The 113055-nt window shown below is 64.4% G+C and carries 112 protein-coding genes, 1 tRNA gene and 2 pseudogenes (2 of these 115 only partly in view); 47 read left to right on the forward strand and 68 right to left on the reverse strand.

Going from position 1 to position 113055, the window contains the following annotated elements:
• Together MMB74_RS04360 and MMB74_RS04365 are read right to left on the reverse strand one after the other, a co-directional pair.
• On the reverse strand, positions 1-2 hold a 2-nt sliver of the coding sequence (locus MMB74_RS04360) for a single-stranded DNA-binding protein (protein WP_277427374.1). Its footprint begins 532 nt before the window's first position; a 2-nt sliver of its 534-nt coding sequence is all that appears in the window; the start codon is cut by the window's left edge — 2 of its three bases fall inside, at positions 1-2; its stop codon lies off the left edge, out of view.
• A gap of 74 nt (positions 3-76) precedes the next feature.
• Complete coding sequence (locus tag MMB74_RS04365) at positions 77-1231, reverse strand: MFS transporter (protein WP_277427720.1); 1155 nt, start codon at positions 1229-1231, stop codon at positions 77-79.
• A gap of 308 nt (positions 1232-1539) precedes the next feature.
• Between MMB74_RS04365 and uvrA the strand changes: the two genes are divergently transcribed.
• Positions 1540-4401 (forward strand): excinuclease ABC subunit UvrA, encoded by a 2862-nt coding sequence (gene uvrA / locus MMB74_RS04370; RefSeq protein ID WP_277427375.1) that lies wholly within the window; start codon positions 1540-1542, stop codon positions 4399-4401.
• 63 nt (positions 4402-4464) lie between these two features.
• The gene (locus tag MMB74_RS04375; protein WP_277427376.1) at positions 4465-5550 is read left to right on the forward strand and encodes a hypothetical protein; all 1086 of its coding nucleotides are present in this window, start codon (positions 4465-4467) and stop codon (positions 5548-5550) included.
• A gap of 105 nt (positions 5551-5655) precedes the next feature.
• Here MMB74_RS04375 and purU read toward each other — a convergent pair whose 3' ends face one another.
• From purU to MMB74_RS04400, 5 genes are all read right to left on the reverse strand, one after another.
• Positions 5656-6525: a formyltetrahydrofolate deformylase gene (purU, locus tag MMB74_RS04380; protein WP_277427377.1), complete on the reverse strand. Its 870-nt coding sequence runs from the start codon at positions 6523-6525 to the stop codon at positions 5656-5658.
• Positions 6526-6581: 56 nt separating this feature from the next.
• A complete protein-coding gene (locus MMB74_RS04385) occupies positions 6582-7436 on the reverse strand; it encodes an NUDIX hydrolase family protein (RefSeq protein ID WP_277427378.1) in 855 nt (284 codons plus the stop codon).
• A 44-nt stretch (positions 7437-7480) separates the two neighbouring features.
• On the reverse strand, positions 7481-8095 hold the full coding sequence (locus tag MMB74_RS04390) for a LysE family translocator (protein WP_277427379.1): 615 nt from the start codon (positions 8093-8095) through the stop codon (positions 7481-7483).
• Positions 8096-8178: 83 nt separating this feature from the next.
• Positions 8179-8745 (reverse strand): adenine phosphoribosyltransferase, encoded by a 567-nt coding sequence (locus MMB74_RS04395; protein WP_277427380.1) that lies wholly within the window; start codon positions 8743-8745, stop codon positions 8179-8181.
• A 90-nt stretch (positions 8746-8835) separates the two neighbouring features.
• On the reverse strand, positions 8836-10839 hold the full coding sequence (locus MMB74_RS04400) for a monovalent cation:proton antiporter family protein (RefSeq protein WP_277427381.1): 2004 nt from the start codon (positions 10837-10839) through the stop codon (positions 8836-8838).
• 149 nt (positions 10840-10988) lie between these two features.
• Between MMB74_RS04400 and kdsD the strand changes: the two genes are divergently transcribed.
• From kdsD to MMB74_RS04455, 11 genes are all read left to right on the forward strand, one after another.
• Entirely contained in the window at positions 10989-11972 is a 984-nt protein-coding gene (kdsD, locus tag MMB74_RS04405) for an arabinose 5-phosphate isomerase KdsD (protein ID WP_277427382.1), read from the forward strand.
• Positions 11972-12520 (forward strand): HAD family hydrolase, encoded by a 549-nt coding sequence (locus MMB74_RS04410; RefSeq protein ID WP_277427383.1) that lies wholly within the window; start codon positions 11972-11974, stop codon positions 12518-12520. The genes kdsD and MMB74_RS04410 overlap by 1 nt, the downstream gene beginning before the upstream one ends.
• Positions 12517-13128, forward strand: a complete 612-nt coding sequence (gene lptC / locus MMB74_RS04415) for an LPS export ABC transporter periplasmic protein LptC (protein ID WP_277427384.1) — start codon at positions 12517-12519, stop codon at positions 13126-13128. Before MMB74_RS04410 ends, lptC begins: the two co-directional genes overlap by 4 nt.
• A 30-nt stretch (positions 13129-13158) precedes the next feature.
• Entirely contained in the window at positions 13159-13818 is a 660-nt protein-coding gene (gene lptA / locus MMB74_RS04420; RefSeq protein WP_277427385.1) for a lipopolysaccharide transport periplasmic protein LptA, read from the forward strand.
• 77 nt (positions 13819-13895) lie between these two features.
• The gene (lptB, locus tag MMB74_RS04425) at positions 13896-14621 is read left to right on the forward strand and encodes an LPS export ABC transporter ATP-binding protein (protein ID WP_277427721.1); all 726 of its coding nucleotides are present in this window, start codon (positions 13896-13898) and stop codon (positions 14619-14621) included.
• Positions 14622-14749: 128 nt separating this feature from the next.
• Positions 14750-16255: an RNA polymerase factor sigma-54 gene (locus tag MMB74_RS04430; RefSeq protein ID WP_277427386.1), complete on the forward strand. Its 1506-nt coding sequence runs from the start codon at positions 14750-14752 to the stop codon at positions 16253-16255.
• A gap of 172 nt (positions 16256-16427) precedes the next feature.
• Entirely contained in the window at positions 16428-16787 is a 360-nt protein-coding gene (raiA, locus tag MMB74_RS04435) for a ribosome-associated translation inhibitor RaiA (protein WP_277427387.1), read from the forward strand.
• Between the two features lie 269 nt (positions 16788-17056).
• The gene (gene ptsN / locus MMB74_RS04440; RefSeq protein WP_102609099.1) at positions 17057-17512 is read left to right on the forward strand and encodes a PTS IIA-like nitrogen regulatory protein PtsN; all 456 of its coding nucleotides are present in this window, start codon (positions 17057-17059) and stop codon (positions 17510-17512) included.
• A 135-nt stretch (positions 17513-17647) separates the two neighbouring features.
• A complete protein-coding gene (gene hprK, locus MMB74_RS04445) occupies positions 17648-18616 on the forward strand; it encodes an HPr(Ser) kinase/phosphatase (protein WP_102609100.1) in 969 nt (322 codons plus the stop codon).
• A 100-nt stretch (positions 18617-18716) separates the two neighbouring features.
• A complete protein-coding gene (gene rapZ / locus MMB74_RS04450) occupies positions 18717-19619 on the forward strand; it encodes an RNase adapter RapZ (RefSeq protein WP_277427388.1) in 903 nt (300 codons plus the stop codon).
• Between the two features lie 37 nt (positions 19620-19656).
• Positions 19657-20292: an LON peptidase substrate-binding domain-containing protein gene (locus tag MMB74_RS04455; RefSeq protein ID WP_277427389.1), complete on the forward strand. Its 636-nt coding sequence runs from the start codon at positions 19657-19659 to the stop codon at positions 20290-20292.
• A 53-nt stretch (positions 20293-20345) separates the two neighbouring features.
• On the opposite strand, the gene mutY is transcribed toward MMB74_RS04455, so the two are convergent.
• Positions 20346-21458, reverse strand: coding sequence for an A/G-specific adenine glycosylase (gene mutY, locus MMB74_RS04460; protein ID WP_277427390.1), 1113 nt, complete (start codon positions 21456-21458; stop codon positions 20346-20348).
• Between the two features lie 12 nt (positions 21459-21470).
• Positions 21471-22298, reverse strand: a complete 828-nt coding sequence (gene mutM / locus MMB74_RS04465; protein ID WP_277427391.1) for a bifunctional DNA-formamidopyrimidine glycosylase/DNA-(apurinic or apyrimidinic site) lyase — start codon at positions 22296-22298, stop codon at positions 21471-21473.
• A 99-nt stretch (positions 22299-22397) separates the two neighbouring features.
• On the opposite strand from mutM, the gene MMB74_RS04470 reads away from it, so the two are divergent.
• The 7 genes from MMB74_RS04470 (at position 22398) to pth (ending at position 28425) form a co-directional block, all read left to right on the forward strand.
• Positions 22398-24236 carry a tetratricopeptide repeat protein gene (locus MMB74_RS04470; RefSeq protein ID WP_277427392.1) on the forward strand — a complete coding sequence of 613 codons (1839 nt, stop codon included), beginning with the start codon at positions 22398-22400 and terminating at the stop codon, positions 24234-24236.
• Entirely contained in the window at positions 24236-24868 is a 633-nt protein-coding gene (gene lolB / locus MMB74_RS04475) for a lipoprotein insertase outer membrane protein LolB (RefSeq protein WP_277427393.1), read from the forward strand. Before MMB74_RS04470 ends, lolB begins: the two co-directional genes overlap by 1 nt.
• Before the next feature lie 32 nt (positions 24869-24900).
• The gene (ispE, locus tag MMB74_RS04480) at positions 24901-25782 is read left to right on the forward strand and encodes a 4-(cytidine 5'-diphospho)-2-C-methyl-D-erythritol kinase (RefSeq protein WP_277427394.1); all 882 of its coding nucleotides are present in this window, start codon (positions 24901-24903) and stop codon (positions 25780-25782) included.
• 53 nt (positions 25783-25835) lie between these two features.
• Positions 25836-25912: transfer RNA gene (locus MMB74_RS04485), tRNA-Gln, on the forward strand.
• 39 nt (positions 25913-25951) lie between these two features.
• Complete coding sequence (locus MMB74_RS04490; protein ID WP_277427722.1) at positions 25952-26908, forward strand: ribose-phosphate pyrophosphokinase; 957 nt, start codon at positions 25952-25954, stop codon at positions 26906-26908.
• Between the two features lie 173 nt (positions 26909-27081).
• Entirely contained in the window at positions 27082-27693 is a 612-nt protein-coding gene (locus MMB74_RS04495; RefSeq protein ID WP_277427395.1) for a 50S ribosomal protein L25/general stress protein Ctc, read from the forward strand.
• Between the two features lie 132 nt (positions 27694-27825).
• On the forward strand, positions 27826-28425 hold the full coding sequence (gene pth / locus MMB74_RS04500) for an aminoacyl-tRNA hydrolase (RefSeq protein ID WP_277427396.1): 600 nt from the start codon (positions 27826-27828) through the stop codon (positions 28423-28425).
• Positions 28426-28492: 67 nt separating this feature from the next.
• On the opposite strand, the gene MMB74_RS04505 is transcribed toward pth, so the two are convergent.
• The 3 genes from MMB74_RS04505 to rsmD all read right to left on the reverse strand — a co-directional run bounded on the left by MMB74_RS04505 (position 28493) and on the right by rsmD (position 30092).
• A complete protein-coding gene (locus tag MMB74_RS04505) occupies positions 28493-28759 on the reverse strand; it encodes a YfhL family 4Fe-4S dicluster ferredoxin (protein ID WP_277427397.1) in 267 nt (88 codons plus the stop codon).
• A gap of 97 nt (positions 28760-28856) precedes the next feature.
• Positions 28857-29363 (reverse strand): pantetheine-phosphate adenylyltransferase, encoded by a 507-nt coding sequence (coaD, locus tag MMB74_RS04510; protein ID WP_277427398.1) that lies wholly within the window; start codon positions 29361-29363, stop codon positions 28857-28859.
• Positions 29364-29474: 111 nt separating this feature from the next.
• Positions 29475-30092 (reverse strand): 16S rRNA (guanine(966)-N(2))-methyltransferase RsmD, encoded by a 618-nt coding sequence (rsmD, locus tag MMB74_RS04515; RefSeq protein WP_277427399.1) that lies wholly within the window; start codon positions 30090-30092, stop codon positions 29475-29477.
• 236 nt (positions 30093-30328) lie between these two features.
• Between rsmD and ftsY the strand changes: the two genes are divergently transcribed.
• Positions 30329-31624 carry a signal recognition particle-docking protein FtsY gene (ftsY, locus tag MMB74_RS04520; RefSeq protein ID WP_277427400.1) on the forward strand — a complete coding sequence of 432 codons (1296 nt, stop codon included), beginning with the start codon at positions 30329-30331 and terminating at the stop codon, positions 31622-31624.
• A gap of 78 nt (positions 31625-31702) precedes the next feature.
• On the opposite strand, the gene maiA is transcribed toward ftsY, so the two are convergent.
• Both maiA and MMB74_RS04530 read right to left on the reverse strand, forming a co-directional pair.
• Positions 31703-32347 (reverse strand): maleylacetoacetate isomerase, encoded by a 645-nt coding sequence (gene maiA, locus MMB74_RS04525; RefSeq protein ID WP_277427401.1) that lies wholly within the window; start codon positions 32345-32347, stop codon positions 31703-31705.
• Positions 32348-32378: 31 nt separating this feature from the next.
• Positions 32379-33095, reverse strand: coding sequence for a fumarylacetoacetate hydrolase family protein (locus MMB74_RS04530; RefSeq protein WP_277427402.1), 717 nt, complete (start codon positions 33093-33095; stop codon positions 32379-32381).
• Between the two features lie 195 nt (positions 33096-33290).
• On the opposite strand from MMB74_RS04530, the gene ybiB reads away from it, so the two are divergent.
• Both ybiB and leuA read left to right on the forward strand, forming a co-directional pair.
• Positions 33291-34262, forward strand: coding sequence for a DNA-binding protein YbiB (gene ybiB / locus MMB74_RS04535; RefSeq protein WP_277427403.1), 972 nt, complete (start codon positions 33291-33293; stop codon positions 34260-34262).
• Positions 34263-34614: 352 nt separating this feature from the next.
• On the forward strand, positions 34615-36297 hold the full coding sequence (leuA, locus tag MMB74_RS04540) for a 2-isopropylmalate synthase (protein ID WP_277427404.1): 1683 nt from the start codon (positions 34615-34617) through the stop codon (positions 36295-36297).
• A gap of 65 nt (positions 36298-36362) precedes the next feature.
• On the opposite strand, the gene MMB74_RS04545 is transcribed toward leuA, so the two are convergent.
• The gene (locus tag MMB74_RS04545) at positions 36363-36746 is read right to left on the reverse strand and encodes a nuclear transport factor 2 family protein (RefSeq protein ID WP_277427405.1); all 384 of its coding nucleotides are present in this window, start codon (positions 36744-36746) and stop codon (positions 36363-36365) included.
• A 38-nt stretch (positions 36747-36784) separates the two neighbouring features.
• Positions 36785-37384, reverse strand: a complete 600-nt coding sequence (locus MMB74_RS04550; RefSeq protein WP_277427406.1) for an acyloxyacyl hydrolase — start codon at positions 37382-37384, stop codon at positions 36785-36787.
• Between the two features lie 343 nt (positions 37385-37727).
• On the opposite strand from MMB74_RS04550, the gene rpoH reads away from it, so the two are divergent.
• The 5 genes and pseudogenes from rpoH to cydX form a co-directional block, all read left to right on the forward strand.
• Positions 37728-38660 carry an RNA polymerase sigma factor RpoH gene (rpoH, locus tag MMB74_RS04555; protein ID WP_277427407.1) on the forward strand — a complete coding sequence of 311 codons (933 nt, stop codon included), beginning with the start codon at positions 37728-37730 and terminating at the stop codon, positions 38658-38660.
• 349 nt (positions 38661-39009) lie between these two features.
• Positions 39010-39294: a cytochrome oxidase putative small subunit CydP gene (gene cydP / locus MMB74_RS04560; protein WP_277427408.1), complete on the forward strand. Its 285-nt coding sequence runs from the start codon at positions 39010-39012 to the stop codon at positions 39292-39294.
• The gene (locus MMB74_RS04565) at positions 39284-40876 is read left to right on the forward strand and encodes a cytochrome ubiquinol oxidase subunit I (protein WP_277427409.1); all 1593 of its coding nucleotides are present in this window, start codon (positions 39284-39286) and stop codon (positions 40874-40876) included. The genes cydP and MMB74_RS04565 overlap by 11 nt, the downstream gene beginning before the upstream one ends.
• Positions 40877-40919: 43 nt before the next feature.
• Positions 40920-42056, forward strand: a complete 1137-nt coding sequence (cydB, locus tag MMB74_RS04570) for a cytochrome d ubiquinol oxidase subunit II (RefSeq protein ID WP_277427410.1) — start codon at positions 40920-40922, stop codon at positions 42054-42056.
• Positions 42057-42108: 52 nt separating this feature from the next.
• Positions 42109-42186, forward strand: a pseudogene (cydX, locus tag MMB74_RS04575) (cytochrome bd-I oxidase subunit CydX); the annotation flags it as partial.
• Positions 42187-42361: 175 nt separating this feature from the next.
• Here cydX and nagE read toward each other — a convergent pair.
• The 4 genes from nagE to nagA form a co-directional block, all read right to left on the reverse strand.
• Positions 42362-44101 (reverse strand): N-acetylglucosamine-specific PTS transporter subunit IIBC, encoded by a 1740-nt coding sequence (nagE, locus tag MMB74_RS04580; protein WP_277427412.1) that lies wholly within the window; start codon positions 44099-44101, stop codon positions 42362-42364.
• A gap of 96 nt (positions 44102-44197) precedes the next feature.
• Positions 44198-46807: a phosphoenolpyruvate--protein phosphotransferase gene (ptsP, locus tag MMB74_RS04585; RefSeq protein ID WP_277427413.1), complete on the reverse strand. Its 2610-nt coding sequence runs from the start codon at positions 46805-46807 to the stop codon at positions 44198-44200.
• 13 nt (positions 46808-46820) lie between these two features.
• Positions 46821-47828 (reverse strand): SIS domain-containing protein, encoded by a 1008-nt coding sequence (locus MMB74_RS04590; protein ID WP_277427723.1) that lies wholly within the window; start codon positions 47826-47828, stop codon positions 46821-46823.
• Entirely contained in the window at positions 47821-48924 is a 1104-nt protein-coding gene (gene nagA, locus MMB74_RS04595) for an N-acetylglucosamine-6-phosphate deacetylase (protein ID WP_277427414.1), read from the reverse strand. Before nagA ends, MMB74_RS04590 begins: the two co-directional genes overlap by 8 nt.
• Positions 48925-49350: 426 nt before the next feature.
• Between nagA and MMB74_RS04600 the strand changes: the two genes are divergently transcribed.
• Entirely contained in the window at positions 49351-50277 is a 927-nt protein-coding gene (locus MMB74_RS04600) for a helix-turn-helix domain-containing GNAT family N-acetyltransferase (RefSeq protein ID WP_277427415.1), read from the forward strand.
• Between the two features lie 75 nt (positions 50278-50352).
• Here the strand turns inward: MMB74_RS04600 and MMB74_RS04605 are convergent, their stop codons facing one another.
• The 6 genes from MMB74_RS04605 to MMB74_RS04630 all read right to left on the reverse strand — a co-directional run bounded on the left by MMB74_RS04605 (position 50353) and on the right by MMB74_RS04630 (position 55379).
• Complete coding sequence (locus MMB74_RS04605) at positions 50353-51165, reverse strand: MetQ/NlpA family lipoprotein (protein WP_277427416.1); 813 nt, start codon at positions 51163-51165, stop codon at positions 50353-50355.
• Between the two features lie 159 nt (positions 51166-51324).
• A complete protein-coding gene (locus MMB74_RS04610; protein ID WP_277427417.1) occupies positions 51325-51939 on the reverse strand; it encodes an SCO family protein in 615 nt (204 codons plus the stop codon).
• A 7-nt stretch (positions 51940-51946) separates the two neighbouring features.
• Positions 51947-52852 carry a heme o synthase gene (cyoE, locus tag MMB74_RS04615; protein WP_277427418.1) on the reverse strand — a complete coding sequence of 302 codons (906 nt, stop codon included), beginning with the start codon at positions 52850-52852 and terminating at the stop codon, positions 51947-51949.
• A gap of 4 nt (positions 52853-52856) precedes the next feature.
• Positions 52857-53966, reverse strand: coding sequence for a COX15/CtaA family protein (locus MMB74_RS04620; RefSeq protein ID WP_277427419.1), 1110 nt, complete (start codon positions 53964-53966; stop codon positions 52857-52859).
• A gap of 36 nt (positions 53967-54002) precedes the next feature.
• Positions 54003-54641, reverse strand: a complete 639-nt coding sequence (locus MMB74_RS04625; protein ID WP_277427724.1) for a cytochrome C oxidase subunit I — start codon at positions 54639-54641, stop codon at positions 54003-54005.
• Positions 54642-54674: 33 nt separating this feature from the next.
• Positions 54675-55379, reverse strand: coding sequence for an SURF1 family protein (locus tag MMB74_RS04630; protein ID WP_277427420.1), 705 nt, complete (start codon positions 55377-55379; stop codon positions 54675-54677).
• Between the two features lie 159 nt (positions 55380-55538).
• Between MMB74_RS04630 and MMB74_RS04635 the strand changes: the two genes are divergently transcribed.
• Positions 55539-55748: a twin transmembrane helix small protein gene (locus MMB74_RS04635; RefSeq protein WP_277427421.1), complete on the forward strand. Its 210-nt coding sequence runs from the start codon at positions 55539-55541 to the stop codon at positions 55746-55748.
• Positions 55749-56016: 268 nt separating this feature from the next.
• Here MMB74_RS04635 and MMB74_RS04640 read toward each other — a convergent pair whose 3' ends face one another.
• The 8 genes and pseudogenes from MMB74_RS04640 to MMB74_RS04675 form a co-directional block, all read right to left on the reverse strand.
• Positions 56017-56874, reverse strand: coding sequence for a cytochrome c oxidase subunit 3 (locus MMB74_RS04640; protein WP_277427422.1), 858 nt, complete (start codon positions 56872-56874; stop codon positions 56017-56019).
• 123 nt (positions 56875-56997) lie between these two features.
• The gene (locus MMB74_RS04645) at positions 56998-57192 is read right to left on the reverse strand and encodes a DUF2970 domain-containing protein (protein ID WP_277427423.1); all 195 of its coding nucleotides are present in this window, start codon (positions 57190-57192) and stop codon (positions 56998-57000) included.
• Between the two features lie 28 nt (positions 57193-57220).
• Positions 57221-57613: pseudogene (locus MMB74_RS04650) on the reverse strand (cytochrome c oxidase assembly protein); the annotation flags it as partial.
• A 110-nt stretch (positions 57614-57723) separates the two neighbouring features.
• Entirely contained in the window at positions 57724-57855 is a 132-nt protein-coding gene (locus tag MMB74_RS04655; protein WP_277427424.1) for a cytochrome oxidase small assembly protein, read from the reverse strand.
• A gap of 129 nt (positions 57856-57984) precedes the next feature.
• Positions 57985-59592, reverse strand: a complete 1608-nt coding sequence (gene ctaD, locus MMB74_RS04660) for a cytochrome c oxidase subunit I (protein ID WP_277427425.1) — start codon at positions 59590-59592, stop codon at positions 57985-57987.
• 34 nt (positions 59593-59626) lie between these two features.
• On the reverse strand, positions 59627-60994 hold the full coding sequence (gene coxB, locus MMB74_RS04665; protein WP_277427426.1) for a cytochrome c oxidase subunit II: 1368 nt from the start codon (positions 60992-60994) through the stop codon (positions 59627-59629).
• A 78-nt stretch (positions 60995-61072) separates the two neighbouring features.
• Entirely contained in the window at positions 61073-61549 is a 477-nt protein-coding gene (locus MMB74_RS04670) for a DUF2244 domain-containing protein (protein WP_277427427.1), read from the reverse strand.
• A 310-nt stretch (positions 61550-61859) separates the two neighbouring features.
• Entirely contained in the window at positions 61860-62825 is a 966-nt protein-coding gene (locus MMB74_RS04675) for a methyltransferase domain-containing protein (RefSeq protein ID WP_277427428.1), read from the reverse strand.
• Positions 62826-63104: 279 nt separating this feature from the next.
• On the opposite strand from MMB74_RS04675, the gene MMB74_RS04680 reads away from it, so the two are divergent.
• Complete coding sequence (locus MMB74_RS04680) at positions 63105-63767, forward strand: ComF family protein (protein WP_277427725.1); 663 nt, start codon at positions 63105-63107, stop codon at positions 63765-63767.
• Between the two features lie 20 nt (positions 63768-63787).
• Positions 63788-64258, forward strand: a complete 471-nt coding sequence (trmL, locus tag MMB74_RS04685) for a tRNA (uridine(34)/cytosine(34)/5-carboxymethylaminomethyluridine(34)-2'-O)-methyltransferase TrmL (RefSeq protein ID WP_277427429.1) — start codon at positions 63788-63790, stop codon at positions 64256-64258.
• On the opposite strand, the gene MMB74_RS04690 is transcribed toward trmL, so the two are convergent.
• The 5 genes from MMB74_RS04690 to MMB74_RS04710 all read right to left on the reverse strand — a co-directional run bounded on the left by MMB74_RS04690 (position 64255) and on the right by MMB74_RS04710 (position 67285).
• Complete coding sequence (locus MMB74_RS04690; protein ID WP_277427430.1) at positions 64255-64785, reverse strand: O-acetyl-ADP-ribose deacetylase; 531 nt, start codon at positions 64783-64785, stop codon at positions 64255-64257. The two genes, trmL and MMB74_RS04690, sit on opposite strands and share 4 nt — an antisense overlap.
• Before the next feature lie 137 nt (positions 64786-64922).
• Entirely contained in the window at positions 64923-65951 is a 1029-nt protein-coding gene (locus MMB74_RS04695; RefSeq protein ID WP_277427431.1) for an NAD(P)H-dependent glycerol-3-phosphate dehydrogenase, read from the reverse strand.
• A 22-nt stretch (positions 65952-65973) separates the two neighbouring features.
• Positions 65974-66450, reverse strand: a complete 477-nt coding sequence (gene secB, locus MMB74_RS04700) for a protein-export chaperone SecB (RefSeq protein ID WP_277427432.1) — start codon at positions 66448-66450, stop codon at positions 65974-65976.
• Positions 66451-66601: 151 nt separating this feature from the next.
• Complete coding sequence (gene grxC, locus MMB74_RS04705; RefSeq protein ID WP_277427433.1) at positions 66602-66862, reverse strand: glutaredoxin 3; 261 nt, start codon at positions 66860-66862, stop codon at positions 66602-66604.
• Between the two features lie 12 nt (positions 66863-66874).
• On the reverse strand, positions 66875-67285 hold the full coding sequence (locus tag MMB74_RS04710; protein ID WP_277427434.1) for a rhodanese-like domain-containing protein: 411 nt from the start codon (positions 67283-67285) through the stop codon (positions 66875-66877).
• Positions 67286-67422: 137 nt separating this feature from the next.
• On the opposite strand from MMB74_RS04710, the gene gpmA reads away from it, so the two are divergent.
• The 3 genes from gpmA to MMB74_RS04725 all read left to right on the forward strand — a co-directional run bounded on the left by gpmA (position 67423) and on the right by MMB74_RS04725 (position 70795).
• Entirely contained in the window at positions 67423-68169 is a 747-nt protein-coding gene (gene gpmA / locus MMB74_RS04715; RefSeq protein ID WP_277427435.1) for a 2,3-diphosphoglycerate-dependent phosphoglycerate mutase, read from the forward strand.
• A 181-nt stretch (positions 68170-68350) separates the two neighbouring features.
• Positions 68351-69904: a S41 family peptidase gene (locus MMB74_RS04720; protein ID WP_277427436.1), complete on the forward strand. Its 1554-nt coding sequence runs from the start codon at positions 68351-68353 to the stop codon at positions 69902-69904.
• Between the two features lie 117 nt (positions 69905-70021).
• Positions 70022-70795 (forward strand): HesA/MoeB/ThiF family protein, encoded by a 774-nt coding sequence (locus MMB74_RS04725; RefSeq protein ID WP_277427437.1) that lies wholly within the window; start codon positions 70022-70024, stop codon positions 70793-70795.
• On the opposite strand, the gene ptsP (MMB74_RS04730) is transcribed toward MMB74_RS04725, so the two are convergent.
• The 7 genes from ptsP (MMB74_RS04730) to MMB74_RS04760 form a co-directional block, all read right to left on the reverse strand.
• Positions 70772-72526, reverse strand: coding sequence for a phosphoenolpyruvate--protein phosphotransferase (gene ptsP / locus MMB74_RS04730; protein ID WP_277427438.1), 1755 nt, complete (start codon positions 72524-72526; stop codon positions 70772-70774). The two genes, MMB74_RS04725 and ptsP (MMB74_RS04730), sit on opposite strands and share 24 nt — an antisense overlap.
• Before the next feature lie 282 nt (positions 72527-72808).
• The gene (locus MMB74_RS04735; RefSeq protein WP_277427439.1) at positions 72809-73078 is read right to left on the reverse strand and encodes an HPr family phosphocarrier protein; all 270 of its coding nucleotides are present in this window, start codon (positions 73076-73078) and stop codon (positions 72809-72811) included.
• Positions 73079-73115: 37 nt separating this feature from the next.
• Positions 73116-73670: a PTS mannose transporter subunit IIA gene (locus MMB74_RS04740; protein ID WP_277427440.1), complete on the reverse strand. Its 555-nt coding sequence runs from the start codon at positions 73668-73670 to the stop codon at positions 73116-73118.
• A 270-nt stretch (positions 73671-73940) separates the two neighbouring features.
• The gene (gene gshB, locus MMB74_RS04745) at positions 73941-74897 is read right to left on the reverse strand and encodes a glutathione synthase (RefSeq protein WP_277427441.1); all 957 of its coding nucleotides are present in this window, start codon (positions 74895-74897) and stop codon (positions 73941-73943) included.
• 72 nt (positions 74898-74969) lie between these two features.
• Complete coding sequence (gene gshA, locus MMB74_RS04750; protein ID WP_277427442.1) at positions 74970-76259, reverse strand: glutamate--cysteine ligase; 1290 nt, start codon at positions 76257-76259, stop codon at positions 74970-74972.
• Between the two features lie 210 nt (positions 76260-76469).
• Positions 76470-77912, reverse strand: coding sequence for an ammonium transporter (locus tag MMB74_RS04755; RefSeq protein ID WP_277427443.1), 1443 nt, complete (start codon positions 77910-77912; stop codon positions 76470-76472).
• 40 nt (positions 77913-77952) lie between these two features.
• Entirely contained in the window at positions 77953-78291 is a 339-nt protein-coding gene (locus tag MMB74_RS04760) for a P-II family nitrogen regulator (RefSeq protein ID WP_027795982.1), read from the reverse strand.
• 376 nt (positions 78292-78667) lie between these two features.
• On the opposite strand from MMB74_RS04760, the gene MMB74_RS04765 reads away from it, so the two are divergent.
• Positions 78668-78922: an accessory factor UbiK family protein gene (locus tag MMB74_RS04765; protein WP_277427444.1), complete on the forward strand. Its 255-nt coding sequence runs from the start codon at positions 78668-78670 to the stop codon at positions 78920-78922.
• 75 nt (positions 78923-78997) lie between these two features.
• On the opposite strand, the gene MMB74_RS04770 is transcribed toward MMB74_RS04765, so the two are convergent.
• Entirely contained in the window at positions 78998-80938 is a 1941-nt protein-coding gene (locus MMB74_RS04770) for a phosphatase PAP2 family protein (protein WP_346780666.1), read from the reverse strand.
• A 311-nt stretch (positions 80939-81249) separates the two neighbouring features.
• Between MMB74_RS04770 and MMB74_RS04775 the strand changes: the two genes are divergently transcribed.
• A complete protein-coding gene (locus MMB74_RS04775; protein ID WP_277427445.1) occupies positions 81250-82854 on the forward strand; it encodes a YifB family Mg chelatase-like AAA ATPase in 1605 nt (534 codons plus the stop codon).
• A gap of 350 nt (positions 82855-83204) precedes the next feature.
• Here MMB74_RS04775 and MMB74_RS04780 read toward each other — a convergent pair whose 3' ends face one another.
• Positions 83205-83702: a hypothetical protein gene (locus MMB74_RS04780; protein ID WP_277427446.1), complete on the reverse strand. Its 498-nt coding sequence runs from the start codon at positions 83700-83702 to the stop codon at positions 83205-83207.
• Between the two features lie 301 nt (positions 83703-84003).
• Here MMB74_RS04780 and MMB74_RS04785 point away from each other — a divergent pair, with 301 nt between their 5' ends.
• Positions 84004-84534 (forward strand): TlpA disulfide reductase family protein, encoded by a 531-nt coding sequence (locus MMB74_RS04785; protein ID WP_277427447.1) that lies wholly within the window; start codon positions 84004-84006, stop codon positions 84532-84534.
• Positions 84535-84653: 119 nt separating this feature from the next.
• Here the strand turns inward: MMB74_RS04785 and MMB74_RS04790 are convergent, their stop codons facing one another.
• The 6 genes from MMB74_RS04790 to MMB74_RS04815 form a co-directional block, all read right to left on the reverse strand.
• Positions 84654-86033, reverse strand: a complete 1380-nt coding sequence (locus tag MMB74_RS04790; RefSeq protein WP_277427448.1) for a sigma-54 dependent transcriptional regulator — start codon at positions 86031-86033, stop codon at positions 84654-84656.
• Positions 86034-86082: 49 nt separating this feature from the next.
• Entirely contained in the window at positions 86083-88008 is a 1926-nt protein-coding gene (locus MMB74_RS04795) for an ATP-binding protein (RefSeq protein ID WP_277427449.1), read from the reverse strand.
• Between the two features lie 83 nt (positions 88009-88091).
• The gene (locus MMB74_RS04800; RefSeq protein ID WP_277427450.1) at positions 88092-89399 is read right to left on the reverse strand and encodes a dicarboxylate/amino acid:cation symporter; all 1308 of its coding nucleotides are present in this window, start codon (positions 89397-89399) and stop codon (positions 88092-88094) included.
• A gap of 389 nt (positions 89400-89788) precedes the next feature.
• Positions 89789-90790 (reverse strand): lipoyl synthase, encoded by a 1002-nt coding sequence (gene lipA, locus MMB74_RS04805; RefSeq protein ID WP_277427451.1) that lies wholly within the window; start codon positions 90788-90790, stop codon positions 89789-89791.
• Positions 90783-91451, reverse strand: a complete 669-nt coding sequence (gene lipB, locus MMB74_RS04810) for a lipoyl(octanoyl) transferase LipB (protein WP_277427727.1) — start codon at positions 91449-91451, stop codon at positions 90783-90785. The genes lipA and lipB overlap by 8 nt, the downstream gene beginning before the upstream one ends.
• Positions 91452-91677: 226 nt before the next feature.
• A complete protein-coding gene (locus MMB74_RS04815; protein ID WP_277427728.1) occupies positions 91678-92001 on the reverse strand; it encodes a DUF2917 domain-containing protein in 324 nt (107 codons plus the stop codon).
• 111 nt (positions 92002-92112) lie between these two features.
• On the opposite strand from MMB74_RS04815, the gene MMB74_RS04820 reads away from it, so the two are divergent.
• A complete protein-coding gene (locus tag MMB74_RS04820; RefSeq protein WP_277427452.1) occupies positions 92113-93045 on the forward strand; it encodes a transcriptional regulator GcvA in 933 nt (310 codons plus the stop codon).
• On the opposite strand, the gene MMB74_RS04825 is transcribed toward MMB74_RS04820, so the two are convergent.
• From MMB74_RS04825 to MMB74_RS04860, 8 genes are all read right to left on the reverse strand, one after another.
• Complete coding sequence (locus MMB74_RS04825) at positions 93011-93280, reverse strand: DUF493 family protein (protein ID WP_277427453.1); 270 nt, start codon at positions 93278-93280, stop codon at positions 93011-93013. The two genes, MMB74_RS04820 and MMB74_RS04825, sit on opposite strands and share 35 nt — an antisense overlap.
• A 12-nt stretch (positions 93281-93292) precedes the next feature.
• Positions 93293-94531 carry a D-alanyl-D-alanine carboxypeptidase family protein gene (locus MMB74_RS04830; RefSeq protein WP_277427454.1) on the reverse strand — a complete coding sequence of 413 codons (1239 nt, stop codon included), beginning with the start codon at positions 94529-94531 and terminating at the stop codon, positions 93293-93295.
• Positions 94532-94871: 340 nt separating this feature from the next.
• The gene (locus MMB74_RS04835) at positions 94872-95498 is read right to left on the reverse strand and encodes an alpha/beta hydrolase (RefSeq protein ID WP_277427455.1); all 627 of its coding nucleotides are present in this window, start codon (positions 95496-95498) and stop codon (positions 94872-94874) included.
• A gap of 21 nt (positions 95499-95519) precedes the next feature.
• The gene (locus tag MMB74_RS04840) at positions 95520-95852 is read right to left on the reverse strand and encodes a (2Fe-2S) ferredoxin domain-containing protein (RefSeq protein WP_277427456.1); all 333 of its coding nucleotides are present in this window, start codon (positions 95850-95852) and stop codon (positions 95520-95522) included.
• 237 nt (positions 95853-96089) lie between these two features.
• The gene (locus MMB74_RS04845; RefSeq protein WP_277427457.1) at positions 96090-96812 is read right to left on the reverse strand and encodes an ABC-type transport auxiliary lipoprotein family protein; all 723 of its coding nucleotides are present in this window, start codon (positions 96810-96812) and stop codon (positions 96090-96092) included.
• Between the two features lie 21 nt (positions 96813-96833).
• Positions 96834-97805, reverse strand: a complete 972-nt coding sequence (locus MMB74_RS04850) for an MlaD family protein (protein ID WP_277427458.1) — start codon at positions 97803-97805, stop codon at positions 96834-96836.
• Between the two features lie 53 nt (positions 97806-97858).
• A complete protein-coding gene (locus MMB74_RS04855; protein ID WP_277427459.1) occupies positions 97859-98737 on the reverse strand; it encodes an ATP-binding cassette domain-containing protein in 879 nt (292 codons plus the stop codon).
• On the reverse strand, positions 98734-99861 hold the full coding sequence (locus MMB74_RS04860; RefSeq protein WP_277427460.1) for an ABC transporter permease: 1128 nt from the start codon (positions 99859-99861) through the stop codon (positions 98734-98736). Before MMB74_RS04860 ends, MMB74_RS04855 begins: the two co-directional genes overlap by 4 nt.
• A 176-nt stretch (positions 99862-100037) precedes the next feature.
• Here MMB74_RS04860 and MMB74_RS04865 point away from each other — a divergent pair, with 176 nt between their 5' ends.
• The 3 genes from MMB74_RS04865 to MMB74_RS04875 are packed head-to-tail and all read left to right on the forward strand — an operon-like array spanning position 100038 to position 102137.
• On the forward strand, positions 100038-100961 hold the full coding sequence (locus tag MMB74_RS04865) for a biotin--[acetyl-CoA-carboxylase] ligase (RefSeq protein ID WP_277427461.1): 924 nt from the start codon (positions 100038-100040) through the stop codon (positions 100959-100961).
• Positions 100958-101839 carry a type III pantothenate kinase gene (locus MMB74_RS04870; protein WP_277427462.1) on the forward strand — a complete coding sequence of 294 codons (882 nt, stop codon included), beginning with the start codon at positions 100958-100960 and terminating at the stop codon, positions 101837-101839. Before MMB74_RS04865 ends, MMB74_RS04870 begins: the two co-directional genes overlap by 4 nt.
• 58 nt (positions 101840-101897) lie before the next feature.
• Positions 101898-102137 (forward strand): hypothetical protein, encoded by a 240-nt coding sequence (locus MMB74_RS04875; RefSeq protein ID WP_277427463.1) that lies wholly within the window; start codon positions 101898-101900, stop codon positions 102135-102137.
• Between the two features lie 71 nt (positions 102138-102208).
• Here the strand turns inward: MMB74_RS04875 and rfaE2 are convergent, their stop codons facing one another.
• From rfaE2 to MMB74_RS04905, 6 genes are all read right to left on the reverse strand, one after another.
• Positions 102209-102712, reverse strand: coding sequence for a D-glycero-beta-D-manno-heptose 1-phosphate adenylyltransferase (gene rfaE2 / locus MMB74_RS04880; RefSeq protein ID WP_277427464.1), 504 nt, complete (start codon positions 102710-102712; stop codon positions 102209-102211).
• A 7-nt stretch (positions 102713-102719) separates the two neighbouring features.
• The gene (locus MMB74_RS04885) at positions 102720-103595 is read right to left on the reverse strand and encodes a ferritin-like domain-containing protein (RefSeq protein ID WP_277427465.1); all 876 of its coding nucleotides are present in this window, start codon (positions 103593-103595) and stop codon (positions 102720-102722) included.
• Positions 103596-103986: 391 nt separating this feature from the next.
• Positions 103987-105240, reverse strand: a complete 1254-nt coding sequence (locus MMB74_RS04890; protein WP_277427466.1) for a patatin-like phospholipase family protein — start codon at positions 105238-105240, stop codon at positions 103987-103989.
• 112 nt (positions 105241-105352) lie between these two features.
• Positions 105353-106174, reverse strand: a complete 822-nt coding sequence (locus MMB74_RS04895) for a PhaM family polyhydroxyalkanoate granule multifunctional regulatory protein (protein ID WP_277427467.1) — start codon at positions 106172-106174, stop codon at positions 105353-105355.
• Positions 106175-106246: 72 nt separating this feature from the next.
• Complete coding sequence (locus tag MMB74_RS04900) at positions 106247-107092, reverse strand: enoyl-CoA hydratase/isomerase family protein (protein WP_277427468.1); 846 nt, start codon at positions 107090-107092, stop codon at positions 106247-106249.
• 141 nt (positions 107093-107233) lie between these two features.
• Positions 107234-108223, reverse strand: a complete 990-nt coding sequence (locus MMB74_RS04905) for a fumarylacetoacetate hydrolase family protein (protein WP_277427469.1) — start codon at positions 108221-108223, stop codon at positions 107234-107236.
• 161 nt (positions 108224-108384) lie between these two features.
• Here MMB74_RS04905 and MMB74_RS04910 point away from each other — a divergent pair, with 161 nt between their 5' ends.
• From MMB74_RS04910 to metH, 5 genes are all read left to right on the forward strand, one after another.
• Entirely contained in the window at positions 108385-109266 is an 882-nt protein-coding gene (locus MMB74_RS04910) for an IclR family transcriptional regulator (RefSeq protein WP_277427470.1), read from the forward strand.
• 163 nt (positions 109267-109429) lie between these two features.
• Positions 109430-110617 carry a DUF3108 domain-containing protein gene (locus MMB74_RS04915; RefSeq protein WP_277427471.1) on the forward strand — a complete coding sequence of 396 codons (1188 nt, stop codon included), beginning with the start codon at positions 109430-109432 and terminating at the stop codon, positions 110615-110617.
• Positions 110618-110887: 270 nt separating this feature from the next.
• Positions 110888-111145 carry a DUF3567 domain-containing protein gene (locus MMB74_RS04920; RefSeq protein WP_277427472.1) on the forward strand — a complete coding sequence of 86 codons (258 nt, stop codon included), beginning with the start codon at positions 110888-110890 and terminating at the stop codon, positions 111143-111145.
• A 181-nt stretch (positions 111146-111326) separates the two neighbouring features.
• Positions 111327-112412, forward strand: coding sequence for a homocysteine S-methyltransferase family protein (locus MMB74_RS04925; RefSeq protein WP_277427473.1), 1086 nt, complete (start codon positions 111327-111329; stop codon positions 112410-112412).
• Positions 112413-112469: 57 nt separating this feature from the next.
• Positions 112470-113055 carry the beginning of a methionine synthase gene (gene metH, locus MMB74_RS04930; RefSeq protein WP_277427474.1) on the forward strand. It continues 2132 nt past the right edge of the window, so only the first 586 of its 2718 coding nucleotides appear in the window; it begins with the start codon at positions 112470-112472; its stop codon lies beyond the right edge, outside the window.

Genomic DNA, 113055 nt, shown 5'->3' on the forward strand with positions numbered 1-113055 from the left:
ATGAGTCTCTCCAGTTAATCCATTGCGCGACGGCGCCCGCTGCCCGAGCGCCAAGCACGCGACGCGTAGAGCCGCGTCAAATCTTACGCACAGGCTTCATATTGGCGGCGATTATAAGCCAGCCCAGCACGAGGCCCGAGCATGCATAGAACACGGCGTCTTGACCGACCGACTTCATCAGCCAGCCGCCCACGACGCCACCCAACGCAAGGCCGATCGACTGCGTCGTGTTGTACACACCCGCTGCCGCGCCCTTGCGCGTGCCGGGCGCAAGCTTCGACACGAGCGAAGGCTGCGACGCCTCGAGAATATTGAAACCCAGGAAGTACACGAACAGAATCGCAGCCACGGACAAGATCGTATGCGGCGCCGTGCCGAGCAGCAATTGGCCGATCAGGATAAGCGTGATGGCGCCGCAGAGCACGGGCTTCATCTTGCCCCGTTTCTCGGCCGCGATAATGGCCGGCACCATCATGACGAACGAAAGGCCCATGACCGGCAAGTACACTTCCCAGTGCGAGGCGACAGGCAGGCCACCCGCCACGAGAATGCGCGGCACCACCAGAAACAGCGCCGTTTGGGTGGCGTGCAACACGAGCACGCCGAAATTCAACCGCAGCAGCTCGACGTTGCGCAGCACCTCCGCGAACGGCGCACGCACGTGCACGGGCTTGGGCGCGTCGGGCACGACCCACAGCACCACGCCGATGGCGAGCAGCGACAACCCGCCCACGAGCGCGAACAAGCCGTTCATCCCAACCCACTGATAGACGATCGGCGCGCCGACGATCGCCACGGCAAACGAGATGCCGATGCTGCCGCCCACCATCGCCATCGCCTTCGTGCGGTGCTCCTCGGCCGTCAGATCGGCGATGAACGCGATCACGGCGGAAGATACCGCCCCCATGCCCTGAATCACGCGGCCCACGATGATCCACGTCATATCGTGAGCCATCGCCGCGACGAAGCTGCCGAGCGCGAAGATCAACAAGCCGGTGGCGATGACGGGCTTGCGCCCGAGCTTGTCGGACGCCCAGCCGTAAAAGATGTACAAGAGCGACTGCGTCACGCCGTACGCGCCGAGCGCGATGCCCACGAGCAGGACGTTTTCGCCGCCGGGGATCGTCTTCGCGTACACCGAGAAGACGGGCATGATCATGAACAGGCCCAGCATGCGCAGCGCAAAAATGCCGGCAAGCGAAACCGTGGCGCGCAACTCGGGCGCGCTCATACGCGAGGATGTAACGGACGGATTCGACATCGGAAGCGAGCGTGGAAGAAACCGGGGCGACGCCTTTAGGCCACAGCCAGCCCCCAAGTGAATCCCGTTCGGGCCGCCCCCGCAAGAGGACTTCCCCCTAAGGGCCGGCTTTCGGTGCGCCTTTGGGCGCCGGGCCGCCTCGAGCGCGGCAACCCGCCGGGGGCTGCAAATATAGCGAGCGTGGGCTCATGCGCTCCCGCCCGCTGTAAGGACGCTGTAACGGCGGTCTGGAAAAGTCGTTATAGTAGCAGGTTTGGCCCCCTCCCTTCCCCAGGTTCATGGAACAGATTCGTATCCGTGGGGCGCGCACCCACAACCTGAAGAACGTCAATCTCGATCTGCCCCGCCACCAGCTCATCGTGATCACCGGCTTGTCCGGTTCGGGCAAGTCGTCGCTGGCGTTCGACACCCTCTATGCAGAGGGTCAGCGTCGTTACGTGGAGAGCCTTTCGGCCTACGCGCGCCAGTTCCTGCAACTGATGGAGAAGCCCGATGTCGACCTGATCGAGGGCCTGTCGCCCGCCATCTCGATCGAGCAAAAGGCGACGTCGCACAATCCGCGCTCGACGGTCGGCACAGTCACCGAAATTCACGACTATTTGCGTTTGCTCTATGCGCGCGTCGGCACGCCGTACTGCCCCGAGCACGAGATCGCGCTTGAGGCGCAAAGCGTCTCGCAAATGGTCGACGCCGCCCTCGCCCTGCCCGAGGAAACGAAGCTCATGATCCTCGCCCCCGTGGTGGCGAACCGCAAGGGCGAGCACGCGGAGCTATTCGAGCAAATGCAGGCGCAAGGCTTCATCCGGTTCCGGATTCGCTCGGGAGGCGGCACGGCCAACGAAGGCTCGGCGCACATCTACGACGTCGATTCCCTGCCCAAGCTCAAAAAGAACGACAAGCATTCGATCGATGTCGTCGTCGATCGGCTGAAGGTACGTCCCGATATGAAGCAGCGCTTGGCCGAATCGTTCGAAACGGCCTTGCGCCTGGCCGACGGCCGCGCGATCGCGCTCGAAATGGATACGGATAAAGAGCACCTATTCAGCTCGAAATTCGCCTGCCCGATCTGCTCGTACTCGCTGCCCGAACTCGAGCCGCGCCTGTTCTCGTTCAATAATCCGATGGGCGCATGCCCGGATTGCGACGGACTAGGCCAAATCACGTTCTTCGATCCGAAGCGCGTCGTCGCGCATCCGTCGCTGTCGCTCGCGGCCGGCGCGGTCAAAGGCTGGGACCGCCGCAATCAGTTCTACTTCCAGATGCTGCAAAGCCTCGCGGCGTTCTACGAATTCGAGATCGATACACCCTTCGAGGATTTGCCGGAGAAAATCCGCAAGCTGATCCTGTTCGGCTCGGGCAAGGAGCAAATCCCGTTCTCGTATATCAACGAGCGCGGGCGCGCGACCGTGCGCGAGCATGTGTTCGAAGGCATCATTCCGAATCTCGAGCGCCGCTATCGCGAAACGGATTCGGCTGCCGTGCGCGAAGAGCTCGCGAAGTATCAGAACAATCAAGCCTGCCCCTCTTGCAACGGCACTCGCCTGCGCCGCGAGGCGCGCTTCGTGCGGCTCGGGATGGACGGCGACGCGCGCGCGATCTACGAAGTGAGCGGCTGGCCGTTGCGCGACGCGCTCGGCTACTTCCAAACGCTCAAGCTCGAAGGCGCCAAGCGCGAGATCGGCGAGAAAGTCGTCAAGGAAATCGTCGCGCGCCTGATGTTCCTCAACAACGTCGGGCTCGATTACCTTTCGCTCGAGCGCAGCGCCGATACGCTCTCGGGCGGCGAGGCGCAGCGCATTCGCCTCGCCTCCCAAATCGGCTCGGGTTTGACGGGCGTCATGTACGTGCTCGACGAACCCTCGATCGGCCTGCATCAGCGCGACAACGACCGTCTGATCGCAACGCTCAAGCATCTGCGCGATCTGGGCAATTCGGTCATCGTCGTCGAACACGACGAGGACATGATCCGTATGGCCGATTATGTCGTCGACATGGGTCCGGGCGCGGGGGAGCACGGCGGCATGATCATCGCCGAAGGCACGCCGGGCGAAGTGCAGGAAGATCCGGCTTCGCTGACGGGCCAATACCTCGCGGGCGAGCGCCGCATCGAGTTTCCCGATGAGCGCAAAGAGCCCGACGAGCGGCGTCTGCGCATCGTCGAGGCGTACGGCAACAACTTGAAGCGCGTCACGCTCGACCTGCCGGTGGGGCTCTTGACCTGCGTCACGGGCGTCTCGGGCTCGGGCAAGTCCACGCTGATCAACGACACGCTGTATCACGCGGTCGCCCAGCATTTGTACGGCTCGTCGACCGAACCGGCTCCCTACGAGCAAATCGAGGGGTTGGAGCACTTCGACAAGGTCATCAACGTCGATCAATCGCCGATCGGCCGCACGCCGCGCTCGAATCCTGCCACGTACACGGGGCTGTTCACGCCGATCCGGGAGCTGTTCGCGGGCGTGCCCGCCGCGAAGGAACGCGGCTACGACCCGGGCCGGTTCTCGTTCAACGTCAAAGGCGGCCGCTGCGAGGCTTGCCAGGGCGACGGCGTGCTGAAGGTGGAAATGCACTTTCTGCCCGACGTCTACGTTCCCTGCGACGTCTGTCACGGCAAGCGCTACAACCGCGAAACGCTCGACGTTCAGTACAAAGGCAAGAACATCAGCGAAGTGCTCGATATGACGGTCGAGCATGCACACGAGTTCTTCGGCGCCGTGCCCGTGATCGCCCGCAAGCTCAAGACCCTGCTCGATGTGGGCCTGGGCTATATCCGGCTCGGCCAATCGGCGACGACGCTCTCGGGCGGCGAGGCGCAGCGCGTCAAGCTGTCGCTCGAGCTGTCCAAGCGCGACACGGGCCGCACGCTATACATTCTCGACGAGCCCACCACGGGGCTGCACTTCCACGACATCGCATTGCTACTGGAAGTCATCCACCGGTTGCGAGATCATGGCAATACCGTGGTCATCATCGAGCATAATCTCGATGTGATCAAAACTGCCGACTGGGTCATCGATCTCGGTCCGGAAGGCGGTGCGGGCGGCGGGCAAATCATCGCTCAAGGCCGGCCGGAGCAGATTGCAAAATCAAAGGCGAGCTTTACGGGACGGTATCTCGCGCCGCTGCTCGATCGCCGGTAAACGCGGCGCTCGTTCGCGGTTGCGCGTCACGCCGCCCGACATCGGTTGGAGACCAGACATATCATGGCTAAGCGCAACGAGGCTCCCGAAGACACCCGCATTCGGGAGGTCGTCGGACGTCCCGTGCGGCTCAGCAGCGACATGAGCTTGCCGACGCTGTCGGCAGTGGAGATCGGCAGCTATCTACTCGCCTTCGTCGGCATGTGGGCCGTTCTGCACTTCAAGCTACTCGGCGCGCTGCTCGCCGGCATGCTCGTCTATCAGCTCGTCCACACGATCGCGCCCGGCATCGCGCGCCACATGTCCAACCAACGCGCGCGCTGGGTCGCGGTCGTGGTCATCGCGACCGTCGTCGTCGGAGGATTGGCGGGCCTCTCGATCGGCATCGTCGAGCACTTCGAGCACGCGGTGCCGAACATTCAAAACTTGCTCGACCAGGTCATGCAAATCGTCGATCAAGCGCGCTCGCGCTCGCCCGATTGGCTCTCCGCCATGCTGCCGGGCGATGTCTCGCAGATGAAAGAAAAGGCCGGGATGCTCGTGCATACGCACATGGAGCAACTACAACAAGGCGGCAAGAACGTTGCGCGGGGCTTCGGCCATGTCCTGTTCGGGATGATCATCGGCGCGATGATCGCCATCACGAGCGAGCGTCATATTCAGCGGCTGCCGCTGTCCAGGGCGCTCGCCGCGCGCGCCTCGCGCTTTGCGGATGCATTTCGGCGGATCGTGTTCGCGCAGGTCAAGATATCGACGATCAACGCGGTGTTCACGGCGCTTTACTTGCTGATCGCGTTACCGGTTTTTCATGAGCGGCTGCCGCTCTCGAAGACGCTCGTGCTCGTCACGTTCATCGCAGGGCTGCTGCCGGTGATCGGCAATCTGATCTCGAACACGCTGATCGTCGCGGTCTCGCTCGCGGTCAGCCTGCCAACGGCCATTTCCTCGCTCGTCTTTCTCGTGCTGATCCACAAGTTCGAATATTTCCTGAATGCGCGGATCGTCGGCGGACAAATCGAGGCGCGCGCTTGGGAACTGCTGCTGGCCATGCTCGTCATGGAAGCGGCGGCGGGCGTGCCGGGGCTCATCGCGGCGCCGATCTTCTACGCTTACATCAAACGCGAACTCGTTTATCTGCGGCTCGTTTAAGGTTGGCGCGCTCTCAAGGTCCCGCCAATACCTGCGTCTCGAACGATCGATGGGTCGTCCAAGACGCACGGCACGTTCATCCGCCGTTGCCGATCGCTCGCGCGCTCAACGAAACACGACCGTTTTCGTCCCATTCAACACGATCCGATGCTCGACGTGCCACTTCACCGCGCGCGCTAGTGTCACGCACTCGACGTCGCGGCCGATCGCGGTCAGTTGGTCGGGCGTCATGCTGTGATCGACGCGCTCCACTTCCTGCTCGATGATCGGACCTTCGTCCAGGTCGGTCGTGACGTAATGGGCGGTCGCGCCGATCAACTTCACGCCCCGATCGAACGCCTGGTAGTACGGCTTCGCACCCTTGAAGCTCGGCAAGAACGAGTGATGGATATTGATCGCCCGGCCCGACAAGTGCTCGCACAAGTTCGGCGACAAGATCTGCATATAGCGCGCGAGCACGACCAGATCCGCCGCGTGTTGATCGATCACTTCGAGCACGCGCGCCTCTTGCGCGGCTTTGGCAGCGCCAGTCGAATCCACCAGCGGGAAGTGATGAAACGGAATGTCGTAACTCGCCGCGAGCTGATAGAAATCTTTGTGATTCGAAATGATCGCGGCAATCTCGATCGGCAGTTGACCCGTGCGATAGCGGAACAGCAAGTCGTTCAAGCAATGGCCGATCTTCGAGACCATGATGACGACCTTCGGCTTGAGCGCCGCGTCGTGGATCTCCGATCGCATCGAAAACTCCGCGGCCAGCGGCGCGAACGCCTCGCGCAGCGCATCGAGCCCCGGGTCGCCGCCCACTTGTTGAAAGTGCACGCGCATGAAAAATTCGCCCGTGCGGCTATCTCCGAATTGCGCCGAGTCGAGAATATTGGCGCCGCGCTCGAACAAGAAACCCGATACCGCGTGGACGATGCCCGGCCGATCGGGGCACGATAGTTTCAAGATGAAGCTGTGTTGGGTCGACATGACCGAGTTGACTCCTGTGTTTGATCCCTGCCGCGGCGCTTGCGTATCGAGCGCATTCAGCGCGTGACGAGCGGTGCGGCGAAAAGCGTATCGATGCCCGCGCAGGCGTCCTCATCGATCCAACCGTGGCGCAGCATGCAGTCGAGCGTCGCAAGGCTCGCATCGACGGTCATCTCGCCGTCCTCGATCCAACGCGCGACTTCTTCAACGCGAGCGAGCCGGTGTTCGCCCACTTCGCCATCCTGGTTGCGCGGGGCGAAATCCTCGGGCAACGGCAGATCGTAGATGAAGATCTGCTCGGCCTGCGTGCCTTCGGGCAGCGACTGCAGCACGTGCACGGTGCGTCCGGGTTCGGCCTGGCCGGCCAAGGCCGCTTCGATGCCCGCCTCCTCCCAACATTCCTTGACGATCGTCTCTTCGATCGACAAGCCCCACGCAATGCCGCCCGCGACCACGTTGTCGAGCATGCCCGGGTCGGTCGCCTTGGTCTGGCTGCGGCGCGCGATCCAGAGCTGCGGGGCGCGACCCGCGTATTTTACGATGCCGTTCAAATGCACCGCGTAGGTCGTCGCGCCGAAGAAGCGTGCGGCCGCCCGCTCGATATAAGCGAGCGGCGCGGCGTCGAAGGTGTTGCGAATCGCGTAAGTCTCGTCGCGCCAACCGACGATGCGCCCCTGCCCCGCGAGCGCACCGATGACAGCGGCCAGCGCCGCGGACCGGGTATCGGCGTTCGCATCGAAACGAGCGGCCAACGTCACCGCCGCAGCATCGATCTCGAAAACGTCGGGCCAACGCGCAAGCAGCGCGACGTCGTGCTCGCGAATCCACCCGACTTGCTCGGAAGCCATGAAAAACCGACGGTGCGCCTGCGCCTCGAAGCGGCGCGCATGGGCGATGCAGGGCAAGCTCATTGAAACTCCTTAACGGTACGGCTGGCGAGAGGATCGATCTTGCCTCAATCGCGCAAGGCCACGCGCAACCCAAGCGCGATGAATGTCGCGCCCGCGAGCCGGTCGAGCCAGACACCGGCGCGCGGGCGACGCTTGAGCCACGCGCCAAGCGCGCCGGCGAACAGACCGAACGCGGAAAAGATCGCCAGCGCCTGCAGCATGAAAACGAGGCCAAGTTCGATCATCTGGACGGCGACGCGCTGTGTGCCTCCCGGATTGACGAACTGCGGCAGAAACACGACGAAGAACAGCGTCACCTTCGGGTTCATCATGTTGCCGACGACGCTTTGGCGAAACACGGTGAGAAGCGGCACGGGAGCGCGCTCGTGAGCGCTCGCCAAGCCGCGGCTCGTCAGCGCCTTCACGCCGACCCAAATCAGATAGAGGCCGCCCGCAATCTTGACGATCTCGAACGCGAGCGGCGACGAGCGCAAGAGCGCCGCAATGCCGAACGCGGCGAGCGTCGTATGGAAGATCAGCCCGGCGGCGAAGCCGAACGCCGCCACGAGGCCCGCGGCGCGGCCCTGCGAGATCCCGCGCGCGAGCACTTGCAAATTGTCCGGCCCAGGCGCGGCCGTGATTGCCACGGACGCGGCGAGAAACAACGGTAGGTTCGGCATGTTGGATTTGGTCTATCGAATTCGATGGAGCGAGTGGCGCGCGTCGGGCACGGGTACGCTGGCGTAGCGATGCGACCTGCCCGTCAGTGCCCCGGAAAATCCGTCACCGTATAGAGCGGCAAGCCGCTGTCGCGCAGCAGCTTGGAGCCGCCCAAATCGGGCAGATCGACAATGGCAGCGCCCTCGACGACAACCGCACCGAGCCGCTCCAGCAGTTTCTTGCCTGCCATCATCGTGCCGCCCGTGGCGATCAGATCGTCGACGATCACGACACGGCTGCCCCGCTCGCAGGCATCCTCGTGGATCTCCACGGTGGCCGTCCCGTATTCGAGCGCATACGACTCGGATACCGTCTTATAGGGCAATTTGCCGATCTTCCGAATCGGAATGAAACCGAGGTTCAATTCGTAGGCGACGATCGGCGCGATGATGAAGCCGCGCGCATCGAGACCCGCGACGTAGTCGAGCTTCGCTTCGACATAGCGCTCGATGAACAGATCGATGAGCACCCGCAGCGTTTTCGGACGCTGCAACAGCGGCGTGATATCGCGAAACTGCACGCCGGGCAGCGGCCAGTCGGGAATCGTGCGAATTTGGCTCTTGATGAACGCGGCGGCGTCGTGGGGCGCATCGGCGGGCGCATTGGACATGAAATTCTCCGCAGGGATTCGGCCGTCCTCGTAAAGGGACAGCCGCTATCGATTGATGAAATGGGTGAGGTAGCAGGCAGCGCGCCTCGGTCAAACGGTGGACACGCCGGCGCGGCGATTGCGCAGCAAGCGCTCCTCGGCCAACGCCAGCGCCTCGGGCAACCCGCGCAGCACGACGATGTCGGCTTCGCGCAGCTTCGTCTCCGGGCCCGGCTCGACGCCGCGAATACCGTGCCGCCGGATCGCCGTGACCTCCACGCCCATCGAAGCGAACCCGAGTTCCTCGAGCGTGCGTCCGACGGCGTCGGCATGGCCGTCGACCGCTACGGATTGTAGCCGCACCGCGTCATGGCCGTCGTCGTCGCCCGGATCGTCGGCTCCGCGAAAGTAGCCGCGCAGCAAGCTGTAGCGGGCGTCGCGCAGCTCCTCGGCACGCCGCACCACGCGTCGCATCGGCACCCCCATCAGCACGAGCGTGTGCGATGCGAGCATGAGACTGCCTTCGACGATCTCGGGAATGACCTCGGTCGCGCCCGCTGCGAGCAGTTTCTCGAGATCGGCATCGTCGACCGTGCGCACGATGACAGGCAGCGCCGGCTCGAGCTCATGCACATGGTGCAGCACGCGCAGGGCCGAAGGCGTATTCGCATACGTGATGGCCACGGCCGCGGCCCGGTGGATGCCCGCAGAAACGAGCGACTCGCGCCGCGCCGCATCGCCGAACACGACCGATTCGCCCGCCGCCGCGGCCGCCGTCACGCGATCCGGATCCAGATCGAGCGCGACGTAGGGCAATCCTTCGTGCTCGAGCATGCGCGCGAGGTTCTGCCCTGCGCGACCGTAGCCGCAAATGATCACGTGGGCATTTTGCCGCAGGCTTTGCGTGGCGATGCGCGTCATGAGCAGCGATTGCTGCATCCATTCCGTCGAAGAGAGCCGCAGAACGATGCGGTCGGCGTTTTGAATCAAGAATGGCGCGGCCAGCATCGAGAGCAGCATCGCGGCCAGAATCGCCTGCAGCAGCGTGGCATCGACGAGACGCTTGTCCAGAATCAGGTTCAGCAGCACGAAACCGAACTCACCCGCTTGCGCGAGACCCAAGCCCGTGCGCATCGCCACACCGGGCGTCGCCCCGAAAACCCGCGCGAGCCCCGTGATCATGACGATCTTCAGCAACATGGGGCCGATCAAGAACGCGAGCACGAGCAGCGGATGCGCGATCAGCACGCGCGGATCGAGCAACATGCCCGTCGTGACGAAGAAAAGCCCGAGCAATACGTCCCGAAACGGCTTGATGTCCTCTTCCACTTGGTGGCGGTAGGGCGTTTCCGCGATCAACATGCCCGCGATGAATGCCCCGAGCGCGAGCGATAGCCCGAACTTGTCCGTGATGAACGCGGCCCCGAGCGTGACGAGCAAGAGGTTCAGCACGAACAACTCTTGCGAGCGCCGCCGCGCCACGACGTTGAACCAGCGCGTCATGAACCGTTGGCCGACGTAGAGCAGCAGCGAGAGCGCGACCACGATCTTGAGGGCGGCGATGCCGAGCGTTCGCGCCAAATCGTGCGAATCGCCGCCTAGCGCGGCGATGACGATCAAAAGCGGCACCACGGCCAAGTCTTGGAATAGCAGCACGCCGAAGATATTGCGCCCGTGCTCCGTCTCGATTTCGAGGCGCTCGGCGAGCATTTTGCTGACGATGGCCGTCGACGACATCGCCAGCGCGCCGCCGAGCGCGATGGCGCCTTGCCACGTCACATGCATCCAGCGCTCGAGCAACAAGCCCACCAACACCGAAACGCCCACGGTGCCGATCACCTGCAGCAGGCCGAGCCCGAACACGAGGCTGCGCATCGCCCGCAGCTTGGCGAGCGAGAACTCGAGCCCGATCGAGAACATGAGGAAGACGACGCCGAACTCGGCGAGATTCTGCGCGCGCTCCGAATCGGGCGCGAGACCGAGCGCATGTGGCCCGACGACGATGCCCACCGTCAGATACCCGAGCATCGGCGGCAAATTCAACGAGCGGAACAATACGACGCCCACTACCGATGCAAGCAGCAGGAAGAGCGTCATCTCGAGCGGAGAAATCAAGTGCGAAGCGTCCTCGGTCGACAGCGAAATGCGCGAACACGGGCAACGCGCCGCGCATTCGGCGGTTTGGAGCGCCGTCAGGCGGCTATGGGCCAGGCGGTCGAGCGCGGCCCGGCGGGGCGAACGATGCCTTTGCTATACTCCGGCGAATGATAGCGAAAATCAATGGCGACCGGGCATTGGCGCTCGCCCGGGAAGTCCTCGACATCGAAGCCGACGCCGTGCGCGGGCTTCGCGAACAAGTCGACGAGCGCTTTGTCGCCGCGGTCGACTTACTCCTGAGCTGCCGCGGTCGCGTCGTCGTTTCAGGCATTGGCAAATCCGGCCACATCGCACGCAAGCTTGCCGCCACATTGGCAAGCACGGGCACGCCCGCCTTCTTCGTGCACCCAGCCGAAGCGAGCCACGGCGATCTCGGCATGGTGACGAAGGACGACGTCTTCATCGGCCTTTCCAATTCCGGCGAATCGGAAGAACTAGTCGCGATCCTGCCGCTCGTCAAACGCCTCGGCGCGAAGCTGATCGCGATGACCGGCCGGCCGCAATCGTCGCTAGCGCAGCTCGCCGACGTGCACTTGTACGCCGGAGTGTCGAAGGAAGCGTGCCCGCTCGATCTCGCCCCCACGGCCAGCACCACCGCCGCGCTCGCGCTCGGCGATGCGCTCGCAATGGCGGTGCTCGACGCCCGCGGCTTCGGCGCCGACGATTTCGCGCGCTCCCACCCGGGCGGCGCGCTGGGCCGGCGGCTGCTCACCTATGTGCGCGACGTGATGCGCACGGGCGATCAGTTGCCGCAGGTCGGCGCGGATGCGACGGTGCGCGATGCCTTGTTCCAGTTGACGGCCAAGCGCATGGGCATGACGGCGATCGTCGACGAAGCGGGCCGCGTGGAAGGCATCTTCACCGACGGCGATCTGCGGCGCGTTCTCGAGCGCACGGGCGATTTCCGCGATTTGCCGATCGTCGACGTCATGACGCGCACGCCGCGCACGATCGGCCCCGACCATCTCGCGGTCGAGGCCGTCGAATCGATGGAGCGTCACCGCATCAATCAAATGCTCGTCGTCGACGGCGAAGGCAAATTGATCGGTGCGCTCAACATGCACGACCTGTTCTCGAAGAAGGTGATCTGATGGCCGCCTCGCCCCTCACGGCCAGCGAACGCGCGCGCCGCGTCAAGCTGATGATTTTCGACGTCGACGGCGTGCTGACCGACGGCAGCCTGATGTTTACGGCTCAAGGCGACTACATGAAGTCGTTCAACTCGATGGACGGCCACGGCCTGAAACTACTCGGCGAGGCGGGTATCCAAACGGCAATCATCACGGGCCGCCGCTCGGACATCGTGCTCGCGCGCGCCACCGAATTGCGCGTCTCGCACATTCATCAAGGCTCGGCCGATAAAGTGGCGACGTTCGTCGAGTTGATGCGCGAAGCGAACGTCACGGCCGAGCAATGCGGCTACATGGGCGACGATTGGCCCGATCTCGGCGTCATCACGCGCTGCGGCTTCGCCGCCGCCCCGGCCAACGCCCATCCCGAAGTGATCGCTCGCGCGCATTGGGTGTCGGAGGCGCGCGGCGGGCAAGGCGCGGCGCGCGAAGTATGCGACGCGCTGTTGCGCGCGCAGAACCGCTATGAAGCGCTGCTCGCCGCCGCGTGCGGGACGCCGCCCGCATGAATTCCTCCCGCATCGCGTCGTTCTTGTCGCTGCTCGCGCTGGCTGCGCTGGCAGGCGGCACTTATTGGCTGCTGCAGGCAACGCTGCCGCCCGCCGCGCGCGGGGATGCAGGTGTCAAGACGCATACGCCCGATTACTTCGCGGACAATTTCTCCGTATCCGAGCTCGATCAGTCCGGCACGACGCAGTACCGGCTGACGGCGGCCAAGATGGTGCATTACGAAGACGACGAGAACAGCGATCTCACGCGTCCCGCCGTCCGGGCGTTCCAGCCGGGCAGGCCCATCGTGACCGCCACCGGCGAGCGCGGCACCGTCAACGGCGACGCCTCGATCGTCGATTTGTACGATAACGCGCGCATCGTCCGCGCAGCAGGCGCGGGCGACCCCGAGATGCAAGCCGACTCGGTCCATTTCCGGGTGCTCGTGAACGACGATGTGATCGAGACGGAAAAGCCGGTTAAACTTCGGCGCGGCCTGTCGATCGCGACGGCAAGCGCCATGAACTACAACAATGTCACCCGCGTGATGCAGCTTTTCGGCAATGTCCGGGGCGCCATCGCGGCTTCGGATATCTCCGGCGGCGGCACCGCGGCCGGGACGAAGTAGCCGGGACTCATCTTTTCGTAGCGTGACTGAATGAACGAATCGTTCTTGCCTATCGGACGCCGGTCAGCCCGCGTCGCACTCGCAGCGACGCTGGTCGCGCTCGCCAGCTTTGCGTTCGGCCCAGCCGCGCACGCGGAGCGCGCCGACAAGGACAAGCCGCTCAACATCGAGGCGGATAAGATGACCTACGACGATTTGAAACAGGTCACGATCTTCACGGGCCACGTCGTCGCCACGAAGGGCACGATCCTCATCAAGGCCGATCGCGTCGACGTGCGTCAAGATCCGCAAGGCTACCAATATGCGACCGGCACGATGGCCGCCGGCAGCAAGGATCTCGCCTATTTCCGTCAAAAACGCGAAGGCATCGACGAATATGTCGAGGGCAACGCCGAGCGAATCGACTACGATGGCAAGCAAGACTTGACGACCCTCACCACGCGCGCAACCGTTCGCCGCCTGCAAGGTTTGACGACCCTAGTGGATGAAGTCCACGGCAGCGTCATCACCTACGACGGCCAAAACGACTTCTACACCGCGCGCGCGGGCAAAGACGTGGCGGGGCCGGGCAATCCGAGCGGCCGGGTCCGCGCGATGCTCTCGCCGCGCAACGGCGCGCCGGCGCCCCTCACGGGCTCGCCTGCCGCGCTCGCGCCCGCTTCGCACATTCAAGGAAACGTGCCGCAGTGAATACGCTATCCCCCCACGCCGCGACGACGGACGGCGCAAGCGCGCCCGAGCAGCACCGCCCCGCGAGTTCGCTCGTCGTGCGCAGCTTGAAGAAGCGCTACGGCACGCGCACCGTCGTCAAGGACGTCTCGCTCGACGTGAAAAGCGGCGAAGTGGTGGGGCTGCTGGGGCCCAACGGCGCGGGCAAGACGACGTCGTTCTATATGATCGTCGGCCTGGTGCCGCTCGATGCGGGCGAAATCGTGCTGGACGGCAACTCGATCAGCCTGCTGCCGATCCACAAACGCGCGGCCCTCGGTTTGTCGTACCTGCCGCAAGAGGCGTCGGTGTTTCGCAAGCTGACGGTCGAAGAGAATATTCGCGCAGTGTTGGAGCTTCAGCGCGACAACGACGGCAAACGCCTTTCGAAGCCGTCGATCGAAGCGCGCACCGAGGCGCTGCTCGACGAACTACAGGTTGCCCATCTGCGGGAAAACCCGGCCCTATCGCTCTCCGGCGGCGAGCGCCGCCGCGTGGAGATTGCGCGCGCCCTGGCCACGAACCCGAGTTTCATTCTGCTCGACGAGCCGTTCGCCGGCGTGGACCCGATCGCCGTCCTCGAGATTCAAAAGATCGTCAAGTTCCTCAAGCAGCGCAACATCGGCGTGCTCATCACCGACCACAACGTGCGCGAAACGCTGGGTATTTGCGATCACGCCTACATCATTAGCGACGGCTCGGTGCTGGCGGCCGGCGCGCCGCGCGAGATCATCGAAAACGAAAGCGTGCGCCGCGTTTATCTCGGCGAGCACTTCCGCATGTAAGGTCCGGATCGCCGCCTCCAGCAATTTTTACGAGGCCGCGCGGCGGCGCGTGGCCGTTCGACGCATCCCATCGTCGCCGCGAGGTTCCCGGCGCGTGGCAAAGTCTCTACAATGAAAGATACATTGCCATGAAAGCCAGCCTCCAACTTCGCCTATCGCAGCATCTTGCGCTGACCCCACAACTGCAGCAGTCGATCCGATTGCTGCAGCTGTCGACGCTCGAATTGCAGCAGGAAGTCGCGATGGCGGTAGCGCAAAATCCGCTGCTCGAATCCGAAGACGAATGGATCGCAAGCCCGTTGCGCGTTGCCGGTGACGGCACCGTCATCGCGCAAAGTCCCACGTCTTCGGCGCCGGAGCCTATGAGCGGGGCGAGTTCGTCCGAGCCCTCCGAGCGCTCGGAGGGCGGCGAGGCGTCGAGCTCCGACGATTACAGCCCGCTCGGCGCAAGCGACGGCAACGATTCCTCGCAATGGAATCTGGACGATTACGGCCGCTCGTCCGGCGCCTCGGACGACGACGATCTACCCCCGCTGCAGATCCACGAATCCACTACGACGCTGCGCGACCACTTGATGGCACAGTTGCGCGTGACGCAAGCAAGCCCGCGCGATCGCGCGCTGATCACGTTCTTGATCGAATCGCTCGGCGACGACGGCTACCTCACGTCCTCGCTCGACGAGATACTGGCCGATCTGCCGGACGAGCTTGAGGTGGACCTCGACGAACTCGGCGCCGCACTTGCCCTGCTACAAAGCTTCGATCCGGCGGGCGTCGGCGCGCGCTCTGCCTCCGAATGCCTGAAGCTGCAGTTGCTGCGGCTACCCGATTCGCCCACGCGCAAGCTCGCGCTCGAGATCACGGCCAACCATCTCGAATTGCTAGCGGCGCGCGATTTCACGCGGTTGCGCAAGCAACTAAAGGCGACCGACGACGAGCTACGCGATGCGCAGACGCTGATCCGCTCGCTCGAACCGTTTCCAGGCGCCGCTTACGGCAAGGCCGAGGCCGATTACGTCGTGCCCGACATCATGGTCAGGAAGACTTCGAACGGCTGGCAAGCGGAGTTGAACCCGGAGGTGGTGCCGCGCTTGCGCATCAACCATCTCTACGCGAATATTTTGCGCAATAACCGCGGCGATCCGGGTAGCGGTTCCCTGCGCCAGCAGTTGCAGGAAGCGCGCTGGCTGATCAAGAACATCCAACAGCGATTCGAGACGATCCTGCGCGTCGCGCAGGCCATCGTCGAGCGGCAAAAGAACTTTTTCGTGCATGGCGAAATCGCGATGCGCCCCTTGGTTTTGCGAGAAATAGCTGATACGCTGGGCCTACACGAATCGACGGTATCGCGTGTGACGACGGGCAAGTACATGCTCACCCCCTTCGGGACGCTCGAGTTCAAGTACTTTTTCGGGTCTCACGTGTCGACCGATACGGGGGGCGCGGCCTCATCCACGGCCATTCGCGCGCTGATCAAGCAACTGATAGGAGCCGAAGACTCGAAAACTCCCCTTTCGGACAGCCGCATAGCCGAACTGCTGGCGGAGCAAGGATTCGTGGTCGCACGCCGGACGGTCGCCAAGTACCGCGAAGCACTCAAGATCCCCGCAGTCAATTTGCGTAAGTCTCTTTAAGCTTTCCGCGTTTTGCGGAGAGCGTTTACCGGCCCTGACGCCATCAGCGGATTTGGCCGGCCGATACGACCCGCCGCTCGTCAGTCACGCGGGGTGATGACTCGAGCGGGCCGCTCCCGACCGGCGCAGGCGCACCGATGGTGTCCAGGCAGCCTTTTGTTTGGAGAGCACTATGAATCTGAAGATCAGTGGACACCATCTCGAAGTTACGCCGGCGTTGCGAGAATACGTGATCACCAAGCTCGACAAGGTGCTAAGACATTTCGATCAGGTGATCGATGGCAATGTGGTCCTCTCGGTCGACAACCATAAGGAAAAGGATAAGCGGCAGAAGGTTGAAATCAACCTTCACTTAAAGGGCAAGGATATCTTCATCGAAAGCGCCAACGGCGATCTGTACGCAGCCATCGATCTCATGGTCGATCGGCTCGACCGGCAGGTCGTACGACATAAAGGGCGCATTCAAGAGCATCAGCACGATGCGATCAAACATCAGGACGTGCCTTTGGCAGGCGAGCAGGCACAGCCGTAAGACGACGATCGACGCCGAGACCGTCTCACCCCGCGCAAAAAGCCGCTCCGTCGAGCGGCTTTTTTTATGGCGAAGCGAACTTGCAGTGCTGCACTAGGGCCGGCACACCACCTGCTTCGGCCCTGTTCTATAATGTGCCGGTTATTGAGGGGCAGCCGGCCACACTGCAGCCCGTCGGCGCCGGCGAGAACACAGCCGGCGCGCACGGCCGAAATCGACACCAGCCAGTTGCCGCGAGGAGCGCCCAGGCGACGCGTTAGCCTGCCAACATGAATCGTTTAGCCAAATTTCTACCGCTCGAAAACGTCGTTATCGGCCTTTCCGTCACCAGCAAGAAGCGCGTGTTCGAGCAAGCGGGCTTGATCTTCGAAAACCAGAACGGAATCGCCCGCAGCGCAGTGACCGACAATCTCTTTGCTCGCGAACGGCTCGGCTCCACCGCGCTAGGCGAAGGCGTCGCGATCCCTCACGGGCGCATCAAGGGGCTCAAGCAGCCGCTGGCCGCGTTCGTGCGCCTCGATCAGCCGATCCCCTTCGAATCGCCCGATGGGCAACCGGTCTCGCTCCTGATCTTTCTGCTCGTGCCCGAACAGGCCACGCAGCAGCACTTGGAAATCCTTTCGGAAATCGCGCAATTGCTGTCCGACCGCGAAGCGCGCGAGCGCCTGCACACCGAGCAAAACCGCGAAGAGTTGCATCGCCTGCTCACCCAATGGCACCCTTGAGCATACCGTAACGCCGGAGCCTCGAGCTGCGGCGCGTCGGCACGGCGCATGACCGGCGCCGCTCATCGGCCTTGGCGGGCAGTTCGACGCATGTCGTCGCCGCGCGCGCCGCGGTCAAACTGGAGCAACGGATTCATGGATACGTCCAGCATCAACGCCCAAAGCATTTTCGACGACAACGCCGCCATGCTCAAATTGAGCTGGCTGACGGGGCATGAGGGCTGGGAACGCGGTTTCTCGGCCGAAACCGTCGCCAATGCGACGTCGAGCGCCGACCTGGTCGGCCACTTGAATTTGATCCACCCGAACCGGATCCAAGTGCTCGGCGAGGCCGAAGTCAACTACTACCAGAGACAGACCGACGAGGACCGCTCGCGCCACATGGCCGAGCTGATCGCGCTCGAGCCGCCGTTTCTGGTCGTGGCGGGGGGCGTCGCAGCGCCGCCGGAACTCGTCTTGCGCTGCACGCGCTCTTCCACGCCGCTGTTTACGACGCCGATGTCGCCCGCCGCCGTCATCGACAGCCTGCGCCTTTATATGTCGCGCATCCTTGCGCCGCGTGCAACGCTGCACGGCGTATTTCTCGACATTCTCGGCATGGGCGTGCTGCTGACGGGCGATTCGGGCCTCGGCAAAAGCGAGCTCGGCCTGGAGCTCATCAGCCGCGGGCACGGGCTCGTGGCCGACGACGCCGTCGATTTCGTCCGGCTGGGCCCCGATTTCGTCGAAGGGCGCTGCCCGCCTCTCTTGCAGAATCTGCTCGAAGTGCGAGGCCTCGGCCTGCTCGACATCAAAACGATCTTCGGTGAAACGGCCGTGCGCCGCAAAATGAAGCTCAAGTTGATCGTCCAACTCGTGCGCAGGCCCGACGGCGAATTCCAGCGCCTGCCGCTCGAAAGTCAAACCGTGGACGTTCTGGGGCTGCCGATCAGCAAGGTGACGATTCAAGTGGCGGCCGGCCGCAACCTTGCCGTGCTGGTCGAGGCGGCCGTGCGCAATACGATCCTGCAACTGCGCGGGATCGACACTTTGCGCGATTTCATGGATCGGCAACGGATCGCGATGCAAGATCCGGACAGTCAATTGCCCGGCAAGCTCATGTAGCGAACTGCGGATCAGGCGCGCCGCCACCCGAAAACAAGCACTGGCGAGGACAGTCGCGCCGGGGCGACAGTGCTATGATGAAACGAACTGGTTCTTCCCCATGCGCATCGTTCTGATCACCGGTATCTCCGGCTCCGGCAAGTCCGTCGCGTTGAACGCGCTGGCCGACGCAGGCTATTACTGCGTCGACAATCTGCCGCCTCGCTTTCTGCCCGCGCTCACGCAGTATCTCGCGAGCGAAGACGAAGGCTATGAGCGCCTGGCAGTGGCGATCGACGCGCGCTCGAGCGCCTCGCTGGACGAAATGCCCGGCATCATTCGCGATTTGGCGAGCGAACATGACGTGCGCGTCCTGTTTCTCAATGCGAGTACGCAGTCGTTGATTCAGCGTTTCTCCGAGACGCGCCGGCGGCATCCGCTGTCCGGCACGCCCGCGCACGACGCGGACGTCGGCTTGCTTGCCTCGCTGGAGGAAGCGATCGAGCGCGAGCGCGATCTCGTCGCGCCGCTCGCGGAGTTCGGCCATCAGATCGATACCAGCAATCTGCGCGCGAACGTGCTGCGCGCTTGGGTGACGCGTTTCATCGAAGAACAACGCGAAGGTCTGATGTTGATGTTCGAATCGTTCGGGTTCAAGCGCGGTCTGCCGCTCGACGCCGATTTCGTCTTCGATGTGCGCGCCTTGCCGAACCCGTACTACGATCACCGTTTGCGCCCGCTCACCGGGCGCGATCAGCCCGTCATCGATTACCTCGAGGCGTTGCCGATCGTGCAGGAAATGATCGACGACATCCACACATTCGTCATGAAGTGGCTGCCCCGTTTTCGCGAGGACAACCGCAGCTACTTGACCGTCGCCATCGGTTGCACGGGCGGGCAGCACCGCTCCGTGTTCATCGCCGAAACGCTCGCTGCGCGGGTTGCTCGCGAAGCGAGCGTGATCGTACGGCATCGCGATGCGCCGGTCGCCATTGACGAGTCTTCGCGGTTGGTGACGGCTTAACCCGCCGCGGCATACGCGGCAATTCGAAGCGTGCGCCATGTCCACTACTCCTGCCGTCTTCGCTGACCTGCCGCTCTTTCCACTGCACACCGTGCTGTTCCCGGACGGGCTGTTGCCGTTGAAGATTTTCGAGGCGCGCTATCTCGACATGGCGCGCGACTGCCTGCGCGAAAGCGCGCCCTTCGGCGTCTGCCTGCTCAAAAGCGGCGGCGAGGTCGCGCAGGAAAACGTGCCGTGCGTGCCCGAACTCATCGGCACATTGGCGACGATCGAGCAATGCGACGTCGACGATTTCGGCATGCTGCTCGTGCGCGCACGCGGCACGCGCCGCTTTCGCCTGCTGTCGCATCGCAAAGAACCGAGCGGTCTGCTCGTGGGCATGGCCGAGCCGCTACCCGACGATGTCCCGCTCGAAGGCAGCGACGCGCTCGCCAAGTTCGGCGCCTGCGCCGAAGTGCTCGAGCGCATCATCGAAACGATTCGCGAGCGCGACGCCGACAGCGTGCCGTTCGCCGCGCCGTTTCGCCTCGACGACCCCAGCTGGGTTTCGAACCGCCTCTCGGAGATCCTGCAAATTCCGCTACGGGCTCGGCAAAAGCTGATGGAACTGACCGATTGCAATACGCGGATCGACGCCGTTCATCACTACATGCAGCAGCATCAATTGCTGTAGCTTCGCTGCGAACGCCTGCGTGTACGACGCGGCGCGCAGCCTCCTCTATCTAGTCAGATCAATGACCCTTTGAGCGCGTCGAGCAGCTTGCGCACGGGCGCGGGCACGCCGTATTCGTCGATTTGCGCGAGCGGCACCCACGCCGTCTCGTCCTCGCGCGCTTGGACAGGCGCCACCGCACCCGGGCAGGCAAGATCGGCACAGCGCGGTTCGATATCGAGCTTGAAATGCGTGAACGTGTGAGTGAGCGGCGCCAAGCGCTCGAAGCCCGGCGCAGCGCCCAATGCCCGCGCACGCTCGGCCAAGGCCGCTTCGTCGGCGGCTTCCGGCAAGCTCCATAGGCCGCCCCAGATACCGGACGGCGGCCTGCGCTCGAGTAGCACCGAAGCGCCGTCGCGCAGCACGAGCATCCATGTTTGGCGCAGTGGCACGACTTTCTTCGGGCGCGCCGCGGGCAATTCGCGCTGCCGGCCGGTCGCATGGGCGACGCAATCGGCAGCAAACGGACAGCGGCCGCAGTCGGGCTTGCCGCGCACGCACAGCGTGGCGCCAAGATCCATCAGCCCTTGGGTGTAGGCGCTCACGTCGTCGTCCGAGGCCTGCTGTCCGGGCATCAAACGCTCTGCGAGCGCCCACATCGCGCTTTCGACGCGTTTTTCTCCCGGGAAACCATCGATGCCGAACACACGCGCCAGCACGCGTTTGACGTTTCCATCCAAGATCGTCGCACGCGCGCCGAACGCGAACGAAGCGATCGCCGCCGCCGTCGAGCGGCCGATGCCGGGCAGTTCGGCCAATTGATCGGGCGAAGCCGGAAACGTCCCGCCGTGCCGCTCGAGGACCGTCTGCGCACACCGATGCAGATTGCGCGCGCGAGAGTAATAGCCGAGTCCGGCCCAAAGCGCCATCACGTCGTCGATCGGCGCACGAGCAAGCGCTGCGACATCGGGAAAGCGCACCAGAAACTTTGCGTAATACGGAATGACGGTCGATACCTGCGTCTGCTGCAGCATGATTTCCGACAGCCAGATGCGATAGGGATCGCGCGTATTTTGCCAAGGCAGATCGTGGCGCCCGTGACGGCGTTGCCAGTCGACGAGCCGCGTGGCGAAGGCGTCCTGCAGCGACGCGGCGCATCGCGTCATGGCAATGGGAGAAGCGGACATGAAGGCGATAGGTCAGCGCTGACAATGCGCGCAGTAGTAAGTGGAACGTTGCCCTTGGACGATTTGGCGAATCGGCCCGCCACAGACGCGGCACGGCTGGCCGGCACGATCGTAGACGAAGCAATCGAGTTGGAAATACCCGCTGGCGCCGTCGCTGCCGACGAAATCTCGCAAGGTGCTGCCGCCGCGCTCGATGGCGGCGGCCAGGGTGGCGCGCACTTCGTCGGCCAGGCGCTCGCAGCGCGCCAGCGAGACGCGGCCCGCGGGCGTGGTCGGCCGAATGCCTGCGCGAAACAAGCTCTCGGACGCATAAATATTGCCGACGCCGACGACGATCGTGCCCGCGAGGAGCACCTGCTTGATCGATGCCGTGCGTCCGCGCGTGCGCCGGAAAATGAGCTCGCCGCTGAATTCGTCGGTGAACGGCTCGACGCCCAAGCTCGCCAACAACGGATGCGCTTGTATGTCGCCATCGGCCCGCGCATGCCAGAGCACCGCGCCGAAACGACGCGGATCGCGGTAGCGGAGCACGAATTCGTCGAAGACCCAGTCGATATGATCGTGCTTGGCCGGCCCCAATGCCTGCTCGCGCGGCCAGACGCGCAGCGTGCCCGTCATGCCCAAATGAACGATGAACCACCCGGCATCGGTCTCGAACAACAAGTACTTTCCGCGCCGCTCTACCCGATGCACCGCCTGGCGCGCGAGCGTGCGCGCCAAATCGGGCGGCACGGGCCAGCGCAGCATGAGCGTGCGCACGTCGACGCGCTCGACGCGACGGCCCGTGACGTACGGCTCGATGCCGCGTTTGGTGACTTCGACTTCCGGAAGCTCTGGCATCTCTAAAATAGGTGGGGATAGGTCTGTAACGTGCACTGTCGAATCTGCGTGTATTGTAGCGAGCGCGTTACAATCGACCGAAACCTCGAACGGATCTCCATGATTTTGTCCATCAAGCAGCTCCTCAAGCGCCCGGTCGGCGCCCGCCCCGCTTGGCGCGTCGCGCCCGCGAGCCGCATCGTCGGCGCCGTTCTGTGCGCCTGGACGTTCGCCGCCATCCCGGCGCACGCTCAGGATCCGGGGCCGTCGGACGACAGTTCCGCGAACGCGGCGAATCTGTTCGGGTCCAGCCTTCCCGAAGAGAACAAAGATCTGCCCGACGTTCAATTGTCGAGCCAAATCGTCTTTCAAGTGCTGGCCGCCGAAATCGCGCTGCAGCGAAACGAGCCCGCGCCGGCGTATCAAACCTATCTCGCCCTCGCCCGCGACACGCACGATCCCCGCATGGCGCAGCGCGCCGCTGAGATCGCGCTCGCGGCGCAGAGTCCGTCCGACGCCTTGGCCGCCGCGCAGCTTTGGCATGAGTACGCGCCCGATTCCGAGCGCGCCGCGCAACTGGACGCGTCCCTGCTGGTGTTATCTGGCAAGCCGGACGACGCCAAGCCGCTACTCGCCCGCGAGCTTGCGAAAGTGCCGGCCGAGAATCGCGGCAACGCCCTGTTGGCGCTGCAAACGCTGCTTTCGCGCGGCCCGAACCGCGTCGGCGGCCTGCAGGTCCTGCAGGATTTGTTGAAAGACGATATGGGTCGCCCCGAAGCGCAGCTCGCGGTTGGCCGTCAGCAATTGCTCGCCGACGATCGGCCCGGCGCGCGCGCATCGTTCGAGCGCGCGCTCAAGCTCAAGCCGGACTTTCTGCCGGCCGCCCTTTCGCTCGGTCAGATGGGCCCCGAAGAGCGCAAGGAAGGCATCGCTTCGTTCGAGTCGTACGTCAAACAAAATCCGAAGGCGCGCGATGCACGCCTCGCGTTGGCCCAGCTTTATTTGTCGAGCGACCGGCTCGACGATGCGAAAAAGCAATTCGAATCCTTGCGCTCGATGGATGCGCACGATCCGATGCCCCTGCTCGCGCTCGGGCTCATCAAGGTCCAGCAGAAGCAGTACGACGCTGCGCAAAAGTACCTCACGCAATACGCCGATCTGACCGAAAAGACGCCGGGCGCCGATCCGGGCCAAGCGTACCTCTACCTCGCCCAACTCGCGCTCGAGCAAAAGCACGAGCAAGATGCCGCCAAATGGCTCGATAGAGTTCAACCGTCGAGCCAGCAATACATCACGGCGCGCGTGACGCGCGCGCAATTGCTCGCCAAGTCCGGCAAGCCCGACGATGCGCGCCGCATCCTGAGCGAACTGCAGCCGTCCGATCCGCGCGAGCAAGCGCTCGTCGCGCGCACCGACGCTGCGATCCTGTTCGATGCGAAGCGCTATCAAGACGCCGAGTCGCGCTTGCACGAAGCGAACGAAGCGTTCCCGGGCGATCCCGAGATCCAATACGACTATGCGATGGCGGCCGAGAAGAACGGCCACTACGATCTCATGGAAAGCGTGCTGCGCAAGGTCATGCAAGAGCAGCCCGACAACCCGCAGGCGTACAACGCGCTCGGCTATTCGCTGGCCGATCGCAATCTGCGCCTGGACGAGGCGGACAAGCTCATCGAAAAGGCCTCGTCGCTCGCGCCCAACGACGCGTTCATCATGGATAGCCTCGGCTGGGTCAAATATCGCAAGGGCAATACGGTCGATGCGGCCAAGCTGCTCAAGCGAGCCTACGAAATCCAGCCGAACGCGGAAATCGGTGCGCATCTGGGCGAGGTGCTGTGGAAGAGCGGCGATCAGAAGCAAGCGCTCGACGCGTGGCGCAGCGCGCGCAAACTCGAGCCGGACAACGACACGCTCGTCAAGACGCTCGAACGCTTTCAAGTGAACGCAGACAACCTCTGATGCAAGCTTCGTCTTTCGCTTTTTCTTTTGCGTTCGCGCGCCGCGCTTCACTGAGCGCGGCGGCGGCCCTCGCCGTCATGCTCGCGGGCTGCGCGTCGACGCCCCCTCACGGCCCATCGACTTCGAACGCTACCCCCGAGCTTTCGACGCAAACGGCGAGCGCCTATCACGGCCGCTTCTCCGTTCGCTACGTCGATCAGAACGGTCGAACGCGCAACGCCTACGGCAACTTCGATTGGCAGCAACAGGGCGATACCGTCACGCTGCAGCTTTTGAATCCGCTGGGGCAGACGCTCGCGGTGGTGACGTCGTCGCCGGCGGCGGCCACGCTCGAACTGCCTAACCGGCAACCGGTCACGGCCGATAACGTCAGCGAGTTGATGCAGCACACGCTAGGCTTCCCGCTGCCGGTCGAGGGGTTGCGCTATTGGCTCGCCTCTTCGCCCGCGCCAAGCTCTCGCGCGAAGACGGTCGTCGATCCCGAGCAAACCTCGCATATGAAGGAAATCGACCAGGAGGGTTGGACCATCCAATACCTAGCCTACGCCGATGCGCCCGCTTCGGGCGTCAAGCGCCTCGATTTGACGCGGCAGAACCCGCCGCTAGACATCAAGCTCGTGCTCGATCGCTGACCGCGCGCTTTCCGTCCCGCACCGCTTTCCACATGATCGAAACGACCGATTCGCTGCGCGAGTGTCCGGCGCCAGCCAAGCTCAATTTGTTCTTGCACGTGACGGGCCGCCGGCCCGACGGCTATCACACGCTACAGACCGCATTCCAGTTGATCGATTGGGGCGACGTCCTGCATTTCACGCTGCGCGAGGATGGTCTCGTGCGTCGCAAGACCGATGTCCCCGGAGTCCCGGAAGCAAGCGACCTGGTCGTGCGTGCGGCCGAGCTGCTCAAGCGGCACTCGGGCACGACGCTCGGGGTCGACATCGAAATCGAAAAACGCTTGCCGATGGGCGCGGGGCTCGGCGGCGGCAGCTCCGATGCGGCCACGACCCTGCTTGCGCTCAATCGGCTGTGGAAGCTGAATCTTGCTCGCGACGTGCTGCAAGAATTGGGGCTGCGGCTCGGGGCCGACGTGCCCTTCTTCGTCTTCGGCAAAAACGCGTTCGCGGAGGGTGTCGGCGAAGCGCTCGAGGCTGTACAATTGCCGCCTCGCTGGTTCCTTGTAGTCACCCCGAAGGCGCATGTGCCGACGGCAGCGATTTTTTCCGACAAGTCGTTGACAAGAGATTCCGAAGCCGTCACAATTACGGACTTTCTTGCACAGCAAAGCTGCAGCGCAAGATGGCCGGAAAGCTTCGGCCGGAATGACATGCAGCCTGTTGTCGTGGGAAAATACGCGGAAGTCGCGCAGGTGCTCGAATGGTTTGAAGCCATTGCGCCAGCGCGGATGACCGGATCGGGCTCAAGCGTGTTTGCCGCGTTCCGGAGCATCGGCGAAGCGAAAGCGGCGCAAGCGCAACTGCCAGCAGATTGGGCGAGCGCTGTGGCATCGAGTTTGGATACGCATCCACTTTTCGCGTTCGCGTCATAGGTTTTGCATCGTCGGGGCTGTCCCGCAGGCCCGACGAAGCTCAGAGTCAGTGTAGGGGAGTCGCCAAGTTGGTCAAGGCACCGGATTTTGATTCCGGCATGCGAGGGTTCGAGTCCTTCCTCCCCTGCCAAACATTCCCGCAGTTCCCGCCTCCAGCAGCAGGTGCATGATGAGCAGCCATGACGGCCTGATGGTTTTTACTGGCAACGCAAATCCGGCGCTTGCACAGGAAGTCGTCAAAATCCTCGGCATCCCCCTCGGCAAAGCAATGGTCAGCCGTTTTTCCGACGGCGAGATCCAAGTCGAGATTCAAGAGAACGTGCGTGGCAAGGACGTGTTCGTCCTTCAATCGACGTGCGCGCCGACGAACGACAACCTGATGGAATTGATGATCATGGTCGATGCGCTCAAACGCGCGTCTGCAGGCCGGATCACCGCAGCCATCCCCTACTTCGGCTATGCCCGCCAAGATCGGCGCCCGCGTTCGGCGCGCGTCGCGATCTCGGCGAAGGTCATCGCCAACATGCTGGAAATCGCCGGCGTCGAGCGGATCATCACGATGGATCTGCACGCCGATCAAATCCAGGGCTTCTTCGATATCCCCGTCGACAACATCTACGCTACGCCTGTGCTGCTCGGCGATCTGCGCAAGCAGAACTACGAGAATCTGCTGGTGGTGTCGCCCGATGTCGGCGGCGTGGTTCGCGCTCGCGCGCTCGCCAAGCAGTTGAACTGCGATCTGGCCATCATCGACAAGCGGCGCCCCAAGGCGAACGTCGCCGAAGTGATGAACATCATCGGTGAAGTCGAAGGCCGCACCTGCGTGATCATGGACGACATGGTCGACACCGCCGGCACGCTGTGCAAGGCTGCCCAAGTGCTCAAAGAGCGTGGAGCGAAACAAGTCGTCGCCTACGCCACCCACCCGGTGCTGTCCGGCGGCGCCGCGGAACGCATCACGAACTCGTCGCTCGATGAACTCGTCGTCACGGATACGATTCCGCTGAGCGAGGAAGCGCGCGTGTGTGCAAAGATCCGTTCGCTTTCGTGCGCGGGGCTGCTCGCCGAAACGTTCTCGCGCATCCGGCGCGGCGATTCGGTGATGTCGCTGTTCGCGGAAAGCTGAGCCTATCGAATACGCTGAAGTCGCGGCACTATGCATGCGGCTTTGGCACCTTGGCGCGCTTCGGTCGACGAAACGCGCCGTTTTTGTGTGGGGCCTGACGTGTTGCACCGTTCGGTAGCGGCATGGAAGGCGCCTTATCACTGCCTGGTCGCGGGCAGCTATGGAGATTGAACATGAAAGTCGTCGCTTTCGAGCGCAACCTGCAAGGTACGGGTGCGAGCCGCCGCCTGCGCAACTCCGGCAAGACGCCGGGGATCGTGTATGGCGCAGCCGTTGAACCCCAACTGATCGAACTCGATCACAACGCGCTGTGGCATGCGCTGAAGAAAGAAGCCTTCCACTCGTCGATCCTCGACCTCGAAGTGGCCGGCAAGTCGCAACCCGTGCTGCTGCGTGACGTGCAATACCATCCGTTCCGCCAGCTCGTGCTGCACGTCGACTTCCAACGCGTCGACCCGAACAAGAAGCTGCACACGAAGGTGCCGGTTCACTTCATGAACCAAGAAACGAACCCCGCCGTGAAGCTTGGCGGCGCGATCATTTCGCACGTCGTGACGGAAGTGGAAATCGAGTGCCTGCCGGCCGACCTGCCCGAATTCGTCGAGCTCGACCTCGCGAAGGTGGAAGCTGGCCAATCGCTGCACGCTAAGGACATCGCATTGCCGAAGGGCGTCTCGCTCGTCGCGCACATCGAAAGCGAAAACCCCGTGATCGCTTCGGCTGCGGTACCGGCCGGCGCGACTGCGGCTGAAGCCGCTGCGGAAGGCGAAACGCCGGCCGCGTAAGCGCTCTTTCGCGCCTATCCTCTCGATCCGTTTCAATGGAACGGACGACGTGACCCGCCGCGGCTTACCCGGCGGGTTTTTTTTCGCCATGGATCCTACCTCGTACACAAGCCGGCTAGCCGGCATAACAGCATGATCAAGCTCATCGTCGGCCTCGGAAACCCGGGCGCGGAATATACGGCAACGCGGCACAACGCCGGCTTTTGGCTCGTCGATCAGCTCGCGCGCGAAGCGGGAGCCTCGCTACGCGACGAGCGCCGCTTCCATGGCTTGTACGCCAAGGCGCGCCTCCATGGCGAAGAAGTGCATCTGCTCGAGCCGCAAACCTACATGAACCGGTCGGGGCAATCGGTCGTTGCCGTCGCCCATTTCTTCAAGATCCTGCCAGATGAGATTCTCGTCGCGCACGACGAACTGGACCTGCCGCCCGGCGCGGTCAAGCTCAAGCTCGGTGGAGGCAGCGGCGGACATAACGGGCTGAAGGACATATCGGCGCATTTGTCCTCGCAGCAGTACTGGCGGCTTCGCATCGGCATCGGTCATCCGCGCGATTTGATTCCCGAGAGCGCGCGGGCGGGCGCGAAACCCGATGTCGCCAATTTCGTGTTGAAGCCGCCGCGCAAGGAAGAGCAAAGCGTGATCGATGCGGCCATCGAGCGCTCGCTCGCCGTCATGCCGCACGTCGTGAAGGGCGCGCCCGAGCGCGCGATGATGCAGTTGCACAGCAGCTGAGACGCTCCCCGCCAACTTCAAAGCAAGCGCTGCAGTTGCCAGGCCCGCGGCGCAGATCGACGCGACCTCAGCCCTTCTCCTCGGCTTTGGCCGCTTGCAGCGCGTGGTATTTCGCGAGCAGGCCTTGCGGCGTCTCGACGTGCCGAGGATCGTTCGGAATGCACTCGACGGGGCAGACCTGGCGGCACTGCGGTTCGTCGAAATGGCCGACGCATTCGGTGCATTTCGCGGGGTCGATCACGTAGATTTCCGGGCCCATCGAAATCGCGTCGTTCGGGCACTCGGGCTCGCAAACGTCGCAGTTGATGCACTCGTCGGTAATGATTAAGGCCATGCTGTCACCGGAAACACGGTATCGAACGAAAACACGTTCGATATTCTACGCCTGGCTTGGCTCCCGCGGCCGGCACAAGCCCTAGCGTCCGTAGGGTTCACGGCTGCGACGGCGAGCTTTGCGCCATCTCGGCGACCTTATCCGTGAGCCATTTTTCCACCGAAGGGAATACGAATTTGCTGACGTCGCCGCCCAATTGCGCGATTTCGCGCACGATCGTGCCCGAGATGAACTGATATTGATCCGACGGCGTCATGAACATCGTTTCAACGTCGGGCAGCAAATACCGGTTCATGCCCGCCATCTGAAACTCGTACTCGAAATCGGAAACCGCGCGCAAGCCGCGCACGATGACGCGCGCATTGTTCGCGCGCACGAAATCCTTGAGCAGCCCCTTGAAGCTCATCACCTGCACGTTCGGATAGTGGCCCAGCACTTCCTGCGCGATGTCGAGGCGCTCCTGCAGCGTGAAGAACGGCTTCTTGTTGCGCGAGTCGGCCACGCCGACGACGAGCGTGTCGAAAATGCTAGACGCGCGCCGAACGAGATCTTCATGGCCGCGGGTGAGCGGATCGAACGTACCCGGGTACACGGCGACTACCATCGACCATCTCCTGTCTTCATCCAATTGGGACCCGAACCCGCGCCCACTGCGACGCTGCCGCCCGTGACGCGGCTTGATGCGGCCAGCGTCCGTCTCCGTTGAAAACGCGCATTATTCATCATTTTCGCGCTGCAGCAAATGGTAGAACACGGCGCCGGCCTTCCCCTGCCGCACCATGGTCCAGCCAGCCAATGCCTCGAGCGCATCCAGGTCGAGCGGCTCACCCGATTCGACATACAAATAGCCTTGCTCGGCCACGAGAGGCGCCGTCGCTTCGAGCGCGCGCGGCAACAGTTCCTCTCCGAACGGTGGATCGAGGAAGACGATGTCGAACGAGCGCGGCGGCAAGCCCGTCGCGAGCCGCAAGCCATCGGCTTCGACCACCTCTACAGACTGCGCGGCGAGGCGGGTGCGAACATCGCGCAGCTGGCGCGCCGCCTTCGCATTGCGCTCCACCATCAATACCCGCGCGGCGCCACGCGATGCCGCCTCGAAACCCAATGCGCCCGTGCCGGCGAATAGATCGAGGCAGCGCAAGCCGTCCAGCCGCTGGCCGAGCCAATTGAACAAGGTCTCGCGCACGCGATCGGGCGTGGGCCGCAAGCCTTCGAGATCGAGCACAGGCAACGGCGTGCGCTTCCAATCTCCGCCGATGATGCGAACGGTGTGCGGCTTGCCGCGAGAGGACGTCGCGCTGGACGCGCGCGAGGCGGATGAGGAACGAGGCATGCAAATGAATACGATTGACGGGAGGATGGCACCCGAACGGCAATGCCCGCTCGGGCGCGACGGCCAACGTTACCACAGCCGCCACGGCACGGGCGAGGAGCGCGGGCGCGCGCCTGGTAAAATGCGCGTTTCGAGCGCATTGCCGCATTGCCGGTCCACCGCGGCGCATGCGCGGCCGCGCGCCATCATCTATTGCCGCCGCAGGCAGCTCGCCTCGGCACCGATCACGGCACACCATGTTCAGCTTTTTCAAACGATTCAAGGGCGGCAAAGCCGCCGATACGCCGCAGGACACGCAAGCAGACGAAGCCCCGGCAGCACCGGCGGTTGCGCCAGTCGTCTCGCCAACCCAAGCGCCCACGTCCCCCGTCGCGCCGGCCGCTTCCGCTGCGCCGCCCGCTGCATCGGCCGCGCCCGCCGAGTCCATTGCCCCCGCCGCGTCGGCCCCGCCGCCGGCGGTCACGCCCGCCCCGGCGAGCGCCGCGGTTGCCGCGCCGCCCCGGCCTGCGCCCGAACCGTTCGCTAGCGGCAACGCCCCGGGCGCTTCGGCCTCGGCCACCGCCATCGAACCTACGGGGGTCAACGAGATCGAGACCGAGGAAATCGTGCCGCCCCCGCTCGTCGAACCCGCGCAAAAGCAATCGTGGCTCGCGCGGCTGCGCACGGGACTATCGAAGACGAGCGCCGGGCTGACCGGCATCTTCGTGCGCACGAAGATCGACGACGAGCTCTACGAGGAGCTGGAAACGGCGTTGCTGATGGCCGATGCCGGGGTCGAGGCGACGGAGTTCTTGCTCGCCGCATTGCACGAAAAGGTACGCACGCAGCGATTAACCGATCCGCAGCAGGTCAAGGCGGCGCTGCGCGCGTTGATCGTCGATCTGCTCAAGCCGCTCGAGCGATCGCTGGTGCTAGGCCGAGCACAACCGCTCGTGATGATGATCGCGGGCGTCAATGGCGCGGGTAAAACCACGAGCATCGGCAAACTCGCCAAGCATCTGCAACGTTTCGATCAGTCGGTGCTGCTTGCCGCCGGAGACACGTTCCGCGCCGCCGCCCGCGAGCAACTCGCGATTTGGGGCGAGCGCAACAACGTGACCGTCGTGGCGCAGGAAAGCGGCGATCCGGCCGCCGTCATCTTCGATGCGGTTAGCGCGGCGCGAGCCCGCAAGATCGACGTCGTCATGGCGGATACGGCGGGCCGCCTGCCCACGCAGTTGCACCTCATGGAAGAGCTGCGCAAGGTCAAGCGCGTGATCGGCAAGGCCTTCGAAGGGGCGCCGCACGAAGTGTTGCTCGTCATCGATGCGAACACGGGCCAAAACGCGCTGGCGCAGGTCAAAGCATTCGACGATGCGCTCTCGCTGACGGGCCTGATCGTCACGAAGCTCGACGGCACCGCCAAAGGCGGGATCTTGGCGGCCATCGCGCGCCAGCGTCCCGTCCCGGTCTACTTCATCGGCGTCGGGGAAAAGGTCGAAGACTTGCAGCCGTTCAACGCGGAGGAATTCGCCGACGCGCTGCTCGGCTAACGGCAGCCGCCCAACCATCCGCCATGCGCGCGCTTCGCGGCCCAAACGCGCGCAAGCTTTCCGTTACTCGTCAGGCACCTACTCGGCATCGGGCTGTTCGCTAGGCGCCGCGCGCGCGAACGCCTCGTGCCGGCTGGCTTCGTCGTAGATGCGTTGAATCGTCGGAAACGGTTGCATATCCACGCTGAAGCGGATTGCGTTGAACACCTGGGGCACGAGCGCGAGGTCCGCCATCGTCGGCGTATCGCCGAAAACGAACTTGCCGGTTCGCGCGTCCGACGCGAGCTCCGCCTCGATCGCCGTAAAACCGTTCTCGACCCAATGCTTGTACCAAGCGTCTTTCGCATCGTCCGTGACGCCGAGCTCGTGCTTCAGATACTTGAGCACCCGCAGGTTGTTCAGCGGATGGATTTCGCACGCGACTTGCAGCGCGATGCCTCTCACGTGCGCCCGATCGGCGGGTGCGCTCGGCAGTAGCGGCGGATTGGGGTGCACCTCTTCGAGATACTCGATGATGGCGAGCGACTGCCGCAGCACCGTGTCGCCGTCGACGAGCGAGGGCACGATGCCGTCGGGGCAGATGCGCCGATACTCGGCGCTCAGTTGCTCACCACCGCCGCGCAAGAGGTGCACGCTGGCATATTCATAGGGCAGGCCCTTCAAATTGAGCGCAATGCGCACGCGATAGGCCGCCGAACTGCGGAAATAGCTATAAAGTTTCATCGAGTGTCCCCCTCCCAAAACGCGCGGATTGTCACACCACGCGCACATTCAATTCCCCCAGCCCTTGCACGGAACCCGTCAACAAATCGCCGCGCACAACGGGGCCGACGCCTTCGGGCGTGCCGGTGAATACCAGATCCCCGGGGCGAAGCTCGAACAGCGTCGATAAATACGCGATCGTCTCGGCCGTGGACCAAATCAACTGCGATACGTCGGAGCACTGTTTCTCGACGCCATTGACCGCCAGTCGAATCGCGCCTTGCTCGATATGGCCGACGCGCGATACCGGGTGAATCGGGCCGAGCGGCGCCGAATGATCGAAGCCTTTCGCACCGTCCCAAGGACGGCCCATTTTCTTCGCCTCGGCTTGCAGATCGCGGCGGGTCATGTCGAGACCCAACGCATAGCCGTAGACGTGATCGAGCGCGCGATCCACCTCGATATCGCGCCCCGCCCGCCCGATTGCGACGACGAGCTCGATCTCGTGATGCACGTCGTTCGTGCGCGACGGATACGGGAATTCGCCGGTCGAGCCGAGCGCGACATACACGATTGCGTCGGCCGGTTTGGCAAAGAAAAACGGCGGCTCTCGATCGGGATCATGGCCCATTTCCCGAGCATGGGCCGCATAATTGCGGCCGACGCAGTAGATGCGGCGAACCGGAAAGCGCTCGCGCGCACTCGCGACGCCGGCGCTTTCCGCAATCGGCACCGCGACGATGGGGGCCGGGGCAAACACATACTCCATCGCTTTCTCCTTCGGATTCGATGGGCGCCGCGCGCGTAGGGTCCGCACGGCCGAAAGCATCGAGTGTAGCGCGGGCGCACCGGCGACGCCGCGCGGCTCGACATCTCGCGGCTTGCCAGATGGGAACGAATGCGGTACTCGTTAAACTTCGCCAATCTTTTCTTCGCAGAGCACCGACTCTCGTCCCCGCGCGCCATGACCGAACCCATTCTCGCCGAACCGTTTCCCTGCGCCCGCTTCATCAAGGAAATCGGGCGCGGCCCGCACGGCGCCCGCGCGCTATCGTCCGAAGACACCTTTGCGCTCTACGGCGCGATGCTCGACGGCCGCGTCTCCGACCTCGAACTCGGCGCGGTATTGCTCGCTTACCGCCTCAAAGGGGAGACGGCCGACGAACTCGCCGCCATGCTCGCGGCGGCCCAGGCGTCGATGATGCCGGTGCGCGCACTCGGCGCCGTCTCGATCCCGAGCTACAACGGCGCACGTAAGCAACCGAACCTCGTGCCGCTGCTTGCGCTGCTGCTGGCGCGCGAGGGGGTGCCGACGCTCGTGCACGGCGTCACGGAAGATCCGGGCCGCGTGACGAGCGCCGAAATCTTCGCGTGCCTGGGGATCGAGGCGGCCGCCTCGCACGATGCGATCGAAGCGGCGCTAGCCGAGCGCCGGTTGGCGTTTGCGCCCGTGGACGTGCTCGCGCCCAAGCTCGCGCGCCTGCTCGCTTTGCGGCGTGTCATGGGCGTGCGCAACTCGACCCACACGCTGGTGAAGATCCTTCAGCCGTTCTCGCCTGCCGGCTTGCGGCTCGTCAATTACACGCATCCGGCTTACCGCGACAGCTTGGCCGCCCTCTTCCTCGGTCACCCGGAAGTCGCCCGCGGCGGCGCGCTGCTCGCGCGGGGCACCGAGGGCGAAGCCGTCGCGGACACACGCCGTCAAGTGCAGATCGACTGGCTGCACGACGGGTTGGCCCAAACCCTCGTCACGCCCGAGCGCAGCTCGCCCGACGAAGCCGAGCCCGAATTGCCCGCCGCTCGCGACGCGGAAACGACGGCGCGCTGGATCGAATCCGTGCTGCGCGGCGACGCCGCCGTGCCGCCAACACTGGCCCGTCAGGTCAAGATCATCGTCGACATCGCGCGCGCGAACGAGGGCACGGCCAACCCCTGACGCACCGGCACTGTTGACAGCGTGCAGCGCGCTGTCATACAGTGCGGCTCATGCGTTCAATCCTGAACTCCCTCCGAATTACCTCCGGCCGCCTAGCGCGGCCCCTATCGCTACGACTAGCGTAAGCCTGTCGTAGCGCCGCGCCTTGCGCGGTCCTCCCGCAGCATCCCGAGCAGTTTCCGTTTCACCCAAACCGTAGTTCCTTCTACAACCCGTAGTCGTCAGCATTCGGCCGAGTACCGCTTCGCCGAATCGCGAATCCGCCGACGTGGCAACATCGCGTCCGGCATGATCGGCTAGCCGCTCGATCAGCCGCGCTTTCGCAGACGACCCGACGAACGAGGTCGCACCCATGCTTCGCAACCCTGCCGCAAAGTACCGATCCTTCCCGCCCGTGCAGTTGGCCGGCCGAAAATGGCCGAACCGCACCATCGAGCGGGCCCCGATTTGGATGAGCACCGATTTGCGCGACGGCAACCAGGCCCTGATCGAGCCCATGAGCATCGCGCAAAAGCTCGAATTCTTCGAGATGCTCGTCGCGATCGGTTTCAAGGAGATCGAAGTGGGGTTCCCCTCGGGGTCGCAGACCGATTTCGACTTCGTGCGCAAGCTCATCGACGAAAAGCGCATTCCCGAAGACGTGACGATCGAAGTGCTCGTGCAGTCGCGCGCCGATCTGATCGCGCGCACGTTCGAAGCGCTGGACGGCGCGCCACGGGCGATCGTCCATCAGTACAACGCCATCGCGCCTTCGTTTCGCCGGATCGTCTTCAACGCCTCCAAGAGCGAAGTCAAAGCGCTGGCCGTACAAGGCGCTCGCCTCATCAAGGAAGAAACCGAGCGGCGGCCTCAAACGCAATGGACCTACGAGTATTCGCCCGAGACCTTCAGCATGACCGAGCTCGCCTTCGCGCGCGAAGTGTGCGATGCCGTGAGCGCGGTGTGGCACCCGACGCCCGAACGCAAAATCATCGTCAATTTGCCGGCAACCGTCGAAGCGGCCACGCCGAACGTCTTCGCCGATCAAATCGAATGGATGGACCGCAATCTTGCCTATCGCGACAGCATCGTGCTGTCCGTGCATCCGCATAACGATCGCGGCACCGCGGTGGCCGCGGCGGAACTGGCGCTGCTTGCGGGCGCCGATCGCATCGAGGGCTGCTTGTTCGGCAACGGCGAGCGCACCGGCAACGTCGATCTCGTGACGCTCGCGCTCAATCTCTACACGCAGGGTGTCGACCCGAGGCTCGATTTTTCCGATATCGACGCCGTGCGCCGCGTGGTCGAGCGCTGCAATGCGATCGCCGTGCATCCGCGCCACCCGTATGCGGGCGAGCTCGTCTTCACCGCGTTCTCGGGGTCGCACCAGGACGCAATCCGCAAAGGATTCGCGCAGCAATCGTCCGACGGCCTCTGGGAGGTCCCGTATCTGCCGATCGATCCGGCCGATGTCGGCCGCGGCTACGAGGCGGTGATTCGCGTCAACAGCCAGTCGGGCAAGGGTGGCGCGACCTATCTGCTCGAGCGCGGGCTCGGCTTCGCGCCGCCGCGGCGCGTGCAGATCGAGTTCAGCCATGCGGTGCAGCGTCTGGCCGACGACTCGGGCACCGAAGTTACCGGCGAGGCGGTTTGCGCCCTGTTCGCACGGGAATATTTCGATGTGCAAGGCCCTGCCGAGCGGGTCGAATCGGTGGTGCGCTGGCGCCGGCGCGAAGTGGCGCGCGTGGAGGCTGCGACCGGCGACGACGATGGGCAAGCGTGGGTACGCGCGCTTGCCGATGCCATGTCGACGGCCGCGCGCCAGCGCGTGCAGGTTTGCGATTACGAGAGCCTCACGACTGGCGACGGCCGCACGGCCGTGTTCGTCGCGGTTCGCCTCGAAGAACCGGGCCAAAACGCGGCGGCGAGCCAGGGCGTACGGTACGGCGTGGGCGTAGCGGCAAATCCGGCGACGGCCGCGGCCGATGCGCTGGTTTCTGCAGTCAACCGGTTGGAATGGAGCCGCGAGCGGGAGGACGAAGCCGCCGCGGCTTGAGCGTGTTTGCTGCAACCTGGGCGCGCCTGCCACGAGCAGGCGGCGCGAGCGATGCGCTGCGCGTTCTACTCGAGCGCGCAGCGTGTCGCCTGCCAGGCGAGGAGCCGCCAGTGGCCGTCTTCTCGCGATTGAATGGCCATGTAGGCGATCGGAAACAATATCGCGCCGTTGTTCGCCTCCATCTCCACCAACGCGCGGCCCGTGACGACGCAAGCGTCGCTGCCGACGGGCAGAACATCCTGCGATTGCACCTCGATCTGCCGGTACCGGCGGTGACCGCCGGAAATGGCATCGATGAACTGCCGCTTCGTCTCGCGCTTGCCGTTCGTGTGAACGTAGCTGACGCTCTCCGAAAGCAGTTGGTTCAGTACCGGCACGTCGCCATCGACCATCGCGCGAAACCGATCGCGCTCGAGCGCCCGAATCGCCTCGATCACCTTCGCCGCCATCGCTCAGCCCCCATGCGACCGGCGCGCGTGCGCCGCCGTCAGAAGTTGTACTGCAGGTATAGCTGGGTGAAATTTATACCAGGATTCGGCTCTTTGATACCGCCATTCGACACGTGTTGGAAACGCACACCCGCCGCGTACTGCTGGCGAGAGCCGAACTGCGCGCCGACGCCGGCTGTCTCCGAGAATTGGAAGGCGGTAGAAAGGGTGTACGAATCGGTGATGGTCGGATGCGACAGGACGCGTATCCCGGCCCCGGCTTCGAGGTACGGACGGATCCCCCCCGAATCCTTGATGAAACGCACCATCGGCGTCAGGCCGACTTCGTAGACGTCGTTGTGAAAGGCGCCCTCATTGGTGTGCCAGTATCCGAGGTGTGCCTCCCCGAGCAGCGAAAAATGCCAACCGCCGATGTGCCAGAAGTTCAATCCCGGGTCCCAAACGAAGCCGAGCTCGACCTTTTTGACCTTGTGCTGCGCGACGCCGACCGCGATTTGGGCGCCGAACGTGTGATCCGCAGACGCCGCCGCAGCCGTTTCCTGCGCACTCGCCCCTGCGGCGGCACCGAGCAGCAGCGCCGGGACGATGCCGCGCAGTGTCGCGTTCTTGAGCCCGATCAAATCGTTTTTCTTTTTCATCTCGATACTCCAACCATACGCGTTGAACGCCGATGATCCCCGTCCGCCGCGGCGGGTCGAATGATCATACTGTGTGGCCAATAGCTCAAAGGTACTGTTTCTGGCAAAACATTGTTTGCAAACGGCGCAAGGCTGGCGCGCGGTTCGGGCACACGGAACCTCCCTGCAGACCGTTCGACAGAAGCGTAAAATAAGCTATCGAAACCCACAATTTGATAGATCAAGGGAACTTCGGCGGGACGGTGGACTCGAACGCTTAGCACTCTCCGAAACGGAGTGCTAATATCCCCGGTGGAGTTGTCTTCGTGACTGAGCAGTACTCGATTCACAAGGAGTTTCTTACGTGAGCAACGCAATGACCCTTCCGAACACTCTGAGCCCGGCGTCCGCTAAGGCCGCTTCGGCAGGTGCTCTCACGCTCGCGCCGTCGATGCTGCCCGGGCAGCTCGGCAACATCGACGCCTACATCCAAGCCGTCAATCGCATCCCGATGCTGAGCGCGGAAGAAGAACGCGAACTCGCCACCGAATACCGTCAGCAAGCCAGCTTGGAGGCCGCGCGCCGGCTCGTCCTGTCCCATCTGCGCCTGGTCGTCTCGGTCGCGCGCAACTACTTGGGCTACGGTCTGCCGCATGCGGATCTGATCCAAGAAGGCAACATTGGTCTGATGAAGGCCGTGAAGCGCTTCGATCCAGAGCAAAACGTGCGCCTGGTGTCGTACGCGATCCACTGGATCAAGGCCGAGATTCACGAATACATCCTGCGCAATTGGCGCATGGTCAAGGTCGCGACCACGAAGGCGCAGCGCAAGCTGTTCTTCAACCTGCGCAGCCACAAGCAAAACCTGCATGCGTTCACGCCCGACGAAATCGAGGGTCTCGCCAAAGAGCTCAACGTCAAGCGCGAAGAAGTGTCGGAGATGGAAACGCGCTTATCGGGCGGCGACGTGGCGCTCGAAGGGCAGGTCGAGGATGGCGAGGAATCGTTCGCGCCCATCGCCTACCTGGCCGATTCGCACAACGAGCCGACAGCCGTGCTCGCCGCGCGGCAGAACGACCGCTTGCAGACCGACGGCATCGCTCAAGCGCTCGATTCCCTCGATGCGCGCAGCCGTCGCATCATCGAGGCGCGTTGGCTCAATGTGGCCGACGATGGCTCCGGCGGCTCCACGCTGCATGAACTCGCCGATGAATTCGGCGTCTCGGCCGAGCGCATTCGTCAAATCGAAGCCAGTGCGATGAAGAAGATGCGCACGGCGCTGGCTGAGTACGCATAAGCGAGCTCGCGGCGTTTCGCCTCGTCGCTTCATCAAAGTCCCGCTGCATCTGCGCAGCGGGATTTTTTTTGCCCGCGCTCCCGCACACGCAGGTGGCCCGCTCAACCGCATTCGCAGGCGGCCTCCTATCGGCGCTTTGTTAACCGCTCAGAACAGCTCCTCTTAATCAGCCCCCGATCCCCCTGCGCTAAAACGCCGCGCCATTGTCGCAGGTCAACTGCTCTCCCCCCTGTTCGACCTACGATGGATTCGACTGCTTCGGCGGCTTGAACGTTTGTCTCTCACCTCCTCCGGTAGGTGAAACGGACACTCCTCAGACCGAATGCGGCAATTACAGGAATCCGAGGCCATGCGAGCCCTCCATCGTAAAACCACCGCGCATGCCGCGCCCCCCTCCGGCAGCGGCCATCGTTCGTTTGCAGCATCGCTCGGCCGATGGGCGCGAGGCCCAACGTTCGCACGCGATATCACGCTCGTGCTCGCGCTCAAAGTCGTATTGCTGATCGGACTGAAGTTGGCTTTTTTCAATCACCCTCGCGCGAGCGATATGTCGCTGCCGCCCGCAGAAGTCGCGAGGGCGCTGCTTTCCTCTCCCGCCCCTCGCGTGTCACAAGGAGTCGGCCATGCTCAGTAGTGAAGTCGTCGATCTCTCGCGCCTGCAATTCGGCGTGACAGCCCTTTATCACTTTTTATTCGTCCCGCTCACGCTCGGCCTCTCATGGCTGCTCGTCATCATGGAAGCCGTGTTCGTGATGACCGATAAGCCAGTCTACAAAGACATGACCCAGTTCTGGGGCAAGCTGTTCGGCATCAACTTCGCCATGGGCGTCACGACGGGCATCACGCTCGAATTCCAATTTGGAACGAATTGGGCCTACTACTCGCACTATGTGGGCGATATCTTCGGCGTGCCGCTCGCGGTCGAAGGGCTCATGGCGTTCTTTCTCGAATCGACGTTCGTCGGCCTGTTCTTCTTCGGCTGGAATCGCCTCTCGAAAGTTCAGCATCTGGTCGTCACGTTTCTCGTGGCGCTCGGCTCGAACCTCTCGGCGTTGTGGATTCTCGTTGCCAACGGCTGGATGAATTACCCGGTTGGCGCCGCGTTCAACTATGAAACGATGCGCATGGAACTCACGAGCCTGTTCGCCGTGATCTTCAATCCGATCGCGCAGGTCAAATTCGTTCATACGGTATCGGCCGGTTACGTGACCGCTTCGATGTTCGTGCTTGGGATCTCGTCCTGGTACCTGCTCAAGCGCCGCAACGTCGAGTTCGCGCTGCGCTCGTTCACCGTCGCAGCGGGGTTCGGGCTTGCATCGACGCTTTGCGTCATCGTGCTCGGCGACGAATCGGGCTATAACACCGGCGAAGTGCAAAAGGTCAAGCTCGCGGCCATCGAAGCGGAATGGGAAACGGCCAAGCCGCCCGCAGCGTTCACCGTGTTCGGCATTCCCAATCAGGCGGAGCAACGCACCGATTACGCGCTACGCGTCCCCTATGCGTTGGGCCTCATCGCCACGCGGTCGCTCGACGAGCCGGTGATCGGCCTGAAAGACCTGGTAGCTGAAAACGAGACGCACGTCCGAAACGGCATGCTCGCCTACGCCGCCTTGCAGCAACTCAAGCAAGGCGATACGTCCGCCGCCGCGCGCGCCGCCTTCGACGCCCACAAGAGCGATCTCGGCTACGGGCTGTTGCTCAAGCCGCTGGCGCCGCGCGTCACCGATGCGACACCGGAGCAGATCCATCGAGCCGCCACATCGACCATCCCGCCGGTCGCACCGATCTTCTTCTCCTTCCGACTGATGGTCGGTCTGGGGATCCTGTTCCTCGCGACTTTCGTCTACGCATTCTGGCTGTGCGCGCGTCGCGCCGTGCTCGACGATCGCCGCCGCTGGTTCCTGCGCTGGGCCGTGTGGGCCATTCCGCTGCCGTGGCTCGCGGCGGAATTCGGCTGGGTCGTGGCCGAGCTCGGACGTCAGCCCTGGACGATCGCCGGCATCTTGCCGACACATCTCTCCGTGTCGAGCCTCTCGGCCACCGACGTGTATCTGAGCCTCGCGGGATTCGCGCTCTTCTATACGGCGTTGTTCATCGTCGAGATCACGCTGATGTTCAAGTACGCGCGCCTGGGCCCTGCCTCGTTGCACACGGGCCGCTACCAGACGGACCCGGAAAAACCGGCGACGGTCGTCGCGAACGACACGCCAGCATGAAGCCGCGGATGCATCTACGTCATCGATCGATCAAAGGACCATCATGGACTACGCAACGCTCAAGGTGATTTGGTGGGCGCTCATCGGCACGCTGCTGATCGGCTTCGCGCTGACGGACGGCTTCGACATGGGTGCGGCCATCTTGCTGCCGTTCGTCGGTAAAACCGACGACGAACGCCGCATCGTCGTCAACACGGTCGGCGCGACCTGGGAGGGCAATCAAGTTTGGCTCATCACGGCCGGCGGCGCCATGTTCGCGAGCTGGCCGCTCGTCTATGCGGCTTCGTTTTCGGGCTTCTACTTCGCCATGCTGCTCGTGCTGTTCGCGCTGTTCTTTCGGCCCGTCGGCTTCGACTATCGCAGCAAACGCGCCGATCCACGGTGGCGCTGCGCCTGGGATTGGGCGCTATTCGCGGGCGGCTTCGTACCCGCCCTCGTGTTCGGCGTCGCCTTCGGCAATCTGCTGCAAGGCGCACCGTTCTCGTTCGATAGCGATATGCGCGTGACTTATCACGGTTCGTTCTTCGCCCTGCTCAATCCGTTCGCGCTGCTGACAGGCTTCGTCAGCTTGTCGATGCTGATCGCGCACGGCGCGTCGTTCGTGAAGATGAAGACCGATGGCGTGGTGTCCGCGCGGGCCGGGCTCGCGCTGCGAGGCGCAGCCGCGATCACGTTGCTTTGCTTTGCATTGGCCGGCGCGCTGATCGCAACGTCGGTCGTCGGCTATCGAATCGAAAGCGCGCCGCCCTTCGATACGGTCGCCAATCCCCTGCTGAAAACCGTCGATTCGGGCAAGGGGCTTTGGCTCGCCAACTACGGGCGCTTTCCGTGGATGATGATCGCACCTGCACTCGGCTTCGCAGGCGGTCTCGTCGCGTTCGCCGTCGCTCGCTCGCGCTTGGAGAAGACCGCGTTCATTGCGACGGGTGTCATGATCGTCGGTGTGATTCTCACGGCAGGCTTCTCGATGTTTCCGTTCATCATGCCGTCCTCGCTCGATGCGAAGAGCAGCCTGACGGTATGGGATTCGACCTCGAGCCGGCTCACGCTACAGATCATGCTCGTCGCCGTGATCGTGTTCTTACCGATCATTCTCGTCTATACGGGGTGGGTCTATCGCGTCATGCGCGGCAAGGTCACGCAGGCCGCGCTCGAGGAAAACCGCCATTCGATGTATTGATCGGCATCGATTTCCAAATAGTGGATCTGGTCTTTGGTTAGGAGAACGAATCATGTGGTACTTCAGTTGGATTCTCGGCATCGGTCTCGCGCTCGGTTTCGGCATCATCAACGCGATGTGGCTCGAATCGAGAGTTGAAAAAGCGAGAATCGCCCAAGAGCGATAAGGGTCGTTGCACCTGGGCGGACATGCTTCTCCCGCTCATCCCCAAGCTTCACCGCAAACGAAAAGCGGCGCCTCGACGGGCGCCGCTTTTCGTTGCTGCTTTGCGCTTCGCCTATTCGAAGCGCGCTCACTTCATCGCATCACACCGGCTGAGGCGAAGGGCCGCCCGCAGCAGGCAAACGCGTAGCCAGTTGCTCGGCATAGCGCTGCGCGGACGGACCGCAAACGATGTGGAACGTGTCTGCCGATACCCAGGCCACATCCAGCGCGGCAAGCCGTTGCCGGTCGACCGCCGACGGATCGCGCACCACCACGCGCAGTCGCGTCGCCGCCACGGCATCGAGCGCAGCGACGTTGGTCGCCCCGCCGAACACGGCGAGCCAGCGCATCGGGTCGGGATCGAGCGGGCCGGCAACCCCTGCTTGCGTAGCCGGCGCTGGCGAGCCAGCGCTCCCCGCCCCGCCAGCGATCACGGCGCGCATTTCATCGGCGATCATATCTGCCTCGGGCCCGATCACCACCTGCACGTTGTGCGCATCGCGCTTGAGCACGCCGCGTGCGCCGGCTGCCTTGAGCGCGGGCTCGGATATCTTCCCGGCGTCGACGACGGACAGCCGCAGCCGCGTCGTGCAAGCGTCGACGAGCGTCAGATTCTGCGCGCCGCCCAGCGCGGCGATGTAGCGATCGGCCCGCGAAGCGGCTGCTCCAGCGACGGGCGCGACATAGCCGCCTTCGGCAAACGACTGCACCTGCGCATCGCCGTTCGCGCTCTCGCGGCCCGGAGTCGCCATGTTGAACTTGCGGATGAAGAAGCGGAACAGCCCGTAATAGACCACCGCATAAACGAGGCCGATCGGAATCGCGAGCCAGCCCTTCGTCGACAAGCCGTAATTCAATACGTAGTCGATGGCGCCGGCCGAGAACGTGAAGCCCAGATGCACACCCAACGCTTGGCAGATCGCAAGCGATAGGCCTGTCAACAATGCGTGGATCACGTAGAGCACGGGCGCGAGGAACATGAAGGTGAACTCGACCGGCTCGGTCACACCCGTCAGGAACGATGTGAGGGCCATCGAGAACAGCAGGCCGCCCACCAATGCACGGCGCTCCTTGGGCGCTTCATGGAACATGGCCAGACACGCGGCCGGCAAACCGAACATCATCACGGGGAAGAAACCCGTCATGAAGCCGCCCGCAGTCGGGTCGCCAGCGAAGAAGCGATGTAGATCGCCCGTCACGGCCGCGCCGCCGCCCGGCGGCGTGAACGTGCCGAAGACGAACCAAGCGAGCGAGTTGATGATGTGATGCAAACCCGTGACCAGCAACAGCCGGTTCAACGTGCCGTAGACGAACACGCCGATCGCGCCGGCCGTGGTGAGCCAGTGCCCGGTCGCGTCGATGGCCATTTGCACCGGTTGCCAGACGTACCCGAAGACGATGCCGAGCACCACGCACACTAACCCCGTGATGATCGGCACGAACCTCTTGCCGCCGAAGAAGGCCAGGTAGTCGGGCAGCTTGATGTCCTTGTACCGGTTATAAAGCAGCCCAGCGACAACGCCCGCGATGATGCCCGAGAGCACCCCCATGTTGAGCTTGTCGTTGATGTCCTTCATCACGGCGATCTCGATCAGATAGCCGATCGCACCGGCGAGCGCGGCCACGCCGTTGTTGTCCTTCGCGAAACCCACCGCCACGCCGATGGCGAACAAGAGCGGCAAGTTGTCGAAGATCGTGCCGCCCGCATCGGCGATCATTTTTATGTTGAGCACATCGGCCTGGCCGAGCCTGAGCAAGATGCCCGCGACCGGCAATACCGCAATCGGCAGCATCAGCGCCCGCCCTAAGCGCTGCACCTTTAGAAATGGGTTCGCGTCCATTGAGTCCTCCAGTTGGTCCGTCTCGTCGTTGATGTTTCGTGTCGTCTGTGGTCGATCGTCTAAGTGCGATTTCGGGCGTCGGATCAGTTGGAACACCTAATCCATGGGCCAGATCTCGCGGCTTGCTGCTCTTACCGCCTGCGCCGAATCGAGCGCGAGCAAATCGCTCGCGCGTTGGCGGCACAGTTGATAATCGAGGGTGCGCACGCGCGCCTTGATGCCCGGCACGGCCACCGGATCCACCGACAGTTCGGTGACGCCAAGGCCCACGAGCAGCGGCACGGCCACGGGGTCGCCCGCCAACGCGCCACATACGCCCACCCACTTGCCGTGCTTGGCTGCGCCTTGCGTCGTCAGCTCGATCAAGCGCAACACCGCCGGATGCAGGCCGTCGGCCTGCGCGGCCAAATCGGCCTGGCAGCGGTCCATGGCAAGCGTGTACTGCGTCAAGTCGTTCGTGCCGATCGAGAGAAAATCGGCGTGACGCGCGAGCTGATCGGCAAGCAACGCCGCCGACGGCACCTCGATCATCACCCCTACCTCGATGGCGTCAGTGCGGCCCAAGCCGCGCGCGAGGTCGTCGATGCGCTTGCGCACGCGCACGAGTTCGCCCGCATCGGTCACCATCGGCAACAAGATGCGCACGCAACCATGCGGTTGAACGGCAATGAGGCCGCGCAGCTGTTCGTCAAGCAAATCGGGGCGCACCTGCGCAAGCCGGATACCACGCAAACCGAGCGCGGGGTTCGTCTCGGGAGGCAGCGTCAGATACGGAACCTCCTTGTCCGCGCCGACATCGAGGGTGCGGATAATCGCGGTGCGGCCCTCGAGCGCGTCGACGATCGCTTGATAGCTTTGGCGATGCTCCTCGGCATTGGGCGCCGACTCGCGGTGGATGAACAACAATTCGGTGCGCAGCAGACCGACGGCATCGGCGCCGTTATCGAGCGCGGTGCGCGCATCGTCGATCGTCGCGATGTTCGCCGCGACCTCGATCGCGCGGCCATCGCGCGTGGCCGCCGCTTGCCGCGACGTGCGGCGGTTCGTTTCGCGCACGCCCGCCAGGCGCTGGCGCTCGAGACGCGCGCGCTCGACGTCGAGTTCGGTCGGCGCGTATTCGAGCCGGCCGGCGCTCGCATCGACGACGACTTGCGTGCCGTCGGGAATGGCGTGCAGTGCGTCGCCCACCGCGACGAGCGCGGGAATGCCCAGTTGCCGCGCGATGATCGCCGCGTGCGACGTCGCGCCGCCGCCCGCCATCGCGAGCGCGGTCACGCGCGCGCGATCGAGCGAAGACAGATCCGATGGCGTGAACTCGTTCGCGGCCAAGACCGCTTCGCTCGGCAGCGTGCGTGCGGCCGGGTTGGCGTAGCCCAGCGCGCGCAAGACGCGTTTTTCGATGTCGCGCAAATCGGCGGCGCGCTCGGCGAGCAACATATCTTCGACATGCGCGAGCACCGCGATTTGTGCGCGAATCGCTTCGCGCCAGGCGAAGCCCGCGCTTTTGCCGAGGCTGATCAGATCGCGGGCGGCGTCCACGAGCGTCGGATCTTCGAGCAGCACGCGATGCACGGCGAAGATGCCCGCCTCGCCGACGGCGCCGCGCTGCGATGCGTCACGCACCGTGGTGTTCAATTCCTGATCGACGGTCGCGAGCGCGCGATCGAGCAAGCGGCTTTCCGCGGCCGGCGTTCCGCTCGCGCGCTCGGGCGGAACGAGTTCGGCATCGTCCCAGCGCACGAGTGTGCCCACGGCGATTCCGGGCGCCGCGCATACGCCCGCAAGCGTGTTGGGGTCGAGCGGCATGCCCGAGGGCCGCGCCGCTTGCCCCGGCGCCGGCGATTTCACACGCGCCGGTGTTTCCTCGAGTTCGCCATGCACCTCACGCAGCAATTCGCGCGCGACCGCCTCCACGGCTCGCGCCGCATCGCGTCCGGAGCCGACGATCTCTACCGTCGCTCCTTCGCCCGCGCCCAGGCCAAGCAGGCCGACGACGCTTTGGACGTTCGCATGCCGGCCATCGTGATGGACTTCGACGTGCGCCTGCAAGCCTCGCACCGATTCCCGCGCGCGCGCCGCTGGACGCGCATGCAATCCGCCCGACTGCATCAACGTGACGATGCGGCTCGCCTGCACCTCGACGTCTGCCGGTTGAGCCGCTTGCGCCCCTCCCGCCGCGGCCTGCGTTTGTGTTTGCGCCGCGCCGCCTTTGACGCGCACGGCCAACAACGGCGTCACGCCTGCCGTGACGCGGCCCGATGCGCGTTCGACGATTTCGAACACGTCGGAATTGGCGATCGCGATGACCGAAACCAAGCTGGGCGCCTTCGTGCCGACCGTATCCTGATCGAATTCGATGAGCAGATCACCCGCTCGCACGTGCGCGCCCTGCGTGACCTTCGCCGTGAATCCGGCGCCGCCCAATTCCACCGTGTCGATGCCGATATGCAACAGAATCTCGGCCCCTTCCGGCGTTTGCAGCGTGACCGCGTGACCGGTGCGCGCCAAATGCGTGACGAGCCCGTCGCACGGCGCGACGAGGCGCCCTTCGAGCGGATCGATGGCGAGGCCGTCGCCAAACATACCCTCGGCGAACACCGGATCGGGGACGTCGGCGAGCGCCACCACTGGGCCCGTCAGCGGCGCCAGGAGGACCAGTTTGTCCGGGGATTGATTCATTAATCGGGACTCCTCAGCACGTTCCATCGGCATGTCTCGCTCAGTGGGTTTCGGTGATTTTGTTCAAATGGCGCGGTGCGTCGGGATCGCGGCCGCGCGCGGCCGCGAGTTCGGCGGCCATGACGTAGAAGGTTTGGATGACGGCGATCGGATCGAGCGCCGGGTGGCGGCTCGTCGCGAGCCGCAGTTGCGCGTCCTCGACGTCCTCGGGCGCCGCAAGCAACACGCGCGCGCCGCGCGAACGCATGTCGGCGGCGAGCCGGATCAACCCCGCTTGCTCGGGACCGCGCGGCGCGAACACGAGCAACGGGTAGCCTCGATCGATGAGTTCCATCGGGCCGTGGCGCACCTCGGCGCTCGAAAACGCTTCGGCTTGAATGCCCGACGTCTCTTTCAGCTTGAGCGCCGCTTCTTGCGCGACCGCTAGGCCAAGGCCGCGTCCGATCACGATCATGCGCTCGACCTCGCGCAGCGTATCGACCGCGAGCGACCAATCGATCACGGCAGCGTCGCGCAACGTGTCGGGCAACGCCCGCAACGCATCGATCAACACCGGGTCTCGCTGCCAATACGCGACGAGTTGCGCCGAGATCGACAACATGGCGATGTAGCTCTTGGTGGCCGCGACCGAACGCTCGGGACCGGCCAGCAGCGGCAGTTGCCATTCGCAAGCATCGGCGAGCGGCGAGACGGGCGCATTCACGGCGCTCACGGTAAGCGCGCCGGCATCGCGCAGCGCCGTCATCGTGTCGACGAGATCGGGGCTGCGACCCGACTGCGAAAACGCAACAGCCAGTTCGCCGGCCACGCGCAGCGGCGCCGCTTGCAGCGTCGCGATCGACATGGGCAGCGACGCCACGGGCAAGCCGATGCGGCTCATGGCAAGGCTGGCGAAGTAGCTCGCGGCGTGGTCGGAGCTGCCGCGCGCAACGGTGAGCGCGACGTGGCATGGTTTGGCCGCCAACACCGAGGCGAGCGCCTCGACCCGTGCGCTGTCGGCGCACTGGCTTTGCACGACGGCGCTCGCAGCGAGCGCCTCTTTAAGCATATTCGACAATCTGCTCCCCTTCGACGAAAGTCGCCGCCAAGGTCAGGTCGCGCTCGAACACGACGACGTCGGCCCACGCACCGCGTGCGAGCCGGCCTCGATCTTCGATACCGAGGTAGTCGGCGGCGTAGCGCGACATGCGGTTGGAAACATCGGCGAGCGGTAGGCCCAGCGATACGAGATTGCGCAGCGCGGTATCCATCGTCAGCGTGCTGCCTGCGAGCGTGCCGTCCGCTAGCCGAACGCCGCCGAGGCACTTCGTCACGTGCTGGCTGCCCAGGCGATATTCGCCGTCGGGCATGCCGGTCGCCGACGTGCTGTCCGTCACGACGTACAGGCGCGGGATGGCCCGCAGCGCCGCGCGAATCGCGCCGGGATGCACGTGCAGCAAGTCCGGGATGATCTCCGCGAATTCGGCGTGCGCGAACGCCGCGCCGACCAATCCCGGATTGCGATGGTGCATCGGCGACATGGCATTGAACAAATGCGTGAAACCGCAAGCGCCGTGCTTGAGCGCTGCCACCGCGTCGTCATAGGTGGCGAGCGAGTGACCGAGCTGCACGCGAACGCCGCGAGCCACCATCTCCGAAATGATTTCCATGTGCCCCGCGATCTCGGGGGCGAGCGTGACGACGCGGATGGGCGCGACCGACAAGTACTTCAGCACTTCGTCGAGCACGGCGCTAACGGCAGCGTCGGGCTGCGCGCCCAGCTTGCCGGGGTTGATGTAGGGGCCTTCCAGATGCACACCGAGCACGCGCGCACCGCCGGGCGTACGCGTGCGGGTCACCTCGCCCAAGCCGGCGACCACCGCGAGAAGTTCGTCGCGCGGCGCGGTCATCGTCGTCGCAAGCAGGCTCGTCGTGCCGTGGCGGGCATGCGTGCGCACGATCGTTTCGATCGCGGCCCCCGCTTCCATCACGTCGGCGCCGCCGCCGCCGTGAACATGCAGGTCGATGAAGCCCGGCAGGATGTAGGGATCGGCGTTGGTCGCGGGGTCGTCCGCCGCTCCCTCGAGCGAGGTGATCCTTCCGTTCTCATGGTGGAGCGTGCCGCGTATCCAACCGTCCGGCGTCAGGATGTTTCCGTTCAACATGGGATTGCTATCTCAAAAAAACTGGAGCGGGCGCACGGTGCGCGCCTTCGTTGCTGCGTGTCGCGTGCGAGCCCACCTCGGGGCGTCCTCGGACGTGGGTAGGGGCGATCAAATTGGAGCCCATTATATAACCAGAATAGTACCAGTCAATGAAGGCTACGAGCGCACACGAAAACCCGAGAAATCCTTTCTGGATAAGGCTTTCGGCGTATCGTGGCCGATTTTTCCAGCCGTATGGGCGCATCGGGACTTACCCGGAGCGCATGCCCGGCGTACCCGCCAGTGGGCGGTAAAAGGCTGTTATTGCAGACGAAAGTACCTGTTTAGTACCAGCTGGGATGTCGAGCAAAGCTTGTTTGTTGACCGCGATCCCATATAGTTCTGACTAATTTAGACGATACGGTGACGAACCGGAGAAAGCCTGCATTGACAGACCCTATCTTGATGCGCCGCGCCGAGGCGGTGCGCCATTTCAATCGCTTTTACACGCAGCACATCGGCGTGCTGCACGAATTTCTGCAAAAAAGCCCCTTCTCGCTGACCGAAGTGCGGGTGCTACGCGAGCTCGCGCTGGGCACCGTCTCGACCGCCACGGAGCTGGCGCGCACGCTCGGTCTCGACAGCGGCTATCTGAGCCGCGTATTGACGAGCTTCGAGCGCCGCCAATTGATCTCGCGCCGGCAATCGGAAGCGGACGCGCGGCAATCGCTGCTCGCCATGACGCCGGTGGGACGCGCCGCCTATGCGCCGCTCGAAGTCGCCGCGCTGGACGAAGTGCGCGGCGTGCTCAGTGCGTTGTCGGCGGCGGGACAGGAACAATTGCTCGAAGCAATGCGCGTCATCGAGCGGTTGCTCGATCGCACGTCGTCGCGAAGCCCGGTGCTGCTGCGTGCGCCCAAGGCCGGCGATTACGGCTGGCTCGTACACCGTCAGGCGTTGCTGTTCGAAGCCGAATATGGCGCGGACCCGCGCTTCGAAGCCGTTGCATCGCAGGAAATCGCGCAATTCGTGCAGCAGGGCGATCCCGAGCGCGCGATGTGTTGGATCGCGGAGCAACGGCAGAGCATCGTCGGGGGGGCGTTCGTCGCGGCGCTGTCGGGGCGCACGGCAGGCATGCGGTTGCTATATGTGGAGCCCGAGTCGCGGGGCCTGGGGATCGATACGTTGCTCGTCACGCAAAGCATTGGCTTTGCCCAGCGCGCCGGATACGAGAAACTGGTTCTCACGACCTGCGGGGCGCTCGACGACGGCCGTGAGGTGTTCGAGCGTGCCGGCTTTGGCTGTGTCGGGACGGAGCCGGAGCGGCGCTTTGGGCGCAACCTGCTTACCCAAACGTGGGAACGTACGCTCTGAGTCCACGCATCGCTTACCGCTATGCCGGCAGGTCGCGTAGTCGCGCAGCGCGCCGTCGGGTCCGTCCCGCGTCGATTAGAACGACGGCACCATGGCGCCTTTGAACTGCGTGTCGATGAAGTCGCGCACCTGTTGCGAGTGGTAGGCGGCCACGAGCTTTTTCACCCAAGGCTTGTCTTTGTCCTGCGCACGCACCGCAATCAAATTCGCGTACGGGCTATGCACGTCCTCCCGCGCAATCGCGTCCTTGGTGGGCTGCAGACCCGCGGCCAACGCATAGTTCGTGTTGATCACGGCCGCATCCACGTCGCCCAGCGAGCGCGGCAGTTGCGCAGCATCGAGTTCGAGCAACTTGAGTTTTTTCGGATTGCCGGCTATATCGAGCGTGGTCGCGTTGTTGCCGTTCGTGCCGGCGCCCGGCTTCAGCCTGATGAGTCCCTGAGCCTGCAACAACAGCAATGCGCGGTTTTCGTTCGAAGGGTCATTGGGCAAAGCGACCTTCGCGCCCGGCTGAAGATCCTTCACGGCGTTGAGCTTCTTCGAGTAGATGCCGATCGGCGAGATGTAGGTGAGCCCGGCGGTGACGATCTTGTAGCCGCGCTGTTTGACTTGGCTATCGAGATAGGGCTGATGCTGAAAGGCGTTCGCATCGAGGTCGCCCGCATCGAGCGCGGCATTCGGCTGCACGTAGTCGTTGAAGGTGACGATCTTGATGTCGAGGCCTTCGCTCTTGGCGACTTTCTGAACGACAGCCCATGTCTGTTCATCGGGACCTGCAATCGTTCCAACCTTGACGACTTGATTCTCGGCGTGAGCGGTAGAAGCGAAAATGAATGCGGAGGTAGCGGCGACCGACGAGAGGAACTTCAGAAGCGTTTTGCGTTGCATGGAGACTCGCTTTCTTTATTGGAGAGGGAGGAAAACCATGCGATGGTGTCATAGCACCGACGTGAAGGGAAATACGCGGAACTCATATGGATATGCCGCACGTCGGAGCGCGGCATATGTAATCGGTTAGGACACCGAACTAATGGGAGAGAGCGAGGCTCAGTCGAGCAGCAGCTTCAGATCGTGAACCCAAGGCTGCGCACCTTGCCCATCGCGAACGAACAGGCGCAGCTTGCCGGAAGGATCGAAGACGTAGCTCGCCGCGGTGTGGTTCATCGTGTAGCTGTCAGGCGTCTTGCCGGGCACCTTCGCGTAGTAGACGCGAAAGTCCTTTGCAACTTTCGCGAGTTGCGCGTCGCTTGGCCGCAGGCCCACGAAGGAGGGGTTGAACGCCTTCACATACTGCGACAGCACCGGCGAGGTGTCGCGCTCGGGATCGACCGTGACGAAAAGAACCTGTACGCGCTTCGCATCGTCCGGCCCAAGCTGTTGCAGCGCTTGGGTGAGTTCGGCCATCGTGGTCGGACAGACGTCGGGACAGTGCGTGTAGCCGAAGAACAGCACGACAGCCTTGTTCTTGTAATCGGCGAGCGAACGCAGTTTACCGCTCGTATCAGGCAGCGAGAAATCGGAGCCGAACTGCGTATTGCCGGTCAGATCGAGATTCTGAAACGCAGGCTGGCTTTTGCCGCAGCCCGCGACGACGAGCGCCGCACCAACGAGGCACGCGGCAATGAACATGCGAGCGATACGCGCAAGTGGAAAGTGGCTCATGAGGAACTCACGCGCCGATCAAGGCGCGCGCGTAATGATCGACCAGCAGCGCCGCGAACAGCAGCGACAAATAGACGATCGAATAGCGGAAAGTCTTGCGCGCCAGGGCGTCCGAATACTCACGGTAGATCTTCCAAGCGTAGGCGAGGAAGATCGCGCCGAGCAGCACGGCGGATACGAGATAGACGATCCCGCTCATGCCGGAGACGAAAGGCATCAGCGTGACAGCGAAGAGAATCACCGTGTACAGAAAGATGTGCAAGCGTGTGTACTGTTCGCCGTGCGTGTTCGGCAGCATCGGCAAGCCCGCGTTCTCGTAGTCCTTGCGCCGATAAAGCGCGAGCGCCCAAAAGTGCGGCGGCGTCCATACGAAGATGATGAGCACGAGGATCCACGCATCGCCCGGCACCGCGCCCGTGACCGCGGCCCAGCCGAGCGCAGGCGGCATGGCGCCCGAGGCGCCGCCGATGACGATGTTCTGCGGCGTGGCCGGCTTGAGCAAGAGCGTGTAGACGACGGCATAGCCGACGAACGTCGCGAACGTGAGCCACATCGTCAAAGGATTCGTGAACGTATAGAGCGTCCACATCCCCACCCCGCCGAGGGCGGCGGAAAACAGCAGAATTTGCGTTGTCGTGATCTCGCCGCGCGCCGAGGGACGCCAGGCGGTACGGCGCATCATCGCGTCGATCTTCTGTTCGACGAGGCAATTGATCGCGAAGGCGGCGCCCGCGGTCAACCAAATGCCGATCGTGCCCCCGACCAACGCTTTCCACGGCACCATGCCAGGGGTCGACAAAAACATGCCGATGACCGCGCAAAACACGGCGAGCTGCGTCACACGCGGCTTGGTGAGCGCAAGGTATTGAGAAATTCGGGAGCCGGGGTGGCGAGCTAGTGTCGTGCTTTCCATGGGATCACGCGGGAGCGGCCTCGCGAGGTGGAACGGCGGCGCGGCCAAGTCGGCTGGAAGCGGTTCGAAAGTTTAGCACAACGACGAGCAGCAGTAGGACCGCGGCCCCGCCGTTGTGCGCCACGGCGATCGGCAACGGCCATTGCAGCACGATGTTCGACAGGCCCGTCGCAAACTGCAGCGCCAGCACGATCAACACGCCCGTCGCCGGCCGGCGCAGCGATTCGAAGCGGCGCATCTTCCAGGCGAGCGCGGCCAGATAGACGAGCACGACGAACGCGAAGGTGCGATGCGTCCAATGAATCGCGACGAGGGCATCTTGCGTAATGACTTCGCCGTCGCCCGTCATGCCGAGCGCACGCCACAGGTGAAACCCTTGCGCGAAATTCATGGACGGCACCCATTGCCCGTTGCAGGTTGGAAAGTCGGTACAGGCGAGCACAGCATAATTCGTGCTCACCCAGCCGCCGAGCGCCAGTTGAACCACGAGCAGGGCGAGCCCCGCGAGCGCGGCGGCGCGATAGCGCGCGATTTGCGGCTCGTAGGCGGGCATCGGCGTCAAGCGGGCGGCAAACCACGCCAGCGCTCCGAGCAGCGTCAAACCTAGCAGCAGATGAGTGGTGACGATCACGGGTTGCAATTTCATCGTCACGGTCCATGCGCCGAATATCCCTTGGACGACGATCAGTAGCAGCAGCGACGTGGGCCACCACGGCGACACCGTCAGCGCCTTGCGCTTGATGCGCGCCACCCAGGCGCTTGCGGTCTGGGCGATGATGAGCACGCCGATCGCCATCGCGAAATAGCGATGGATCATCTCGATCCAGGCCTTCATGAGGCTGACCGGCCCGCTCGGCATGGCCGCATGCGCGGCTGCAATCTGCGCGTGCGCCAGGAACGGCGAGGCCGTGCCGTAGCAACCGGGCCAGTCCGGGCAACCCAGGCCCGAATCGGTCAAGCGCGTGAACCCGCCGAACATGATCAGATCGAGCGTGAGAAAAGTCGTGACCCACACGAGCTTGCGAAACTTGTCGTCGCTCGCCTTGATCCAGACATAGCTCAGCGGAAGCAACGCGATGCATAGCCCAGTCGCGGCGAGTTGCAGCAAAAACATCGGGATGACCTCCAACCAATCGGCGCGCCCGGGGCGTCAGCCGATACTCGACGAACTCAAGAGCTTGCTGATGTCGCGCTTGATCTTGCTCGGATCCGGGTGAGCCGGAAAGCGCATCATCAAATTGCCGTTGGGATCGACGAGATAAATGTGATCGGTATCGCGCGTGCCCGCCTCGGTCGGCAGCCAAGCCGCCAACGCCGCGGGATCCGCGATCAGCTTGCGCGTGTCCGGATAGGCTTGCTCGATGGCGGGCGGCACGGCATCGGCGTCCGTGCGCAGCCAAACCGTGACGATGCGTTCGCGTTCGCCGGCCTGCGTCGCGCGAATCTGGCGCATGAAATAGAGCTTGGTCGCGCACGCTTGATCGCACGCGCTGCGATCGACGCTGATCATAAGCCAGCGCCCGCGCAGCGATGCGAGGGCCATCGGCTTGTTCGCTTCGTCTTTGACGATGAGCGCCTCGGAGATCGGGCGCTGAGGATCGATCAGTGTGCCGTAATTGGTGGCGCCGCCCTTCGGCTTGAGCACGTAGTACGTGAAATACGAAGCAATCACGGGGGCCGCGCAGACGAGCGCAATGAGCAGCACCATCCATCGGCCACGAGTCCACGAGCCGCGCTCTGCCGTAGCGCCGCGCGCGCGCGCCGTGCTGGCAGGGCCACTCTCCTTCATGAGTTCAGATGACTTCGACAACGTAATGTCCTCTCAAGATTCTTTCTTCGCGGCGCGCCTGGCGGCGTACAAGCCGAATCCCAGCGCCGCGGCCGCCATGCCCCACCATTGCAGCATGTACCCGTAATTGCGCTCGACGCCCATCGCGGGTGCGGGCCAGTCGCGAACGAGCCCGTCGCCGTCATCGCTCGTTTGGTCGATGACGAACGGCTGCAAAGCGAGCCCCGTCTCCGCCGCGAATGCGGCGACGTCCAGGTTCTGCCGAATTTGCTGATGCGCGGCCGAACCGCCCTCTCCCAGCTCGAAGGCCTGCGATGCGTTAGCGCGCGCAATGCCTTCGATCGTGACCTCGCTCGATGGCGTCCGATACGGCGCCATCGCCGTGCGCACGTCGGCGTTGCGCGGCAGCCAGCCGCGATTGACGAGCACGTAACCGCCGCCCGCCAGCTGCAGCGGCATCACGACGTAAAAGCCTGGCCGGTCTTGGTAAGGCCGGTTGTCGAGATAGACGACGCGCTCCGGCAGGAAGCGCCCGACCGCTCTGACGCGATGATAAACAATCGACGCGACCGCAATGGGCTCGGCGCCGACCGGCTGCGCGGGAGCATGCTCGTAGCGCTCGATCTGCGCCTGCAGCGCCTCCTTCTGATGCGCGCGGTCACGCTGCCAAAAACCGAGCCGGATCGTCACGGCCATGACGAGCGCAATGAGCAGGGCGGGGACTAGGCGGATCTTCATACTCGTACCGGGCACACGGCGCATGCCGCATTGAGAAGGCCGTGCGCCCGCAGCAAGCGCACGAGTTGCGCCTCGCCCTCGCACGGCGCGCGATTGCCGCGCGCGAGTGCGATAATTGCATCGGTTGTTTTATGTCGATTTCGGATATCGGTTGGTTCCATGCACATTCTCGTAGCTGTCGCTTTCGCCCTCATCGTCGCCAGTATGGTGTCGGCGCTCTATTTCATGATGCACGACCGCGGCAAGACCAAGCGAATGGTCTGGTCGCTCGCCACCCGCGTCGGGCTCTCCATTTCGCTGTTCCTCTTCCTCTGGCTCGCACATTGGCTCGGCTGGATTCAGTACAGCCAGGTGCCGCTCGGCCGCTAAGCGGGGCGATCGCACACTGAGCGACCGCGTCCGAACGCGCCAGCGTGCGCTAGGACGTGGCACCATGCGGCCCGCTCGCCGCACCTTCCGCCGCCAATCGCTGCGACATCTTGCCGCAGCCTTCCTGCCAGAAACACAAACGCCGCCTCGATCGACTCGAAGGCGGCGCGCGCCGGTCAAGGCCCCAGGATTTGATCGCGACACATCGCCCGTGGGCGATGCACCTCTAGCGCGTCCCGCGTACGGCGGGACGAACCTCGCACCTTTGTTACAGCCAATAGACGACGACGTACAGGCCGAGCCAAACGACGTCGACGAAGTGCCAATACCACGCGGCGCCTTCGAATGCGAAGTGGTGATCGGCGGTGAAGTGGCCCCGGATCAAGCGCACGAGCACGACCGTGAGCATCGTGCCGCCGAGGAACACGTGAAAGCCGTGAAAGCCCGTCAGCAGGAAGAAGGTCGAACCGTACACACCCGAGGACAAGGTCAGATTCAACTCGTTGTACGCGTGGACGTATTCGAACGCTTGCAAGAACAGGAAGCACACACCCAGTGCGACCGTTGCGGCAAGCCAGGCGATGGCCTTGGTCCGATGGTTGTCGCGCAGCGCATGATGCGACACGGTGAGCGTCGCGCCCGAGCTCAGCAGCAACGCCGTGTTGATCGTCGGCACGGGCCACGGCACCATCGCCTTGAAGTGGCCGGCAAGAGCGGCCGGTCCCTCGTTGGGCCAAACGGCCGTGAAGTCGGGCCAAATGAGCTTGTAGTCGAGGCTGCCCAGCTCATGCAGTGCGATCATCCGCGCGTAGAACAACGCCCCGAAAAACGCGCCGAAGAACATGACTTCGGAGAAGATGAACCAGCTCATGCTCCAGCGGTACGAAGTGTCGACGCGCTTGCCGTACATGCCGCTTTCCGACTCGGAAATCGCGTCGCCGAACCAGTGCCACAGCACGAAGAGCAGCCACAGCAAGCCCGCGAACATCGTGTACGGAGCCCAAGGCGTATCGTTGATCCAAAGCGCCAACGACCCGAGCATGACCAAGACGCCGATCGACGCCGTGACCGGGTGTCGAGACGGGTTCGGCACGAAGTAATACGGGCTCTCGTTTTGACCGCTCATTGTTGATTCTCCACTTCAGTCCAGTTATGCAGTATCCGGCGGCGCGTCGACGCCCCGTAGGAAGTCCCCTTGGGGGTACCGCGCCGCTTCGCTTTTTTAAATTGCCTCGCCCGGCCCACCCGATCAACTCACGACCGCATGCACGATCGCGATCAGCACGGCGATGAAGACGGCCGCCGCGATCAGCCCCGCTGCAATCAGATGCAACGGGTTCAGTTGCATGTCGGCCTCGTGATCGGTCCGGCGCCGCACGCCGAAAAACGACCACAGCACCGCTTTCATCGTCCTGGCGAAGCTACTCTTTCCGCCTGCGGTCATTGCCGTCTCCATGACATCCTCACTTGCATCAAGCACCGCGCGCGAGCGCGACTGCCTTCAACGCCACCCTCGCCTGCGTGGCCCCGCTTTGCGCCGTCTTGCCCGCCGGTACGTCGAGCTCGAAAAACGTGTCCGACAGCGTGATCGTCCTCACGTCGCGCGGCAGCTTCGGATGGACGTAAAACACAACAGGCATCTCGCGCGACGCATGCGCCGGGAGCGTCTGCTGCGTAAAGCAAAAGCGGTCGACCTTCTTGAAGTACCCGGCCGCCAGTTGCGGCGCGTGGCTCGGAATGGTCTGCGCACTCACCGCGCGGTTCTGCTCGTTCGTCACGTGATACTTCACTACCGTCACTTGGCCGGGGTGAACGTCGAGACCGTTGCTCTCCGGCGTGAACCGGAGCGGGCCGCGCGCGTTCGCATGGCGATCAGCTTCACGAGCATCGATCGGTTGAACGATCTGAACGACCGATCCGACTCGAGCGGCGTACGCGTCGACATTCTCTTCCTCACTACACGTGCAACCGCGGCTCAGTGAGACAGCCACTGATTCAGAACGGCGCCCAAAAAGAAGACGGCGACGACGACGAGCAAAATCAAGCCGAGCCGCAGGTTGCCCGCACGCACTTGCGCCGGCGTACGTCTTTTTTGTGGGTGGTTCATCGTCTATTTCGTTACCGAGCCGAACGCGGCGGACCGCGCCCGGCTCTGCTTTCCAGACCACCGCTAGGGCAGCCGGCGCCTGCTTGCTTCTAGGCAGGCGCCGGCCGGCCAGCGGCGGCGCACATCGATTCACTCGACCGTGGGCGGATTCTCGAACGTATGGAACGGAGCCGGGCTCGGCACCGTCCACTCGAGCCCCGTTGCGCCGTCCCACGGCTTGTCGGCCGCTTTCTCGAGTTCGCCGCCGCCGCGATAAGCCGGCAGCACGACGGCGAACAGGAAGTAGACCTGCGCCAAACCGAAACCGAACGCGCCGATCGACACGACCTGGTTCCAGTCCGTGAACTGCGCCGGGTAATCGGCATAGCGACGCGGCATGCCGGCAAGCCCGACGAAATGCATCGGGAAGAAGGCCAGGTTGAAGAAGATCATCGACGCCCAGAAGTGGATCTTGCCGCGCGTCTCGTTGTACATCCAGCCCGTCCACTTCGGCGCCCAGTAGTACCAGCCCGCGAACAGCGCGAACAGCGATCCGGCCACGAGCACGTAGTGGAAGTGCGCCACCACGAAATACGTGCCGTGGTATTGGATGTCGAGCGGCGCCATCGCCAGCATCAGGCCCGTGAACCCGCCCATCGTGAACACGAACAGGAAGCCGATTGCGAACAGCATAGGCGTTTCGAACGACAGCGAGCCGCGCCACATCGTCGCCAGCCAGTTGAACACCTTCACGCCCGTGGGCACCGCGATCAGCATCGTCGAGTACATGAAGAACAACTGACCCGTGACCGGCATGCCCGTCACGAACATGTGGTGCGCCCACACCATGAACGAGAGAATCGCGATCGACGCCGTGGCGTAGACCATCGAGCTATAGCCGAACAGCGGCTTGCGCGAAAACGCCGGGATCACCTGCGACACGATCCCGAACGCCGGCAAGATCATGATGTAAACCTCGGGGTGCCCGAAGAACCAGAAAATGTGCTGGTACATCACCGGATCGCCGCCGCCGGCGGCGTTGAAGAACGACGTGCCGAAGTGCCGGTCGAACAGCACCATCGTGATCGCGCCCGCGAGCACCGGCATCACCGCGATCAGCAGATACGCCGTGATGAGCCAAGTCCACACGAACATCGGCATCTTCATGAGCGTCATGCCGGGCGCGCGCATGTTCAGGATCGTCACGATGATATTGATCGAGCCCATGATCGACGACGCACCCATGATATGGACCGCGAAAATCGCGAAGTCCATGCCGGGGCCCATCTGCGTCGAGAGCGGCGCGTAAAGCGTCCAGCCCGCGGCCGTCGCGCCGCCCGGCGCGAAGAACGAGCCGACGAGCAAGCTCGCCGCCACCGGCAACAGCCAGAAGCTGAAGTTGTTCATGCGCGCGAACGCCATATCGGCCGCGCCGATCTGCAACGGAATCATCCAGTTCGCGAAGCCGACGAAGGCCGGCATGATCGCGCCGAACACCATGATGAGGCCGTGCATCGTGGTGAGCTGATTGAAGAACTCGGGACGCATGATCTGCAGGCCCGGTTCGAACAGCTCCGCTCGGATCATCAGCGCCGCGACGCCGCCCGAGAGAAACATCGTGAACGAGAACAGCAGGTACATCGTTCCGATGTCCTTGTGATTGGTGGCGAACAGCCACCGGCGCCAGCCATGCGGCGCGGCGTGCGCATGGTCGTCATGGCCATGGCCCGCGGCTACATCGTGTCCGATGCTAGACATGAGAATCTCCTAATGCAAATAGTGCGGCGACACGTCAAGCCGCCGGGGCGGTGCGCACGGCGACCGCTTCCGGCTGATTCGTACCCACGCGGTTGGCCAGCGTGGCGCGGGCAGCGCCAAGTGAAGCCGTCGGGCCGCTCGCTGCGGCACCGCTTGCCGCAGCCGCGCCGCTCGCAGCCGCCGGGGCGGCCGCGCCCGAGAGGTGATCGCCGCCTTCAGGCATCTTGCCGTTGCGAGCGTCGGCAACTTGCTTGGGTTGCAAGATGTCGCCCGTGTGATTGCCCCACGAATTGCGCTCGAACGTGATGACCGAAGCGATCTCGACGTCGTTCAGGGTTTTGCCCCAGGTCGGCATCGCATTCTTGCCGTTCAGCACGATGCTCACGTGATTGGCGATCGGGCCGTTGACGATTTTGCTGCCGTCGAGCGCCGGGAACGCGCCCGCGCCCTTGCCCGTCGGCTGGTGGCACACCGCGCAGTTCGCCTTGTAGACTTGGCCGCCCCGCTGCATCAGTTCGGCCAGCGAATACGTCTTGTTCGGATCGTCGTTCGCGTTCGCCATCTTCTTCTTTTGGTCGTCGACCCACTTGGCGTAGTCGTCGTCGGACAGCACCGTCACGACCACCGGCATGAACGCATGCTCCTTGCCGCACAGCTCCGTGCAGAAGCCGCGGAAGGTGCCGGTCTTCTCGGCTTTGAACCAGGTGTCGCGCACGAAGCCCGGAATCGCGTCTTGCTTGACGCCGAATGCCGGCACGTACCACGAGTGAACGACGTCGTTCGCCGTCGTGATGATGCGGATCTTCTTGCCGACCGGGACGACGAGCGGATTGTCGACTTCCTGCAGGTACGTATCGGTGATCGGGGCCTGGCCATTCACCTCGGTGCGCGGCGTGGTGAGCGTGGAGAAGAAGTTGATGCCTTCGCCCGGACCCTTGACGTAGTCATAGGCCCACTTCCACTGGTAGCCCGTGACTTTGACCGTGAGATCGGCGTTGCTCGTGTCCTTCATCGCGACGACCGTTTTGGTGGCCGGCAGCGCCATGAGCACGACGATGACGAACGGCACGATCGTCCAAATGATTTCGACGGTGGTGCTTTCGTGGAAATTGGCAGCCTTGTGCCCCTTCGACTTGCGATGCTTGAAGATCGAATAGAACATCACGCCGAAGACGCCGACGAAGATCACCGTGCACAGCAGCAACATCATCATGTGCAGGTGATACAGCTCTTCGGCGATTTTCGTCACGGGCGGCTGGAAATTGATTTCGTTGACGGCGGGGCCGCCCGGACTATCGCCGACTGCCAAGGCAGCATGCGCGCTGAGCAGCCCGCACGACGCCAGCACGCCCATCAGGGCTCGCTTGATTGTTTTCATAGCTTCCTTACCCAAAATTTCCATTCAAACCCTCGCCCCCGCCGATGGCCGGCCCGATTCGCATCAACCGCATGCATCGACCGCGCAAGCGCCGCCCCCCCTTCAACCGCACGCGCCAAGCGCCGAGCGCAACTCACGCGCGAACGACGCACGCCGGTATTGCGCGAGATGCACGCCGACCACGACCGCTTGCCCGCGCGATACGACCTTGACCGGATCGCGCGGCGACGCACCGTGCTCGACCCGCACCCAACGCGGATTGAATTCGAATTGCGTCAACCGCTGCGCGCTCATCTGCTCGATCACGAGCCGGTTCGGGTAGAGCCGGATACGCTCGTAATCGATCGTATGGCGCGCATGAATCACGAACGCGACACCGACCACCAGCAATTCGATGCCCGTGAACGGCACCACCGGCCACGCGCCGCGCAAGACGAGCGACGCCGCAATGGCCGAAGAAAACAAGGCCAAAGACGCATAGAACAAAACGAACTGCCGTGGCGAAACCGAGCAATTGCGCTTCATCAGCCAATCTCGAACGACGGGCTCCGCCTCCGTCTGCAGGGTTGCTGCCGCCATCGCCGCCTCCTGCGCATGCCATTGAGCACACCGCGCTTTTCGGGGCCTGCCGCCCCGTGATGTGGGGATCTCCGGGCGACAAACTGACGCATTATAGGCGGGTTCAATGGCATCCACAAGCAAACGACTATCGGCTCAAAAGCCAGGTGCGACAAGCGTTTGCGCGCTTTCAGGCGGGCTTTTGCGCGTTGCCTCGCTCACTGATTTCGACCATAACCGATCAGAGCTTTACGATCCGCGACAAAGCGTCGCAGCTGCGAATTTCGCGATACGACGGTGCGATCGCACCTGCCCGCCCCGCCCCACGGCTCTAGCCGGGGCGCCGGCGTCCGATGTCTTCGACCCGAACGATGGCATGCCCATCGGCCGTCGTGCGCGGAACCGCTTTCCACGCGTGGCCGTATATCACCTCGAACGTCAACGCGATCGTCCCGTCCGCGCGCCGCCTCGCTTCCAGCGCCTTGCGCAGTGCGGCATGGATGCGCCGCGGGTGAGCGGGCTGCGTCGCGGCACGGGCGCGGCGATGCGGGTAGGCGCCCCAGCGGCGCACGTCGGCCAAGAGCGACTCGGGGGAGGTGTAGGTGATCGTCAACGTCTCCTGATCCATCACGGGAATCTCGAAGCCGCTTTCGACAAGCATGTCGCCCAGATCATGCATATCGACGAAATCGATGACGCGCGGCGCCGCGGACAGGCCATGCGCCGCCTCGACTTCGGCATAGGCCGCGCGGAGCTCGCGCAGCGTATCGGGGCCGAGCGTGCTGAACATCAATAGACCGTTGGGCTGGAGCACGCGCTGCCATTCGGGCAGGACGCTGTCGGGTTGCGAATGCCAATGCAGCGCCAGATTCGACCAAATGAAATCGAAGGCGCCATCCGCAAACGGCAGCGCCGCGAAATCGGCCTGCGCGAGGCGCGGCCCGCGCCCGCCCAGCGAGCGTTGCAGCGCGGGCGGAAGCAACCGCCGCCATCCCGGCTGGCCGGCCGCTTGCGGCAACGCGCGGACCAGCATCGCGAGGGATAGATCGACGCCGACGAGCGGCGTTTCGGGAAAGCGCTCGCGCAAGAGCGGGAGATCGTCGCCCACGCCGCAACCGGCATCGAGCATGCTAGCGGGGCTGACCTTGATGTATTCGAGGCGCTCGCGCATGCGCTGCGAAATCTCGCGCGGCAGAAAAGCCACTTCGCCGAAAGTTGCGGCGCGGCGGTCGAATATTCGCCGTACAAGTCGGGAATCGTAGGCCGGACGGCCGGACTTTGCGGCAGTAGGAGACATGACGGTCGAACGAGCGAAGAGCCCGAAGTATACTCGCTCGCTTCAATCCGTCCAGCGAGGAAGGCATTCATGGCGCATGCACTGGGGCCCTTGCCGCATCTTCGCGAGCCGAACGCGAGCCGCGGCGGCGCCCACGGCCAATCCGAACGCCGTTGGCATCGCGCAACCGCGCGGCTAGCAACGCTTGCACCGTTCACGCGGTTCGCCCCGCTCGTTCGGCGCTTTGCTCGCATCGCCCTGCCGCGTCAATGCCTGCTTTGCGGTTTGGTTTGCGACCCAATGCCGCAAGGCCCGATCTGTTCGGCTTGCGACGCCGCGTATTGGAACGAGCCGCGGCTTCGTTGCACGAAATGCGCACTGCCGCTGCCCGCGTTGCGCGCGACGAGAGCGTCGCCGGCGCGGTTCGTCTGCGCCGGATGCACGCGTGTGCCGCCCACGCTCGATGCCACGCTGGCGTTGGCCGACTACCGTCCGCCGCTCGAGCGTCTCGCGCTCGGGCTCAAGTTCCATTCGCGCTTGGCCGTTGCGCGCGAGTTCGGCAGGCGGCTCGCGCAGCTCGCGCACGATCACCCGGCCTGCACGCCGCGGCCGGACGTCATCGTGCCGATGCCGCTCGCGCACGGGCGGCTCATCGCGCGCGGCTTCAACCAGGCGTGGGAAATTGCGCGCCCGCTTGCACGCGCGCTCGGCGTGGCGGCCGAACCCACGCTCCTTCAGCGTATCGCCGATACGGTTCAGCAATCGAGGCTCGATCGCGGGGCGCGCCGCCGCAACGTTGCGGCCGCCTTTCGCGTGAGGCAGCCCGTGCGAGGCCTGCACGTGGGCCTGGTCGACGACGTCATGACCTCCGGTGCGACACTGGACGCAGCGGCGCGCGAGCTGAAGGCCGCCGGCGCCCGGCGCGTGACCTGTTTCGTCGCGCTGCGCACCCCACGAGATTAATTTTTCGCCGCCCTCACACCATGTTCAACGTCGTTTTAGTCGAACCCGAAATTCCGCCGAACACCGGCAACGTGATCCGGCTGTGCGCCAACACCGGCGCGCGGCTCCATTTGATCGAACCGCTCGGCTTCCCGCTCGACGATGCGAAGATGCGGCGCGCAGGCCTCGATTATCACGAGTATGCACAAATGCGCGTGCATGAAAGCTGGGACGCGCTGCTCGCGAGCGAAGCGCCCGACACCACGCGGATGTTCGCCTTCACGACGCGCGGCTCGGGACGTTTTCACGACGTGAGCTTCAGACCGGGCGACTGGTTTGTCTTCGGCGCCGAGACCCGCGGCTTGCCGGCCGGCCTGCTCGAGCGCTTTCCCGCCGCGCAGCGGGTGCGACTGCCGATGCGCCCAGACAATCGGAGCATGAATCTATCGAACACGGTGGCGATCGTCGTGTTCGAGGCTTGGCGCCAAGCGGGATTCGAAGGCGGCGCCTAACGGCGCGCGAGTTCGGCCTCGTACAAACGCAGCATCGGCTCGTCGAAACAAGCGAAGACGACCCACGTCATGCGCGGGGAAGCAGGCAACGCATCGGCGACGCTATCGATCGCGATGCGCACCGCTTGCTCGGCGGGAAAACGGTACACCCCGCAACTGATAGCGGGAAAAGCGATGCTTGCGCAGTCGACCTCGCGGGCCAGTTCGAGGGAGCGCCGGTAACACGATGCGAGTGACTCGGCTTCCGCGTGAGCGCCGCCGCGCCAGACAGGACCGACCGCGTGTATGACGAATTTCGCGGGAAGGCGGTAGCCTCGCGTGCGTTTCGCGTCCCCGGTCGCACAACCGCCTAGCGTTGCGCATTCGCGCAGCAAGTCGGGGCCAGCCGCCCGGTGAATCGCGCCGTCCACCCCGCCCCCGCCCAGCAGAGAAGTGTTGGCCGCGTTGACGACGGCATCCACGGCAAGCGTCGTGATGTCGGCCTCGCACGCCTCCAATCGGCATGCGCCAAGCATAAGCGAAGACATGGCTGGCTCCTTTTCGCGCACGCCGGCGTGTGCCGCGGGATGCGCCCAATACAGCGCCACCAAAGGCTCGTGGCCGCGATCGATGTGCAGCGACGATCGCAATTCGACCCACATCGACCCGCGCCGCGCATCCGGTATCAGCCCGCCGGAGGCTTCGCCCCCGGCGATTCGGCCCGCGCATCGCGGCGCAGCAGCACGTCGACAGCCGCGCGCGGCGCTACGCCATCGAACAGCACTGAACATACCGCCTCGGTAATCGGCACATCCACGCCATGCGAGCGCGCTATGGCAAGCACCGCTCGCGCGCACCGAACGCCTTCGGCCACATGGCCGAGGGCCGCAAGGATGTCGTCGAGCGTGCGGCCCTGCGCGAGTTGCCATCCCACCGTCCGGTTGCGCGACAAGTCGCCCGTGGCGGTGAGAATGAGATCGCCGAGCCCGGTCAGGCCCGTGAACGTTTCGGCTCTACCGCCGAGGGCCGCGCCGAGCCGGGACATTTCGGCAAGCCCGCGCGTGATCAACGCCGCCCGCGCATTCATGCCGAGCGAAAGACCGTCGGCGATACCGGTGGCGATCGCCAGCACGTTCTTCACCGCACCGCCCACTTCGACGCCGATCAGATCGTCGCCGGTATAGATGCGCATCGCGCCATGATGAAACGCCGCGAGCGTGCGCTCTCGGCAAGCGGCCGAGGCACTCGCGACGGTCAGTGCAACGGGCAAGCCCGAAGCGACTTCGCGTGCGAAGCTCGGGCCGGACAGCGCGCCGTTGCTCGGGTGCCCCGCCAGTTCCTGCGCGACCACCTGATGCGGAAGCAACTGCGTATCGGCTTCGAAGCCTTTGCAAACCCAGACGAAATGCGCCGGCACACACTGCGCTTCGTCTCGCATCGCGCGGCACAGCGCACGCAGCCCGGCGACGGGCGTCGCAACGACCACGAGCGAGGCATCGTCGGCCGCATGCGCGAGCGCCGCTCGCAAGCTCGCCTCATAGCGAAGCGCAGCAGGCAATGCAACGCCCGGTAGGTAGTGGGTGTTCTCGTGCTTGGCGGCGAGCTCGGCGACGAGCGCCGCATCGCGCGCCCACAGCACCGTGTCGTGCCGCATGGCCAGATGCGCCGCGAGCGCGGTCCCCCACGCTCCGGCCCCGAGTACTGCGACCTTCATGGCCGGCGCCGCCGTCGTAAGCTCAATGCTGCGTGGCGTTGGCCGCCGCGCCGCCTTGCTGGTCCTCGCTCAACTGGGCGAGACGCTGCTCGTAGAGCGCTTGGAAGTTGATCTCGGCCAAGTGGATGGGCGGGAAGCCCGCGCGCGTGATCGCATCGGCGATGTTCGAGCGCAAGTACGGGAAGATGATCGTGGGGCAAGCGATGCCGACGAGCGGATCGATCTGCTCGGCAGGGATGTTGCGAATATCGAAAATCCCGGCTTGCTTGGCCTCGATGAGAAACGCAACCTTATCGCTCACCTTGGCCGTGACCGTGCCCGTGACGATGACTTCGAAGACGCTTTCGGCCAGACGCTCGGCCTTGACGTCGACTTCGACCTCGACCGAAGGCATGTCCTGCTCGAGGAAGATCGCCGGCGAATTGGGCTGCTCGAGCGACAAATCCTTCAGGTAGACACGCTGAATGTTGAAGAACGGCTGGTTGTTCTGATCCGACATGGTGACTCCGATAGATGAATGCGCCGCGGCAATATGCAAACGGGCCGCTTGCGTGCGGGGGGGCGCCCGGGCCGAAGCTCGGGCGCATGGCCTTTGGAAAGCGTGAAGTAATCGCGTCGAAAGCGCGCCGTGCGGTTGCCCGCCCGCGCGCTTAGGCCTGGCCGAGCAGCGGCATCAAGCCGCCGGCCCGGTCGAGCGCCGACAAATCGTCATAGCCGCCGACGTGGGTATCGCCGATGAACACTTGGGGCACGGTGCGCCGCCCCGTGCGCGTCATCATCTCCTCGCGGCGGGCCGGGTCCTTGTCGATCAAGATCTTTTCGACGTGTTGGACGCCGCGCGACTTCAACAGCCGCTCAGCCATCTGGCAATACGGGCACACCTGCGTGCTGTACATAACGACCGAATTCACTCTCGCACTCCTTTACTTGACGACCGGCATGCCGGCCTGCTGCCACGCGGTCAAACCGCCTTGCAGCACGTGGACCTCGGTATAGCCCGCCGCCTTGACGATGTGCGACGCTTTATTCGACTGCAGCCCCGTCTGGCAAACGAGCAAAACCGGCGTAGCCTTATTCTTCGCGATTTGGCCGATCTTTGCTTGCAGCTCGTCGAGCGCGAGGTGACGCGCTGCCGGCAGGTGGCCGGCGGCATAATCGGCCGCCGTGCGCAAATCGACGACGACGGCATTGCGACGATTGATGAGCTGGGTCGCTTCGGCGGCCGACAAGCCGCCGCGGCCGCGTCCCGTAACGAGCGGCCAAAGCAGCAGAGCGCCGGAGACGACGAGCGCCGCGAGTAAGACGAGGTTGGTGTAATCGGTAAAAAACGTCACGGGTATCCGCCAAAAGTGCGCCAAAAGTGAGCAGGCAATCCGGCCATTATAAAATAACCGTCTGACGCGATGGCGCTCGGCTTTTCGGCCGAGCCGCCGGTGCGCGATGCGCTTCCTCACTACCGACCGACAACCTCATGTACAAGCTCGTTCTCATCCGCCACGGCGAATCGACGTGGAACAAGGAAAACCGCTTCACCGGCTGGGTCGACGTCGACCTGACCGAGCAAGGCAACCACGAGGCCCAGCAAGCGGGCCAGTTGCTCAAGGAAGCCGGCTACACGTTCGATATCGCCTACACCTCGGTGCTCAAGCGCGCCATCCGCACGCTCTGGCACGTGCAGGACCAGATGGACCTCATGTACATCCCCGTGGTCCATTCGTGGCGCTTGAACGAGCGCCACTACGGTGCGCTCGCCGGACTGAACAAAGCCGAAACCGCAGCCAAGTACGGCGACGATCAAGTGCTGATCTGGCGCCGCAGCTACGACACGCCGCCGCCCGCGCTCGAGCCGACCGACCCGCGCGCTTCGTATGACGATCCGCGCTACGCGAAGGTGCCGCGCGCCGAATTGCCGCTCACCGAGTGTCTGAAGGACACGGTCGCGCGCGTGCTGCCGATCTGGAACGAATCCATTGCCCCGGCCCTCAAGGGCGGCAAGCAAGTGCTGATCGCGGCGCACGGCAATTCGCTGCGCGCGCTGATCAAATACTTGGATGGGGTTTCCGACAGCGACATCGTCGGGCTGAACATTCCCAACGGCGTGCCGCTCGTGTACGAGCTGGACGAAAACTTGAAGCCTATCCAGCACTACTATCTGGGCGATGAAGAGGCGATCGCCAAGGCGCAAGCGGCCGTCGCCAAGCAAGGCAAAGCCGGCTGACCCGCGCCGGTTCGCGCGCGCGGCGGCCGCCCCGGCGCGTCGCGCGCGAACCGGACGGCCCGTCGACGGTCCAATCTAGACCTATCGCGGCTGCGCCACCGCGCGCTCCCGCCGACCAGTTATACTTGACCGTCCCTCGCCTTCGGCGTTCACACCCTGTTTCCCGACCGCACCAGACTCTATGCGCACGAAACTCAAGAACATCGGCTTGATCGCCGCTGGCCTCGCCACCGGCGTCTTTGCGACGCTGCAATTTTCTGCCGCAGCGCAGCAGCAAGTCAGCACGCCGCTGCCGCTCGACCAGTTGCGTCTCTTCGCCGAGGTGTTCGGGCAGATCAAGCACGATTACGTCGTGCCTGTCGACGACAAAAAACTGCTGACCGAGGCGATCAAGGGCATGGTCTCCAGCCTCGATCCGCACTCGTCCTATCTCGATAAGACCGATTACCAGGAACTGCAAGAGCAGACGAAGGGGCGATTTGCCGGTTTGGGCATCGAGATCTCGCAGGAGGACGGTCTCATCAAAGTGATTTCGCCGATCGAAGACACGCCCGCGTTCCGTGCGGGCCTGCGCCCCGGCGATCTCATCACGCGCATCAACGATAAGCCGGTGCGCGGCATGACGCTCGACCAAGCCGTCAAGCAAATGCGCGGCGACCCGGGCACCAAGGTGACGCTCACGATCTTCCGCAAGAGCGACGATCGCACGTTCCCCGTCACTGTCACGCGCGCGATCATCCGCGTGCAGAGCGTGAAGACGAAGGTGCTCGCCCCCGGCTACGCCTATGTGCGCATCACGAGCTTCCAGGAGCGCACCGTTCCCGATCTCGCATCCAAGCTCGAAGACATCGCCCGCGAGCAGCCGAACCTGAAGGGTTTCGTGCTCGACTTGCGCAATAACGGCGGCGGCCTGCTGCAAAGCGCCGTCGGCGTCGCGGGGGCGTTCTTGCCGGCTAATTCGGTCGTCGTCTCGACCAACGGCCAAATCGCCGATTCGAAGCAGGTCTACCGCGACACCTACGACAACTACCGTCTGCCCTCCTTCGATTCCGATCCGCTCAAGAATCTGCCTGCCGTCTACAAGAGCGTGCCGATGGTCGTGCTGACCAACGCCTATTCGGCGTCGGCCTCCGAAATCGTCGCGGGCGCGCTACAAGACCAGCACCGCGCGCTGATCATGGGTAAAACCACGTTCGGCAAGGGGTCGGTGCAAACGGTGCGTCCGCTCACGTCCGACACGGCGCTGCGTTTGACGACGGCTTACTACTACACGCCTAGCGGCCGCTCGATTCAAAACAAGGGCATTCGCCCCGACATCGCCGTCGATCAATACGCCGAGGGCGATCCCGACGACGCACTCGTCACGCGCGAGGTCGACTACTCGAACCACCTGGCCAACAAACAAGACCCGAACGAGAAGAAGGAGCAAGAGCAGCGCGAGAAGGATCGTTTGCAGCAGCTTCAGCAACTCGAAGAGGAGAACGACAAGAAGACGCCCGAGCAGCGCGCCAAGGATCGCGAACGCAAACCGATCGAGTTCGGCTCGGCCGACGATTTCATGCTTCAGCAAGCCCTGAACAAGCTTGAAGGCAAGCCGGTGCAGTTGTCGAAGTCGGTGACCGAACGCAAGCTCGCGGAGAACAAGCCGCAGCGCTCGGCCTCGGCGCCGATCGCCGTCAAGCCGGCATCGCCGGCGCCGGCGGCGTCTGCACCGGCAGCGTCGCCAAGCAAGTAACACCGCCGGGCCGTCTTCGCTGCCCCCGCTCGCCCGGCTCAGCCGGGCATCGCGCGGGGCAGCGAGGGCGCAGCTTCACCGGCGCCACCGCATCAGCGCTTTCCGACGCGCGCCGCCATGAACGACGATCAACTTCTTCGCTATTCCCGCCATATCCTCGTCGACGAGATCGGCATCGAGGCGCAGCAACGCTTCCTCGACGCGCACGCGATCGTGATCGGCGCGGGCGGGCTCGGCTCGCCCGCCGCCATGTATCTCGCTGCGGCTGGTGTCGGCCGCTTGACGCTCGTGGACGGCGATGTCGTCGATCTCACGAACCTACAGCGGCAGATTCTGCACGGGACCGCGACGGTCGGTCGCAAAAAGGTGGAGTCGGGCCGCGAAGCGCTTGCACGGCTCAATCCGGAGGTGCGCGTGGAGGCGGTGGACCGGCGCGTGGATGACGCGTGGCTCGATGCGCATGTTCCCGCCGCCACCGTGGTGCTCGATTGCACCGACAATTTCGCGACGCGCCATGCGATCAATCGCGCCTGCGTCAAGCACCGCGTCCCGCTCGTATCGGGCGCGGCATTGCGCTTCGACGGGCAAATCAGCACGTTCGATTTCCGCGACGCCAACTCGCCCTGCTATGCGTGCGTGTTCCCCGAAGATCAGCCTTTCGAGGAAGTCGCATGCTCGACGATGGGCGTTTTCGCGCCCACGGTCGGCATCATCGGCACGATGCAGGCTGCAGAGGCTTTGCGCGTGATCGGCGGCATCGGCCAGCCCTTGACGGGCCGGCTGATGATGCTCGATTCGCTGCGGATGGAATGGACGACGATGAAAATCGCGCGTCAAAGCGACTGCCCCGTATGCGGGAGCGGCGGCTCAAACTTGCGCGAGACAACGTAACGCGGCCTGCACTTCTTCCGGCTCGAAAGCGGCCAGCACATCGGAGGCAGGCTTCTCGAGCGCGGACAGATTCGCTCTCAAGATCTCCTGCTTGACCACCAGCAATTGGCTCGGATGCATCGAGAACTCGGTCAGTCCCATCCCGAGCAGCAGCCGCGTCAGCTGCGGGTCGCCCGCCATCTCCCCGCAAACGGACACCGGCACGCCCGCGCGTTTGGCCTCGCGCAGCGTGAATGCGATCAAATGCAGCACGGCCGGATGCAGCGGGTCGTACAGATGGGCAACGGCGTTGTCCGCCCGATCGATCGCCAGCGTGTATTGGATCAAATCGTTAGTGCCGATCGACAAAAAGTCCACACGTTTCAAGAACAGCGACAACGCTATCGCGGCTGCCGGAATCTCGATCATCGCGCCTACGCGCACACCGGGGTCGTACGGCAGCCCGGCGTCGTCGAGTTGCCGCTTGGCCTCGCGAATCAAATCGAGCGTCTGGTCGATTTCCTGCGCGTGAGCGAGCATCGGCACGAGAATGCGCACCTGCCCGAAGGCGGAGGCGCGCAGAATCGCACGCAACTGCGTGAGGAACATCTGCGGCTCGGATAGGCTCCAGCGAATCGCCCGCAAGCCGAGGGCGGGGTTGGGTGAACTCTCGTAACCCTCGACGCCGATCGAATCGAGCGGCTTATCGGCGCCGACGTCGATCGTCCGGATCGTCACCGGCAAGCCGCCCATGAACTCGACGGCCCGCTTGTACGCTTCGAACTGCTCCTCTTCTTCCGGCAACCTGTCCTTGTGGTTCATGAACAGGAATTCGGTGCGAAACAGCCCCACGCCGACGGCGCCGGCCTCGACGGCCACCCGAGCATCTTCGGGCAACTCGATGTTGGCAAAGAGCGAGATCTTCGTGCCGCACAGCGTTTGCGTAGGCGTGAACTTGAGCCGCTGCAGCTTCTTTTGCTCGAGCAGTTTCTCGCTTTGCCGATACGAATACTCTTCGAGCACGATCGGCGCGGGATCGACGATGACGATGCCACGGTCGCCATCGACGATGATCAGATCATCCTGGCGAATCAACGCGCTGGCATGCTGCACGCCAACCGCCGCGGGAATGCCGAGGCTGCGCGCGACGATCGCCGTATGCGAGGTGCGTCCGCCCAAGTCGGTCACGAACCCTTGGAAAGTCTGCGTCTTGAACTGCAGCATGTCCGCGGGCGAGATGTCATGGGCGACGACGATCATGTCGTCGGCCGACTGCGCGTTGGCGCCATCGATGAGCGCCGCCGCCGACGGCGCGCCCGCGAGCGCCTTCAAGATGCGTTCGACCACTTGCTGCACATCGGCTTTGCGCTCGCGCAGATACTCGTCCTCGATATCGTCGAAATGGCGCGCGAGCCGCTCGAGCTGCTCGGTCAACGCCCATTCGACGTTGTAGCGCCGCGTGCGGATGAGGTCCATCGTCTCTTGCACGAGCATCGCGTCATTCAGAATCATCGAATGAACGTTGATGAATGCACCGACTTCGCTTGGCGCATCGGCAGACAAATCGTCGCTCAACCGATCGAGTTCGTTCTGCACGGCAATCAAAGCGGCGCGAAAGCGCTCGATCTCGCCTTCGATTTGCGGCGGATCCACGAGATAGTGATCGACGTCGAGCGCTGCAGGCGCAATGAGATAGGCGCGCCCGATCGCGATGCCGCGTGACACCGGAATACCATGCAGCGAAAACGACACGCGCACCTCCTCGATTTGTGTGATGCCGCGGCAAATACCGCTAGCCCGAGATTATAGATTCCACAGACCGTTGCTGACTGCGTGCGGCGCAGCATCGCGGGCACTCGCCCGCCGCCAAGGCGCTTCCTAGGAAGGATAAACCGCGCGGTACGAGTCTGGGTGTATTCGTGCGGCGGCGCCTTCGCGCCCGGCAACGCAGCGCGAACAAAAACGCCGCGGAGCACCGCGGCGTGTGTGCTGCGCGGCCGCTACGCACTTCAAGCGTAGCGGCTCATCTAACGCTTATTGTCCCTCGCCGAATTTGTCGGCGATGAGCTTGAGCAATGCTTCCATTGCGTCGTGCTCGTCTGGGCCCTCGGTTTCTATCGTTACCGTGCTGCCGATGCCGGCCGCAAGCATCATCACGCCCATGATGCTTTTCGCGTTGATTCGGCGGCCATTGCGCGTCATCCAAATTTCCGCTTGATAATTGGCCGCGAGCTGCGTGAGCTTGGCCGATGCACGTGCATGCAATCCCAACTTATTGACGATTGTCGTTTCTTTTTGAAGCATGTGCTCGTCCTGAAAAGCAAAAAGAGAAAATCCGAGATCAGTGCTGCGAACCGCTGGGGCTGCCCGTGCTCGCAGTCGAGCTACCGCCTTCGCCTGAGCCGGCATCGGCAATCGCCCCAGCTCGCTCGGCCGATGTCACGACCGGCACGCCCGGCGCGGCGCATTCCGAGTCGCTGCAGAGGGCGCCCGCTGGTGCGGACTCGACGAGCGGCCCGATCGCATGCACGCCCTTGGTCGCGCCGGCGAGCGCCTTCTCGACGAGCAGATCGAGTTCGCACGTGCGATAGCAGACGCCGCGCACGAGCATCGGCAAATTCACGCCCGCCAGCACCCGCACGCCGGGCAGCGCAGACAGCCGGCTCGCGATGTTGGCGGGGGTCGCGCCGAACATGTCGGTCAGCACGAGCATGCCGTTTTCCTCGCGCAAGCGCTCGATTTCGCTATTGGCCTGAGCCACTACTTGAACGGGATCGCTATCGGGCAGCACATCGATGGCGCCGATGCGCGCCGGCAGCCCGCCGTAGATGTGCGCGACGCAATCCCTCAATGCCGAAGCGAGCGGCGCATGCGCAATGATCAGGATGCCGGCCATGTCAGCACGCGCCAAGAGGCGCCGAACGGGAGGTCAATCCTGCGGGAAGGACAACGCGTCGAGCGAGAGTGGGGGATCGTTTCATGTCAGTCTGGCAATGAAAGCGCCGCAAAGGGCCAGATCCAGACGGCCGCCTACAGGGGCGCGACGCGAAATACGGACCCCGCCATACGCGTGGACCGGCTCGCGAGCAAACCGTTTCAGGAAGCGGTCATTGTAGCAGGCCCATTTTGCCCCGAAGCGGCGCTTCTTGCCCGACGCGCGCAGCCGTCATTGCACCGCGCGCTCGAGCGCGTCGACGAACATCCCCGCGACGTCGAACCCCGTCTGCTCCATGATTTCGCGGAAGCAAGTCGGACTCGTGACGTTGACCTCGGTGAGATAGTCGCCGATGACGTCCAAACCGACCAGCAGCAACCCGCGCGCGGCCAGCACCGGCGCGAGCGTATCGGCGATCTCGCGATCGCGCGCGCTGAGCGGCTGGGCGACGCCGAGCCCCCCCGCCGCCAAATTGCCGCGCACTTCGCCGCCTTGCGGTATGCGCGCCAGCGAATACGGGACGCTTTGCCCGCCGATCAGCAAGATGCGCTTATCGCCCGCGGCGATGTCGGGGATGAACTTCTGCGCCATGACCGAGCGCGCCCCGTCGTGACTGAGGACTTCGATGATCGAGCCGAGGTTCATGCCCTCGCGCGTGACGCGAAACACGCCCATGCCGCCCATGCCGTCGAGCGGCTTCAAAATCACGTCGCCGTGCTCGGCGTGAAACGCACGCAGCCGCGCGGCATCGCGGGTCACGAGGGTGGGCGCAACGAACTGAGGAAACTCGCCGATCGCGAGTTTCTCGGAGTGGTCGCGAATCGTCTGGGGCTTGTTGAAAACACGCGCCCCCTCGCGCTCGGCCAACTCCAGCAGCCACGTGGATGTCACGTACTCCATGTCGAAAGGCGGGTCCTTTCGCATGAGGATGGCGCCGAACGAAGTCAGCTTCCGGTGCTCGTGCGGACCGTTTTCGTGCCACGGATGGCGATGCAAGTCGGCGGTGTCGCCGACGATGTCGACGCGGCGCACCGTGGCCTCGACGCTCGCCGACACCCACGCCAGATGCTTGGGTTCGCACGTATAGACGACGTGGCCGCGACGCGCGGCCTCCGCCATCATCGCGTAGGTGGAATCCTTGTAGATCTTGAAGTGCGCAAGCGGATCGGCGATGAAAAGAATGTCCATGAAACCCCTGCTCCCCCGGTGGGGGCTCCTGTGTTCGTTGCGTTCTCGACCCCCTGCGCCCTGCGCCGGGAGTCAGACTTGGATGGCTTCGGGATCCGTCTTCTCGAGCTCGACCGAGGCCGCGAGCAGCGCGAGCCGCGCGACGACGCCATACATATAGAAACGGTTCGGCGGTGCGGCGCCGGGTTTGGCGTGCGCATCGGGCAAGGCCGTGTGCTCGAAGCCGAGCGGCACGAAGTGCATGCCGGGGGCGTTCAAGTTCTGATCCCGCTCGCGGCTGCCGTGGACGCGATAAAAGCCGCCCACCACATAGCGATCGATCATATAGACCACAGGTTCGGCCACTTCCTCGCCGATGCGCTCGAAGGTGTAGACGCCCTCCTGCACGATCACATCATGCACCTCCAGGCCTTCCTTGGTGGCCGACATGCGCGAGCGCTCGCCCTTGGTCAAGTTCGCGACTTCCGAGGCGTCGTGGACGGTCATCACGCCGCGCCCGTCGGTGCCCGCATCGGATTTGATGACGACGTACGGCTTCTCGCCGATGCCGTACTCGCGATATTTGCGCGCGATCTTCTTGATCACGGCGTCGATCGCATCGGCGAGCGCTTGCTCGCCCGTGCGCGCCTCGAAGTCCACGCCTTCGACATGCGCGAAGTACGGATTGATCATCCACGGATCGATTTCGACGAGCTTGGCGAACTTCTTGGCTACGTCGTCGTAGCACGAGAAGTGCGTCGACTTGCGGCGCACGGCCCAACCGGCGTGCAGCGGCGGCAAGACGTATTGCTCATGCAGGTTCTCGAGCACGGGCGGCAAACCGCCCGACAAATCGTTGTTGAGCAGAATCGAGCACGGATCGAAATTCTTCAGGCCGAGCCGCCGCGGCGTGCGCTCGAGCGGCTCGAGGACGATCTTTTGCCCATCGGCGAGCGGGATCGTCACTGGCCCGACGATGGTTTCGTCCAGCGTGCCGAAGCGCACGTTCAGCCCGGCTTGCCGCATGATCGTAGCCAAGCGGGCGACATTCTCCAGATAGAAGGCGTTGCGCGTGTGCCGCTCGGGGATCACGAGCAGATTCTTGGCGTCCGGGCAGATCTTCTCGATGGAGGCCATTGCCGCCTGCACCGCCAGCGGCAGCACTTCATTGGGCAAATTGTTGAAGGCGCCGGGAAACAGATTCGTATCGACAGGCGCGAGCTTGAAGCCCGCGTTGCGCAGGTCCACCGAGCAATAGAAAGGCGGCGTGTGCTCCTGCCATTCGAGCCGGAACCACCGTTCGATCGCCGGCGTGGCGTCGAGAATCTTCCGCTCCAAATCGAGCAGAGGACCGTTTAACGCCGTAACTAGGTGCGGAACCATTGATTACTCGATGAACAGGGGAGAAAGAGATTGTAGGGCAATTGCCTGGACGATTTGGGGGCGGTTTTGCCGATCGCAAGAGAGGCCCGTGCAGCGCGGTTTCTATCGGTCCGATAGCCAAAATAAAAAACCCCGCCATCAGGCGGGGAAAGTCGCTGCGCTTCTATTCGATTCGATGAGCGGCTGGGGCGCGCCCCGCGCTCGTTTCGATTATTCGACGTGCTCGCCGTGCAGCACCACGTCCAAACCTTCGCGCTCTTCTTCTTCCGCGACGCGCAGGCCGATCACGAGATCGATGATCTTGAGCAGGACGTAGCTGAGCACGCCGCTGTAGACGACCGTGGTCAGCACGCCCTTCGCTTGCAGCAGAAGGCTGCCGTCGGCGCCGCCGATGTCCTTCACCGCGAAGATGCCCGTGAGCAGCGCGCCGATGATCCCGCCCACGCCGTGCACGCCAAAGCAATCGAGCGAGTCGTCGTAGCCGAGCTTCATCTTGAGCCAGGTAGCCGACCAGAAGCAGACGGCGCCGGCGATGAGGCCGATGGCAAGCGCGCCGCCCACACCGACGAAGCCCGAAGCCGGCGTGATCGCCACGAGGCCGGCGACGGCGCCCGAGGCAATGCCGAGCGCCGAAGGCTTACCCTTGGCGATCCATTCGACGAACATCCAGGCGAGCGCCGCGCAGGCCGTCGCCACTTGCGTCGTGAGCATCGCGAAGCCCGCACGGCCGTCGGCCGCGACCGCCGAGCCGGCGTTGAAGCCGAACCAACCCACCCACAGCATCGCCGCGCCCATGAGCGTCAGCACGAGATTGTGCGGGGCCATCGCTTCACGCCCATAGCCGACGCGCTTGCCGAGAACGAGCGCGCAGACGAGACCAGCAATACCCGCGTTGATGTGCACGACGGTGCCGCCCGCGAAATCGAGAATGCCGGCCGACGAGAGCCAGCCCGTCGGTTCCCAGACCATATGGGCGATCGGCGAGTAGACGATCAGCGACCACAGCGTCATGAAAACGAGCATGGCCGAGAACTTCATGCGATCGGCGAAAGCGCCCGTGATCAGTGCCGGCGTGATGATCGCGAACGTCATTTGATAGATGAAATAGACGGTCTCGGGGATCGTCGGCGCGAGGTGGCTGACGGTCAAGGTCGTGGCCTTGTCGCCCTTGATGTAGGTCATGCCCGCGAGCAGCACGCGCGAGAAGCCGCCGATGAACGCGTTGCCCGGCGTGAACGCGAGGCTGTAGCCGACCACGGTCCAGAGCACCGTCACGACGCAGGTGATCGCGAAGCTTTGCATCACGGTGGCGAGCACGTTCTTCTTGCGCACCATGCCGGCGTAGAACAGCGCGAGGCCGGGGATCGTCATGAACAGCACGAGCGCCGAGGAGGTGAGCATCCAGGCCGTGTCGCCCGAACTGATCTTCGACGAATCGACCGAGTACGGCGCGGCGGGCGCAGCCGGCGCCGCGGCAGCCGATGCGTCGGGCGCGGCGGCAGCGGAGGCGGCGCTCGCTTGCTCGGCCGCGGCCGGCGTGGAAGCGGCCGCTGCGGCGGCCGGGGTTGACGCAGCGTCGTCGGCGAACGCGGCTCCGACGCCGCCCACCAAGAGCGACGCGGCCATCGCCAATGACATCAATAGTTTGCGCATCTTCGGTTTCCTCTATGTCGCTATGTCTTCGAAGTTCTAGTTACAGGGCGTCGGCGCCCGTTTCCCCGGTGCGGATGCGAATCACCTGCTCGATCGGCGTGACGAAGATCTTGCCGTCGCCGATCTTGCCCGTGCGCGCCGCACGTTCGATGGCTTCGATCGCCTGCTCGACGATGTCGTCGGAGACGGCCGCTTCGATCTTCACCTTCGGCAGGAAGTCGACGACGTACTCGGCGCCGCGATAGAGCTCGGTGTGGCCTTTCTGGCGCCCGAAACCCTTCACTTCGGTGACGGTGATGCCGGACACGCCGATCGCCGACAACGCCTCGCGCGCTTCATCGAGCTTGAAGGGCTTGATGATTGCGGTAATGAGCTTCATGAAAGTCCTCTTTTCGTTGCGAAAACTGTGTTGCCGTGCGCCGCCGCCTATCGTTCGATCGACGCCGGGTGCCAGCCCCCGATTCGTGCGGCCAGAAAAAGCAACTGTCGTGCCATGCGACGCATCGGCGCGCGGAAGAAGGCAATGACGCGAGGCGCGAGAGTGCCGGCAGTTTGGCCGGCGCGGCGCTGCCGTGCTGGCGCGGGCTTGCGATCGTTGCTAGAGTGTTCGCACGCCCGGGAATCCGGGTCCGCACCAATGGCGCTCACCGCCGCACAAGCGCGTGCCCAGCACGCACCAAGTTCGATCGCTCGTGCGCCGCGGACGCAAATCGGAAGAAAAGCTGCACGTTTTTTGTGCAAGAAGGGGAACCACCATGAAGCAACCGAATGATTTCTTTCAGGATTTTCAGAACCGCATGAGCGAGCTACTGAAGCACTCGCCGGCTAAGGACGTCGAGCGCAACGTCAAAGCCATGCTCTCGCAGGGTTTCTCGAAGCTCGATCTCGTCACGCGCGAGGAATTCGATACGCAAGCTCAAGTGCTGCTCAGAACGCGCACGCGCCTCGAGGAACTCGAGCGCCGCGTGGCCGAGCTCGAACAGCGGCTGGCGGCGGTTCAGGAGCCCTGAGCGGGGCAAAGCGGGGGCCGCCCGCGCGGCGGCCCTAGGTTGCTTCACCCCCGCGGTCGCTTCACGCGACGAGCATCAGCCGTCGATGCGAACTTCGACGCCCGAGGGCCGATACAGCGGCGTCGCCTTGTGCCCGTCGACCACGATCGAATCGAATTGGCCGGACACTTGGCTCGCATCGATGAGATCGATGAGGTCGCCCGTCCGAGGCGTCAAGCCGGTTCCCAACTTGACGTGCAGCGTGCCGCCGGCGAGCGTGACACGCCCCGTCACCGCGAGGCGCCCTGCGTCGCCTGCGTCACGGTCCAGTTCGAGCGTGCCGTTTTTCAATTGCGTATATTTCCCGGCGATCGAAGCGCGCGCCGCCGACGCGATCGCGACCGTGCCGCCGCTGACATACACGTCTCCCGTCCCGAATGCGTGGACCGATCCGGCGATCAGGACGCCGCCCTGCACTTGCGTACCGCCGGAATAGGTGTTCGCGCCCGCCAGCGTCAATGCCCCCGTACCGTTGAACGTGAGCTTGCCGGTCCCGCCGATGTCGTTGCGCCAGGTGTCGGCCGCATTGAAACCGCCTTGCGAGGCGTCCATCGAAATCGTCACGCTGCCGTTGAATTGCCCGTAGCCGTCGGCAGCGGCGAATAGGTTCAAGCGCCCCCATCCTTCCGCGTCGTCGAGCATCGGATAACCCGATGGCAGCGCGGTCGTCTTCAGCACGACGCGACGCTGGTCCGCACTCAAATAGGGCAGCCGAGTCTCGAGCAGGACTTCTGCGCCCTTGGGCACGGTGGCTGCCATGCTCGTCGGCGCAATTTGATTGAAGCCGAAGGTCAGCCGGCGCAGATAGTTCGCCTTGTTGGTCGCGTAATCGGCGAAGCGGTCCGTCGCGGCCGAGCCCGAATGCGCGTAGGCGGCGAAGGTGGACGCATCGGTGTTGGTGGCCGCGTAGAGCGCGCTATGCGCTTGGGCGAAGGCCGCCTGTTTCAACGTGGCGTTGGCCGGCGCGACCAGGTTCGCGGCAGCCGAAGCCTCGCCGAGCACCCGGCCGCCGATCACGTCCAGGGGCGAATGCATGCCGGCGAGAATCCGGTTTTCGCCGAGCTCGAGGCCGCGGCTCAGCATTTCTTGAAAGCGCTCTGGGACCAGATAGGCCATCGCCAGCGCATCGCGCACCGCTTCGGCCGAGTGGCCGCTCGGGAAGCCGCCGTCGGTCGCGGGCGTCGAGCTCTCGGCCGGCACGAGCGTCGGCGCCACCACGACGCTGCTGCTCCAACGATAGGGGCGCTCGTACTTGTAGAAGCGCTTTGCCGGCTCGGTCGACGCATTCGCCCCCACCGCGTTGATCAGATCGACGACTTTGCCGAAGGTCGCGTTCGACGAGCTCCCGACGCCCGTGTTGTTGCCGCTGTCGTTGTATAGCGTGGTTGTCGCGTCGGCGGGGATCGACGTGATGCTCGTCGTCTGCTGCGCCGCTGCGCGCCAGGCGCTCGTGAGCGGCCCCATGCCGTCGGACACGCTGTAACCCTTGCCGCGACGGTCGTCGTAGTAGGCGGCTTGCGCTTGCGCGGCCGTGCGCGCCGTCGTTGCGTCGATGACGTATTGCACGTTCGCGTTCAGTACCGTGGGGTTCAACGCGGTGCCGTTCTGCGCGCCGCCGGTCGGTATGCCCGTCCACGTCGATGTCACGACGGCCGGAAAGCCATCGACGGCAGGCGCCGAGACGCCCGCGTCGACGATATCGGTCAGAGGCTGCCAAAGCGTGCGAAAGCCCGCGAGCACACGCACGCCCGCGTTGGTGCTCATCGTGGCGTAACGCGCGTCGCCACGTTGATTGGTCGCGTAGGTGTCGACGAATGCGGCCACCGCCGGCGCCGGCGCGCTATCGACAAAGCCCGGATCGGCGGGCGCAGCCGGAACGTCGACGCCGGAAGGATCGCCGCCGCACGCGGCGGCAAGGAAAGATAAGCACGCTGCTGCCGCAAACGCACGAATCTGAATGCCCGATGATGCAGACACGAGATACCCCCAATGTGTTTCAGTGCTGGAAAACACCGGATGGTAGGGAGGGTGTGTGAAGGTTTTGAGAAAAGTAATACTAATTCACAAAAAGGGCATGAACGGGTGTCTCGGTCTCTTGCTCGCCTGAAGCGCACCCGCTCTAGTTAGTGGCGGTTGCGCAAGCGCGCTGCGGATCTGTAAGAGAAGAACGTCTTTGACCGTATAGAGCTCCATTTGCTAGACCGAACGGCTACCGCTGCGGCTCAACGCTAGTGGGCGCTGAGCGCCCTGCGCTACAGTGCTCACCCGCCCAGCCTGCAGGAGAATCCATGTCGCTAGCCGTGGTGCGCTCGCGCGCGCCGGCCGCCGGTCGTGCGCCCGAAGTGACCGTCGAAGTTCATCTCGCCAACGGGCTGCCTTCGTTTTCGATCGTCGGCTTGCCCGATCTCGAAGTGCGCGAAAGCCGAGAACGTGTGCGCGCCGCGCTGCAGAACTGCGGCTTCGATTTTCCCGTTCGCCGCATTACCGTGAATTTAGCGCCGGCCGATCTGCCGAAGGAGTCGGGCCGCTTCGATCTACCCATCGCGTTGGGCATCCTCGCTGCCAGCGGTCAGATTCCCGCTGCCGCCCTCGGAGAACGCGAGTTCGCCGGAGAGCTCTCGCTTACTGGGGCGCTGCGGCCCATGCGCGGTGCCTTCGCCATGGCGTGCGGGACCGCCCGCAGCGGCCGCGCCGCCTCCGCTCGAAGCCCGCACGATGGCCCGGAGAACTTCCGCGACGCGGTCGACTGTTCGTCGCCGCCCGCCGATCTGCCGGAACTGTATCTACCGGCGCCGAGCGCCGCCGAAGCAGCGCTGGTCCCAGGCGTCGCGGTATTTGGCGCCACCGGGCTGCCGCAGTTGTGCGCGCATTTGTGCGGCGAAGCCGATGCGCGACTCCTGCCGATTGCGTCGGCGGCACCCGAGCGAGCCACCCTGCAAAGAGCGTCACCGGACCTAGCCGACGTGATCGGCCAGCAAGGCGCGCGTCGCGCGCTAGAAGTCGCGGCGGCCGGCGGTCATCATGTGCTGATGGTCGGCCCGCCAGGCGCCGGCAAGTCAATGCTCGCGGCTCGGCTGCCCGGCCTGTTGCCGCCGATGACGGACGAGGAGGCGCTCAGCTCGGCCGCCTTGCTCTCGGCCAGCGCACTCGGCTTTGCCCCGGCGCAGTGGCGCCAACGCCCGTTTCGCGCTCCGCATCATTCTTCGAGCGCCGCCGCACTCGTCGGGGGCCGTAATCCTCCACAACCGGGAGAGATCACGCTGGCGCATCTCGGCGTGCTGTTTCTCGACGAACTCCCGGAGTTCGATCGCCACGTGCTCGAAATGCTTCGCGAGCCGCTCGAAGCCGGACGCATCACGGTCTCGCGCGCAGCGTTGCAAATCGACTTCCCAGCCGCCTGCCAGCTCGTCGCCGCCATGAACCCATGCCCCTGCGGCTGGCGCGGCGATCCTAGCGGCCGTTGCCGCTGCACGCCCGAGGTCGCAGCGCGCTACTTGCGCAAACTGTCTGGCCCGCTCGTGGACCGAATCGACATCCAGATAGAACTGCCGGCCCTAACACCGGCCGAGCTGAGCGCGCGCGCCGCCGAGAAAAGCGAGCCCAGCGCCGTCGTAGCGGCGCGAGTGGCCGCAGCACGAGCGCGGCAACTCGCCCGGCAAGGCAAGACCAATCGCGAATTGACCGGCCGCGAAGCCGACGACGTGTGCCACCTGGATGCCGCCAGCGAAGCACTGCTACGTGAAGCAAGCGAGCGCTTTCGCTGGTCGGCGCGCGCCTACTATCGCGTTCTGAAGGTAGCCCGCTCGATCGCCGATTTGGCTGGCGACGCCATGCCGCACGCCGGCCAAATTGCCGAAGCGATTCAATACCGGCGCGTCTTTCCGGCAGGTTGAAGCAAAAAAAGCGCTGTCAAGACTTGACTTATACACATTGTCGCTTTCGATACCGCTAGACGATCGTTTGCGGGCGTCTCGCAAACCTACCTTCCCAGTACATTGATTCTTAACGATATTTAAGGATCCTCGAGCGCGGCACGCTACCACGCAAGCCCCGTCCGGCGGGCTTCAGAGCATCAGCGGCGGCTAGTTCTCAACAGAGTTATCCACACCGTCTGTGGATAGCATGAAAAGCGGCGAAAAATCCGCGCGTTAGCGGCATCTCCTGTCGCGGAACCTTCATTCGAATACGCCGTCCGTCGTGCCTCGTAGCGGGACGATATGTCGCGGACCGCCACGATTTTTTTCTACTGGAGCTTCAGTGAGCCGAAGAACTGATCGACCTGCTCCTGCGGCGGCGCGTGTGCGGCGACGATTGCCGCCTGATAGACATGTCTGCCGCTACCCACGACCCACGCGTGAATGGTCCGCTGCTCGTGCGCCTCTCCGGCCGCCCCCGTGACAACGAGCTCGATCCCCGCAATGCCCGCCCCCGTCTGCACCGGCACTTGCACGGGGCGCTCGATGGGCGACGCGCTCACGTTTCGCGCCAACGCACCGCGCAAGGCCTCGACGACGGACTCGCGCAGGCGCGCATCGTCACGCGGCAAATCGATCGCGGCGATCGCAAAGACAGCGCCTTGCGTGTGAGCCGCGCGAACATGCATCGGCAACGCATTGCCGGCGATGTCGACACGCCGCTCGTCGACGGTCGGCTTGGCGGGCAAATCGATCGCATAGCCTTCGGCCGCGTCGGTCACCGTACGCCAGTTGTAAGCCGGTGAACAAGCCGCAGCGAGTGCCATGCATGCCATCGCGGCGAGCGCGGCGAACGGCATGCGTGCGCGCGGGGAAATCGGCAGGGGGCCGGCTAGCAAGCCGGAGAAAGGAAAACGCATAGAGAGCGGGGGCCCGACCTCGCAGATGAGCAAACCCCCATTATCCGTCATCGGCCCCCTACGCCTCCTGTCTGCCGATCCGAACGAGCTTGCACCTGCCGCGTTCGGCAAATAAGGCTAAAATAGCGGCGCTAAATCGCGCCTTTGCCGCGCCCACACCGGCGTTTCGTTTGCAACGGGCCGCGATCACCCGCACGAGGTCGTATCCATGAGCCAAACTCCCGCTTCCCCCGCCCGCCGCTCGGGCGCCCTGCGCTACGTCGCGTTCGCCGCTGCGGCCGCCGCGATTGCCGTCGCCGGTTACTTCACGTTCGGCAGCAGCCAGCACGTGCCCGATGCCACGTTCACGTTGCTGTCGGGGCAAAAAGTATCGACCAGCGACTTGAAGGGCAAGGTCTACCTCGTGAATTTCTGGGCGACCGACTGCGAAACCTGCATCAAGGAAATGCCGCAAATGGTCGACACGTACAACCGTTTCAAGGGGCGCGGCCTCGAATTCGTCGCCGTGGCGATGAAGTACGACGCGCCGATGTACGTCGTCAACTACACCCAAACGCGTCAATTGCCGTTCAAGGTCGCAATGGACGACGGCAGCGCCGCCAAGGTGTTCGGCAACGTCCAGATGACGCCGACGACCTTCGTCGTCGACAAGAACGGAACGATCCTCAAGCGCTACGTCGGCGAGCCGCAGTTCGCCGAACTCGACCAACTGCTGCAAAAGGCGCTCGGTTCTGCATAAACCGCTTCGCTTCCGCGTCCGGGGCCCGGCGACCGGCCGCAGCGCAGTAAGAGCGCCGGCCGCAGTCAAATCGCGCACCGTCTCGGCGCGCGCCGCCCCCCAAAGGCTGGCCCCGCGCGTCAGTTCCCGTCCTTCGCGGCTTCGCCCCGCTCGGCGAGGCCATATCGTTTGATCTTCTCGTAAAGCGTCGCCTTGCCGATCTGCAGTTCATCGGCGGCCGCCGGCACGGCGCCGCCGTGCCGCGCCAGCGCCTCGGCAATCGCCGCTCGCTCGAATCGTTCGACCTGCTCCTTGAGCGAATGCCCCGGCGCCGCCTCGCCGCCGGGGAGGCTCGATGCCCGCTCGATGCCGAGCACGAGCCGGTCCGCCGCATTACGCAGCTCGCGCACATTGCCCGGCCAGTCCCGAGCCATCAGCTCGGCGCGCTGGCGCGCCGTCAGCACCGGTGCGGGGCGGTCGTAGCGCACCGCGGCCTCGAGCACGAAATGCTCGATCAACGGCACGATGTCCTCGCGGCGTTCCGCCAGCGGCGGCAACTCGATCGTCACGACGTTGAGCCGATAGAGCAAGTCTCGACGGAACACCCCCGACGCCACCAGCGCTTGCATATCGCCCTTGGCCGCGGCCACCACGCGCAAGTCGACCCGAATGGGCTGATTCGAGCCGAGACGCTCGAGCGCGCCTTCTTGCAAGACGCGCAGCAACTTCACTTGTAGCGCCAGCGGCATGCTTTCGATTTCGTCGAGAAACACGGTGCCGCCCGACGCGTATTCGAGCTTGCCGATGCGGCGTTTTGTCGCGCCGGTGAATGCGCCGGGCTCGCTGCCGAACATCTCCGACTCGAACATCGCCTCGGGCAGCGCGCCGCAATTGACCGCGACGAACGGCTTGGCGCTGCGCGGCGAGAGTTCGTGCAGGCTGCGCGCAACGAGTTCTTTGCCCGCGCCCGTATCGCCGATGATGAGCACCGATGCGTCCGTCGGCGCGACGTTCACGATCAAGCGACGCACCGCATCGATGGCGGCGCTGCGGCCGATAATGCGCGGCACGAGCGCGTCGCGGACGGCCAGTTCGCGCCGCAGCGCGACGTTTTCCAGCAGAAGGCGCCGCCGCTCGAGGGCGCGCCGCACCGTGTCCACCAGCCGTTCCGCGGCAAACGGCTTTTCGACGAAGTCGTATGCGCCTTCGCGCATCGCCTGCACAGCCATGGAAATGTCGCCGTGCCCGGTAACGAGGACGACGGGCACGTCGGGCGCATGCTCGCGACAGTGCGCGAGCAACTCGAGCCCGCTCGCGCCGGGCAGCCGAACATCGCTGACGATGACCCCCTCGAATTCGTCGCCCGACGCATCCAGCATGCTGCGCGCGGCTTCCACCGAACCGTAGCCGCTGACGGCGAACCCCGCCAACTGCAAGCTCTGCACGCTGGCGCGGCGAACGAGTTCGTCGTCTTCGATGAAGATGACCTGGGGATTGTCTGTCGTCGCCGTCGCGTTCATGTCGGTAGTGGAAATTCGAAAATTCGGAACGGGCAAAGCGAATGCCGCGCTAGCGCGAGGATGCCGCATCGGGCAGCGTCCTCGTGGCTGCGTCCGCGCGGCGCAAGGTCAGCACGAATGCGGCACCCCCACCCGCTTCGTTGTACGCGCTCAGCGAGCCGCCGCAATCGCGCGCGATCGACGAAGCGATCGCCAGACCGAGCCCGAGGCCCTTGCCCATCGCTTTCGTCGTAAAGAATGGCTCGAAAAGCCGGGGCAGGACATCCGCAGGAATGCCAGGGCCATTGTCGCGCACGACGATCGCCAAGGCGTCCGGGCCGACGTCGATGTCGATCGAAAGGCGCGGATCGTCAACCGTCTCGAGCGCATCGAGCGCGTTGCCGACGAGATTGATGAGCGCTTGCTCGAGCCGCAGATCGTCGCAGTAGGCCACGAGCGACAGGTCGTTCGCCGCCGGATCCACTGGCCGGTAAAGCCCCGCCTCGGCCGGCGCAGGCTGCGTTGCCCGATCGCCCAAGCACGCAACGTCACGAATGCGGACCTCCACGGAAATGCGCTGCAGCCGCTTTTGCAGCAATTGCAGGGCATTGCGCAGCGCCCGCATCACAGGCGAGCGCGCATTGTGCGTCTGCGCGCGGCCCACGAACAGCTTGAGTTGATTCGTGATCTTGCCCATGCGGTCGGTCAGTGCGCCGATCGCCTCCAGGTTCTCGCGCGCATCGGCGAGCGCCCCGCGTTCGATCAGCACGCGCGTGTTGTCGGAAAACGTGCGCAGCGCGCTCAGCGGTTGATTGAGTTCGTGCGTAATGCCCGCGGCCATCTGCCCCAGCGCAGCCAGCTTGCTGGTTTGAAGCAACTCCGCATGGGCGGCGCGCAGCTCGTTCTCCGCGCGCGTGCGCTCGGCCACCTCTGTCTGCAGTCGTGCATTGGCCGCCGACAAATCGGCCGTGCGTTCCTCGACGCGCTGGTTCAATTCCGCATACGCCTTTTGCAGCAATGCCCGGCCCTTCATCACCTCGCGCAGGCGTGCGCGCCGCATGCGCCAATAGAACGCCAGCAAGCAAAGTGAAACGAAGCCGAAGCCGACGGCGGCGGTGGTATTACGCGCGTCGTCGAGCACCGAGTCCACGGGCGCGAGCGTCATCAACTGCCACTGGGGTGCGCCAAGGCGGCGCTGCGTGAGCAGGTAATAGGGAGAGAAGCGCTTGGCGCCAACTCGCACGACGTGCGCATCCGAGGCATTGAGTGCGCGCACGGGCGTGATCGGCAGCTTTGCGAGCGACTGCTGCGCATATTGGCGCGTTTCCTCGATCGCAGTCGCCACTTCGCGCGGCAAGTCGCGCACCGCCCGATATTTCCAAGCGGGCACGGACGACAAAAAGATCACGCCATGTTTATCGACGACGAAAACCGGCTCGTTCGCATCGGTGCCCGGAAACCATTCGAGATTGAGCTTGAGGACCGCCGCGCCCACGATGCGCCCGCCGCGATAGACGGGCTGGGAGATGTAATAGCCAGGCACGTGCGACACCGTGCCGATACCGAAGAAGCGGCCGACGCGCCCGCCCATCGCATCGACGAAATATGGCCGAAAACGGTACTGCGACCCGGCGAAGCTATCGGGGCGGTCCCAGTTGCTCGCGGAAAGGCACAGGCCGTCGGCGCGGATGATGTAGGTGACGTCGGCGTGAGAATGCGCGTTCGCGTCCGTCAGGTAGCGGTTGGCGCGAGCGATGGCGTCGGAGGCGCCCGTTTCGAGCGCTTCACCGACACTCGGGTGGCTGGCGACGAGGTAGGAAAGCGATTCGTAGCGCTCGAGCGTGTCGCCGAGCGCGGTGACCGTGCGGTCGGCCCGCACGTCGGCTTGCTGCTGAAGGGCGTCGATCCCGCGCAGCCAAGCGAGGCGCCAAGTGGCGGCGCACACGGCGACGAGCGCCGCCGCGAGCGCGAGAACGACAAGGAGACGGCGCGTCACGGTGTCGAATTCCTGGCAGGACAGTGGCCTATTGTGGCATAGGCCGCCGCAGCCGCCCGCCCGCGCCGCGCCGGGTGATGCGCTTAAACGCCGGCCGAGCTCGTCTGCGCATCGGCTGCGGCCGCATCGCCGCCGCGGCCCAGCGCCGCGCGCAGCTTCGAGCGGTCCAGTTCCTTTTCCCAAGCGGAGACGACGACGGTGGCCACGCCATTGCCGACGAGATTCGTCAGCGCGCGGCACTCGCTCATGAAGCGGTCGATGCCGAGAATCAGCACCATGCCAGAGAGCGGGATCGTCGGCACGACGGCGAGCGTGGCCGCGAGCGTGATGAAACCGGCCCCCGTCACGCCGCTCGCGCCTTTGGAGGTCAACATGGCGACGGCGATCAGCGTGAGCTGCTGCATCAGCGTGAGATCGGTGTTCGTCGCTTGCGCGATGAACAAGACGGCCATCGTCATATAGATGTTGGTGCCGTCGAGATTGAACGAGTAGCCCGTGGGCACGACGAGACCGACAACCGAACGCGAGCAGCCGAGGTTCTCGAGCTTGCCCATGAGCTGCGGCAGCGCGGCTTCGGACGAGCTCGTGCCGAGCACGATCAGCATCTCCTCCTTGATGTAGGCGATGAAGCGCACGATGTTGAAGCCGACGAGCCGCGCGACGGTGCCGAGCACGACGAGCACGAACACGATCGACGTGAGATAGAACGTGCCGATCAGCTTCAGGAGCGGCAGCAGCGAGCCGAGGCCGTACTTGCCGATCGTGAAGGCCATCGCGCCGAAAGCGCCGATCGGGGCGAGCTTGGTCACGATGCGCACGATCCCGAACAGCACTTGCGAGATGCTTTCGATGAAATCGGTGACGGGCTTGCCGCGCTCGCCGATCGTGGCGAGCACGCTGCCGAACAGCAACGCGATGAGCAGGATCTGCAGGATCTCGCCCTGCGCGAACGCGTCGATCATCGTGTGCGGGATGATGTGCATGAAGAAGTCCACCGCGCTCTGGCCATGTGCCTTCGCCGCATACGAGGCTACGGCTTTGCCGTCGAGCGTGTTGACGTCGACGTTGAAGCCCGCGCCCGGCTTGAGCACGTGCGTGGCGATGAGGCCAAGCACCAACGCGAACGTGGAGATGACTTCGAAGTAGAGCAGCGCCTTGCCGCCGACACGACCGACCTTCTTCATGTCCTCCATGCCCGCGATGCCGGACACCACCGTGCAGAAAATGATCGGGCCGATGACCATCTTCACCAGTTTGATGAAGGCGTCCCCAAACGGCTTCATGTCGATCGCGAGCGCGCTCGAGAAATGACCAAGCAGGATGCCGGCGATGATCGCGGCGATGACCTGCACGTAGAGAATTCGGTAGAAGGGTTTCTTCAGAGGACGCATCGGGTGTCTCCCAGCTTAGGATGTAATCGATAGGCCAAGGCGGCCGTTCGTGGAGCGTACCGATTGCAAGGTCGATGCCAGTCCGATAAACGAACTTTGCTGTTGATTTTATTGAATATTTTTTACGAGATGCGTCCCTGGCGTCCGAGTTTCCGGAATCTCGGATGGGGTCCGTCCGGATCTCCGGAGGGATGCGCAGAAAGGTGGGAATGGTGTTACCGGAAGTCGGTCCGCGCTGCGCGGTGACATTCCCGCGAGGCATACGAAGCAATTCGATGCCCGAGAAAGCGGGAGCGCCTTCTCGGGAGTCATTCGTGTCTTCGACTAACCAAACGGCTCAACGAAGTCCTCGCTCGGCCGTTTCGAGGTTCAACGCAGCGGGCTACGCCTCACACTACGCCCGCATCATGCGCCTGCTGATCCGCGTGATAGCTCGAGCGAACCATCGCCCCCACGGCTGCGTGCGTGAAGCCCATCTTGTAGGCCTCTTCTTCGTACATCTTGAATACGTCCGGATGCACGTAGGCGCGCACCGGCAGATGGTGCTCCGACGGTTGCAGGTATTGACCGATCGTCAACATATCGACATCGTGCGCACGAAGATCTCGCATCACCTGCAGGATCTCTTCCTCGGTTTCGCCCAGGCCCACCATCAGACCGGACTTGGTCGCGACTTCGGGATGCAGCGCCTTGAAATCCTTGAGCAGCTTCAACGAATGCGCGTAGTCGGACCCGGGACGCGCTTCCTTATACAACCGCGGTACCGTTTCGAGGTTGTGGTTCATGACGTCGGGCGGCGCGGCGTTCAGAATCTCGAGCGCGCGGTCGAGCCGGCCGCGGAAGTCGGGCGTCAAAATCTCGATGCGGGTTTGCGGCGAATGCTCGCGCACTTGCTTGATGCATTCGACGAAATGGCCTGCGCCGCCGTCACGCAAGTCGTCGCGGTCGACGCTCGTGATCACCACGTACTTGAGTTTGAGCGCCGCGATCGTCCGCGCCAAATTCAGCGGCTCCTCGGTATCGAGCGGATCGGGGCGGCCGTGCCCGACATCGCAGAACGGGCAGCGACGCGTGCATTTGTCACCCATGATCATGAACGTGGCCGTGCCCTTGCCGAAGCACTCGCCGATATTCGGGCAACTCGCTTCTTCGCACACCGTGTGCAAGTTGTGCTCGCGCAGAATCTGCTTGATCTCCGAAAAGCGCGAATTACCCGTTGCGGCTTTCACCCGAATCCATTCCGGCTTCTTCAGCTTTTCGATCGGCACGATCTTGATCGGAATACGCGCGGTCTTGGCCTGCGCTTTCTGCTTGGCAGTAGCGTCGTACGGCGTGGAAGCGGCTTGCGGCGCGTCGAGGGCGCCGCTCGGTTGAGCGGTAACGTCAGTCATTCGGTGATCCAGTCGATGAGCGATGCGCAGTAGCGCCGTCGAGGTTCGCGGCGAGCTGCGCCGCCAAGGTTTCGGCCACTTGCTGCCAGCCGGCGGCGACGCCGAGCGTCGCCATGTCGACCGTCTCGAGCCCCGCGTAACCGCACGGGTTGATCGCGAGAAACGGCCGCAGATCCATCTCCACGTTCAGGCTGACGCCGTGGTAGCTGCATCCGTTGCGGATTTTCAGGCCCAGCGCGGCGATCTTCGCGCCCTCGTGCCCGCGAGCAGCCGGCCCGGGCGCCACGTAGATGCCCGGCGCGCCGGGCCGCCTCACGCCGACGAGATTATACGCCGCGAGGGTATCGATCACCCCCTGCTCGATCCGCGTCACGAGTTCGCGCACCATCAGCTTGCGGCGGCGCAGATCGAGGAGCAAGTAGGCGAGAACCTGGCCGGGGCCGTGATAGGTGATCTGTCCCCCGCGATCCACCTTCACGAGCGGAATGGCCGGATCGGCCGCCAACAAATGGGCGGGGTTGCCGGCTTGGCCAAGCGTGAAGACGGGCGGATGCTCGACGAGCCAGATCTCGTCGGGAGTGTCGACCGTGCGCGCCTCGGTGAAGGCGCGCATTTCGTCGAACGCGGCATCATACGGAACGCGTCCGCGCCAACGAACGATCGTGGCGGGACCGCAGGCATGAGCCGCGTGATGCGAGGCGCCGTCTGGCGCCGGATCCTGCACGACTGCCTCCGAAACGGACGACGGCAGGGGGACGGACGAAAAAGACGATGCGGCGCACATGATCGCCGCAGTTTACCGGAATCGAGCCCGGCTCGCCCGGCCCAGGCCACGATTCTTGCGCGAAATCAAGCGCTTCGCGGGGGGCGGCCGGGTCGCCGAGCGCTTACACGGTGCGCCATCCGCCAAAACGCGCGGCCCACCATTCAGTCACCACCTGCACCAAATCGGTCAAAAATGCAGTACGCGACAGCGGCGCCACGAAAGCAACGCGCGCCGCACGCTCGCCTTCGACGCTGAGCCAGAGCCGCTCACCGCGCCGCAGACGCAGCGAGCGGCCCGGCGCGAGCCAGTAGTCCTCGACATCGTTGCTGCGCGTCACCCATACCGGTGCGCCGTGCACGGACAAGCGGGTGCTATGGGCAACCATCATCGGCACGAGTTCGCCGGGGCCGAGTTCGAGTGTGAAGCTTGAAGAAATTTGTCTCATGATCGGGTCCACCAAAAGTTGTTCCGTGGCTAGAATCGTAGGCGCGCCAAGGCTTTTGGCAAAACGATCAATTCTCACGTCGATGTGAGAAAAACTAACAGACCCGATCTCATGGACCTTCGACAACTGCCCGCGCTCAATGCGCTGAAGACCTTCGAAGCGGCCGCCCGCCACGAGAGCTTTTCGCGCGCCGCCGACGAGTTGTTCGTCACCCACGGTGCGGTGAGCCATCAGATCCGGGCTTTGGAGGACGCGCTCGGCACGCCGCTGTTTCTACGCGACGGCAAGCGCGTGCGTCTGACCGACGCCGGCTGCCGCTATGCGAAAGACGTGCGTGCGGCGTTGATGTCGCTCGCGGACGCAACGCGCGCCGTGCGGGAGGGTCAACGGGCGCGGCGTCTGGTGGTTTCCTCGATGTCGTCCTTTTCGGCTCGCTGGATGACGCCCCGCATCGGCCGCTTCATCGAGCGCCATCCCGAACTCGATCTGGAGCTTTTATCGACGAATGCCCTTACCGACTTCACGCGCGACGATGTCGACGTCGCCATTCGCTTCGGCCCAGGCGGGTATGCGGATCTCCATACCGAGCGGCTGCTCGACGAGGTGGCGTTTCCGGTGTGCGCGCCGACCTACAATCCGGGCGCCCTACCGAAAACGCCAGCTGAACTCGCGGCGTCGCCACGGCTATTGCGCTCGGACGACCAAATGTGGAGTGCCTGGTTCAAGGCGGCGGGCCTGACCGGGGTGTCGGAGCCGCGGCGCGGCGTGATGTATCAAGACTCGTCGAACCTGCTGCAGGCGGCGATCGATGGTCAAGGCATTGCGCTCGTGCGGCGATCGATCGCGACCCACGAACTCGCCGCGGGGCGGCTCGTGCGCTTGTTCGACATCGACGCGCCAAGCCCGTCCGCTTATTGGTTCGTGTGCCCGCCGCCGCTCTTGAGCAGCGCGCGGGTGCAGGCGTTTCGCACGTGGCTGTTGGAGGAACTGGAGCGCTTTCGCGCGCTTTTTACAGCACCACCGACACCATCGGATGCCCCGTGAGGGCGCGATAAATGTCGTCGAGTTGTTCGCGGCTCAGCGCCCGAACCGTCACGGTCAAACCGATGTAGTTGCCGCCGCTGGACGGCCGCGTTTCGATGCGCTCGGCATCGAAGGTCGCATCGAACTGCCGGACGACCGTGACGATCGTCTCGGTGAACTCGGGATGCGACTTGCCCATGACCTTGATCGGAAAGTCGCATGGAAACTCGAACAGGGACTCGTTCACCGGGCTCATATCACACCTCCATCACTTCTTCTTGCTGAACATGAGCAAGAGCGAATCCCAAATGCGTCCGCCGATGCCCGCTTGAGGCACCGCCTGCAACGCCACCACGGGGAACTGCGTGAGCGTTTTGCCGTCGGCCACGATCTGCACCGTGCCCACTTGCTGGCCGTTCGCGATCGGCGCAACGAGCGGCTCGGTCAGAGCAAACTGCGGCTTGACCTTCTCGCCCATGCCGCGCGGCACGGTGATGTACTGATCGCTCTTCACGCCCACTTGCACGGCGTCGGCCGCACCTTTGTAGACGCGCGGCGTCTGCACGGCCTGGTTCGCCTTGAACAAGCGCACGGTGTCGTATGCGCTATAGCCGTAGTTCAGCATCTTCATGCTGTCTTGGACGCGCTCATGCTCTTTTTGCTCGCCCATCACCACGCTGACGAGACGGCGCGACGCATCGGGCACCCCCGGTAGCGGACGCTTGGCCGAAGCGATCAAACAGTAGCCGGCGGCCTGCGTGTGGCCCGTCTTCAAGCCATCCACGGTCGGATCGAGCCACAACAACCGATTGCGGTTGGGCTGCTTGATCTTGTTGTAGGTGAAATCCTTGACCGAGAAGATCTGGTAGTACTCGGGATAGTCGCGAATCAGGTGCGCAGAGAGAACCGCGAGATCGGCGGCCGTCGTGTAGTGCTGCGGATCGGGCATGCCGTTCACATCGGCGTAGTGCGTACCCTTCATGCCGAGCCGCTGGGCTTCGGTATTCATCATCTCGACGAAATGCGCTTCGCTGCCGCCGACGAGTTCGGCCAACGCGATCGCCGCATCGTTGCCCGACTGCACGATCATGCCGTAGACGAGATCATGCACCGTGACGGGCTTCTCGGCCTCGATGAACATGCGCGATTCGTCGTTGCGCACGCGCCGCACGGCCAGACTGGGCGTGACCACCTGATCCATCGAAATCTTCTTCGTTTGCAACGCTTCGAAGACGAGATAGGCCGTCATCAGCTTGGTCAACGAGGCAGGCTCGACACGTTCGTCGGCATTGCCCGAAGCGAGCACCTGATTGCTCGTCGCATCGACGAGCACCCACGAGCGCGCTGTCACGGCGGGCGGCGGCACTTGGGCCGAAGCCGCCGGCGCATAGGCGAGGCCGCCCGCGAGCGTTGCGGCGACGAGCGCGGCGACGCTCACCGAGCGTTGCAGCGAGGAAGGGACCAAAGACGATGTGAGCGACGCAGGGCCGAAAGAGGAAGAACGCATAGATCGATTTCGTGCAGAAAAACGAGGCGCGGTGCATGCACCAGCGGGATGTGCCTGCCGCCGATAGGCGGTTCTCGTCGCCCATCGGGCGAACGGTACGCGAGCGACGCGGCCAGCGCGGCGCCGGTTTGACTCTTGGCGCGCGATTCGGTTCGCGTCGTTCGCTCCGTAAGCCGACATGCGCCCTACGCATCGCACTTGCAGGGCGCATCGACGAGACGGCGCGCAAAAAAATTTCGCCCATTATACGCGGCGCGTCTACTCGAAAACGGGCTTTTTGACGGCGCGCAAGGCGTGGCGCAACCGTCAAGGGCCGCTCAATCGTCAGCGTATTGCCGGCTCAGCGCCAAGCATCGATCACGATCCGCTTCAAGATATGGAGCTTGCGATGCAGAAAATGCTCTGCGCCCGGAATCACGACGACGGGCAGCTCTTGCGGCCGAGCCCAGTCGAACACGGAGGCGACCGGCACCGTTTCGTCTTGTTCGCCGTGAATGACGAGCGTGTTCTCGGGCACGGCCGCCACCTCGAAGCGGCTCGCCGCGGTGCCGACGAACACCATGCGCTCGACGGCCTCGCCACGCTCGGCCAGCATGCGAGCGACGTGCGAGATCACGGCGGTGCCGAACGAGAAACCCGCGAGCACGAGCGGCAACGATGCGTGCCCCGGTTGCTCGCGCATGTGCGCGAGGACGGCAAGCAAGTCCTCGCGCTCGCCCACGCCCTCGTCGTATTGGCCTTCGGTCTGCCCCACGCCGCGAAAATTCGAGCGATAGGTCGCGTAGCCCAATTGCACGAGCGTGCGCGCGAGCGTCTGCGCGACCTTGTTGTCCATCGAGCCGCCGAACAGCGGATGCGGGTGCGCGACGAGCGCGATGCCGCGCGGCTCGCTCTCGGGCGCATCGAACGCGACCTCGATCTTGCCGACGGGGCCGTCGATCAGGAATTTTTTCGTGTGAACGTTCATGAGGCAGCGAAACTCGGTGGCTCAGGCAGGCTGATCGATCAGCAGGCGCTCGACGATCTTGCCCTCCTTCAGGTGCGAATCGACGATTTCATCGAGGTCGGCTTCGTCGAAGTAGGTGTACCAGGTGCCCTCGGGATAGACGACGATCGCCGGGCCTTGCTCGCACCGATCGAGGCAGCCCGCCTTGTTGATGCGCACGTTGCCGGGACCGGCGAGACCGAGTTTCTTCACGCGCTTCTTGGCGTGATCGAGCATCTTTTCGGCGTCGCAGCGCCGGCCGCAACTGGGCCTCTCGGCACCAGGGTCGCGTTGATTCAAGCAAAAAAAGACGTGGTACTTGTAGAAGGAGTCCATGGTCTTCGGTAGGAGGTCTGGTTGAGCCGGGCCCGCCGACGCGATCGCCCATCGCGGCGCACGGCTCGCGCGCCGCGTCGCCATTGGGCGCTAGTCGGATGGGAAACCCGGCCGATTATAGCGAGCGACGCTCGCGGGCGCTGAAGCCTTGCTGCGCATGGCCCTGAGCGATGGGCTCGCACTGGGCTTGTGCGCATGCATGCCCAGCCCGTCATCATGCTTATCCGCGCAGCGCGCTCACTGCGTGAGCGCCCCCGCTTCAATGCCGAGCCACGTGGCGAGTTGGGCCACGAATTGGTCGCTCGCCGTTGCGAGCGCATGCGCGCCGCCCGCGGCATTGGGCATGCTCGCCGGCGCACGCGCAACGAACGTGCGTTGCGCGATCACCTTGCCGTCTTTCAAGAGCGTCGCGCGCGCCGTCAATGCGCCATGGCTCTGCCCCTCGCTGTCGAACACCTGCTCGAACTGTTCGAGATCGATCGTCAGTTGCGGCGCCTGCGCGGCCTGGCCGCCGCCGAGAACCGCACCGTGCGCGGCGAGCGCGTGACGCACGCGCTCGCTCAACAACTGGGCCGGGCGCATCGTCCAATGACTGTTCGCATAGGTCGCCGTCTGCCGCGGATCGGCATAGCTCATGCGGTACAAAATGTCGTCTGTTTCGAGCGCGCGCGGAGCGCGTACGTCGAACAACCGTATCGGCGGCAACGCGCCGGCATTGGACGCGAGGTCGGCCGGGGCCGGCCCGAAGTCGTAGCGAATGTCGGAGACGGCCTGGGGCAACCCCAGCGTGCAGCCCGCCATCGGCCCGAACAAGCCGAGGCCCGCAGTCAGCATGCATGCCGCCGCCGCGAGCGAGCGCGCCAGCGCCCATATCGCGCGGCGCGAGCGCGGCGCGGCGGCGCGACCCGACTTACCGCTACCGCTTCGCGACCGAGTCGTAATGTCGAATGAACGTGCCATGTGCTTCGGATCCTTTTCCGTTTAACGATGCGTCTGCGCGTCGCCTTGGCGCGGCCACGCAAAACCGGGTTCGCCGGGACCCGGCCGCGCACGCGCGACGCCGAACAGCACGCTGCGCGGGCTCGTGCTGAAGACGTTGGCGGCACGATCGAACGAGCGCGCCGCACCGCTCACGTCGGTTGCGAGCGCATTCACGCGCGGCAGCGTTTCGCCGTCCAAGCGCGAGGTCACGTCCTGAACCGATGCATCCATCGTCGCCAGCGCGCCGCCGGCGCGATCGGCGGCCGCGCCAATCTTGTTCAGGTTCGAAACGAGCGGGCCGCTCGGAGACGACAAAGTCGCAACCAGCGTGTCCGTCGACGCCAGCGTGTGAGAAAGCGCGTTCAACGTGCCCGGCAATTGCTCGGCAGCGGGCGCGGCCTTCTGCGCGAGCGTGGTCACGGCGTCGGCCGCGTGCTGCAAGCTCGCCGCCGTGGCCATCAGTTGCACGCGCGTCTGATCCGACAGCAGTGCGTCCGCGCGCGCGGCAACGTTTTGCAATTCGCTCAGCAGCGCGTCCCCGCGCTGTTGCAACTGATCGAGCAAACCCGGGCGCATCGGCAATTGCGCCACGTCTTTCGGCGATGTCGGCACCGGGGCAAGATCTGCGCCCGTATCGTCGAGTTGCACGAAGGCGAGCCCCGTGACCCCTTGCAGGGCTAGACTGCCGAACGTCGAACGCGTGATGGGCGCGTTCTTGTCGACGAGGATGCGAATCACGATCGTTCCCGGGTGCGCACGATCGAAGCGAATCGACTGCACCTTGCCCACCGCCAGCCCGCGATAGCGTACGTCGGCATCGGTCGAGAGCCCCGTCACGTTCGTGTGCGAAATCAGGTCGTAAGGCACGCGCACGGCGCGGTCGAGGTTGAACCACACGACCGTGAGCGCAATGGCGACGCCAAGCCCGATGGTGAAGAGTCCAGCCCAGAATGCATGCGATTTGTTTTCCATTCGCTTGGGTTCCCGTCGTTGCGCGAGGCGTCCGGAAGCGGCGCTTCATCGCGTCATATCTGCACCTCGGCCGACGCCGATTCGAGCGCGGCCGGCGGCAGCTTGGCGCGGCGTTCGGGCGGCAGCGCCTGCAGCGCCCGCCGCCCGCGCCTGCCGAGGAAAAATTCGCGGATGAACGGATGGTCCACCGCGGCTGCTTCCTCGATCGGCGCGGCCACGAGCACGCGCCGATCGGCGATCACCGCCACCCGCGTCGATAGCGAAGTCATCGTGTCCAGATCGTGCGTCACCATCACCACTGTGAGGCCGAGTGCACGATGGAGCGTGGCGATCAGTTCGACGAAATCTTCGGAGGCCTGCGGGTCGAGCCCCGCCGTCGGCTCGTCCAGAAACAGCAATTCGGGCTCGAGCGCAAGCGCACGCGCGATGCCGACGCGCTTCACCATGCCGCCCGAGAGCGCGGCGGGCATTTGCGATGCATGTTTGCACGGCAGCCCCACCATTTCGAGCTTGAGCATGACGATGTCTTGCAACAGCGGCGGCGGCACGCGGCCAAGCTCGCGGATCGGCTGAGCGATGTTGTCGAAGACCGACATCGACGAAAACAGCGCCCCATGCTGAAACAACATGCCGACGCGGCTGCGCATGACGCGCGCCGTTTGCTCGTCGATCGTCGACATGTCGCGACCGAATACTTCGATCGTGCCCGAAGTGGGCGCCTCCAGACCGAGGATCTGCCGGATGAGCGTCGTTTTGCCCGAGCCCGATCCGCCGACGATCGAGACGACTTCACCGCGCCGCACCTCGAAGTTCAAGTGCTCATGCACGAGCACGCTGCCATAGCGCTTGGTCAAATCGCGCACCCCGATCACCGGCTCGGCGATCGCCGGCAGCGGACGGTTGCGCACGGCGGCGGAGAGCGGCGCGGTCATAAGCCTACGTTCTGAAACAGCACGGCGAAGATCGCATCGGCGAGGATGACGACGGTGATCGAGGAAACGACCGCCGATGTCGTGCCGACGCCGAGGCTTTGCGAGTTCGGCTTGATGCGAAAGCCGAAATGGCAGGCGACGAGCGCGATCAGCATGCCGAACACTACGCCCTTGCCGAGCCCGATCCACAAATTGGCGATCGGCACGACGCTCGGCAGGGCGCGGGCAAAGTAAGCCATGTCGATGCCGAGCACGACTTGCGCGGCGAGCGCGCCGCCGGCAAGGGCGACGACATTGGTCCACATGACGAGTAGCGGCATCGCGACCGATAGCGCGATGACGCGCGGCAGCACGAGCCGCAGCCCATGCGGGATGCCCATGACGAGCATCGCATCGAGTTCTTCGGTCACGCGCATGACGCCGATCTGCGCCGTGATGGCCGAGCCCGAACGCCCCGCGACGAGAATGGCCGATAGCACCGGGCCGAGCTCGCGGATCACGGCTAGCCCCAGGATGTTGACGATGTATTGGTTCGCGCCGAACAACCGCAGTTGCTGCGCCGACAAGTAACTCAGGACGATGCCGATCAAGAAAGCAACGAGCGCCGTGATGGGCAACGCTTTGGCGCCCGCGTTGTAGACGTTTGCCGAAATTTCGGTCCAAGGCGCGCGTGCCGGGCGCCGCAGCACTGCCAGCAGGTCGAGCACGAACCGTCCGAACATCGTCAAGCCGCCATAGGCGTGGTTGCCGAAACTGAGCACCGAACCGCCCAGCGCGGTGACGGCGTCGAGACGCACGACGGGCGCAGGGGCCTCGCGCTGCGTTTCGAGCAAAGCGATACGCGCGAAAATGTCGCGCTGAGTGTCGGTGAGCGTGACTTGCTCGGGCAGTTTTCGCCCCCACACGCGCCACAGCGCCTGCCCGCCGACGTGATCCATCCGTTCGACGGCCGACAAGTCCCACTGCGCCGGCGCACTGCGCGCCAAAGCCACCAAGCGCGAGGTGGCGCCCGCGCGCGCCCGGTCGCGGGCAAGCGCCAGCGCGGTCCACTGGCCGGACAGCGTAACGAGCGGACCCCGGCTATTGGTGTCGATCTGCAGGCCGGGCGGAGTGTCGAAGTTCAAGAAAGGCGTTTCCTCACGTTGAACGGAACTGGGGCCATTGCATTGTAGCGGGCTGCGCGCTCACTCCCATGCGCGATGAACCACGGCCCGCGCGCGACGGCGCAATTTCGCATGGCCGCTCGGGCGCGCCGCGCGGTTGACGACCCGGCGCGCTCGGCCTTCACTACAATACAGCCATGACCGATACCCCATTTTCTCCTCCGAGCCCAGGCGCCGACGCCGATAGCCGATCCGACGACTGGCGCATCGATCGCGAGCGAGCACGCGCCGGCGCAGCCGGGGCGATCGCGGCCGACGCACTCGAGATCGTCGACGAGACGGCCTCGACCAACAGCGACCTCATGGCGCGCATGAAGGCGTTGCCGCGCGAGCGCACCGCTTGGGGCGTCCACGCGGTGCGCGCGGCGTACCGGCAAACAGCGGGGCGCGGAAGACAAGGCCGCAGTTGGCGAACGACCCCCGGACACGCTTTGACGTTTTCGCTTGCCTGCGTTTTGCCGCAGCCGCTCGCGGGACTCGCCGGCCTCAGTTTGGCCACGGGCGTCGCCGTCGTCGAAAGCCTCGCGCGCCTGGCTCCGGCCGAAGCCAAGCGATTCGCGCTCAAGTGGCCGAACGACGTGCTGCTCGACGGCGGCAAGCTCGCAGGCATCCTGATCGAGACGGCTTGGAGCACGGATACGGCCAGCGCCGTCGTCATCGGCGTCGGCATCAACGTGCGCCGCGACGAAGCGCTCGAAGCCGAACTGGACGCCGCCGCGGCGAAGGTTCCAGCCCAAACGCGCGCCACGCAACCGGCCGCGCTCTCGCAGGCGCTGCCGAACGCGAATCTGACCGATACGCTGGCCGTGGTCGTCAAAGCGCTGACCGACATGATCGAGCGCTTCGGCACTCAAGGTTTCGCCGCGTTCGTCGACCGCTGGAACGCCCGTCACGCGTATGCGAATCGCGAAGTCGTGCTGCTGGACAAAGGCGTCGAACTGGCTCGCGGCATCGCCACGGGCGTCGACGGTTCGGGTCAACTGCTGCTGTCGACCAGCACCGGCGTGCAAACCATCGCGACGGGCGATGTCTCGCTGCGGCTTGCCACGGACGCGCCATGAAGGGCGGTGCGCCGTTCCTGCTGATCGATGCGGGCAATAGCCGGGTCAAATGGGCGCTCGCCGCCCCGAACGGCGCTTTCCTCGACACAGGCGTGTTCGCGCACGAACCGCAAAGCGAAGACGGCGAGCGGTGCGGCGGCGCGGCGGGCGAGCATCCCGATGCGCAAGTGCAAGCGGCCGCTGCGATCGATTCGAAGGCGGCCGCAGCCGGCTGGGATGCCCTGCCTCGGCCGAGCGCGGCGTGGATTTCCAACGTCGCGGGCGATATGGTCGAGCAGCGCCTTCATGCGCTGTTCGATGCGCGGTGGCCGGGCCTGCCGCGCACATTCGTGCGCGCGTGCGCGCGCCAATGCGGCGTGGTCAACGGCTACGGCGTCCCGGAACGGCTCGGCAGCGACCGTTGGGCTGGGCTCATCGGCGCCCATGCCGCGTTCCCGGGCGAGCCGCTCTTGATCGCCACGCTCGGCACCGCGACGACACTCGAAGCGCTCACCGCGGACGGCAGCTTCGTCGGGGGTATGATCGCGCCGGGGTGGTCGCTGATGATGCGCTCTTTGGGCGAGCATACGGCGCAATTGCCGACGCTCGCGGCCGAGTCGGCGCGCACGCTCGTGGGCGACGCGCTGGCGCAGCACTGGTTCGCCGCGGATACGCGCCATGCGATGACGGCCGGCGCCCTACTGGCTCAAGCTGGGCTCATCGAACGCGCCTGGCGCGAGCTCAGTCGCGCATGGCAGCAAGACGTGCGCTTGATCGTGGGCGGCGGCGCGGCTCACGAGGTGGCCGCCGCGCTAGACGTGCCGCATACGCGCCACGACACGCTCGTGCTCTCGGGGCTTGCGTTGATCGCGGCCGAAGACAGTGCGCGCCGTCGTTGAGCGGGATGCGAAGAGAAGTAGACCCGAACCGGTAGGTGTCGAAATTGGAGACACGACGATGTTGCGTTGGCTAATCGCTATTTTGTTTCTCGCCAATTTGATCGCTTTCGGATTGGCAAGCGGCATGTTCGGCCCGCTGCCGGCGTCGGGGCCGCGCGAACCCTATCATCTGGAACGCCAAGTCCATCCCGAGTGGCTGAAGACGCGCCCGATCTCGGAAGCCGACGCGGCCGAACAGCCCGTTATCGGCGGCCCTGACCCAACGCCCGCGATCGCGGCAGCGCCGCTCGGCAGGTAACGGATAACGGATAAGAGCTAATGGCGCCGTAGCGCACCGCTCCGCCCCCCGTGCGACTTGCCCGGGGACGGCTAGGCGCGCCCCGCCTGCGAGCGAACCTTTTCGAGCAGCGCGGTGGTTGAACGCTGATGCTCGAATGCAATGGCCAGCGCCCGGCCGCCCCAGCCGCGAACCAGCGCGGACTCGGGCAGCGCGTCCATGTCGTAATCGCCGCCTTTGACGAGCACGTCAGGGCGCAACGCTCGAATCAACTCGACGGGCGTGCGCTCCTCGAACCGCACGACCCAGTCGACGCTTTCCAGCGCGGCGAGCAAAGCCATCCGGTCGTCCTCGCGATTGATCGGCCGATCATCCCCCTTGCCTAGCTCGCGCACCGATGCGTCGCTGTTGACGCCGACGATCAGGCACGCGCCGAGCGCCTTCGCGCGGGCGAGGTAAGTCACGTGACCGCGATGGAGAATGTCGAAGACGCCGTTCGTGAAAACGACCGGCGCGGCCAGCGCATCGCGTCGCGCAGCGAGCGCCTCGCGCGTGACGATCTTGCGTTCGAACGAGACGGGAGCCGCAGTGGTCATGAGCGCATCAAGCGGGCTGATGCTGCTCGGCCGCCGCCGGCGGCTGCAAGCGCGCCGAGACTTCCTTGCGATAGCGGTTCAATTCCTGAGCCGTCGTGAACGTGCGCTCGAACAGCAGCGACAGGTTGTGCAAGATGCGCTCGACGACCTTCTTCTCCCAGCCGTCGTCGAAACGGATTTGCTCGTCGAGCCAGCGCTCCAGCCATTCCGGATCGGGCAGCCGCGATTGGATCGTGTCGCGCGGGAACAGATCGCGGTTCACGTGCAGGTTCGTGGGGTGCAACGGCTTTTCCGTGCGGCGCGCCGACGCCATCAGCACGCCGATTTTCGCGAAGGCTGCGCGTGCGACGTCGCCGAAGTTCGTCATGGCCTTCTTCATGTAGCGCAGATAGGCGCCGCCATGACGCGCTTCGTCGCGCGAGATCGTCTCGTAGATGTGCTTGATCACGGGCTCGGTGTGCCATTCGGCGGCACGGCGATACCAATGGTTCAGGCGAATCTCGCCGCAGAAATGCAGCATCAGCGTCTCGAGCGGCGGCGCCGGATCGAATTCGAAGCGCACCGCGTGCAGTTCGGCTTCGGTCGGCACCATCTCGGGCTTGAACCGGCGCAGGTATTCCATCAAGACCAGCGAATGCTTTTGCTCCTCGAAGAACCAAACGCTCATGAACGCCGAAAAATCGCTGTCGTGATGGTTGTCGCGCAGGAACATCTCCGTGGCGGGCAACGCCGACCATTCGGTGATGGCGTTCATTTTGATCGTCGTCGCCTGCTCGTCGGTCAGCAGCGACGCGTCGAATTTGTCCCAGGGAATGTCCTTCTCCATATCCCATCGGACCGATTCGAGCGATTTGTAAAGTTCCGGATAAAGCATGGTGTTCATAGGTCCCGCCCCTGGTCTGCCCATTGCAACTCGTATGACTATTGCCGCGCACGTGTGCGTGTATGTCGCACCCGCGTGCGCGGCGAAAACCGGCATCTTACGCGGCGATCGCGTCCGTTTATTGATCGAACTCAAGGCCGCCCGTACGGCGACGCCTTCGCACATGACTGAAGGCGCCGGCTGGCGCGAAGCGCCTTGGCGATGATCGAACACGGCGCCGCGCTCCGCGCCGCTTTCGGTATCCGGCGGACGGCGGCGCAACGACCTGCCGCGATCATGGTTTTTCGCTATTCGCCCACGGATCGAAATCTTTGGAATGATAGCATGCGCGGCTTACGCCGCCGGCCGCGCAAGGCCAGCCGACGCGCCGCAACAACGGTTTTGGCCATGCTCAGCCATCGTCGTTCGTGCGCTCGATATCGGCGCCGGCCCCGGTCTCGTGTGCGCGGACGCCGCCCGCCCCGCCGAGCGCCATACCTGCTTCGTCCCCGTGGAGCATCGAGCCGATCCATTCGGCCAACCGCCCGCGCTGGGCCAGCGCGTCTCGAAAGCCGAGCTCGATCAGTTCGGCGGCGAACTCGGCCTCGAACAGCAAGTAGCTCGCAAACGACGCGCCCGCCGCGCGATTGCCGCCGACGGCGCCGAGCAGTCCTCGCACCGTGACCGGCAGCCGCTTGAGATGGCGCGCCGCGAGAATTTCGATCCGCTCGCTCGGCGCGATCGGCAGCACCTCGACGTGACGCCATGCGCTCTCGGGCTCGACGTGCTGCGGCAGGTACGAAATCATGCGGTTGATGTTATCGATGCGCTCGATGTCGGCGCCGATCGAATCGAGGAAGACGCTGGCAAGCACCTGCTGCCCGATCTGGGCCAGCGACGGGTAGCCGCTTTCGATGCCGGCCGCAGCCGGTACTTCGGGCCTGGGCGCCGACGCGCCCAACACGACGATCCGATGCGCCCCGAAGTGGATCGCGGGGCTCAGCGGCGCGGTTTGCCGGATCGAACCGTCGCCGAAATATTCCGTGCAGCCGTCCAATTCCAGCGGGACCGCCGGAAACAAATAGGGGATCGCCGCCGATGCCAGCAGATGCTCCGGCGTGAGCGCCACCATGCGCGCGCCGCGCTGGGCGCGTCGCCACGATTGGATCGGCTCCTCGGCTTGGTAGAACGTCATATGCCGGCCGCTCGAGTAGCTGAGCGCCGTCACCGACAACGCATGCAGGGCGTGCGAATCGAGCATTTCGCCAATGCGCGAAAAATCGAGCGCCTCGTGCAGCAATTCGGCGAGCGGGCTGTTGTCGAACAACGCCCGCGGCGAGCGCCGCACCGCCCAGCCGAAGCTCATCGCCGCGAGCCAGCGCGCCCCGGCGGCAGCCACGCCGCGCCAATCGGTGCGGTAGACCTGCTCCGCGCGAATGTTCGACCAGAAATCGACGAGCCGGCGCACGCCCAATTCGAAGTCGTCGGCATGGCTCGCAATCGACGCGGCATTGATCGCACCGGCGGACGTGCCGCACACGATCGTAAACGGACTCGCGCGCCGGTTCGGCGCCAACTCGCGTGCGATATCGTGCAGCGCCTTGAGCGCACCGACTTGGTAGGCGGCCCGCGCGCCGCCGCCCATCAGGACCAACGCGAGCTTCACCGTGAGCGATCGGTAGGAAAGAACATCGACTTCGCCTCGCAGGGTGCGTGCCGCGGCCGCGACGAACGAGAGGAACGCGCCGCGCGGCAGAGCATGCGCATATGAGCGCCGCTCATTTTTCGCCGCGCCCCGCGCCGCCTTCCGGTCCCGCAGCGGGCGTCGCGCCATTCTTGCGCGCAGGCGCGCGCTTGGCCGCCGGTTTCGCGCTCGCCGTGGAGGCGCCCCCTGCTGCGCTCTTGGCCCCGCGCGCTGCAGCGCCAGTCTTCTTCTTCGCTGCGCCCGCGCTCGCCGCGGCCTCGCCGTCGGCATTCGCACCCGCGCCCGGTTGCGTCATGGCGAAGGCGGCGAGCTGGTTGAACTGAGACTGCAGCAAATTCCACCATGCGGACGGGTCGAACGCCGGACCACCCTCGCCTGCCGATGCCTCCGCGCTGGCCTGCGGCTGTTGCGCGTCTGCAGATGCAGTCGCGCCCTTGGCCCCCTCGGCGCTCGCACCGGCCCCGCTCGCCGCGGCGCTCCACGGCGATGCACCGCTCGCGCGCGCACCGGCCTGGCTCGCGCCCTCGGCCGGCTGCGCCATCGCATCCTGCGCGAACGCGCCGAAGGCACGCAGCGTCGCGAGCGTCGCACGTTGCACTTCGAGCGCCTGAATGGCCGACTGCAGCATGTTCAGGTTCAGCTTGAGCCATTGCTCGACGGCGCGCATGTCGGTGATGCGCTTATCGAGCTCCTCGACGTTCATGAGCGGCGACATCATCTCCGACATGGCGGTGAGCGGCGAAGCGAAGCCTTGCGCCGTGCCCGGCTGCATGCCGGGAAACGCCGCGCCGAACGGTGTCATGCGCATCATGTCCCACATCTTGTCGAGCATTTCGGCGGGCGGAAAACCCGGAAAGCCCGGGAAAGGCGGGTTGCCGCCGGTGGAGTCGGTCATCGAGTGCCCCTTTTGAGCGATGAAGGTGAAGGTAGGTGCAGACGCTACATGCAGACGCGCCGGCGCGAGGCGTCAGGAAAAATCTTCGCCCGGGAAGTCGGGCGCGCGCCGCTCGCGCAACGAACGAATCCCCTCGCGCACGTCCGGGCCGGAAAACCCCATGAATTCGAGCGCCAGCGACGTATCGAAGGTGGGCCCCGCCATGCGCAGCCAATTGTTGAGCGCGTATTTGGTCCAGCGGATGGCGCTTTGCGAACCGAGCGCGAGCCGCGACGCGACCTCGAACGCCTTCGGCAGCAACTGATCTTGGTCGACCGCCAGCGAAACGAGGCCGATGCGCTCGGCCTCGGCGCCGCTCACGGCCTCGCACAGCAACAAGTAATACTTCGCTTTGGCCATCCCGCACAAGAGCGGCCAGACGATGGCGGCATGGTCGCCGGCCGCCACGCCCAGCCGCGTGTGCCCGTCGATGATGCGCGCATCGTGGGTTGCGATCGAGATGTCAGCCAGCAACCCGGCGACGAGTCCCGCGCCGACGGCCGGGCCGTGCATCGCCGAGACGATCGGCTTGCTGCAATTGATGACGTTGTAGACGAGATCGCGCGCCTCGCGCCAAACGCGCGAGCGCACGTCGAAGCGATCGGCCATCTGTTCGACGAGCCCGAGATCGCCACCGGCCGAGAAGCCTTTGCCCTCCCCTCGAATCACGGCCACGCGCGTATCCGGATCGCGGTCGATGTCGCGCCAGATGTCGGCGAGTTCGCGATGCATGTGCTCGTCGGCGGCGGCAAGGCCGCTCTTGTTCATGCCCTCCCCGCTCATGACGACTTCCAGCACGCCGTGGGGATGGCGCCGCAAACGCAGCGATCGATAGTGGGCGTAGGGCGATAGATCGCCGAGATTCGTGGTGTCGGTCATCCGGATCGGCTCGTGTTCGTTCGGAAAAGAAACTTCGAAAATCGGGGATGCTGATACGCGCCCCGGCGCACGATCGATGCCAGTGTAGGCCCGTGCGCACGAGCGCGCATCGGGCCAAACCCGGCGCGCCCAGCCGAGCGCTTACGCGGCCTCGAGCGGCGCGACCGATTGCTCGATCGCGCCGAAGATCGATTTGCCCGCCTCATCGAACATCTCGATCTTGACCGTGTCGCCGTACTTCATGAACTCGGTCTGCGCCTCGCCGTTCGCGATCGTTTCCAGGCAGCGTTTCTCGGCGATGCAGCAGTAGCCGCGCTTCTCGTCCTTGTTCGATACGGTGCCCGAGCCGACGATCGTACCCGCACGCAGGTTGCGCGTCTTCGCGGCGTGCGCGATCAGCTGCCCGAAATGGAACACCATATCGACGCCGGCATCGGGCTGCCCCACCTTCTTGCCGTTCCAATGCACGATCATCGGGCGCTCCACGCGGCCCCCGCGCCAATGACCGCCCAATTCGTCGGGCGTCACCGCCACGGGCGAAAACGCCGTGGCCGGCTTGCTTTGAAAGAAGCCGAAGCCCTTGGCGAGTTCGGCCGGAATCAAATTGCGCAGCGATACGTCGTTCACGAGCATGAGCAGGCGCACGGCCTTGAGCGCGGCCTCGGGCGTCGCGCCCATCGGCACGTCGGCAGTGACGACCGCCACTTCGGCTTCGAAGTCGATGCCGAAGGCTTCCGATGCGCAGACGATGTCCTCGCGCGGGCCGAGGAAGTCGTCGCTGCCGCCTTGGTACATCAGCGGATCGGTCCAGAACTCGGGCGGCATCTGCGCGCCGCGCGCACGGCGCACGAGCTCGACGTGATTCACGTAGGCAGAGCCGTCGGCCCACTGGAAGGCGCGCGGCAGCGGGGCCATGCAGTCTCTCGGCTCGAACGCGAAGGCATTGCGCGCGCGGCCTTGATTGAGCGCATCGTAGAGCTCGGCCAATTGCGGCGCATAGAAGGGCCAATCGTCGAGCGCGCGCTGCAAGGTCGGCGCGATCGCGTCTGCGATCGCGGCAGTGCGCAGGTCGCGCGAGACGACGATCAGTTGACCGTCGCGCGAGCCGTCTTTGAGCGTGGCGAGTTTCATGTGAGAAGATCGGAGCCGTGAGATGACGATAGAGGGAATGTATTTTACGATGGTGAACGTCGTGGGCCTCCCGGTCACGCGCCAGTCGTGCGCCACTCTCGTCGGCCCCGTTGTTTATCGCCACTATCGGCCGTTTGGCCTTTTTTCGCTATCGCCTTGCCATGTCCGCGCCCTTTCCTCGCTCGCCCGACACACCCGATTCCACGCCAAGCGATTCGCTCGATGCGCTGGATGATGCGGCGGATGGCGAAGGCGAAGAGAAGGCCCGCTCCGGCATCCAATCGATCGAAGTAGGGTTTCGCTTGCTCGAGGTCTTGACGAGGGAACCGCGCGCGATGATGTTGCGCGATCTGGCGAAGCAGGCGCAAATGAGCCCCGCCAAGGCGCACCGATACCTCGTGAGCTTCTCGCGCCTAGGCGTGGTCGCGCAAGATCCTGTTTCGGGGCGTTACGAGCTCGGCGGTTTCGCGCTGCAAATGGGGCTCGCGCGGCTTGCGCGCGTGGATGGCGTCAAGCTCGCGAGGCTCGCCCTCGCGCAATTGCGCGACCGGCTCGACATCACGGTGGGCATCGCCGTCTGGGGCAATCTCGGGCCGACCGTCGTCCATTGGATGGAGTCGAGCCACCCGGCAAAAGCGTCGCTCAGGCTCGGCGACGTCATGCCCCTGCTCGGATCGGCCACCGGCCTGCTGTTTGCCGCCTATCTGCCTCGGGGCAAGACCCAGCCGATGATCGAGCGCGAACTGGCCGACTCGCGCCGCTCGGCCCATGCGAGCGGGCCGCGCAGCGAGGCGGAATTGGAACGCGCGCTCGACGAAGTGCGCGTCAACGGCGCAGCGCGCGTGGCAGGCATGCTGCTGCCGACGATTCACGCTTTCTGCATGCCCGTGTTCGACGCCTCGGGCGCCCTTGCCTTGGGACTGATCGCGCTCGGACACGAAGGCGCGTTCGACCTGTCGTGGGACGGCCAGATCGCGGTCGAACTCAAGGCATGCGCGCAGCGCCTGTCGTACGAGCTCGGCTACAGCGAAACCGCGCGCTAACGCCGTGGCTGCGGTCCCTGCGTAAGGGGCCGGTCGAAGCCGCCGCTGCATCCGCATCGGGCAAGCTTGGCCATTTGCAGGCATCATCGTCGTTGTCTGTCCTTCTTGACGCAATTTCGCCGCTCGCCGCATGGCCGTTTTGGCCATGATCGAGCTTGCCCCTATGTCGTACATCTTGGTCTCCGACGCCGTTCATGCCGATCGTGCTCGCAGCGAGCCCCGGGGGCGCGCCTTGCGGTGGGGCCTCGTGCTGGGCGCGACGATCGCACTGCACGGCGCAGCGCTGCTTTGGTTCGAGGCGCATCGCGATACGTTCGCACCCGAGGTCGTGAAACCACCGGTGCAGATCGCGTTGTTAACCGCGCGGCCGATCGCTCGCGCTCCCGCCGAACGCAGTTCCGCTATGGCGCTTGGGCGCGGCAAGCGTAGCGCGGGGCGGCCAGCGCCGGTGCTGCACGCGCTCGCGCCCGAGCCGAGCGCGCCGCCCGCCACCCAAGCGGCCCGCGCAACGGATGCGGACACAACGACGTCAGATCGCGCCGCCGGGCCGCACGCAGCGAGCTCGACGGACGCAGCCGCCCCGATCGCGGCGAGTGCAACGAGCGCGGGCGTACGTTTCTCGGTACCTCCGTCGGGCGATCTCCACTACAACACCTTTTACAACGGTGTGGAAAATGCGCCGGGCACGATCCACTGGGCCAGCGAGGGCGACGACTACGAGATGGTCGTCTCGGTGCCGCTGCCGTTCGTCGGCACGTACACGTACGCCAGCCAGGGCCGCATCGACGCCTTCGGGCTTGCCCCCGCGCGCTACACGGAAAAGCGCGGACGCCGCCCCGAGGAGGTGACGACGTTCGACCGTACGGCGGGGCGCATCGGCTTCACCCGCACGAGCGCGACGCTGGCGTTGCCCGACGGCGCGCAAGACCGCTTCAGCATGGTGATGCAGCTTGCAAGCCTCGTGCGCGGCGATCCCGATGCCTACAAGCCCGGCGTCACACGTGCGTTCTACGTGGCGGACGACGATAGCGGGGAGCTGTGGCCGATCGAGACCATCGGCGACGAACCGGTACGCACCGCCGAGGGATTCGTGCAAGCGCGCCACTTCATGAGGCTGCCGCGGCGCGAGGGCGATCGACGCCGCATCGACGTGTGGCTTGCGCCAACGTTGGGCTGGCTGCCGGTCCGTATTATGCAAACCGAGCCCAATGGGTCGCAGTTCGAGCTGCTCTGGCGTGGCCGCCTCGCGCCGCCGGGCGCGGAAAATGCGTCCAGCGGAACGACACCGGATGATTCGTCCGACTCGGGACCGGCAGGCAGCGCGCCGGAACCCGTGCGGGAACAGCCCTAAACCAGCAGCTCGCGCGTGCCGTAACCAAGAGTATCGAGGCACACGGACGATCCTCGATGTTTTCCCTCCCGCGCGAACGTTTTGCATGGGTAAGGTCTAACTTTCATGTGGACGATAAGGTCGGCGATGTATCAGGCGGCAATGTTTGGTTGCAATGTTCCAACCCGTTTTAAGCGCCGTTTAAGACCCAGCCCTTGAAATTCCATGCAACGCGCTCCACGTACTAGGCGGAAAACGGCCAGGAGCCAATCGGAATAAAGGAGTGTCGCCATGCAAATGATCTACAACAGCCCCAACTATTGTGTCGTCGAATTCGCGCCGCAGGCCGGCCATCTCGCGATGAACGCAGGTGGCTACGAAATCGTAGACAAGAACACGCAGCGCGAGATTTTCATCGACGGTGCACTGGCGGCGCAGTTTCGCGAACACGTTCGCAAGCTCATCGAAGAAGAGCCCTCGCTCGATGAAGTCGACGAGTTCCTGGGTCAATTCGATAGCCTGATGACGCAACCCGTCGTGCTTCACTGACGCAATAGCCCGCCTGGCGGGCGCAGCGGCACCCCATCGAACCCCGTTCGGCTCGCCGGACGGGGTTTTTGTTTTGCCCCCCCGGGGCCAGCAGACCCGGTCGGCCTCCGGCGGCCTACCCCGGCAGCCGCTACAATGACGGTTTTCCTCCCTCCCGAATCGCGCATCGCGCTCGCTCGCTATGAATTCGTCCGCTGCCGCTCCCGCGGGCTCGCCCGCCGCCGGATCGCTTCCTTCCGGCATCCATTACACGCGAGGTGCTCGCTTGCCCGCGCTGCTCGCGTCGCGCATCGTGATCCTCGACGGGGCGATGGGTACAATGATCCAACGCTACAAGCTCGACGAAGCGCGCTATCGCGGCGAGCGGTTCAAGGACTTCACGCGCGACGTGAAGGGCAACAACGAATTGCTCTCGCTCACGCAACCGCAAATCATCAGCGAGATCCACGAGCAGTATCTCGCGGCCGGCGCCGATATCATCGAGACCAACACGTTCGGCGCCACCACCGTGGCGCAGGCCGATTACGGCATGGAATCGCTCGCCCGCGAGATGAACCTCGAATCGGCCAAGCTCGCACGCGCGGCCTGCGACAAGTATTCGACGCCCGACAAGCCGCGCTTCGTTGCGGGCGCAATCGGGCCGACGCCGAAAACGGCCAGCATCTCGCCCGACGTCAACGATCCGGGCGCGCGCAACGTCACGTTCGATGAACTGCGCGCGGCTTACTACGAACAAGCGCAAGCGCTGCTCGAAGGCGGCGCGGACGTGTTCCTCGTCGAAACGATCTTCGATACGCTCAATGCCAAAGCCGCGCTGTTCGCGCTCGACGAACTGTTCGAGAACACCGGCGAAGTGTTGCCCGTGATGATTTCCGGGACGGTGACGGACGCATCGGGCCGCATTCTTTCGGGACAGACGGTCGAGGCCTTCTGGAATTCGCTGCGCCACGCGAAACCGCTGACGTTCGGGCTGAACTGCGCCTTGGGCGCGGCGCTGATGCGCCCGTATATCGCCGAACTCGCGAAGCTGTGCGATACCTACGTGTCGTGCTATCCGAACGCGGGGCTGCCCAATCCGATGAGCGACACGGGCTTCGACGAAACGCCGGAGGATACGTCGCGTCAGCTCAAGGAGTTCGCGCAAGCGGGGCTCGTGAATCTGGCGGGCGGCTGCTGCGGCACGACGCCCGAGCACATCGCGGCGATCGCCAAGGCGCTGAGCGGCGTGAAGCCGCGCGCGTGGTCGCACTATCGCGACGCGGCTTGAGGCCGACGATCGCACGCCTTCTCGCCGCACAACACCCTGCTTTCATCGAAGATCACCATGACCGAACATATGTTGCGCCTTGCGGGCCTCGAGCCGTTTAACGTCGGTGCGGGCGCGCTCTTCATCAACGTCGGCGAGCGCACGAACGTCACGGGCTCCAAGGCGTTCGCACGCATGATTCTGAACGGCCAGTTCGACGAAGCGCTCGCCGTCGCGCGCCAGCAGGTCGAAAACGGCGCCCAGGTCATCGACATCAACATGGACGAGGCGATGCTCGATTCGAAAGCGGCCATGGTGCGCTTTCTCAATCTCATCGCCTCCGAGCCCGACATCGCTCGCGTGCCGATCATGATCGACTCGTCCAAGTGGGAGGTGATCGAGGCCGGCCTCAAATGCGTGCAAGGCAAGGCCATCGTCAATTCGATTTCGCTGAAGGAAGGCGAAGAGGCGTTCCGCCATCACGCGCGGCTCATTCGTCGCTACGGCGCGGCGGCCGTCGTCATGGCGTTCGACGAAACGGGCCAAGCCGATACCTTCGAGCGCAAAACGCAGATCTGCCAGCGCTCGTACCGCTTCCTCGTCGACGAAGTGGGCTTCGAGCCCGAAGACATCATCTTCGATCCCAATATCTTCGCGGTCGCCA

The sequence above is a fragment of the Trinickia sp. Y13 genome, assembly GCF_029522115.1.
In the GTDB taxonomy this organism is placed as follows: domain Bacteria; phylum Pseudomonadota; class Gammaproteobacteria; order Burkholderiales; family Burkholderiaceae; genus Trinickia.

Coding starts and splice junctions, on each gene's coding strand:
- MMB74_RS04365 (WP_277427720.1), bottom strand. CDS start 1,231: ATGAGCGCGCCCGAGTTGCGCGCCACGGTTTCGCTTGCCGGCATTTTT.
- uvrA (WP_277427375.1), top strand. CDS start 1,540: ATGGAACAGATTCGTATCCGTGGGGCGCGCACCCACAACCTGAAGAAC.
- MMB74_RS04375 (WP_277427376.1), top strand. CDS start 4,465: ATGGCTAAGCGCAACGAGGCTCCCGAAGACACCCGCATTCGGGAGGTC.
- purU (WP_277427377.1), bottom strand. CDS start 6,525: ATGTCGACCCAACACAGCTTCATCTTGAAACTATCGTGCCCCGATCGG.
- MMB74_RS04385 (WP_277427378.1), bottom strand. CDS start 7,436: ATGAGCTTGCCCTGCATCGCCCATGCGCGCCGCTTCGAGGCGCAGGCG.
- MMB74_RS04390 (WP_277427379.1), bottom strand. CDS start 8,095: ATGCCGAACCTACCGTTGTTTCTCGCCGCGTCCGTGGCAATCACGGCC.
- MMB74_RS04395 (WP_277427380.1), bottom strand. CDS start 8,745: ATGTCCAATGCGCCCGCCGATGCGCCCCACGACGCCGCCGCGTTCATC.
- kdsD (WP_277427382.1), top strand. CDS start 10,989: ATGATAGCGAAAATCAATGGCGACCGGGCATTGGCGCTCGCCCGGGAA.
- MMB74_RS04410 (WP_277427383.1), top strand. CDS start 11,972: ATGGCCGCCTCGCCCCTCACGGCCAGCGAACGCGCGCGCCGCGTCAAG.
- lptC (WP_277427384.1), top strand. CDS start 12,517: ATGAATTCCTCCCGCATCGCGTCGTTCTTGTCGCTGCTCGCGCTGGCT.
- lptA (WP_277427385.1), top strand. CDS start 13,159: ATGAACGAATCGTTCTTGCCTATCGGACGCCGGTCAGCCCGCGTCGCA.
- MMB74_RS04430 (WP_277427386.1), top strand. CDS start 14,750: ATGAAAGCCAGCCTCCAACTTCGCCTATCGCAGCATCTTGCGCTGACC.
- raiA (WP_277427387.1), top strand. CDS start 16,428: ATGAATCTGAAGATCAGTGGACACCATCTCGAAGTTACGCCGGCGTTG.
- ptsN (WP_102609099.1), top strand. CDS start 17,057: ATGAATCGTTTAGCCAAATTTCTACCGCTCGAAAACGTCGTTATCGGC.
- hprK (WP_102609100.1), top strand. CDS start 17,648: ATGGATACGTCCAGCATCAACGCCCAAAGCATTTTCGACGACAACGCC.
- rapZ (WP_277427388.1), top strand. CDS start 18,717: ATGCGCATCGTTCTGATCACCGGTATCTCCGGCTCCGGCAAGTCCGTC.
- MMB74_RS04455 (WP_277427389.1), top strand. CDS start 19,657: ATGTCCACTACTCCTGCCGTCTTCGCTGACCTGCCGCTCTTTCCACTG.
- mutY (WP_277427390.1), bottom strand. CDS start 21,458: ATGTCCGCTTCTCCCATTGCCATGACGCGATGCGCCGCGTCGCTGCAG.
- mutM (WP_277427391.1), bottom strand. CDS start 22,298: ATGCCAGAGCTTCCGGAAGTCGAAGTCACCAAACGCGGCATCGAGCCG.
- MMB74_RS04470 (WP_277427392.1), top strand. CDS start 22,398: ATGATTTTGTCCATCAAGCAGCTCCTCAAGCGCCCGGTCGGCGCCCGC.
- lolB (WP_277427393.1), top strand. CDS start 24,236: ATGCAAGCTTCGTCTTTCGCTTTTTCTTTTGCGTTCGCGCGCCGCGCT.
- ispE (WP_277427394.1), top strand. CDS start 24,901: ATGATCGAAACGACCGATTCGCTGCGCGAGTGTCCGGCGCCAGCCAAG.
- MMB74_RS04490 (WP_277427722.1), top strand. CDS start 25,952: ATGAGCAGCCATGACGGCCTGATGGTTTTTACTGGCAACGCAAATCCG.
- MMB74_RS04495 (WP_277427395.1), top strand. CDS start 27,082: ATGAAAGTCGTCGCTTTCGAGCGCAACCTGCAAGGTACGGGTGCGAGC.
- pth (WP_277427396.1), top strand. CDS start 27,826: ATGATCAAGCTCATCGTCGGCCTCGGAAACCCGGGCGCGGAATATACG.
- MMB74_RS04505 (WP_277427397.1), bottom strand. CDS start 28,759: ATGGCCTTAATCATTACCGACGAGTGCATCAACTGCGACGTTTGCGAG.
- coaD (WP_277427398.1), bottom strand. CDS start 29,363: ATGGTAGTCGCCGTGTACCCGGGTACGTTCGATCCGCTCACCCGCGGC.
- rsmD (WP_277427399.1), bottom strand. CDS start 30,092: ATGCCTCGTTCCTCATCCGCCTCGCGCGCGTCCAGCGCGACGTCCTCT.
- ftsY (WP_277427400.1), top strand. CDS start 30,329: ATGTTCAGCTTTTTCAAACGATTCAAGGGCGGCAAAGCCGCCGATACG.
- maiA (WP_277427401.1), bottom strand. CDS start 32,347: ATGAAACTTTATAGCTATTTCCGCAGTTCGGCGGCCTATCGCGTGCGC.
- MMB74_RS04530 (WP_277427402.1), bottom strand. CDS start 33,095: ATGGAGTATGTGTTTGCCCCGGCCCCCATCGTCGCGGTGCCGATTGCG.
- ybiB (WP_277427403.1), top strand. CDS start 33,291: ATGACCGAACCCATTCTCGCCGAACCGTTTCCCTGCGCCCGCTTCATC.
- leuA (WP_277427404.1), top strand. CDS start 34,615: ATGCTTCGCAACCCTGCCGCAAAGTACCGATCCTTCCCGCCCGTGCAG.
- MMB74_RS04545 (WP_277427405.1), bottom strand. CDS start 36,746: ATGGCGGCGAAGGTGATCGAGGCGATTCGGGCGCTCGAGCGCGATCGG.
- MMB74_RS04550 (WP_277427406.1), bottom strand. CDS start 37,384: ATGAAAAAGAAAAACGATTTGATCGGGCTCAAGAACGCGACACTGCGC.
- cydP (WP_277427408.1), top strand. CDS start 39,010: ATGCGAGCCCTCCATCGTAAAACCACCGCGCATGCCGCGCCCCCCTCC.
- MMB74_RS04565 (WP_277427409.1), top strand. CDS start 39,284: ATGCTCAGTAGTGAAGTCGTCGATCTCTCGCGCCTGCAATTCGGCGTG.
- cydB (WP_277427410.1), top strand. CDS start 40,920: ATGGACTACGCAACGCTCAAGGTGATTTGGTGGGCGCTCATCGGCACG.
- nagE (WP_277427412.1), bottom strand. CDS start 44,101: ATGGACGCGAACCCATTTCTAAAGGTGCAGCGCTTAGGGCGGGCGCTG.
- ptsP (WP_277427413.1), bottom strand. CDS start 46,807: ATGGAACGTGCTGAGGAGTCCCGATTAATGAATCAATCCCCGGACAAA.
- MMB74_RS04590 (WP_277427723.1), bottom strand. CDS start 47,828: ATGCTTAAAGAGGCGCTCGCTGCGAGCGCCGTCGTGCAAAGCCAGTGC.
- nagA (WP_277427414.1), bottom strand. CDS start 48,924: ATGTTGAACGGAAACATCCTGACGCCGGACGGTTGGATACGCGGCACG.
- MMB74_RS04605 (WP_277427416.1), bottom strand. CDS start 51,165: ATGCAACGCAAAACGCTTCTGAAGTTCCTCTCGTCGGTCGCCGCTACC.
- MMB74_RS04610 (WP_277427417.1), bottom strand. CDS start 51,939: ATGAGCCACTTTCCACTTGCGCGTATCGCTCGCATGTTCATTGCCGCG.
- cyoE (WP_277427418.1), bottom strand. CDS start 52,852: ATGGAAAGCACGACACTAGCTCGCCACCCCGGCTCCCGAATTTCTCAA.
- MMB74_RS04620 (WP_277427419.1), bottom strand. CDS start 53,966: ATGTTTTTGCTGCAACTCGCCGCGACTGGGCTATGCATCGCGTTGCTT.
- MMB74_RS04625 (WP_277427724.1), bottom strand. CDS start 54,641: ATGAAGGAGAGTGGCCCTGCCAGCACGGCGCGCGCGCGCGGCGCTACG.
- MMB74_RS04630 (WP_277427420.1), bottom strand. CDS start 55,379: ATGAAGATCCGCCTAGTCCCCGCCCTGCTCATTGCGCTCGTCATGGCC.
- MMB74_RS04635 (WP_277427421.1), top strand. CDS start 55,539: ATGCACATTCTCGTAGCTGTCGCTTTCGCCCTCATCGTCGCCAGTATG.
- MMB74_RS04640 (WP_277427422.1), bottom strand. CDS start 56,874: ATGAGCGGTCAAAACGAGAGCCCGTATTACTTCGTGCCGAACCCGTCT.
- MMB74_RS04645 (WP_277427423.1), bottom strand. CDS start 57,192: ATGACCGCAGGCGGAAAGAGTAGCTTCGCCAGGACGATGAAAGCGGTG.
- MMB74_RS04655 (WP_277427424.1), bottom strand. CDS start 57,855: ATGAACCACCCACAAAAAAGACGTACGCCGGCGCAAGTGCGTGCGGGC.
- ctaD (WP_277427425.1), bottom strand. CDS start 59,592: ATGTCTAGCATCGGACACGATGTAGCCGCGGGCCATGGCCATGACGAC.
- coxB (WP_277427426.1), bottom strand. CDS start 60,994: ATGGAAATTTTGGGTAAGGAAGCTATGAAAACAATCAAGCGAGCCCTG.
- MMB74_RS04670 (WP_277427427.1), bottom strand. CDS start 61,549: ATGGCGGCAGCAACCCTGCAGACGGAGGCGGAGCCCGTCGTTCGAGAT.
- MMB74_RS04675 (WP_277427428.1), bottom strand. CDS start 62,825: ATGTCTCCTACTGCCGCAAAGTCCGGCCGTCCGGCCTACGATTCCCGA.
- MMB74_RS04680 (WP_277427725.1), top strand. CDS start 63,105: ATGCCGCAAGGCCCGATCTGTTCGGCTTGCGACGCCGCGTATTGGAAC.
- trmL (WP_277427429.1), top strand. CDS start 63,788: ATGTTCAACGTCGTTTTAGTCGAACCCGAAATTCCGCCGAACACCGGC.
- MMB74_RS04690 (WP_277427430.1), bottom strand. CDS start 64,785: ATGTCTTCGCTTATGCTTGGCGCATGCCGATTGGAGGCGTGCGAGGCC.
- MMB74_RS04695 (WP_277427431.1), bottom strand. CDS start 65,951: ATGAAGGTCGCAGTACTCGGGGCCGGAGCGTGGGGGACCGCGCTCGCG.
- secB (WP_277427432.1), bottom strand. CDS start 66,450: ATGTCGGATCAGAACAACCAGCCGTTCTTCAACATTCAGCGTGTCTAC.
- gpmA (WP_277427435.1), top strand. CDS start 67,423: ATGTACAAGCTCGTTCTCATCCGCCACGGCGAATCGACGTGGAACAAG.
- MMB74_RS04720 (WP_277427436.1), top strand. CDS start 68,351: ATGCGCACGAAACTCAAGAACATCGGCTTGATCGCCGCTGGCCTCGCC.
- MMB74_RS04725 (WP_277427437.1), top strand. CDS start 70,022: ATGAACGACGATCAACTTCTTCGCTATTCCCGCCATATCCTCGTCGAC.
- MMB74_RS04735 (WP_277427439.1), bottom strand. CDS start 73,078: ATGCTTCAAAAAGAAACGACAATCGTCAATAAGTTGGGATTGCATGCA.
- MMB74_RS04740 (WP_277427440.1), bottom strand. CDS start 73,670: ATGGCCGGCATCCTGATCATTGCGCATGCGCCGCTCGCTTCGGCATTG.
- gshB (WP_277427441.1), bottom strand. CDS start 74,897: ATGGACATTCTTTTCATCGCCGATCCGCTTGCGCACTTCAAGATCTAC.
- gshA (WP_277427442.1), bottom strand. CDS start 76,259: ATGGTTCCGCACCTAGTTACGGCGTTAAACGGTCCTCTGCTCGATTTG.
- MMB74_RS04755 (WP_277427443.1), bottom strand. CDS start 77,912: ATGCGCAAACTATTGATGTCATTGGCGATGGCCGCGTCGCTCTTGGTG.
- MMB74_RS04760 (WP_027795982.1), bottom strand. CDS start 78,291: ATGAAGCTCATTACCGCAATCATCAAGCCCTTCAAGCTCGATGAAGCG.
- MMB74_RS04765 (WP_277427444.1), top strand. CDS start 78,668: ATGAAGCAACCGAATGATTTCTTTCAGGATTTTCAGAACCGCATGAGC.
- MMB74_RS04775 (WP_277427445.1), top strand. CDS start 81,250: ATGTCGCTAGCCGTGGTGCGCTCGCGCGCGCCGGCCGCCGGTCGTGCG.
- MMB74_RS04780 (WP_277427446.1), bottom strand. CDS start 83,702: ATGGCACTCGCTGCGGCTTGTTCACCGGCTTACAACTGGCGTACGGTG.
- MMB74_RS04785 (WP_277427447.1), top strand. CDS start 84,004: ATGAGCCAAACTCCCGCTTCCCCCGCCCGCCGCTCGGGCGCCCTGCGC.
- MMB74_RS04790 (WP_277427448.1), bottom strand. CDS start 86,033: ATGAACGCGACGGCGACGACAGACAATCCCCAGGTCATCTTCATCGAA.
- MMB74_RS04800 (WP_277427450.1), bottom strand. CDS start 89,399: ATGCGTCCTCTGAAGAAACCCTTCTACCGAATTCTCTACGTGCAGGTC.
- lipA (WP_277427451.1), bottom strand. CDS start 90,790: ATGACTGACGTTACCGCTCAACCGAGCGGCGCCCTCGACGCGCCGCAA.
- MMB74_RS04815 (WP_277427728.1), bottom strand. CDS start 92,001: ATGAGACAAATTTCTTCAAGCTTCACACTCGAACTCGGCCCCGGCGAA.
- MMB74_RS04820 (WP_277427452.1), top strand. CDS start 92,113: ATGGACCTTCGACAACTGCCCGCGCTCAATGCGCTGAAGACCTTCGAA.
- MMB74_RS04825 (WP_277427453.1), bottom strand. CDS start 93,280: ATGAGCCCGGTGAACGAGTCCCTGTTCGAGTTTCCATGCGACTTTCCG.
- MMB74_RS04830 (WP_277427454.1), bottom strand. CDS start 94,531: ATGCGTTCTTCCTCTTTCGGCCCTGCGTCGCTCACATCGTCTTTGGTC.
- MMB74_RS04835 (WP_277427455.1), bottom strand. CDS start 95,498: ATGAACGTTCACACGAAAAAATTCCTGATCGACGGCCCCGTCGGCAAG.
- MMB74_RS04840 (WP_277427456.1), bottom strand. CDS start 95,852: ATGGACTCCTTCTACAAGTACCACGTCTTTTTTTGCTTGAATCAACGC.
- MMB74_RS04845 (WP_277427457.1), bottom strand. CDS start 96,812: ATGGCACGTTCATTCGACATTACGACTCGGTCGCGAAGCGGTAGCGGT.
- MMB74_RS04850 (WP_277427458.1), bottom strand. CDS start 97,805: ATGGAAAACAAATCGCATGCATTCTGGGCTGGACTCTTCACCATCGGG.
- MMB74_RS04855 (WP_277427459.1), bottom strand. CDS start 98,737: ATGACCGCGCCGCTCTCCGCCGCCGTGCGCAACCGTCCGCTGCCGGCG.
- MMB74_RS04865 (WP_277427461.1), top strand. CDS start 100,038: ATGACCGATACCCCATTTTCTCCTCCGAGCCCAGGCGCCGACGCCGAT.
- MMB74_RS04870 (WP_277427462.1), top strand. CDS start 100,958: ATGAAGGGCGGTGCGCCGTTCCTGCTGATCGATGCGGGCAATAGCCGG.
- MMB74_RS04875 (WP_277427463.1), top strand. CDS start 101,898: ATGTTGCGTTGGCTAATCGCTATTTTGTTTCTCGCCAATTTGATCGCT.
- rfaE2 (WP_277427464.1), bottom strand. CDS start 102,712: ATGACCACTGCGGCTCCCGTCTCGTTCGAACGCAAGATCGTCACGCGC.
- MMB74_RS04885 (WP_277427465.1), bottom strand. CDS start 103,595: ATGAACACCATGCTTTATCCGGAACTTTACAAATCGCTCGAATCGGTC.
- MMB74_RS04895 (WP_277427467.1), bottom strand. CDS start 106,174: ATGACCGACTCCACCGGCGGCAACCCGCCTTTCCCGGGCTTTCCGGGT.
- MMB74_RS04900 (WP_277427468.1), bottom strand. CDS start 107,092: ATGACCGACACCACGAATCTCGGCGATCTATCGCCCTACGCCCACTAT.
- MMB74_RS04905 (WP_277427469.1), bottom strand. CDS start 108,223: ATGAAACTCGCCACGCTCAAAGACGGCTCGCGCGACGGTCAACTGATC.
- MMB74_RS04910 (WP_277427470.1), top strand. CDS start 108,385: ATGTCCGCGCCCTTTCCTCGCTCGCCCGACACACCCGATTCCACGCCA.
- MMB74_RS04915 (WP_277427471.1), top strand. CDS start 109,430: ATGTCGTACATCTTGGTCTCCGACGCCGTTCATGCCGATCGTGCTCGC.
- MMB74_RS04920 (WP_277427472.1), top strand. CDS start 110,888: ATGCAAATGATCTACAACAGCCCCAACTATTGTGTCGTCGAATTCGCG.
- MMB74_RS04925 (WP_277427473.1), top strand. CDS start 111,327: ATGAATTCGTCCGCTGCCGCTCCCGCGGGCTCGCCCGCCGCCGGATCG.